The 115343-nt window shown below is 34.8% G+C and carries 122 protein-coding genes and 1 riboswitch (1 of these 123 cut by a window edge); of the genes, 15 read left to right on the top strand and 107 right to left on the bottom strand.

Going from position 1 to position 115343, the window contains the following annotated elements; translation table 11 throughout:
- The first annotated feature begins 440 nt into the window (after window positions 1-440).
- Entirely contained in the window at window positions 441-1058 is a 618-nt protein-coding gene (gene recU, locus BN3107_RS10695; RefSeq protein ID WP_058307613.1) for a Holliday junction resolvase RecU, read from the top strand.
- The gene (locus BN3107_RS10690) at window positions 1048-3825 is read left to right on the top strand and encodes a penicillin-binding protein 1A (protein ID WP_058307612.1); all 2778 of its coding nucleotides are present in this window, start codon (window positions 1048-1050) and stop codon (window positions 3823-3825) included. The genes recU and BN3107_RS10690 overlap by 11 nt, the downstream gene beginning before the upstream one ends.
- Window positions 3826-3840: 15 nt before the next feature.
- Here the strand turns inward: BN3107_RS10690 and nth are convergent, their stop codons facing one another.
- The 54 genes from nth to prsW form a co-directional block, all read right to left on the bottom strand.
- The gene (gene nth, locus BN3107_RS10685; RefSeq protein ID WP_058307611.1) at window positions 3841-4497 is read right to left on the bottom strand and encodes an endonuclease III; all 657 of its coding nucleotides are present in this window, start codon (window positions 4495-4497) and stop codon (window positions 3841-3843) included.
- A gap of 9 nt (window positions 4498-4506) precedes the next feature.
- On the bottom strand, window positions 4507-5184 hold the full coding sequence (locus BN3107_RS10680) for a DnaD domain-containing protein (RefSeq protein WP_058307610.1): 678 nt from the start codon (window positions 5182-5184) through the stop codon (window positions 4507-4509).
- Window positions 5185-5297: 113 nt separating this feature from the next.
- Window positions 5298-6590 (bottom strand): asparagine--tRNA ligase, encoded by a 1293-nt coding sequence (gene asnS, locus BN3107_RS10675; protein WP_058307609.1) that lies wholly within the window; start codon window positions 6588-6590, stop codon window positions 5298-5300.
- A gap of 20 nt (window positions 6591-6610) precedes the next feature.
- Window positions 6611-7792, bottom strand: coding sequence for a pyridoxal phosphate-dependent aminotransferase (locus BN3107_RS10670; protein ID WP_058307608.1), 1182 nt, complete (start codon window positions 7790-7792; stop codon window positions 6611-6613).
- A gap of 16 nt (window positions 7793-7808) precedes the next feature.
- Complete coding sequence (locus BN3107_RS10665; protein ID WP_148434709.1) at window positions 7809-8339, bottom strand: cell wall elongation regulator TseB-like domain-containing protein; 531 nt, start codon at window positions 8337-8339, stop codon at window positions 7809-7811.
- Window positions 8305-8478, bottom strand: coding sequence for a YpmA family protein (locus BN3107_RS19405; RefSeq protein WP_077065114.1), 174 nt, complete (start codon window positions 8476-8478; stop codon window positions 8305-8307). The genes BN3107_RS10665 and BN3107_RS19405 overlap by 35 nt, the downstream gene beginning before the upstream one ends.
- Before the next feature lie 266 nt (window positions 8479-8744).
- Complete coding sequence (locus BN3107_RS10660) at window positions 8745-9551, bottom strand: ComEC/Rec2 family competence protein (protein ID WP_231735290.1); 807 nt, start codon at window positions 9549-9551, stop codon at window positions 8745-8747.
- A 59-nt stretch (window positions 9552-9610) separates the two neighbouring features.
- Window positions 9611-12253, bottom strand: a complete 2643-nt coding sequence (dinG, locus tag BN3107_RS10655; RefSeq protein WP_058307606.1) for an ATP-dependent DNA helicase DinG — start codon at window positions 12251-12253, stop codon at window positions 9611-9613.
- A 579-nt stretch (window positions 12254-12832) separates the two neighbouring features.
- Window positions 12833-13216 (bottom strand): aspartate 1-decarboxylase, encoded by a 384-nt coding sequence (gene panD, locus BN3107_RS10650; protein ID WP_058307605.1) that lies wholly within the window; start codon window positions 13214-13216, stop codon window positions 12833-12835.
- An 11-nt stretch (window positions 13217-13227) separates the two neighbouring features.
- Window positions 13228-14100 (bottom strand): pantoate--beta-alanine ligase, encoded by an 873-nt coding sequence (gene panC, locus BN3107_RS10645; RefSeq protein ID WP_058307961.1) that lies wholly within the window; start codon window positions 14098-14100, stop codon window positions 13228-13230.
- 2 nt (window positions 14101-14102) lie between these two features.
- Window positions 14103-14939: a 3-methyl-2-oxobutanoate hydroxymethyltransferase gene (panB, locus tag BN3107_RS10640; RefSeq protein WP_058307604.1), complete on the bottom strand. Its 837-nt coding sequence runs from the start codon at window positions 14937-14939 to the stop codon at window positions 14103-14105.
- 12 nt (window positions 14940-14951) lie between these two features.
- Entirely contained in the window at window positions 14952-15929 is a 978-nt protein-coding gene (locus tag BN3107_RS10635) for a biotin--[acetyl-CoA-carboxylase] ligase (protein ID WP_058307603.1), read from the bottom strand.
- Complete coding sequence (locus BN3107_RS10630; RefSeq protein WP_058307602.1) at window positions 15919-17103, bottom strand: CCA tRNA nucleotidyltransferase; 1185 nt, start codon at window positions 17101-17103, stop codon at window positions 15919-15921. Before BN3107_RS10630 ends, BN3107_RS10635 begins: the two co-directional genes overlap by 11 nt.
- Window positions 17093-18226 carry an N-acetyl-alpha-D-glucosaminyl L-malate synthase BshA gene (gene bshA, locus BN3107_RS10625; protein ID WP_058307601.1) on the bottom strand — a complete coding sequence of 378 codons (1134 nt, stop codon included), beginning with the start codon at window positions 18224-18226 and terminating at the stop codon, window positions 17093-17095. Before bshA ends, BN3107_RS10630 begins: the two co-directional genes overlap by 11 nt.
- Window positions 18227-18256: 30 nt before the next feature.
- A complete protein-coding gene (gene mgsA, locus BN3107_RS10620) occupies window positions 18257-18649 on the bottom strand; it encodes a methylglyoxal synthase (protein WP_058307600.1) in 393 nt (130 codons plus the stop codon).
- Window positions 18650-18660: 11 nt separating this feature from the next.
- Window positions 18661-19461, bottom strand: a complete 801-nt coding sequence (gene dapB / locus BN3107_RS10615) for a 4-hydroxy-tetrahydrodipicolinate reductase (RefSeq protein WP_058307599.1) — start codon at window positions 19459-19461, stop codon at window positions 18661-18663.
- Entirely contained in the window at window positions 19458-19805 is a 348-nt protein-coding gene (locus tag BN3107_RS10610; protein ID WP_058307598.1) for a nucleotide pyrophosphohydrolase, read from the bottom strand. The genes dapB and BN3107_RS10610 overlap by 4 nt, the downstream gene beginning before the upstream one ends.
- A 689-nt stretch (window positions 19806-20494) precedes the next feature.
- The gene (locus tag BN3107_RS10605; RefSeq protein WP_058307597.1) at window positions 20495-21172 is read right to left on the bottom strand and encodes a zinc metallopeptidase; all 678 of its coding nucleotides are present in this window, start codon (window positions 21170-21172) and stop codon (window positions 20495-20497) included.
- A 72-nt stretch (window positions 21173-21244) separates the two neighbouring features.
- The gene (locus tag BN3107_RS10600; RefSeq protein WP_187371021.1) at window positions 21245-21961 is read right to left on the bottom strand and encodes a sporulation protein YpjB; all 717 of its coding nucleotides are present in this window, start codon (window positions 21959-21961) and stop codon (window positions 21245-21247) included.
- A gap of 76 nt (window positions 21962-22037) precedes the next feature.
- Entirely contained in the window at window positions 22038-22625 is a 588-nt protein-coding gene (gene lhaT / locus BN3107_RS10595) for a lipoprotein heptaprenylglyceryl N-acetyltransferase LhaT (protein ID WP_058307595.1), read from the bottom strand.
- A 79-nt stretch (window positions 22626-22704) separates the two neighbouring features.
- The gene (locus BN3107_RS10590; RefSeq protein WP_058307594.1) at window positions 22705-23493 is read right to left on the bottom strand and encodes a menaquinol-cytochrome c reductase cytochrome b/c subunit; all 789 of its coding nucleotides are present in this window, start codon (window positions 23491-23493) and stop codon (window positions 22705-22707) included.
- Window positions 23494-23520: 27 nt separating this feature from the next.
- A complete protein-coding gene (qcrB, locus tag BN3107_RS10585) occupies window positions 23521-24195 on the bottom strand; it encodes a menaquinol-cytochrome c reductase cytochrome b subunit (RefSeq protein WP_058307593.1) in 675 nt (224 codons plus the stop codon).
- A complete protein-coding gene (locus tag BN3107_RS10580; RefSeq protein ID WP_058307592.1) occupies window positions 24195-24707 on the bottom strand; it encodes a QcrA and Rieske domain-containing protein in 513 nt (170 codons plus the stop codon). Before BN3107_RS10580 ends, qcrB begins: the two co-directional genes overlap by 1 nt.
- A gap of 140 nt (window positions 24708-24847) precedes the next feature.
- On the bottom strand, window positions 24848-25306 hold the full coding sequence (locus tag BN3107_RS10575) for a DUF2487 family protein (protein ID WP_058307591.1): 459 nt from the start codon (window positions 25304-25306) through the stop codon (window positions 24848-24850).
- A 200-nt stretch (window positions 25307-25506) separates the two neighbouring features.
- Window positions 25507-26070, bottom strand: a complete 564-nt coding sequence (locus tag BN3107_RS10570) for a ReoY family proteolytic degradation factor (protein WP_058307590.1) — start codon at window positions 26068-26070, stop codon at window positions 25507-25509.
- A 17-nt stretch (window positions 26071-26087) separates the two neighbouring features.
- The gene (locus BN3107_RS10565; protein WP_231735289.1) at window positions 26088-27362 is read right to left on the bottom strand and encodes a tetratricopeptide repeat protein; all 1275 of its coding nucleotides are present in this window, start codon (window positions 27360-27362) and stop codon (window positions 26088-26090) included.
- A 675-nt stretch (window positions 27363-28037) separates the two neighbouring features.
- On the bottom strand, window positions 28038-29333 hold the full coding sequence (gene aroA / locus BN3107_RS10555; RefSeq protein ID WP_058307588.1) for a 3-phosphoshikimate 1-carboxyvinyltransferase: 1296 nt from the start codon (window positions 29331-29333) through the stop codon (window positions 28038-28040).
- A gap of 12 nt (window positions 29334-29345) precedes the next feature.
- Entirely contained in the window at window positions 29346-30446 is a 1101-nt protein-coding gene (locus BN3107_RS10550) for a prephenate dehydrogenase (protein WP_187371020.1), read from the bottom strand.
- Window positions 30447-30449: 3 nt separating this feature from the next.
- Entirely contained in the window at window positions 30450-31547 is a 1098-nt protein-coding gene (gene hisC / locus BN3107_RS10545) for a histidinol-phosphate transaminase (RefSeq protein WP_058307586.1), read from the bottom strand.
- 17 nt (window positions 31548-31564) lie between these two features.
- Complete coding sequence (aroH, locus tag BN3107_RS10540; RefSeq protein ID WP_058307585.1) at window positions 31565-31930, bottom strand: chorismate mutase; 366 nt, start codon at window positions 31928-31930, stop codon at window positions 31565-31567.
- On the bottom strand, window positions 31930-33006 hold the full coding sequence (aroB, locus tag BN3107_RS10535; protein WP_058307584.1) for a 3-dehydroquinate synthase: 1077 nt from the start codon (window positions 33004-33006) through the stop codon (window positions 31930-31932). Before aroB ends, aroH begins: the two co-directional genes overlap by 1 nt.
- Window positions 33007-34173, bottom strand: a complete 1167-nt coding sequence (gene aroC, locus BN3107_RS10530; RefSeq protein ID WP_058307583.1) for a chorismate synthase — start codon at window positions 34171-34173, stop codon at window positions 33007-33009.
- Window positions 34174-34248: 75 nt separating this feature from the next.
- Window positions 34249-35019, bottom strand: coding sequence for a CheR family methyltransferase (locus BN3107_RS10525; RefSeq protein ID WP_058307582.1), 771 nt, complete (start codon window positions 35017-35019; stop codon window positions 34249-34251).
- Window positions 35020-35052: 33 nt separating this feature from the next.
- Window positions 35053-35499 (bottom strand): nucleoside-diphosphate kinase, encoded by a 447-nt coding sequence (gene ndk / locus BN3107_RS10520; protein ID WP_058307581.1) that lies wholly within the window; start codon window positions 35497-35499, stop codon window positions 35053-35055.
- 13 nt (window positions 35500-35512) lie between these two features.
- Window positions 35513-36481 carry a heptaprenyl diphosphate synthase component II gene (gene hepT, locus BN3107_RS10515; protein WP_058307580.1) on the bottom strand — a complete coding sequence of 323 codons (969 nt, stop codon included), beginning with the start codon at window positions 36479-36481 and terminating at the stop codon, window positions 35513-35515.
- Window positions 36482-36499: 18 nt separating this feature from the next.
- The gene (locus BN3107_RS10510; RefSeq protein WP_058307579.1) at window positions 36500-37210 is read right to left on the bottom strand and encodes a demethylmenaquinone methyltransferase; all 711 of its coding nucleotides are present in this window, start codon (window positions 37208-37210) and stop codon (window positions 36500-36502) included.
- Window positions 37207-38001 carry a heptaprenyl diphosphate synthase component 1 gene (locus BN3107_RS10505; RefSeq protein ID WP_148434707.1) on the bottom strand — a complete coding sequence of 265 codons (795 nt, stop codon included), beginning with the start codon at window positions 37999-38001 and terminating at the stop codon, window positions 37207-37209. The genes BN3107_RS10510 and BN3107_RS10505 overlap by 4 nt, the downstream gene beginning before the upstream one ends.
- Before the next feature lie 166 nt (window positions 38002-38167).
- Window positions 38168-38440, bottom strand: coding sequence for an HU family DNA-binding protein (locus BN3107_RS10500; protein ID WP_058307577.1), 273 nt, complete (start codon window positions 38438-38440; stop codon window positions 38168-38170).
- 351 nt (window positions 38441-38791) lie between these two features.
- Entirely contained in the window at window positions 38792-40270 is a 1479-nt protein-coding gene (spoIVA, locus tag BN3107_RS10495; protein ID WP_058307576.1) for a stage IV sporulation protein A, read from the bottom strand.
- Between the two features lie 972 nt (window positions 40271-41242).
- The gene (locus tag BN3107_RS10490; protein WP_058307575.1) at window positions 41243-41971 is read right to left on the bottom strand and encodes a hypothetical protein; all 729 of its coding nucleotides are present in this window, start codon (window positions 41969-41971) and stop codon (window positions 41243-41245) included.
- A 22-nt stretch (window positions 41972-41993) separates the two neighbouring features.
- Window positions 41994-42170, bottom strand: coding sequence for a DUF2768 domain-containing protein (locus tag BN3107_RS10485; RefSeq protein WP_316245031.1), 177 nt, complete (start codon window positions 42168-42170; stop codon window positions 41994-41996).
- A gap of 244 nt (window positions 42171-42414) precedes the next feature.
- Window positions 42415-42675: a stage VI sporulation protein F gene (locus tag BN3107_RS10480; RefSeq protein WP_058307573.1), complete on the bottom strand. Its 261-nt coding sequence runs from the start codon at window positions 42673-42675 to the stop codon at window positions 42415-42417.
- A 58-nt stretch (window positions 42676-42733) separates the two neighbouring features.
- Window positions 42734-43774 (bottom strand): NAD(P)H-dependent glycerol-3-phosphate dehydrogenase, encoded by a 1041-nt coding sequence (locus BN3107_RS10475; protein ID WP_058307572.1) that lies wholly within the window; start codon window positions 43772-43774, stop codon window positions 42734-42736.
- Between the two features lie 11 nt (window positions 43775-43785).
- A complete protein-coding gene (gene der / locus BN3107_RS10470; protein ID WP_058307571.1) occupies window positions 43786-45096 on the bottom strand; it encodes a ribosome biogenesis GTPase Der in 1311 nt (436 codons plus the stop codon).
- 134 nt (window positions 45097-45230) lie between these two features.
- Window positions 45231-45416, bottom strand: a complete 186-nt coding sequence (locus BN3107_RS10465; RefSeq protein ID WP_058307570.1) for a capping complex subunit for YIEGIA — start codon at window positions 45414-45416, stop codon at window positions 45231-45233.
- 18 nt (window positions 45417-45434) lie between these two features.
- Window positions 45435-46316 (bottom strand): YIEGIA family protein, encoded by an 882-nt coding sequence (locus BN3107_RS10460; protein ID WP_058307569.1) that lies wholly within the window; start codon window positions 46314-46316, stop codon window positions 45435-45437.
- The gene (locus BN3107_RS10455) at window positions 46313-46951 is read right to left on the bottom strand and encodes a YphA family membrane protein (protein WP_058307568.1); all 639 of its coding nucleotides are present in this window, start codon (window positions 46949-46951) and stop codon (window positions 46313-46315) included. Before BN3107_RS10455 ends, BN3107_RS10460 begins: the two co-directional genes overlap by 4 nt.
- Before the next feature lie 653 nt (window positions 46952-47604).
- The gene (gene rpsA, locus BN3107_RS10450) at window positions 47605-48750 is read right to left on the bottom strand and encodes a 30S ribosomal protein S1 (protein WP_058307567.1); all 1146 of its coding nucleotides are present in this window, start codon (window positions 48748-48750) and stop codon (window positions 47605-47607) included.
- A 92-nt stretch (window positions 48751-48842) separates the two neighbouring features.
- Window positions 48843-49427, bottom strand: a complete 585-nt coding sequence (locus tag BN3107_RS10445) for a lysophospholipid acyltransferase family protein (RefSeq protein ID WP_058307566.1) — start codon at window positions 49425-49427, stop codon at window positions 48843-48845.
- Between the two features lie 12 nt (window positions 49428-49439).
- On the bottom strand, window positions 49440-50102 hold the full coding sequence (cmk, locus tag BN3107_RS10440; protein WP_058307565.1) for a (d)CMP kinase: 663 nt from the start codon (window positions 50100-50102) through the stop codon (window positions 49440-49442).
- Between the two features lie 26 nt (window positions 50103-50128).
- Window positions 50129-50767: a flagellar brake protein gene (locus BN3107_RS10435; protein WP_058307564.1), complete on the bottom strand. Its 639-nt coding sequence runs from the start codon at window positions 50765-50767 to the stop codon at window positions 50129-50131.
- Window positions 50768-50882: 115 nt separating this feature from the next.
- On the bottom strand, window positions 50883-52217 hold the full coding sequence (ypeB, locus tag BN3107_RS10430) for a germination protein YpeB (RefSeq protein WP_058307563.1): 1335 nt from the start codon (window positions 52215-52217) through the stop codon (window positions 50883-50885).
- 17 nt (window positions 52218-52234) lie between these two features.
- Window positions 52235-53140, bottom strand: a complete 906-nt coding sequence (gene sleB, locus BN3107_RS10425; protein ID WP_058307562.1) for a spore cortex-lytic enzyme — start codon at window positions 53138-53140, stop codon at window positions 52235-52237.
- Between the two features lie 241 nt (window positions 53141-53381).
- Entirely contained in the window at window positions 53382-54038 is a 657-nt protein-coding gene (gene prsW, locus BN3107_RS10420) for a glutamic-type intramembrane protease PrsW (RefSeq protein ID WP_058307561.1), read from the bottom strand.
- Between the two features lie 87 nt (window positions 54039-54125).
- Between prsW and BN3107_RS10415 the strand changes: the two genes are divergently transcribed.
- The gene (locus BN3107_RS10415) at window positions 54126-55088 is read left to right on the top strand and encodes an asparaginase (RefSeq protein ID WP_058307560.1); all 963 of its coding nucleotides are present in this window, start codon (window positions 54126-54128) and stop codon (window positions 55086-55088) included.
- Between the two features lie 123 nt (window positions 55089-55211).
- Here BN3107_RS10415 and BN3107_RS10410 read toward each other — a convergent pair whose 3' ends face one another.
- Both BN3107_RS10410 and BN3107_RS10405 read right to left on the bottom strand, forming a co-directional pair.
- A complete protein-coding gene (locus tag BN3107_RS10410) occupies window positions 55212-56195 on the bottom strand; it encodes a YpdA family putative bacillithiol disulfide reductase (protein ID WP_058307559.1) in 984 nt (327 codons plus the stop codon).
- Between the two features lie 39 nt (window positions 56196-56234).
- Window positions 56235-57464: a Glu/Leu/Phe/Val family dehydrogenase gene (locus BN3107_RS10405; RefSeq protein WP_058307558.1), complete on the bottom strand. Its 1230-nt coding sequence runs from the start codon at window positions 57462-57464 to the stop codon at window positions 56235-56237.
- 112 nt (window positions 57465-57576) lie between these two features.
- Here BN3107_RS10405 and BN3107_RS10400 point away from each other — a divergent pair, with 112 nt between their 5' ends.
- From BN3107_RS10400 to BN3107_RS10390, 3 genes are read left to right on the top strand one after another with little or no spacing between them, the layout of a single operon-like run.
- The gene (locus tag BN3107_RS10400; protein WP_392389060.1) at window positions 57577-57849 is read left to right on the top strand and encodes a spore coat associated protein CotJA; all 273 of its coding nucleotides are present in this window, start codon (window positions 57577-57579) and stop codon (window positions 57847-57849) included.
- Window positions 57846-58115 (top strand): spore coat protein CotJB, encoded by a 270-nt coding sequence (locus tag BN3107_RS10395; protein WP_058307556.1) that lies wholly within the window; start codon window positions 57846-57848, stop codon window positions 58113-58115. The genes BN3107_RS10400 and BN3107_RS10395 overlap by 4 nt, the downstream gene beginning before the upstream one ends.
- A gap of 18 nt (window positions 58116-58133) precedes the next feature.
- Window positions 58134-58703, top strand: coding sequence for a manganese catalase family protein (locus BN3107_RS10390; protein ID WP_058307555.1), 570 nt, complete (start codon window positions 58134-58136; stop codon window positions 58701-58703).
- Window positions 58704-59384: 681 nt separating this feature from the next.
- Here the strand turns inward: BN3107_RS10390 and BN3107_RS10385 are convergent.
- From BN3107_RS10385 to BN3107_RS10370, 4 genes are read right to left on the bottom strand one after another with little or no spacing between them, the layout of a single operon-like run.
- Complete coding sequence (locus BN3107_RS10385) at window positions 59385-59885, bottom strand: LysM peptidoglycan-binding domain-containing protein (RefSeq protein WP_058307554.1); 501 nt, start codon at window positions 59883-59885, stop codon at window positions 59385-59387.
- Window positions 59869-60456: a CPBP family intramembrane glutamic endopeptidase gene (locus BN3107_RS10380; protein ID WP_058307553.1), complete on the bottom strand. Its 588-nt coding sequence runs from the start codon at window positions 60454-60456 to the stop codon at window positions 59869-59871. Before BN3107_RS10380 ends, BN3107_RS10385 begins: the two co-directional genes overlap by 17 nt.
- Entirely contained in the window at window positions 60443-61984 is a 1542-nt protein-coding gene (locus BN3107_RS10375; protein WP_058307552.1) for a RecQ family ATP-dependent DNA helicase, read from the bottom strand. The genes BN3107_RS10380 and BN3107_RS10375 overlap by 14 nt, the downstream gene beginning before the upstream one ends.
- Window positions 61981-63036, bottom strand: coding sequence for a helix-turn-helix domain-containing protein (locus BN3107_RS10370; RefSeq protein WP_058307551.1), 1056 nt, complete (start codon window positions 63034-63036; stop codon window positions 61981-61983). Before BN3107_RS10370 ends, BN3107_RS10375 begins: the two co-directional genes overlap by 4 nt.
- Window positions 63037-63197: 161 nt before the next feature.
- Between BN3107_RS10370 and BN3107_RS10365 the strand changes: the two genes are divergently transcribed.
- Complete coding sequence (locus BN3107_RS10365; protein WP_058307550.1) at window positions 63198-63419, top strand: ferredoxin; 222 nt, start codon at window positions 63198-63200, stop codon at window positions 63417-63419.
- Between the two features lie 169 nt (window positions 63420-63588).
- Here the strand turns inward: BN3107_RS10365 and BN3107_RS10360 are convergent, their stop codons facing one another.
- From BN3107_RS10360 to BN3107_RS10295, 14 genes are all read right to left on the bottom strand, one after another.
- Window positions 63589-64794 carry a hypothetical protein gene (locus tag BN3107_RS10360; protein ID WP_058307549.1) on the bottom strand — a complete coding sequence of 402 codons (1206 nt, stop codon included), beginning with the start codon at window positions 64792-64794 and terminating at the stop codon, window positions 63589-63591.
- Window positions 64781-65323, bottom strand: a complete 543-nt coding sequence (locus tag BN3107_RS10355; protein ID WP_058307548.1) for an RNA polymerase sigma factor SigX — start codon at window positions 65321-65323, stop codon at window positions 64781-64783. Before BN3107_RS10355 ends, BN3107_RS10360 begins: the two co-directional genes overlap by 14 nt.
- 190 nt (window positions 65324-65513) lie before the next feature.
- Complete coding sequence (locus BN3107_RS10350) at window positions 65514-66002, bottom strand: ECF transporter S component (protein ID WP_058307547.1); 489 nt, start codon at window positions 66000-66002, stop codon at window positions 65514-65516.
- Between the two features lie 4 nt (window positions 66003-66006).
- Window positions 66007-66381: a DUF4430 domain-containing protein gene (locus tag BN3107_RS10345; protein WP_058307546.1), complete on the bottom strand. Its 375-nt coding sequence runs from the start codon at window positions 66379-66381 to the stop codon at window positions 66007-66009.
- Window positions 66382-66480: 99 nt separating this feature from the next.
- Window positions 66481-66659: riboswitch (cobalamin riboswitch) on the bottom strand.
- A 1-nt stretch (window position 66660) separates the two neighbouring features.
- On the bottom strand, window positions 66661-67380 hold the full coding sequence (locus BN3107_RS10340; RefSeq protein ID WP_058307545.1) for a response regulator transcription factor: 720 nt from the start codon (window positions 67378-67380) through the stop codon (window positions 66661-66663).
- A 92-nt stretch (window positions 67381-67472) separates the two neighbouring features.
- Window positions 67473-68660 carry a c-type cytochrome biogenesis protein CcsB gene (gene ccsB / locus BN3107_RS10335; RefSeq protein WP_058307544.1) on the bottom strand — a complete coding sequence of 396 codons (1188 nt, stop codon included), beginning with the start codon at window positions 68658-68660 and terminating at the stop codon, window positions 67473-67475.
- A 27-nt stretch (window positions 68661-68687) separates the two neighbouring features.
- Complete coding sequence (locus tag BN3107_RS10330) at window positions 68688-70313, bottom strand: cytochrome c biogenesis protein ResB (protein ID WP_058307543.1); 1626 nt, start codon at window positions 70311-70313, stop codon at window positions 68688-68690.
- 15 nt (window positions 70314-70328) lie between these two features.
- The gene (gene resA, locus BN3107_RS10325) at window positions 70329-70904 is read right to left on the bottom strand and encodes a thiol-disulfide oxidoreductase ResA (protein WP_058307542.1); all 576 of its coding nucleotides are present in this window, start codon (window positions 70902-70904) and stop codon (window positions 70329-70331) included.
- A gap of 67 nt (window positions 70905-70971) precedes the next feature.
- Complete coding sequence (locus BN3107_RS10320) at window positions 70972-71688, bottom strand: pseudouridine synthase (protein WP_058307541.1); 717 nt, start codon at window positions 71686-71688, stop codon at window positions 70972-70974.
- 110 nt (window positions 71689-71798) lie between these two features.
- Complete coding sequence (locus BN3107_RS10315) at window positions 71799-72332, bottom strand: spore maturation protein (protein WP_058307540.1); 534 nt, start codon at window positions 72330-72332, stop codon at window positions 71799-71801.
- 25 nt (window positions 72333-72357) lie between these two features.
- Entirely contained in the window at window positions 72358-72933 is a 576-nt protein-coding gene (locus tag BN3107_RS10310; RefSeq protein WP_058307539.1) for a nucleoside recognition domain-containing protein, read from the bottom strand.
- Window positions 72926-74032: a D-alanyl-D-alanine carboxypeptidase family protein gene (locus BN3107_RS10305; protein WP_058307538.1), complete on the bottom strand. Its 1107-nt coding sequence runs from the start codon at window positions 74030-74032 to the stop codon at window positions 72926-72928. Before BN3107_RS10305 ends, BN3107_RS10310 begins: the two co-directional genes overlap by 8 nt.
- Before the next feature lie 103 nt (window positions 74033-74135).
- A complete protein-coding gene (gene scpB / locus BN3107_RS10300) occupies window positions 74136-74717 on the bottom strand; it encodes an SMC-Scp complex subunit ScpB (protein ID WP_058307537.1) in 582 nt (193 codons plus the stop codon).
- A 20-nt stretch (window positions 74718-74737) separates the two neighbouring features.
- A complete protein-coding gene (locus tag BN3107_RS10295; RefSeq protein WP_058307536.1) occupies window positions 74738-75466 on the bottom strand; it encodes a segregation/condensation protein A in 729 nt (242 codons plus the stop codon).
- 139 nt (window positions 75467-75605) lie between these two features.
- Between BN3107_RS10295 and BN3107_RS10290 the strand changes: the two genes are divergently transcribed.
- The gene (locus BN3107_RS10290; RefSeq protein WP_058307535.1) at window positions 75606-75689 is read left to right on the top strand and encodes a YjcZ family sporulation protein; all 84 of its coding nucleotides are present in this window, start codon (window positions 75606-75608) and stop codon (window positions 75687-75689) included.
- Window positions 75690-76364: 675 nt separating this feature from the next.
- Here the strand turns inward: BN3107_RS10290 and BN3107_RS10285 are convergent.
- The 16 genes from BN3107_RS10285 to BN3107_RS10210 all read right to left on the bottom strand — a co-directional run bounded on the left by BN3107_RS10285 (window position 76365) and on the right by BN3107_RS10210 (window position 89338).
- The gene (locus BN3107_RS10285; protein ID WP_058307534.1) at window positions 76365-76730 is read right to left on the bottom strand and encodes a GNAT family N-acetyltransferase; all 366 of its coding nucleotides are present in this window, start codon (window positions 76728-76730) and stop codon (window positions 76365-76367) included.
- 294 nt (window positions 76731-77024) lie between these two features.
- Window positions 77025-77459 (bottom strand): peptidylprolyl isomerase, encoded by a 435-nt coding sequence (locus BN3107_RS10280; RefSeq protein ID WP_058307533.1) that lies wholly within the window; start codon window positions 77457-77459, stop codon window positions 77025-77027.
- 12 nt (window positions 77460-77471) lie between these two features.
- Window positions 77472-78770 carry a diaminopimelate decarboxylase gene (gene lysA / locus BN3107_RS10275; protein ID WP_058307532.1) on the bottom strand — a complete coding sequence of 433 codons (1299 nt, stop codon included), beginning with the start codon at window positions 78768-78770 and terminating at the stop codon, window positions 77472-77474.
- Between the two features lie 193 nt (window positions 78771-78963).
- Window positions 78964-80430: a spore germination protein gene (locus BN3107_RS10270; RefSeq protein WP_058307531.1), complete on the bottom strand. Its 1467-nt coding sequence runs from the start codon at window positions 80428-80430 to the stop codon at window positions 78964-78966.
- Between the two features lie 18 nt (window positions 80431-80448).
- The gene (locus BN3107_RS10265; RefSeq protein ID WP_058307530.1) at window positions 80449-80883 is read right to left on the bottom strand and encodes a stage V sporulation protein AB; all 435 of its coding nucleotides are present in this window, start codon (window positions 80881-80883) and stop codon (window positions 80449-80451) included.
- Complete coding sequence (locus BN3107_RS10260) at window positions 80873-81490, bottom strand: stage V sporulation protein AA (RefSeq protein WP_058307529.1); 618 nt, start codon at window positions 81488-81490, stop codon at window positions 80873-80875. The genes BN3107_RS10265 and BN3107_RS10260 overlap by 11 nt, the downstream gene beginning before the upstream one ends.
- A 631-nt stretch (window positions 81491-82121) precedes the next feature.
- Window positions 82122-82868 carry an RNA polymerase sporulation sigma factor SigF gene (gene sigF, locus BN3107_RS10255; RefSeq protein WP_148434705.1) on the bottom strand — a complete coding sequence of 249 codons (747 nt, stop codon included), beginning with the start codon at window positions 82866-82868 and terminating at the stop codon, window positions 82122-82124.
- 9 nt (window positions 82869-82877) lie between these two features.
- Complete coding sequence (spoIIAB, locus tag BN3107_RS10250) at window positions 82878-83318, bottom strand: anti-sigma F factor (protein ID WP_058307528.1); 441 nt, start codon at window positions 83316-83318, stop codon at window positions 82878-82880.
- Complete coding sequence (gene spoIIAA, locus BN3107_RS10245) at window positions 83315-83668, bottom strand: anti-sigma F factor antagonist (protein ID WP_058307527.1); 354 nt, start codon at window positions 83666-83668, stop codon at window positions 83315-83317. Before spoIIAA ends, spoIIAB begins: the two co-directional genes overlap by 4 nt.
- Before the next feature lie 133 nt (window positions 83669-83801).
- Window positions 83802-84998, bottom strand: a complete 1197-nt coding sequence (locus BN3107_RS10240; protein ID WP_058307526.1) for a D-alanyl-D-alanine carboxypeptidase family protein — start codon at window positions 84996-84998, stop codon at window positions 83802-83804.
- Window positions 84999-85097: 99 nt separating this feature from the next.
- Window positions 85098-85994 (bottom strand): site-specific tyrosine recombinase XerD, encoded by an 897-nt coding sequence (gene xerD, locus BN3107_RS10235; RefSeq protein ID WP_058307525.1) that lies wholly within the window; start codon window positions 85992-85994, stop codon window positions 85098-85100.
- A 3-nt stretch (window positions 85995-85997) separates the two neighbouring features.
- A complete protein-coding gene (locus BN3107_RS10230) occupies window positions 85998-86216 on the bottom strand; it encodes a DUF4227 family protein (RefSeq protein ID WP_058307524.1) in 219 nt (72 codons plus the stop codon).
- Window positions 86217-86281: 65 nt separating this feature from the next.
- Window positions 86282-86761 (bottom strand): ferric iron uptake transcriptional regulator, encoded by a 480-nt coding sequence (gene fur / locus BN3107_RS10225; protein ID WP_058307523.1) that lies wholly within the window; start codon window positions 86759-86761, stop codon window positions 86282-86284.
- A gap of 104 nt (window positions 86762-86865) precedes the next feature.
- Window positions 86866-87519: a stage II sporulation protein M gene (gene spoIIM / locus BN3107_RS10220; RefSeq protein ID WP_392389059.1), complete on the bottom strand. Its 654-nt coding sequence runs from the start codon at window positions 87517-87519 to the stop codon at window positions 86866-86868.
- Window positions 87520-87621: 102 nt separating this feature from the next.
- On the bottom strand, window positions 87622-88791 hold the full coding sequence (locus BN3107_RS10215; RefSeq protein WP_058307522.1) for an endonuclease Q family protein: 1170 nt from the start codon (window positions 88789-88791) through the stop codon (window positions 87622-87624).
- 1 nt (window position 88792) lies between these two features.
- Complete coding sequence (locus tag BN3107_RS10210) at window positions 88793-89338, bottom strand: NUDIX hydrolase (RefSeq protein WP_058307521.1); 546 nt, start codon at window positions 89336-89338, stop codon at window positions 88793-88795.
- 147 nt (window positions 89339-89485) lie between these two features.
- Here BN3107_RS10210 and BN3107_RS10205 point away from each other — a divergent pair, with 147 nt between their 5' ends.
- The gene (locus BN3107_RS10205; RefSeq protein ID WP_058307520.1) at window positions 89486-90400 is read left to right on the top strand and encodes an aldo/keto reductase; all 915 of its coding nucleotides are present in this window, start codon (window positions 89486-89488) and stop codon (window positions 90398-90400) included.
- Window positions 90401-90482: 82 nt separating this feature from the next.
- On the opposite strand, the gene BN3107_RS10200 is transcribed toward BN3107_RS10205, so the two are convergent.
- Window positions 90483-91271, bottom strand: a complete 789-nt coding sequence (locus BN3107_RS10200) for an SDR family NAD(P)-dependent oxidoreductase (protein WP_058307519.1) — start codon at window positions 91269-91271, stop codon at window positions 90483-90485.
- A gap of 153 nt (window positions 91272-91424) precedes the next feature.
- On the opposite strand from BN3107_RS10200, the gene BN3107_RS10195 reads away from it, so the two are divergent.
- Window positions 91425-92156, top strand: a complete 732-nt coding sequence (locus tag BN3107_RS10195) for a glycerophosphodiester phosphodiesterase (protein ID WP_058307518.1) — start codon at window positions 91425-91427, stop codon at window positions 92154-92156.
- Between the two features lie 16 nt (window positions 92157-92172).
- The gene (gene rnz, locus BN3107_RS10190) at window positions 92173-93087 is read left to right on the top strand and encodes a ribonuclease Z (RefSeq protein ID WP_058307517.1); all 915 of its coding nucleotides are present in this window, start codon (window positions 92173-92175) and stop codon (window positions 93085-93087) included.
- Between the two features lie 111 nt (window positions 93088-93198).
- Here the strand turns inward: rnz and BN3107_RS10185 are convergent, their stop codons facing one another.
- Both BN3107_RS10185 and BN3107_RS10180 read right to left on the bottom strand, forming a co-directional pair.
- Window positions 93199-94305, bottom strand: a complete 1107-nt coding sequence (locus tag BN3107_RS10185; protein WP_058307516.1) for a DNA polymerase IV — start codon at window positions 94303-94305, stop codon at window positions 93199-93201.
- A gap of 16 nt (window positions 94306-94321) precedes the next feature.
- Complete coding sequence (locus BN3107_RS10180) at window positions 94322-95440, bottom strand: M20/M25/M40 family metallo-hydrolase (RefSeq protein WP_058307515.1); 1119 nt, start codon at window positions 95438-95440, stop codon at window positions 94322-94324.
- Window positions 95441-95528: 88 nt separating this feature from the next.
- On the opposite strand from BN3107_RS10180, the gene prli42 reads away from it, so the two are divergent.
- On the top strand, window positions 95529-95633 hold the full coding sequence (gene prli42, locus BN3107_RS19820; RefSeq protein WP_156416115.1) for a stressosome-associated protein Prli42: 105 nt from the start codon (window positions 95529-95531) through the stop codon (window positions 95631-95633).
- Between the two features lie 100 nt (window positions 95634-95733).
- Here prli42 and BN3107_RS10175 read toward each other — a convergent pair whose 3' ends face one another.
- The 3 genes from BN3107_RS10175 to BN3107_RS10165 form a co-directional block, all read right to left on the bottom strand.
- Window positions 95734-96165 (bottom strand): BrxA/BrxB family bacilliredoxin, encoded by a 432-nt coding sequence (locus BN3107_RS10175; RefSeq protein ID WP_058307514.1) that lies wholly within the window; start codon window positions 96163-96165, stop codon window positions 95734-95736.
- A gap of 83 nt (window positions 96166-96248) precedes the next feature.
- Entirely contained in the window at window positions 96249-98057 is a 1809-nt protein-coding gene (locus BN3107_RS10170; RefSeq protein WP_058307513.1) for a sensor histidine kinase, read from the bottom strand.
- 27 nt (window positions 98058-98084) lie between these two features.
- On the bottom strand, window positions 98085-99068 hold the full coding sequence (locus BN3107_RS10165; RefSeq protein ID WP_058307512.1) for a BMP family ABC transporter substrate-binding protein: 984 nt from the start codon (window positions 99066-99068) through the stop codon (window positions 98085-98087).
- Window positions 99069-99273: 205 nt separating this feature from the next.
- On the opposite strand from BN3107_RS10165, the gene BN3107_RS10160 reads away from it, so the two are divergent.
- The gene (locus BN3107_RS10160) at window positions 99274-99975 is read left to right on the top strand and encodes a TerC family protein (protein WP_231735287.1); all 702 of its coding nucleotides are present in this window, start codon (window positions 99274-99276) and stop codon (window positions 99973-99975) included.
- On the opposite strand, the gene BN3107_RS10155 is transcribed toward BN3107_RS10160, so the two are convergent.
- From BN3107_RS10155 to BN3107_RS10120, 8 genes are all read right to left on the bottom strand, one after another.
- Complete coding sequence (locus BN3107_RS10155; protein ID WP_058307511.1) at window positions 99965-100603, bottom strand: trimeric intracellular cation channel family protein; 639 nt, start codon at window positions 100601-100603, stop codon at window positions 99965-99967. The two genes, BN3107_RS10160 and BN3107_RS10155, sit on opposite strands and share 11 nt — an antisense overlap.
- A 3-nt stretch (window positions 100604-100606) precedes the next feature.
- Window positions 100607-101236 (bottom strand): hypothetical protein, encoded by a 630-nt coding sequence (locus BN3107_RS10150; RefSeq protein WP_058307510.1) that lies wholly within the window; start codon window positions 101234-101236, stop codon window positions 100607-100609.
- A gap of 518 nt (window positions 101237-101754) precedes the next feature.
- A complete protein-coding gene (locus BN3107_RS10145) occupies window positions 101755-103029 on the bottom strand; it encodes a dihydrolipoamide acetyltransferase family protein (RefSeq protein ID WP_058307509.1) in 1275 nt (424 codons plus the stop codon).
- Between the two features lie 14 nt (window positions 103030-103043).
- Window positions 103044-104027 carry an alpha-ketoacid dehydrogenase subunit beta gene (locus tag BN3107_RS10140; RefSeq protein WP_058307508.1) on the bottom strand — a complete coding sequence of 328 codons (984 nt, stop codon included), beginning with the start codon at window positions 104025-104027 and terminating at the stop codon, window positions 103044-103046.
- A complete protein-coding gene (locus BN3107_RS10135) occupies window positions 104027-105028 on the bottom strand; it encodes a thiamine pyrophosphate-dependent dehydrogenase E1 component subunit alpha (protein ID WP_058307507.1) in 1002 nt (333 codons plus the stop codon). Before BN3107_RS10135 ends, BN3107_RS10140 begins: the two co-directional genes overlap by 1 nt.
- On the bottom strand, window positions 105021-106445 hold the full coding sequence (gene lpdA / locus BN3107_RS10130; RefSeq protein WP_058307506.1) for a dihydrolipoyl dehydrogenase: 1425 nt from the start codon (window positions 106443-106445) through the stop codon (window positions 105021-105023). The genes BN3107_RS10135 and lpdA overlap by 8 nt, the downstream gene beginning before the upstream one ends.
- 18 nt (window positions 106446-106463) lie before the next feature.
- Window positions 106464-107537: a butyrate kinase gene (gene buk, locus BN3107_RS10125; RefSeq protein WP_058307505.1), complete on the bottom strand. Its 1074-nt coding sequence runs from the start codon at window positions 107535-107537 to the stop codon at window positions 106464-106466.
- Entirely contained in the window at window positions 107537-109138 is a 1602-nt protein-coding gene (locus BN3107_RS10120) for a sigma 54-interacting transcriptional regulator (protein ID WP_058307504.1), read from the bottom strand. The genes buk and BN3107_RS10120 overlap by 1 nt, the downstream gene beginning before the upstream one ends.
- 131 nt (window positions 109139-109269) lie before the next feature.
- Between BN3107_RS10120 and BN3107_RS10115 the strand changes: the two genes are divergently transcribed.
- Window positions 109270-109512, top strand: coding sequence for a DUF2627 domain-containing protein (locus BN3107_RS10115; RefSeq protein WP_187371018.1), 243 nt, complete (start codon window positions 109270-109272; stop codon window positions 109510-109512).
- A gap of 583 nt (window positions 109513-110095) precedes the next feature.
- Here BN3107_RS10115 and ltrA read toward each other — a convergent pair.
- From ltrA to BN3107_RS10095, 3 genes are all read right to left on the bottom strand, one after another.
- Window positions 110096-111424 carry a group II intron reverse transcriptase/maturase gene (gene ltrA, locus BN3107_RS10105; protein WP_058307502.1) on the bottom strand — a complete coding sequence of 443 codons (1329 nt, stop codon included), beginning with the start codon at window positions 111422-111424 and terminating at the stop codon, window positions 110096-110098.
- Window positions 111425-112130: 706 nt separating this feature from the next.
- Window positions 112131-113477, bottom strand: coding sequence for an aspartate kinase (locus tag BN3107_RS10100; RefSeq protein WP_058307501.1), 1347 nt, complete (start codon window positions 113475-113477; stop codon window positions 112131-112133).
- A 198-nt stretch (window positions 113478-113675) separates the two neighbouring features.
- Window positions 113676-114269, bottom strand: a complete 594-nt coding sequence (locus tag BN3107_RS10095) for a CAP domain-containing protein (RefSeq protein WP_058307500.1) — start codon at window positions 114267-114269, stop codon at window positions 113676-113678.
- Window positions 114270-114400: 131 nt separating this feature from the next.
- On the opposite strand from BN3107_RS10095, the gene BN3107_RS10090 reads away from it, so the two are divergent.
- A protein-coding gene (locus tag BN3107_RS10090; protein WP_187371017.1) for a mechanosensitive ion channel family protein crosses the window boundary here: on the top strand, window positions 114401-115343 show its 5' portion. 134 nt of this gene lie beyond the right edge of the window; the window shows 943 of its 1077 coding nt (coding positions 1-943); it begins with the start codon at window positions 114401-114403; its stop codon lies beyond the right edge, outside the window.

The following is a 115343-nucleotide window of genomic DNA, read 5'->3' as shown; positions in this document are numbered from 1 at the left end:
TTGACAAAACTAGAACTAACTTTACATCAGTACGCATAATACGTATTTTTTAAACAAAATGAGTCAAACTAATTAATAAAAGGAGGGATTTATGATGAGAGTAAATAATAAAAGAAAAATGAATAACAAACGTGATAAGCAACAAAACAAAGAGATTCTTAGTGAAACCGAACAAAAACTTAAACGCCCAAATCGCCCATCAACTTAGATCAAAAGTCGACATTGCTCCCGTAATGTCGACTTTTAACTAAAAATAGATATATGTTATGAAAATCCCCCCATATAATTGTTACAATTTATCGAATAATAAAGTTAGGATATTGTTGTTGTAGCAAGCTTTATCAACCATTTTGATTGAAGAATTTGGTTGCTTAGCGTATGATAGATCTATCCATTGCATATTGATATGATGGATGGTTGGTGATGTAGGAGGGAGTTTTATGCAGTATCCAAATGGGAAAAAGTCATCACTCGTTAGGAACAAAAGACATAAAAAACAGACGGTTTATAGTAACCGAGGGATGTCATTGGAAGAAGACATTAATGATACGAATCAATATTACTTATCACATAATTTAGCCATCATTCATAAGAAACCAACACCTGTTCAAATTGTGCATGTTGACTATCCCAAACGTAGTGCAGCAGTCATAAAAGAGGCATATTTTAAACAGGCTTCTACTACAGATTATAATGGTATATATAAAGGAAAACATATCGATTTTGAAGCAAAGGAAACGAAAAATAAACTTTCCTTTCCACTTCATAATATTCATCAACATCAAATCGATCATATGAAACAAGTGGTAGACCATAACGGTATTTGCTTTATTTTGATTCGCTTTAGTGTCTATCAAGAAACCTACTTGTTTCCTGCTGAGAATCTATTTAAATACTGGGAACAACAATTTAAAAATAATGGAAGAAAATCATTACGTTATGAAACTGTGAAAAAGCAAGGTTATATAATACCTGTTCGATATCAAGCAAAAGTAGATTATCTAGCTGTTATTGACCAGTATTATATCGAGAACGGAGGAACAACAAATGGCAGATAAAAGCCAATCTAGAATGGCAAGAAGAGAACAAGTAAAGCAGAAGAAATCAAAGAAGAAACCGATCGGCAAAAAAATTATGAAGTATGGATTGTTAGCTATACTCTTAATAGGTTTAGGAGTAGGTGTACTCTTCACCTATTATATTAGTACAGCACCTTCGCTAGATGCTGAATTACTTTCAGATCCAGCTTCGACAAATCTCTATGATATTAATGAAGAAGTATTTGCTAAATTAGGAGCAGAAAAACGTACAAAAATCCAATATGATGACATATCAACAGTATTAGAAGATGCTATCTTAGCTACAGAAGATGTACGGTTCCATGACCACATGGGGATCGATTTAAAACGTATTGGTGGTGCCGTGATTGCTAACTTTAGAGACGGCTTTGGCTCACAAGGAGCAAGTACGATTACTCAGCAAGTAGTAAAAGGATCGTTTTTATCAAATGATAAAAAATTAAAGCGAAAAGTACAAGAACAATGGTTAGCTCTTAAATTAGATCGAGAATTTAGTAAAGAAGAAATCATGGAAATGTATGTAAATAAAATTTATTATGGAGCAGGAGCGTATGGTGTTGCAATGGCTGCTGAAGTATATTTTGGAAAGACAGATTTAGAAGAACTTACTTTAGCCGAAGCTGCAATACTAGCAGGTATTCCTCAACGCCCAAGTGCTTATGATCCATTCGTCAATCCAGATTTGACAAAAGAAAGAAGGAACACTGTACTAAATTTAATGGTGCAACATAACAAAATAAGTGAAGAAGAAGCAGATGAAGCAAGAGAAGTAAATATTGAAGAATTACTAACAGAAAAAAAACCGGACTTTGTAAAATATGAAGGATTTATCCAACAAGTAAGAAAAGAAGTACAGGAAAAAACGGGTGCAGACATTTACAAAGATAGTTTAGATGTGTATACAACGTTAGATCCTGATGCACAAGAACATGTTGAGTTTTTATTAAGTGATGCAGAGGATAATCCGATTGATTATAGTGCAGATGAAGATATGCAAGTAGGTCTTACACTACTAGATACAAAAACAGGTGCAATTAGAGCGATTGGCCCTGGTAGAAATCGTGAAAATGACGGTTGGAATTATGCAATCGATGGTGATGGTCGTCAAGGTGGATCGACAATGAAGCCAATTATCTCTTATGGACCTGCTATTGAAGAACTACAGTGGTCTACCTACCATCAAATCAATGATGATAAACCGTATCCAATTGCAGGTACGGATTCGTCCATACGAAATTGGAATAGGAGTTATCAAGGGTGGATGTCAATTCGATATGCCCTACAAGAATCATTAAATGTACCAGCCGTAAAAACGTTAGAAGAAGTTGGCAATAGCACCGCAAAAGAATTTGCAGAAGGAATTGGTATGGATTTTGAAGCAGACTTTACGATCACAGACGCCATAGGTGGGGCTGGTTCAAGTGTCACTCCTGTAGAAATGGCAGGTGCATATGCTGCTTTTGGGAATGAAGGAATGTACAATGAACCATTTTCTGTCCTGAGAGTGGATTATGCGGATAGAAGATCAGAAGAACTACAGTCTGAATCTACTGTTGCGATGTCAGATTCTACGGCATATATGGTGACAGATATGTTAAAAACGGTTGTAACGGAGGGAACGGGTACACGAGCTAATGTATCTAACTTGCCGCTTGCTGGAAAAACGGGTACAACAAACCTTACAGATGAAGAAGGTGGCGGTAGTCCCGATGCCTGGTTTGCAGGTTATACCACCAATTATACGATTGCTGTATGGACGGGAATTGATAAGGAACGTAGAGCACTTAACAATACGAAGATTGCACAAGATCTGTTTAGAGAAACAATGACTTTCATTTCTAAAGATGTGGAAACATCAGATTTTGATAAGCCAGATTCCGTAGTTGAAGTGCAAGTTGAAAAAGGCTCTAATCCTGCTAAACGTCCGAGTGAATTCACACCTGATTCCGAAATCGTTTCAGAGTTATTTGTCAAAGGGACGGAACCCGGTAACAATGAAGTTTCCGAAAAATATGATAAATTAGACCCGGTCTCCAACCTATCAGCTTCGTATGATAAAGAACAAGAAATAATCACAGCGGAATGGGAACATGATGATGACGATGTGAATTTTAATGTATCAGCAGGAACTGATGGTTCATTAAATGAAATAACAGAAACAGGTGACAAGCAAATAGAAATTTCTAATGTTGATAAAGGAACAACATATACAATTGAAGTTGTTGCGGTAAACGATGATATGGAAAGTGATCCGGTGACAGTTACTGTAGAAGTTCCAGAAGATGAACCTGAGGAGTTACCACAAGTAAGTCAATTGCACCAAACCTTTGATCCTGCAAATCGTTCTGCTTTGATTAGTTGGGAATACAATCAAGATGGACCGATTGAGTTTGAAATAACCGTTCAAGATGGTGGCCAAACTATTGATCAATTCAATACGAATAAGAAATCAGTAAACATTACACAACTACAAAATAATAAGACATATACAATTAGTGTGACACCTTTCTTAAAGAATAATGATGTACGTGGTCCTTCGGCAAGCATAGAAGTGTCGACTCAAGGACTAGACAATGAGCAAGAAGACAATGAACAAGAAGACGATGACAGTAATGAAGATGGGAATCAGGAAGAACCAGAAGAAGATGATGATGATGAACAACAAGATAATGAAAATGGAAATAATGATCAAGATCAACAAGAACAAGATAATCAAAATCAGGACCAACAAGATCAAGAAGAATAAAAAAGCAGCAAGGTTTTACACCTTGCTGCTTTTTTTCATTCTTTTCTTTCCTTCTCGACATAGCTCTAATAATGGGCATATGTCGCATTTGGGGCTTTTTGCTTTACAATGATATCTACCAAAAAAAATCAAACGGTGATGGGTATTACTCCATTTCTGTTTGGGGATTTTTCTCATCAGTGTTTTTTCCACTTCTAATACACTATCTTTCCATTTACAAATACCCAATCGTTTTGATACCCGTTCCACATGGGTATCTACTGCGATTGCCGGTTCACCAAAAGCTACAGATGCGACTACATTGGCAGTTTTACGTCCAACGCCTGAAAGTTTTTCAAGTTCTTCCTTCGTACTTGGTACAACTTCCCCATAATCTTCAATAAGTGTTGAACAAAGTTTTCTGATATTTTTAGATTTATTACGATATAAGCCAATCGATCGAATATCCTGTTGTAATTCGTCCAAAGACACATTCAAATAATCCTCAGGTGTTTTATATTTTTTAAATAAGTCTTTTGTTACTTTATTAACCAATGCATCGGTACACTGCGCAGATAAGACAACGGCAATTAACAATTCAAATGGATTGTCATGTACTAGCTCACACTCAGCATCGGGAAACATCTCTTCGATTTGCTCTAGAACTATATTTATTTCTTTTTTTGTTAACATGACTCTCCCCTACTCTTCTAACCAATTATAATATAGTGATTTATCATATGGGTGCTCTTTCTTTTCAGCACTACCAGTTTGATTATTCTGATGAAAGGCCTTGCTTGTTTTTTGAGCTTGTTGTACAGATTTAATTCCTTTTCGTTGCCATTCCATTAAAATCCGATCAATGTATTTAAAATTCACTTTACCCATTAGGACGGCTTCTCTTAAGGCGGCATAAATCATAGAAGTATCATGCTCGTCTTCATCTAACCAATTATTAATCATTTCAATCTCAAAAGGTGATAGTGGTCGGCCGAACTCTCTTTCGAATTTTTGAAACACTTCTCCCATATGGTGTTCTTCTTCTTTAGTCTCAGGTTCGTTTTCACTATATATTTTTTGCCATAAACGTTCTAACGAATAAGATTCTTTGATCATCTCGTCCCCTTTATCTTCTTCAATGGATAGTAAATCTCTTTGAATAAGCTGTCTTAATAAGGACGAACATTCCTCACTGGATATGGTTAAATGCTCTGCAATCTCTTCTGGTGTCGGAAAGAAGTTTCCTTTTTGTTGGGTGACATGAATTTGTAGAATGATTGCCAATTGACTTTCAGTAATGCCTAATGCTGCATGTTTTTCAATCAGTAGCATCGGGATATTAATCTGATCTTGAAGAATATATTGTAACTTTTGTTTCATTGTATGAGGCCACCTTCTATTGAATAAAATAACATATTAAAATAGTATAATCCTTTACAACGGATTGCAAAGGATTATACTCTATCACACTGATCATTATCTCCATTTACTATTTAAGGATATAATCGATTTAATAATCTTGGAAATGGAATGGTCTCTCTCACATGCTCTACGCCACTAATCCATGCTACCGTTCTTTCTAGTCCTAAACCAAAACCAGCATGTGGAACACTGCCATATTTACGTAGATCAAGATACCATCCATATGCTTCAGTTGATAGTTGATGCTCTTGATAACGTTGTTCCATTAAAGTAAGGTCGTCAATTCGAGCAGATCCACCAATGATTTCACCATATCCTTCCGGCGCAATCAGATCTGCACATAAAACGACATCATCACGATTAGGGTCAGGTTTCATGTAAAAGGCTTTAATATCTTTTGGATAATGGGTAATAAACACTGGTTGTTCAAAGCTTTCGGCAATCGCTGTTTCATGTGGGGCACCAAAATCTTCGCCCCATTTTATATCTGTAAAACCTTTTTCTTTTAGTATGTCGATCGCATCGTCATACGTGATACGCGGAAAAGGTTTTAACACTTTTTTTAATGAATCAATATCACGTTCTAACGTGCTTAGTTCTAATTTACAATGAGCTAAGACAGATTCTACAATAAAATGCACATAATCCTCTTGTATATCCAGACTCTCTTCATGGGTGACAAATGCCATCTCTGGTTCAATCATCCAAAATTCAATTAGATGTCTTCTTGTTTTCGACTTTTCGGCCCTAAATGTAGGACCAAAGGAGAAAACACGTCCAAGAGCCATTGCAGCTGCTTCCATATACAACTGTCCACTTTGAGAGAGATAGGCTTCTTCATCAAAATATTGTGTATGGAATAACTCTGTCGTACCTTCTGCTGCCGCACTTGTTAAGATAGGCGGATCAATTTTAATAAAACCTTCTTGCTGAAAAAATTGATAGGTCGCTTGAATAATTTGGTTTCTTATTTTCATGATAGCGTGTTGTTTTTTGGAACGCAGCCATAAATGACGATGATCCATTAAGAACTCTGGTCCATGTTCTTTTGGTGTGATTGGATAATCGTTTGATTCATGAATCAACTCAATATCTTTTACTTGCATTTCATATCCAAAAGGTGAACGAGTATCCTCTACTATCTTGCCGGTTACATATAGAGAAGATTCTTGTGTTAGGGATTTAGCTAAATCGAAGACTTCTTCCGTAACATCCGCTTTCACTACTACTCCTTGAATAAAACCTGTACCATCACGCAGTTGTAAAAAGGCAATTTTACCACTTGAGCGTTTGTTAGCAAGCCATACTCCTAACGTTACCTCTTGATTTAGATATGTCGCTGATTGGCTAATTGTTGTTTTCATTTCTCATCCTCCACAACCTGTTATTGATGATTTTCAACAAAACGTTTAATGCGGTTTGCTGCATCTTCTAGTTGGTCTAGTGAAATAGCATAAGAAAGTCTTACGTTATTTGGCGCACCAAAACCAGAACCAGGAACAAGGGCTACTTTTTCTTCTTCCAATAATGCCTTAACCCAATCATCAACTGAATCAAACCCGTTCAATTCTACTGCTTTCTTAACATTTGGAAATAAATAAAATGCTCCTTTAGGTTTTACACATTCAATTCCTGGAATTGCCACTAACCATTCGTACAATTTTTCTAGTCTTTCACTAAACGCTTCTTTCATCTCTTGTACTGGTTCCTGTGAGCCTGTATAAGCCGCTTCAGCCGCAACCTGTGCAATAGATGTAGGATTCGATGTGGAATGGGATGCCAAATTGGTCATTGCTTTAATAATTTGTTTATTACCAACTGCATAACCAATTCTCCAACCTGTCATCGAATGAGATTTAGATACACCATTAATAATCACGGTTTGTTCTTTTAGTTCTGGAGAGATTTCTGCAATAGAAACATGTTTTGTTGATGTATATGTTAGTTTTTCGTAAATTTCATCAGAAACAATTAAAATATTATGTTTTAAACATACTTTACCTAATGCTTCTAATTCCTCTTTTTCATACATTACACCAGTAGGATTACTTGGAGAATTTAAAATAACTGCTCTTGTTTTGTCTGTAATTGCTTGTTCTAATTGCTCAGGAGTTAATTTGAATTCATTTGACTCTTGTGCATCAACAAACACTGGTTTTCCTTCTGCTAATTTAATTTGCTCTGGATAACTTACCCAATATGGTGTTGGAACAATCACTTCATCCTCTTTATTTAATAGTACTTGGAAAAGAGTATATAGCGCGTGTTTGGCTCCAATGGTAACGATAATTTGATCTAAGTCATAAGAAAGATTTTGATCTTCTTTCATTTTCTGTTGAATCGCTTGTTTTAAACCAACTGTTCCCCCAGCTGGAGTATACTTTGTAAAGCCATCATACATTGCGTTAGCTGCAGCTTTTAGGATAGGTTCAGGGGTGTTGAAATCTGGTTCTCCAGCACCTAAGCCGATTACGTCATGACCAGCTTGTTTTAATTCTTTTGCTTTTGCTGTAATAGCTAAAGTAGATGAAGGAGTTAATGTTTGTACTCTGTTTGCCAATTCCATTGTTTTTATCACCTTTCTATTGTTGAAATGAGGGAGTTAATGTTAATCGATAATTCGATTTATCATCTAATAAAACATGTTCATAAACGAGTCTTTCGGATTGATCAAAATACTTTATTTCTAATACGGGCAGATCGTTATCCAATCCAATTGTAGATCCTAAATATTCACAATTTTGGCAACGGTCTTGCCACTCTGATAATAACTCATCTTGAGAATATAAAGATTCTTGACTAAATGTATCGAATTGCCACTCTTCGTCAATTTGATAAACATATACGTAAGCATCTTTATTATTTTCGGACTTGCCATCTAACACATAGTATAATTGATCGCCATGATATCTTTCAATGCTATGTACTTGAGAGAGATCTGTATTATCAATGGCCAGTAATTCAATGTCTTCAAATTCACTTGTTTTACTCTCCATTACATCTTGGTAGAGAGAGAAAAAATAATAACTTACTCCTATTACTATAAGGATACTGATAACGACTATTACGACAAGTTTATTATGTTCGATAAATGGTAAAGATAGCTTTTTCATTATTATCCTCGCTTAATGTTAGTCCAAACATGAGATCATCCTCTTTAAGTGTACGATTTAAACTATCGACAACTTTATACAAATCATCTGAATAGTCTAACTGAACAGTTGATAAAGTGGTTATTTTTGAGTGACCTATTTGTGACACCTCCAACTTTCGTAAAGTGAGACTTCAATCAGTGGGAGTTTTAAAATCCCACTGATTGTTAGCGAAACTTATCAGGAAGTTAGCGTCCGTTTATCCCCCACTTCGCTTCTTTGCTGTCGCTCGACTCTTGAAGTGGGGTTTTACGGACGTTTACACCGTGATAAAACATTCCATACTTTATTTTGATAGACTTTCGTTTTTTTTTCAACTAAAAACCTGCAAGATTTTCAAATATATATGCGCAAATATCGAGATGTTTAACTAACAGAGCTGTTTTCTGTTAGAATTTCGTAGTCATCCTTACTTAGGCGTACAAATACAGTTCCAGACTGTTTTAAAAAGTAAACATCAATCCATGTGGCATTTAATCGTTCTATTAACGATTCATTAATTTTATGTGTTTGACTAGGAAATATAATACTCATATATGGATCGATATGTTCAAGAAATTGTTGTGACGGTGAGTGACCACTTCCAAATGCAGCAACTTTTAAAATGTCAACATCTACCGTTTGCTTAATTAGCTTCTGCTCAATTGCGATATCCTTATCATTTAAAAATAAAATCGATTGTTGACCATAATTCATTAAAAAAGATATATCACCATTTTTGGTTTCATCAAGTGTTTGAATATGAAGATCTTTCCATAAATCAAATCCACTGTTGATTGACCACTTTTCCACTTTGAGATGTTCTGAGAAATTTTCATTCATGTGATTGGGTATTATAATTTTTTTTACTTGGTAATGCTCCAAGAAATATAATAAATTTCCAGTGTACTCTTCCGATTGGTTCGTTATGATAATTGTATCTATTTGGTCTACTTGTAGTTTGCTTAATTGTTGATATAATGTTTTTTGACTTCTTTTGCTTGCTGTATTAACTAATATATGCTCTCCTTCATGGTTCTTTAATAAACTGGCTTCCCCATGGGGTACATTAAAGAAGATAATGTCTAATTGATTGGCTTGTAAATCGGGAATTTCTGGAATTGCTTCTGCCGTTTTACACAGTGCTAGGCAACTTATTAATACAGCACCGAGGAGAATAGTTAATCTGTGCATACCGAAACCTACCTTCTCTTTTATAATATAAGTAGGTTTTCACAAAATGCCTCACATTATCAAATCCATTTATCAACAAGTTTTAACAAGTTTTGCATCTTATCATATCTGATCGGGATCGATGGTATTGAATTTATAAAAGTTTTGCCATATTTTTTGGTCATCAATCTTTCGTCAAATACAAATATGAGTCCATGATCACTATCTTTTCGTATTAAACGGCCAAATCCTTGTTTGAACTGCAATACAGCTTGTGGTAGTGCTAATTGCATAAAAGGATTTACGCCTTGTCTTTTTAAATAGTCCGCCTTTTTCATATAAACTGGATCTTGTGGTGATTGAAATGGTAATTTAACAATCACTAAGCAAGATAAATCATTTCCAGGAATATCTATTCCTTGCCAATATGCATTTGTTCCTAATAATATCGATTGATCAAATGCTTGGAACTGTTTGATTAATCGGTTACGACTCCCTGTCGTTACTCCCTGACCAATAATCATGTAGTCTGATAATAATTCTGATTCTTTTAGAATATAATAACTTTTACGTAACATATCATAAGACGTAAACAGTACCAACATTCTTCCTTTTGTTTGCTCTGCTATCGATATGATCGCTTCATTTATTGCATAAATAAAATCCTCATTATTAGGATATTGGATGGCTGGAAGATCATCAGGAATGAACAATTGAACATTATTTTGATAATCAAAATGGTGATCGACGATGTACTCATTAGCTGTTAAAGCATTTAGTCCAATTTTGTTTTTTATATAATCGAATGATTGATTCATCGTAAGTGTCGAACTAATTAAAATTATTGACTCTTTTGACAGAAATAAAAAATTACGTAATTCGTTTTGAATGGAGAATGGTTCCTGATGAATAAAAACTGCATTTTCTGCACCATGTTGATCAATTTCTAACCACGTAACTGATGCAGCATCACGATTAATTAAAAGTAACTGAAGCAAATCTTGTACGTGAATGAGTTGTTCTTTATCGTGTTGGTCATTTTCCTTTAATAATGCTGATAATTGTTTCAACATTAAACTTGCACGATCAATTATATCTTTGATTTCGGGTTGCTTATTTATCTCCCATACCGCTTTAAGTCTTCCAACGTCTGTTACCGCTTTTTGCTTTTGATTTTCATTTTTTACAAATTGAAATAAGTGTCGAAATAAAAGATCAATTTCATATTTGACCTCTTCTAATAAATTTGAAAAAGCCGGGTAATTCGAGTGATTCTTTTCCAATTGTTGAAAATGAGCGGTAAGTTCAAAATAACTTAAAGAAGCACCTAAGAAATTGGTGGCCACTTGATCTAATTGATGCGCTTCATCGATAATCAATCGCTGATAATTCGGCAATACTTTTTGCTCAGCCAGCATATCAATTGCTAATAATGCGTGATTGGTTACAACGATCTTAGCATGGTTAGCTTGATCAATCATTCTCCGGTAGAAGCAATAGTCTTTCCATATATCATTTACTTTTTCTTTAGTGACGACGATTTGATAAAAAATAGGGTGTTTCCCGATCGGAAATTGGATCTCATCTAAATCACCTGAAGAAGTTTCTGTTAACCAAATGATGATCATTGCTTTTAATAATGTATCTTGATATGAACGATGAGTAGAATCATGAAAAAATTGCTCAAATTTTTGTAAGCTTAAATAGTGATTTTTACCTTTAACAATACTTGTTGAGATTGGAATATTCAATTTCTCTAAATCTTGATCGATTAATTGTGATTGTAAATTAGTATTAGTGGTGCTAATCACCACTTTTTCGTTGCTAGATAATGCTTCATATACCGCAGGAATCAAATAGCCAATTGTTTTTCCTATACCGGTTTCTGCTTCAATTAAGGCATGTTCTTTTTTTCGGAAATGATCATAGATAGTCTCGCTTATAAACACTTGTCCTTTTCGTAATTCATAAGATGGAAATGCTGATGCTAATTTTCCATCTTCATTATAAAAATCTTCTATGAAGGTTGTATAATCAATATTAACGGTTGCTTCGTTTTTTAGATGAGTTTCATTCGGTTTCTTTAATGAAAACCCTCTGTATTCTACCAGATCCGATCTATCTTTTTGTTTATCTGATTTACATATTAACTCAAGATCCGTTCTAAGTGGTGAGGATAATGTTAGTAATTGTTCAATCACATTATTAGGTAATGCTTCTAATTTATTCAATAATAAAATTAATAAATCAGCCGTTACTAGAGCATCTGATATAGCCCGATGAGGGTTGTTATGTGTAATTAATAAAAATTCAGCTAGTTCATTTAATTTATAGCTTGGTGCTTTTGGCAGTAAAATTCTTGCTAACTCCACCGTATCAACTACATACGGATTAATTTTTTCTTTGCCCACTCGCTCCAATTCTTCATTAAGAAAAGTTAAATCGAATGGGACATTATGTGCGACTAGAATAGCATCAGCCAGTAACTCACTAAAGTCATCCACTACCTCTTCAAAAATAGGCTGATTCAACACGTCTTCATCTGTAATTGTGGTTAATTGGGATATGAAGGATGGAATCGATTGACCTGGATTTATGAGTTGGTTGTATTGTTTTATTATTTCTTTATTTTCAATAACAACAAGTGCGAGTTCGATAATTCGATCACCTTTTGTTGCAGATTGTCCTGTTGTTTCTACATCTATAACAACAAATTTTTGCAAAAGATCATCCCCGATTCTTTCAAATTACTCTACCATATCTCACCAAAAAGCAACTAAACCTGCACAAAAAACACAAACAGCATGTTGTGACGGTTAGTATAAAGGATTTAGATGAGTGTAAATCCAGCGCTACGGAAAAACACTCCCTTTCCGGGGGCACGGCCTCAGCTAACTTTGGGAAGAAGCCCACTTCCCAAAGTGGATCTTCAGCTCGTGCTGTTCCCCTAGGAGTGTCGCATTTTTCCTCCGCTTTGAGTAGAATTCTGTTCAAATACGATGTAATAAGCTTTGATATCCATATTGCAGCTGTTACTTTAGGTGTAGAACTCTTACTAAAGCGTAGTTTATTTACGTAGACTCTTGCGGGATCAGCGTCTTCCGAAGACCCCGCAGGAAAAGCGCTCTTTGCTTTTCTGAGGAGGCTGAGGTGACGCCCGCAGAAAGCGAAGTAAATGGACGGAGCTGTTGCGTTCCACTCATCACATTTTCAAAGTGAGCAGTACAGTTACTTCGCAGTTTAGTTTTTTGTGCTGATTTTAAAAAAGAAACTCTTATCGGTTGAGGATAAGAGTTTGGTAATTAGAGACTGGTGAATGGTGATTCTTGCTCTAATAGCTGTTTCACATTATTATCTTCATCCATCACTGCCACTTTTGGTTTGAATGTTTCAAGCTCTTCATCTGACAATATGCCATATGAAACGACAATAATAACATCACCTGGTTGGACAAGTCTAGCTGCTGCACCATTCAAACAAAAGACTCTGCTACCTCTTTTTCCAGCAATAACATAAGTCTCCAAACGAGCCCCATTATTATTATTGACTATTTGTACTTGTTCATGTGGCAATATGCCAACCTGTTCTATGATATCCTGATCAATGGTAATACTACCTATATAATTTAAATTTGCTTCTGTTACACGGGCGCGATGAATTTTAGATTTCATCATGGTTCGTAACATTTTCTTTCCCCCTAAATAATTGCATATGGCACTGTACCACTTGGTTCCACAATGATATTATCAATCAGTCTAGCTTTAGTAAACTGAACAGCAACTGCAATTATGATTTGTTGATTAATCTTTTCCACTGTATCTAATGATGGGAAAGTTAAGATATCAACATAATCTATTTTACCATTAGTGTGATGTTCTATATATTTCTTTACTTTCTCTTTTATCATAACAGGATTTTTTTCACCGTCAATAATTAATTGTTTAGCCTCTTTTAGGGCTTTAAATAGATAAATAGCTTCTTGTCTTTCTTTATCTGACAAATAGACATTGCGACTACTTTTAGCTAAGCCATCCACTTCTCTTACCGTTGGAACGGCTATTATTTTTACAGGAAAATTAAATGTGTCAACAAGCCCTTTTACGACTGCTACTTGCTGCGCGTCTTTTAAGCCGAAAAATACATAATCGGCCCTTGTTAAATGAAACAATTTGGTTAAAACTGTTGCAACCCCATCAAAATGATTGGGACGACTCTTACCACATAAGACATCTACCCGATCAGTTACGTGAAGCGTGACAACATCATTACCAGGATACATTTCATCTACAGAAGGCATAAATAAATAATCGACATCATGCTCTGCCGCAATGGTTTGATCAGTTTTTTCATCACGAGGATAGCGTTCAAAATCTTCGTTTGGTCCAAATTGACGTGGATTCACAAAAATGCTAACGATTAAAATATCTGCATATGTTTTAGATTGATCCATAAGTGTTGTATGGCCTTCATGTAAATAACCCATAGTAGGAACAAATCCAATTGTTTTATTTGCTTCTTTTAATTGACCGGTGATGCTAGTTAATTCTTCGATTGTTCGTATTATTTTCACCATTACTCCTCCAATTTTAACTCAATAGCTAATTGTCTATCCATGGCAAAAGTATGAGAGGAGTCAGGGAATTTTTTGTCTTTGACTTCGTTATGATAGTGCTTAATAGCTTGTTTTATATCGTGATCAATCTCATGATAAACTTTTACAAAAGAAGGTTTGAATTCGACACCGTATTGTAAAATATCATGAAAAACTAATACCTGACCATCACAACTTTTACCAGCTCCAATTCCTATCGTGGGAATAGCTAATTGTTTGCTAATGTGGGTTGCAAGTAAATCTGGTACACATTCTAATACTACTGAAAATGCTCCACTTTCTTCTAATGACTTGGCATCACTAATTAATTGTTCTGCTGTTTTTTTATCTTTACCTTGGATGCGATAACCGCCTAACACATGAACAGATTGTGGTGTTAATCCGAGATGCCCTACAACTGGAACACCTGCTTCGGTAAGTCTTTCTACTAAACGTAGTGTTTCCTGTGAAGCACCTTCTACTTTTAATGCTTGTGCATTAGTTTGTTGCATGATTTTTTGCGCATTTTCCATCGCTCTCTCTAAAGATAGATGGTAGGACATAAAAGGCATATCTACAACCGTAAAAGTATCAGGGGCTCCTCTTGTAACTGCCTTGCCGTGATGAATCATATCATCTACTGTAACCTCAATTGTCGAATTATAGCCTAGTACCACCATACCTAACGAGTCTCCTACTAAAATCATATCGATTTTTGCATCTTCTGCCATTTTAGCGGAAGGATAATCATAGGCAGTAAGCATTGTAATTTTCTCGTTTTCTTGTTTCATCTTTTGAAACTGTAGGGTATTTTTCACTCGAATTACTCCTTACCAATTAATTTCTGCACTGTAAATCAATTTTTCTACATTTTCCTCGTCTTTTACGATTAAAGCACCTTCGTTTGATATTCCCTGAACAGTTGCGGAAAAGCTAGCTTGTGTGGTTTTTATGAATATTTTTTCATGTAATTTATAAGCATGTGCCATCCATTTTTGTTTAATTGCTTCAAAACCACTATCTATGTACAGCTGGTATGCTTTTTCAAACTCTCGCAAAATAGTCTGTACTAAATTTGTTCTACTCCATTCTTGACCCGAAGCTATTTTTAATGATGTAACTTTTTCGCGAATTTCTTTAGGAAATTGGTCAATTCCTTGATTTACATTAATACCGAAGCCGATGATTAAATATTGAATTGCTTCTAATTCGGCCTGCATTTCCGTTAAAATTCCTGTTATTTTTTTCCCGTTAATAAATAAATCATTTGGCCATTTTATTTGAATAGACTGTCCTGTTGCTTGTTCCAGTGCTTCAACCAATGTAACGGCAACAAACAAAGTCATTTGCGATGCTTGATGTGGAGGAATCGCAGGTCTAAGTATGATGCTCATCCATATTCCACCAGAATCATCAGATACCCATGGTCTTTCCATTCTTCCTCTGCCGGCCAATTGTCGATCAGCTAGAATGATTGTACCGTGTTCCGCACCCTTTCTAGCTAATGAATGTGCTAAATCCTGAGTGGAGTCCACCTTCTCTTTAAAGATAATCGATTTCCCTAACCATTCTGTTTCTAGTCCCCATTTGATTGTAGTTTCATTTAGTTGATCAGGTTTAGCTAATAAACGATATCCCTTTTTAGGAGCTGATTCAAATTGATAACCATCTTTTTTTAGCTCATTGATATGTTTCCATATTGCTGTACGTGAAATATCTAATTGCTCTGATAAAGCTTGTCCTGATATAAATTGATGCTCATTTTCTGCTAAGATAGCTATTAACTCATGGCGTTTTTTATGAACCATTTTTCAACCACTCTCTTATCGCTGTTTTTGTATTATCGACCTTTTCTAACACAACTGCTTGTTCAACCTGAAAAAGTAACTCTTGAATCCATGAACCTTTGCTACGATCTGGAAAGAAACTGATGATGTCATTTCCGGTAACCACTAGTTCATTTCTGCTCTGAATGACAAGTGTTTTTTTCTCATTCAATAGATTTTGCATCGATATAGCATGATTTGAAGATAATTCTGTTAATACACAAAAGTCCTCACTTAAATGAAATGGCAGTTGATATACAATCCATCGTAATGCTTCTGATTGATACTGAAGTATTAATTGAACAAGCGTCTTACTATCTTTTTTAATTTGATTTGATAACTTCCACTGAGTTGTCCAGTCAGTTATTGCTATCTTTTGCACGCTAATATTCATATAGGCTATGAATACAGCGAAGCTAGGTAATGGTCTATGTATTTCTTTTATTGCAATTTCTACCTGTTTATCATTGTTTAAAAGCGGAAGATACTGAAATAGACCTGTAGAAAATAATGATTTTTTTGCTTCAAGAAAATAATTTCCTCTAATCGTCTTTTCCCACTCTACGGCTATTCGTTCAACAGCAATCTTTGATAACCTTTGTCGATTCTGTTGTATTGCCAAAAGTGCCGTTTTCTCTATTTCAAAACCCAGTTGGCTTTGGAAACGAATGGCACGCATCATTCTTAGTGCATCTTCGAGAAATCGTTCCTTAGCCTTGCCAACAGTTCGAATCAATTTATATTCAATATCTTGTTGACCATAAAAAGGATCTATCAATTCCAGAGACCGATTCATCGCAATCGCATTCATCGTAAAATCTCTTCGCGCAAGGTCATCCTGTAAGTTAGAAACAAACAATACGTTATCAGGGCGTCTCGAATCACTGTATGTCGATTCTGTCCGAAAAGTAGTTACCTCGAAGGATTCATTTTGGTAACGAACTAAAACAGTCCCATGTTGTATCCCTGTAGGAATTACTTTTGAAAAAATTCGTTGTACCTCTTCTGGATGTGCTGAGGTAGCAATATCAATGTCTTCTACTTTGCGTTGCAATATGGCATCTCTAACTGCACCACCAACTATATATGCTTGAAATCCTTGCTCTTCTAGATAGAGTATGACCTGTTGCGCTAATCGAAAATAGTTATTGGTCATAACTTTCACCTAGTACAGTCTGATATATCGTTTCATATTCGCTACGGATTCTATCGGAAGAAAATTGTTCTATTACGCGATTTTTGGAATTAGTTGAAAAATGTTCCCACTGAATAGGATCGTTTAATAATTCTAAGGCTCTTGCAGCAAATGCTTTAATATCTCCAAGTTCCTCGATATAACCTGTGACACCATGATCAATAACTTCAGGAATACCGCCTACATTGGAACCTATACATGGCACACCAGCGGCCATTGCCTCTAATAAAACTAAGCCAAAACTTTCTTTTTCCGACAAGAGTAGCTTAATATCAGCAATCGAAAGTAATTCAGGAATATTCTTCTGTTTGCCTAAAAAATGTACCACTTTGTCTAACTTAAGGTCTTTGACCATTTGATGAATTCGACCATATTCCGGTCCATCACCGATTAATAATAATCGTGTGGCCTTCTGTTGATTGATAATAGAAAATGTGTGAATAATATCCTCTAAGCGCTTAACTTTTCGAAAATTCGAAATATGGATGAGTACTTTTTCATCAGTGGAAATACCATATTTTTGTTTTAAGTCAACATTTTCTTGTTGATACTCTATTTCATTAACAAAATTATAAACCACGTGTATGTTTTGATTTGTTTCTAACATTTCTTTCGTTTGCTTCACTAGACTATGAGAAACAGCGGTTACGGCATCTGATTGTTCAATACCGAAACGGATCATTTTCTTTAAACTTAAATCTATTCCAAGTACGGTTATATCGGTTCCATGTAGGGTTGTTACGATTTTAACCGGATGCTCGGCCATTTGCTTTGCTAGGATAGCACAAATGGCGTGAGGCATGGCATAGTGAGCATGAATAATATCTAAATTCTCTGTATCAATTACTTCAGCCACTTTTGTAGCAAGTGCTAAATCATATGGTGGATACTGAAAAACAGGATAATGATTTAACTCTACTTCATGAAAATATATATTCGGATAAAATGAGTCCAGTCTGAAGGGCACGCTTGATGTAATAAAATGTATTTCATGTCCTTGTTTTGCGAGCATTTTTCCTAATTCGGTTGCAATAATTCCAGATCCACCAACAGATGGATAACATAGAATTCCTATTTTTAACATAATCGTTACCTACCTAACTTTTCCTCATTATTATTGTATATTTCGCCAATCGAAAAAGCCAGCATCCAAGGCTCTTATCATTACTTCCGCTCCACCTAAGTTTGTGACGAGTGGAATCTGATAAACGTCACAAAGACGCATTAAAGCACTAATATCAGGCTCGTGTGGTTGAGCTGTTAATGGGTCTCGGAAAAAGATAACTAAATCCATCTCATTTGTCGCAATTCTTGCTCCGATTTGTTGATCTCCACCGAGTGGTCCTGATTGAAAACGTTCAATTTTAAGTCCTGTCGCTTCACTTATTTTTTTTCCAGTAGTACCTGTAGCAAAAAGTGTATGATTTTTCAAAATAGTCGAATATGCAACCGAAAAATTAACGATATCGACTTTTTTCTTATCATGTGCAATTAATGCAATATTCATATCAACCGCTCCTATTCTAAAATGTTTTCTAAGCCATAAACTAAAATATCTAGTTTCATGACGTTATCTATCGCAAGTTTTACACCGGTCATAAATGATTCACGGTGAAAGGAATCATGCTTTATTGTTAAGTTTTCTCCAGATGAACCAAAAACAACTTCTTGATGTGCTACAAGGCCAGGAAGACGCATACTATGTATTCTCATACCATTCACATCAGCGCCTCTCGCACCAGATATTGTTTCTTTCTCATCGGGATGCCCTTGTTGTTTGGATTCTCTAACCTCTTTAATTAATGCAGCCGTTTTAATTGCAGTTCCAGATGGTGCATCTAACTTATTATCGTGGTGTTTTTCAATGATTTCTACATCTGGAAAGTACTTTGCAGCCCATTTAGCAAATTGCATCATTAAGACTGCACCCAAGGCAAAGTTTGGTGCGATAATAACCCCTACACCTTTTTCCTCGGATAAGTCTGTTAACTCTTGAAGTTGTTCTTCCGTAAAACCAGTTGTACCTACTACTGGTCGAACACCATAATGAATGGCAGTCTTTGTATGTAAATAACCGAATTCAGGGGTTGTTAAATCCACTAAAACGTCAGCTTCGACTGATTGAAAGCATTTTTCGATATCATTATAAATGGTTGCATCAAATTTAGGAAGTTCTTCAAAATCGCTAATCTTCTGTCCATCATATTTATGATCTAAACAAGCTACCAATTCAAGATCATCTTGTTTTTCGATCATTCGCAATGCTTCACTACCCATTTTTCCTCTCGGTCCAGCTACTACTACTCTTACTTTACTCATTCTATTTCCTCCTGTTGATCCAATCTTGTCCATCGGTTTTTGTCGCGAGTTTCTATTTTGTTCATTGTTTTTTCAAATGCTTCACTTAAACTTAATCCTTGTGAGTTAGCAAAACAAATCATAACAAATAATAGATCTCCTAATTCATCTTCAATTGTATTATCCTCTTCTGTATTCTTTTTAGGCTTTTCACCATATTGATGATTGACTTCTCGAGCTAATTCACCAATTTCCTCAGTGAAACGAGCCATCATACTTAATGGAGAAAAATAACCTTCTTTGAACTGTGAAATATACTGATCTACTCTCTCTTGCATATCTTGGATACTTTCTTTATTATACATTGCACACCCTCCATTGACAAAATAAAAAGAGATTGGGACATAAATAATTAATTTATACTCAAATACGAACGACGAAAAATTATTGTTGCACAATACAAGGAAACTGTGCAATAAATGATGTAGTGGTTTTGACATGATGTTTGTGCTTAGCAACCGCTGCGGCTTGTCCGCTTCCCTTTCCGCGGGTTTTTATCCTCAGCTAACTTTGGAAAGCAAAACCCGCTTGCCAAAGTGGATCTTCGGATAAAAACATCCCGCAGGAGTGGAAGCGGACGCCTTCGCTAATTTGATTTTCTACAACGCTAGCATGTACAGACATTATGTTATTTCTATCATGAAAAAATGTTTATTAAAGTAACAGCTCAAAATGCAACCTATTACAATAGTTGTAGAACCATTATATTAGTATAGGCCGCCCACTTTCACTCCTGTGGGAACGTTTTATCTGAAGATCCACTTTTTAAAGCGTTCTTTGCTTTAAAAAGTTAGCTGAAGATAAAACCCCACGGAAAGGAAAGTGGGCAGCCGGAGCAGGTGTTAAGCAGTTAAAACCATTTCAAAATGACTGCACAGTTTATTGCCCAGTATCTTCCGACTATGCATAAAAATCCAAACGATTCAATCTTAATCGTTTGGATTTTTGTATTTATAAAATTATTTTGTCACATCCTCTTACATCTTAATTAATACTATTCATCATTTGCAAATAAAAACATTGATGCAAAGCGAATTAATTCTGCTACTGCGACTAAAGCTGCAGCAACATATGTGAAAGCTGCGGCATTTAAGACTTTTTTTGTTTGGCGTTCTTCATTATTTCTAATAATACCAGAAGAGACTAGTTGATGCATTGCCCGATTTGACGCATCAAATTCTACTGGTAAAGTTACCAACTGAAATAATACAGCAAAAGACATGAAGATGACACCAATTAAAATTAAATTAGTTGCTTGTAAAAAGATACCTGCAATAATAAAGACAAAAGACATCTTATCACCAAAACCAGCAATCGGTACCAAACTGTGACGAAAACGCAAGAATGCATAGGATTCTGCATCTTGAATGGCGTGTCCTACTTCATGTGCAGCAATAGCAGCAGCTGCAGCAGAATAGCCATGAAAATTATCACTAGATAAGCGCACCGTTTTTTTTCTTGGATCGTAATGGTCGGACAATGTTCCTTTTGTTTCTTCAATTGTTACATGGTAAAGACCATTATCATCTAATATTTTTCGAGCGACTTGTGCTCCTGTTACCATATTCGAATTCATTACTTTAGAATATTTTTTATACGTATTTTTCACCTTAGACTGCGCCCATAATGGAATGATCATTAACAAGGCAAAATATATAAGATAACCTATCATTTCCATTCCTCCATCTTCACTGTTTCTAAGGTCAATTTTAGTCAAATTACGACAAAGTGTCAATTGATTTGATTAGTTGGCTTCTCCTTTATATTTTGCCCATGCCACATAAGATAAACTCAGGAAAATAAAACCAATCACAATCATTATTAACCAGTTTGTATATTGCGCGTTTGCCTGATTCCATGTATCTTTGTTTAATTTGGTTAATTGAGTAAATGTCTCTTCAAGTTCGATATCGTTAAATTCTTTTTGATTATTAGTCAACAAATCTAATGACTTTTGATAAGTTTTATATTGCTGCTCATCTAAATGTAAGTGGGCAACTGGAGCGATTACTTTCACATAATATGCAATTTCGTCTATATCTTTTGAGTTAACTTCATCTTGTTCTAATAATTGTTCCATTTTGTTTTCTAATTCTTGTTTCCATGTTGTCCAAAGTGGTGCATTCTCAGATATGATTGCATCCCAAATAATAACAACTTGCTGGGTAGCGATTAGCTTCTCTGTTGAGGTTGTGGTATCATTTTTTAAAACTTCGATCGTATTATTGATATATTGATTCATGAGTGGCTGAAAAGATTCTTCTTCATTTATAGTTTTTTCTAATATTTGCGATTTATTATTTTCTAGTATTTGGGCGGCAACATGGTATTTCTTTTCTTCTACAAGTCTTTCAAAAGTATGCATATAATTATGTTGCGACTGTGCTGTGATAATAATTGAATGGAATGCTTGTATAACAAATAGAATCAATAAAATGCTAATGTACATTCTAATACGCACACATACCCCTTCTTCCATCTTGCTTTTTCTTTAAATGTATGAAATGTGCTAATTAGATATGCATTGAATTCAATTATTAAGCAACCATTTTAGCTGAATTTCGCTTTTTTACTGAAATGTGATAAACAATAATAATCACTAGTATTGATAACCAAAAAGTAAAATATCCGATATGATTTTGATAATCTGATAAGCTTCCGTATGTAGGCATCATATCGTATACATAGTCAATGATTTCATTATGTAATAACCATATTGCTGCAATTGTTAAATGGGTAAATTTAATTCGATAAAGTGGTGCATAAAGAAACGCCTGAATCGCCATTGCTCCATGTGATGCAATTAACATATAGCTCTGCCAACTGAGGCTACCATTAATAATTAAAGTTAAGATATTCATTACTACAGCCCAGACACCATATTTAACAAGTGTCGTAAATGCTAAAGCTTCAATTATTGGCACATTTTTTCCTTTTAAAATAAAAAATAAAAATATTGTAAAAAATAAACTTGCGGTAGGGCTATCCGGAACGAATGGCACAAAATATAGTGGTGTATGTGCTAACTGATTGCCATACCAAAAATAGCCATAGACCGTCCCAACCAGGTTAATGACAAATAAGATCAAAATAAATTGAGGATGAAACAATATATTTTTTAGCATTTTAGTTGACTGTGCTCCTCTCATCTCATTTAGAGAAAAACCCCCGCTCATTTATCACAAGAGCGAGGGTGAACTAATCTTATTCTTCTGCAGCTTGTTCATTTACTGAAACAATAAATTCTGCAAGTTGTTGTAATTCTTCATCCGAACCTTGGAATTGATCCGCTGGCATTGTACCAATACCTTCAACTGCTATTTCTTTAATCTCATCAACGCCATACTCTATACCAACTAAAGTCGGAGCAGCAGCGCCACCTTCTAATTCTCCACCGTGACACTGTAAGCAACTATTTTCATAAACTGCATAGCCTGGGTCCTCTGTGTCAATTTCAACACTCGATTCCTCTGGTAAAACAGGTTTATTATTTTCCGCTTTAGCTTCATAATCCACGTGTGAAGCCGCTTCGTACGTTAACCAAAAGACCGCGATAAAGCTTAAAAGCATTAATCCTGTTGAAATCGGACGTTTATGTGGACGACGTTCTTTCCCTTTGTCTAGAAATGGTGCTAAGAATAGCGCACCAAATGCTAGTCCAGGAATAACGATCGCACCCAATACAAAGAAAGGACCACTCGCAAATTTATATTTCAATAATTGATATAAAAATAAGAAATACCAGTCTGGTAACGGTAAATAAGCAGTATCTGTAGGATCAGCCATCTTCTCTAATGGTGCAGGGTGTGCAATGGTTAGACATAAGAATCCAACTAAGAATACAGCCCCTACTAACCATTCTTTCAAAAGAAAATTTGGCCAAAAAGCTTCTGTTCTACCAGGATATTCTGAATAATCTTTTGGAATAAATTTCTGTTTGTCAGTAGGTATTCTCGAGTCACCGACAAACGTCATCCCTTTACCTCTTTTCAATGCTATCCCTCCTTTTTTAACTAAATTCTATAGTGGGCCTGAAATCCCTTGTTTACGAATCATGATAAAGTGAATAGCCATCAGCGCAAATAATGCTGCTGGTAAGAAGAACACATGAATCGCAAAGAATCTAGCCAATGTTTGGGCACCAACTATATTTGGATCACCATTTAATAGTGTTTTTGCCATCTCACCAATAACAGGTACACCTTCTGCGATTTCAAGTGTTACGACAGTTGCGAAATATGCTTTATTATCCCATGGTAATAAGTAACCAGTTAAACCTAGTGCAAGCATAACGAAGAATATTAATACACCAACCATCCAGTTAAGCTCTCTTGGCTTCTTATAAGCACCTTGAAAGAAAACACGTAACGTATGTAAAAATAGCATCACTATAACAACACTTGCTCCCCAGTGGTGCATACCTCTTACGATCTGACCATGAGCGACTTCTGTTTGCAAATAATAAACAGAACGCCACGCATTCTCAATATCTGGAACATAATACATTGTTAAAAACATACCAGATAGAATTTGAATAACTGTAACAAAAAATGTTAAGCCACCAAAACAATATACAAATGCGGAAAAATGATGTGCAGGATTAACATGCTCTGGTACTTCATGATCTGCAATATCTCGCCAGAGTGGAGTAATGTCTACACGTTCATCAATCCAATCATAAACCTTCTGTAGCATTAATTATTCCCCCCTCTTTCGATAGCATTTCCAAGATACAATGTGCCTTCCTTTACCTCAAATTCAAACAGATCTAATGCTGCATTTGGAGGTGTGTTAGGAACATTTACCCCATCTTTGTAGTAACGTCCATCATGGCACGGACAATAAAATTGGTCTGGATGATCTGGATCACCTGCCCAGTTTACTGCACAACCCAAGTGTTTACACGTAGGTGATAAAGCTACAATCTCATCATTGTCATCTTTATAAACCCAAGCACTATGTGTAACGTCTGACGTATACCAAGCATCTACTTGTTCAATTGTCCAATCAAAGCGTTGTGGTTCCGTTGTAATTTCTGATACATCTACTACTGCATGCATATCACCGCCACTAGATGCTTGCAGGACAGGATCAATTGCAAAACGAACCATTGGTGCAAGCATACCTGCAGCCATAAATCCTCCAACACCTGTTAATGTATAATTTAAAAATTGGCGACGGGACACTTGTTGCTTTTTCTCTGACATCGTTTACCCCCCTCTACACATATTCCGACTTCATGGATTCATATCTCATATATTACTAGGACATTACTATGATAGCGTAAACTAAAGCTAGGGTCAATAAAATCTATTCTATTCTATCTATTTTCTATTGAAAAAAGTTATTACCAATAGCTTCTTATTAACTCACTAATTTGATTTATTTGGTCTTTTATCCACTGTTTAGTTTGATCGGACTGATAATCTGTTATCGAATTAGCTGTAAGCCATAATAAGCTACCACCTATGATGTTTTCATGTTTTTTCCAATTCACATCGTAAGTCAGAAAAAATATGTGCTGAAATCTATTGTTTGATAAACTGCTTGTCCATTGATTTAATCGTTTTGATTCTACTTCATAATCATTTCCCCGAATATATGTATAAGAAGGACTTAAAAATATTCTTCCCGTAAAATTCCTTTCTAATTCATCTGAGATAAGTTGTAAGGACTTTTGTTGATCTGCTAATTTCTTTGCCTCTGATTCATTCGTATGCTCTATTGGAATTAGGGGAATACAAAGTGTATCCACATATTCCTGTGATTGGAAATATAATGATATATCTTTAGGCTGCCATTTCATTGCTGCACCTCCTGTCACTTACTTAATTTTAAATTAGAAAAACCCCGTATTTGCCTCGTCTATTAGTGAGCTTCGAAGTTTTTCTTATATTTTGTACATTCGAAATTTTCCCTAGTAAAACTACTTTTTTTGTGAAAATTTTAAAGTACAAAAAGAAACGGAATTCACCAAAAATTAGTTGGTTCTCCCGCCAAAAAGCATTATTCACTTTTTATAATATAGGAATTTTCCAGATCCTTCAATTGATCTGAATAATATTCAAATAATTGTTGGTCTTTTTGGTCAAGTGCTTCATTAATCTTATCAACCAATTCTTCTTTTTTGTATTCATATAAAGCATATTCCAACCATTCTTCTGCCATTTTTTTATCGCTTTTTGTTAAAAAGTAATCATCAGGTATATAAGGATTATCTTCTAAAACTTTCATATATGGAATACTTTGATTAGAATCTTTGAAGTTCAGCTGAATAAAGATTGGTTCTTTAGAATGCAAGCGAATATCATGAAAAGACTTATCAGCATCTGTTGTTACAATATGTTTTTTGTAAAAACGAAATGCAATTTCTTTCGAACAATGAGTGGAGATGATCATTGCTCTAGGACAAAAACGCGCTTCCAATACAAAATGAACATGTTGTAAGATCGCATCGTGATTTAGTAAGTAGTTTAAAATCCAGACACTTTCGCGTTTTTTTAATTGATAATGACCTAAAAACCATTGAATAAAAGTCTTTTTATCTTCAGTTCGAATAGAAGTTTCCACTTTTACTTCCCCTCCATTTAAAAGAGAGTATCGTTATTTTGTTCTTTTAACCGTTGGACATAATGTTGAATGTCAAAATCAGATGGCTCTAGTGTTATATATTCTTCAAAGACCTTAGTCGCGTCTTTGCTCCTCCCTTCCTCAACTAAAAAGTATCCATAATCTTTTAAGAAGTCGGTATCTTCCTTCATTTTATTGTATGCATTTTGGTAAGCATTTAATGCCTGTTTAAACGCTTCTTCCTCATTATAGGCTTTTGCTAGCTCCCAATAAAATATTCCATCCAATGGTTCAACGTCTACGTTATTTGTTAACAGTGTGATGATTTCATTATGTTCGCCTTGATTCTTGTATGCTTCGATTAGAAATAATAACGCTTCTTGGTATTCACTATCCAGGGAAATTGCTTTATTGGCATATTCAAAAGCTTTGTTAGAATCTCCTGCTTTTAAAGCCAATCTACCAGCCGTAAACCATATCTCTTTATTAAATGGATCCATTTCCACACCTTTTGTAGCAGCTTCTATGGCTTCTTGAGTCAGCCCTTCCTCTTCATATGCATTAGCAAGATATAAATAGACAGACGGATATTCTAATTCTTCCTCAAGTAATTTTTCCCATGCTTGTATTGCGATTTCATATCTCTCGGATTTATAAGCCAGGAAACCGTATCGAAAAAGAATTTCTGGGTCTTCTGTATCGATTGTCTGATAATAATAGAGGGATTCTTCAAATTCCCCATTTAATGCATAGGCTTCAGCCAACCGTCCTGCTATCTCTACACCAGCAAATTCTTTATTGTTTTTATATAACTTTTCAAAATAGATGACTGATTTATGATATTCTCCAGATGAAAAAGATAATTCCGCTAAGGCGAAATCTATAATTGGTTCTTCCGGTGCGATATTTTTGGCGGTTAATAATTTACCTTCCGCCACTTCAAATAACCCTTGAACTTGATATAGATCAGCTAATTGAACGAGTGCTTGCAAATAATTATCATCGTCTTCTTGGACTTCGTTAAGCAACGCTATTGCTTTTTCGTCTTTATTATCATCGATCATAATATCTGCATACATTAATTTTGCATCGCTATTACCAGGTTCATGTTTTAGTATATCTTCTAAAACGGATTCTGCTAGATCTTGATTCCCTAATTCGATAAAAAGTTGGGCAATTTCTAATTTGGTAGTACCATCTGCTGTAATAGAAGCCTCTTGCAAGAGCGTTAACGCTTCCTTTACTTCACCTATATGTATCATTTCAATCGCTTGTTCGATAGTATTCTCCAATGATTTCAACCTTTCTAATAAACAATAATCTTACATTTCTCATATCCATAGTAACGAAATAACATAACACGAGCAACTAAGAAAGCTTTATAAAAATATATATTGCGATAAAAAACATAGTCAAAAAACTAAAAATATCCGAGACATTAGACACAAACTGCGAACTTATGACGATTATTATAAAGAATTTAGATGAGTGTAAATCCAACGCTACGGAAAAACACTCCCTTTCCGGGGGCACGGCTTCAGCTAACTTTGGAAAGAAAACCACTTTCCAAAGTGGATCTTCAGCTCGCGCTTTTCCCCCTGGAGTGTCGCATTTTTCCTCCGCTTTGTACAGATTTCTGTTCAAGTACTATGAAATAACCTTTGATGTTAATATTTTAGCTGTTACTTACTTTGTTGAACTCAACTTAAGCGTAGTCCATTTACGAAGACTCCAGCGGGAATAGCGCGAGCTGAAGATCCCGCAGGAAAAGCGCACTTTGCTTTTCTGAGGAAGCTGAGGCCGTGCCCGCGGAAAGCGAAGTAAATGGACGGAGCTTTTGCATTCCACTCATCAAATTTTCAAAGTGAGCAGTAACAGGTACTTCGCAGTTTAGTTTTTTTGTGACAATGAGGTTTTTTATAAAAGAAGATCCAACTTGAGGTTTGTTGGATCTTCTTTGGTGTTATTTAGCTGTTTGACGTTAATGTGTCTAGGTCTTTAAAAAAGGTTGGGTATGAGATTGCGATACATTCATCGTCATGGAGTTCCACTTGCTCATCCGTTAATAGTGAGGCGATTGCAATCATCATACCAATACGATGATCCCCATAAGATTCTGTGACGGCACCATGTAATACCGTATTACCTTCAATGATCATACCATCTTTTGTTCCTTTAATAGACGCGCCTAATTTAGTAAGTGTTGAAACTACTGAATCAATTCGATCCGTTTCTTTAAAGCGCAGTTCTTCAGCATCTCGAATGATTGTCTGGCCGTTAGCTTGGGTAGCTAATAATGCAATAATAGGAATTTCATCGATAATACGTGGAATAACGTCCCCCTCTATTACAGCAGCTTTTGGCTTAGAAGAAACGACTTTCACATCGCCAATTGGCTCACCACCAATGGTGCGTTTTTCGACTACTTCAATAGAAATGCCCATTAATTTTAAAACATCGATAATTCCGGTGCGAGTAGGATTTAACCCTACATTTTCTATGGTAACACTACTACCTTTAGTAATAGCTGCTGCTACTAGAAAAAATGCAGCTGAGGAAATATCACCAGGTACTTCTATATTACATCCTTGAAGCTTCTGTTTACCTTTAATTTTAACCGTTGTACCATCTACTTCCACTTTTGCCCCAAAGGCTTTTAACATGTTCTCAGTATGATCACGTGTTTTCGTTTCTTCCTCGACTGTGGTTACACCTTCGCTAAAAAGGCCTGCTAGTAACACGCCTGATTTGACTTGTGCACTTTTTACAGGTGGTTTAAAATCGATTGACGAGAGATTGCCACCTCTAACAGCCATCGGCAATAAACGTCCATTATTGCGACCATCTATTTTTGCACCCATTTCTCGTAACGGATTTGCAATTCGATCCATAGGCCGCTTAGACAATGATTCATCACCAAAAAGTGTGAAATGAAAAGGTAATCCTGATAATATCCCCATTAATAAACGAGCAGTCGTGCCTGAATTTCCTAAATCAATAGGCTGTGTAGGCTCTTGTAATTCATCGATACCTTCAGATTCGATCCATACATTGTTCGCATCTCTTTTGATAGAGACACCCATTGCTTGAAAGGCTCCGATTGTAGATAAGCAATCCTCACCAGCTAAGAAGTTCGTAATGTTTGTTTTACCCTTTGCTAAAGAACCAAACATTACTGCACGATGGGAAATAGATTTATCACCCGGTACAGTAATTTGACCAGAAAGTGATACATGTTGATACTTTAATACTTTACTAGACAAGATAACCCTCTCCTATTCTTCAATCACTGTGTCATAATGATTTTTCGTTAAGATAGCTTGGCTTAGTTCCTGATCATTCTTGTTCTGGAAACTTAATCGTAAGACACCTGTGATTCCTTCTCTTATTTCCAGGATTTCGATATTTTTAATGCTAATATCATGGTTTGCTAATAATTCAATTACTTTTAAGATCGCACCTTGCTGGTCAAAGATATCGACATAAATATCATAATATGATGGGATCGCACCTTGTTTTCTGCTATCAAGTCCGTCTCGATACTCTCTTGCTTGTTCCAAATACTCTTGAATTTGCGATTTTTCACCTGTATCAATTAATGTTTTCAGGTGCATCATTTCTTCAATCCAATCCGTAAGTAAACGACTCATCTTAGACCGGTTTTGAAAGAAAATATCTCGCCACATTAACGGGTTACTTGATGCGATTCTCGTAATATCCCGAAATCCACCAGCAGCCAATTTAGGTATGTAAGGATGTGTCGTTTGCCACTTGCGTGCTTGGTGAACGAGTGATGAGGCAATTAAATGTGGAAAGTGCGATATCACACTTGTCATTTCGTCGTGCTCATCAGGTTCTAAGATGAGAAATTTAGATTTTGTCGGGGTTAATAATGCTTGTAACTTCTCTAAATCTTCTTCCTCACTACTTGTAGTAGGTGATAATACATATATCGCATTTTCAAACAAGTTTTTTTTGGCTGCTTGGATTCCTTTTTTATGAGAACCTGCCATCGGATGTCCACCAATAAATGCGATATTTTCTGATTTAATGTGATTCGCTGCTTCCATAATCGGTCCTTTGACTGAACCTACATCGGTAATGATAAGTGGATTAGTGAATGATAGATGATTCAGTTGATGAATTAATTCCACTGTAACAGATACAGGAGCAGCTAATATACAAATATCAGCTTGTACAATCGCTTCGCTGAAATCACTATATACATCGTCAACAATCTTATTCATCTTGGCATATTCTAAACTGCTATAATTTGAATCGAATCCAATCAGATGGATATCTTCTGTTTCTCTTATACTCAAAGCAAGCGAGCCTCCAATTAGTCCGAGACCCGCTATTAAAACCGTTTGTTTCACGATTTATTCTCCTTTATGTGATGCTAAAAATTCTTTCATATAACTTTGCAACTCATTCATTTGTTCTTTAGAACCAATCGTAATCCGAACACCTTTTGGATGCCCTAAAGCTTCACCTGATCGAACAATAAATCCTTTTGATAATAAGTATTCGAACAGTTCGTCACCTGTAGTAGGTAATTGGACAAACAAAAAGTTTGCTTCTGAATCATAATAATGTAATCCCATATTATCACAAGCAGCCATAAACGCCTTTTTATTCACTAGGTTTTCTTGATAGGTGTTTTGTAAAAAGCTTTCGTCTTCCAAAGCAGTCAATGCAGATAACTGTGAAATTGAGGTCGTATTAAATGGTCCTCGTGTAATGTTAAGGTAAGTAGCTATTTCTTCTGATGCGACACCATAACCAACTCGTAAATTAGCTAATCCATATGCCTTTGAAAAGGTTCGTAAAATCACTAAATTAGTATATTCCCCTAATAAATTAATACTATTGGGATCATTACTCGCTTCAATATATTCATAATAAGCTTCATCCAAAACAACCATCACATTTGCAGGACACTTTTCTAAAAAAGAAACTAAATCCTCTTTATTAATTAAAGAACCTGTTGGATTGTTAGGTGAACATAGCCATACTACTTTTGTTTGTTCGTTTACTTCATCAAGCATTTTAGGTAAATCATGATAACCGTTTACCAATGGAACTTCCACAATTTCTGCACCCTGTATTAAAGCATTATGCTTGTACTGTGGGAACGTAGGGGTAGCCATTATCGTATTTGTGCCTTTTTCTAAATAGGTACGGCATATAATATCTACTACTTCGTCTGAACCACATCCAAAAATTAATTGTTTCTCACCAACATTTAATTTCTCTGCAAGTGTTTGTCTCAGAGCTGAAGCATAACCATCAGGATAAATCTCTAGGTGATCAATCATTTTCGGTATTTCTTCTTTTACTTTGTTTGAATAACCAAATGGGTTTTCGTTAGATGCTAGTTTAACAATTTTAGATAAACCATACTCTTTTTTTACTTCTTCTATTTGTTTACCAGGTGTGTATGGCGACATATCCTGAAATACTTGCTTTGCTTTCAATTGGATTACCCCCTCGACTATTCTTCTACTAAATCTGGTCTTAATTTAATTGCTTCATTCAAGTAAATGTGTTCAATATCTTTTTGTGACTTTTCAGTATTTACTGTCATCATCACACGAATACAAAGTGGTAAACTATTTGGAACATTAATTTCTGGCATACACATTACAGGTACGTATTTCCATCCATCTATCAAGCGTAATGCTTTAGCAGGAAATGTTGCATTTAGATCTGCAGTAACAGAAATCATAACCGAGGCAATGGAGTCTGGTTCGACATTGTTTTTCTCAGCCATTTGTTCGATCATTATTTTTGTTTGTTCAATGATTTCTTCTGCTTCGTTGTTATTGACGGTAGTTGCTCCTCGTATTCCTCTTATCATTATGAACCCAACTCTCTCAAAAAGTTTTCCAAAAGATTGGTTAAAGCTTGATCATCGATATTTTCTGTTACCGGATTTCCAATATCTTCTAACAATACCATTTGAACCGTGGCATTTTCTGATTTTTTATCTTTTTTCATTCGATTGACTAATCTTTCAACAGATAAAACAGGTAAATTTAATGGATAATGATTTGCTGATAACCAATTTTTTAATGGTTGATAGGGCAATTCAATATCATATGTTGATTCACTGACTTGAATGGCAAACAACATACCGATAGCTACCGCTTCCCCATGTGTGATTTTTCCGTATCCCAGTTCGGATTCAATAGCATGACCCAGAGTATGTCCAAAATTCAGAAATTTCCGAATATTTGATTCCTTCTCATCTTTTTCTACTACTTCCGCTTTCACAGCGATACCTTTTTGTAAGTGGTCGGTAAGTTTTTCTGCTTGAAGCGTTGAAGTAATATCTGTTTTTAGCACATCTTCCAAAAAGTCCGGGTCACTTATAAAACCATGTTTTACGACCTCAGCATAACCTGATCGTTTTTCTTTATCTGGTAACGAAATCAATGTATCTGTATCATAAATTACAGCTACTGGAGGATAGAAGTTACCAATTAAATTCTTCCCTTCAGGATGATTAATCGCTACTTTTCCACCAACACTACTATCATGAGCCAAGATTGTAGTAGGTATTTGAATAAAGTCGATGCCTCGCATATATGTTGCAGCAACAAAACCTGCTAAGTCACCAATCATTCCACCACCTAGAGCAACAATGAGTGATTGTCGATCAAGCTGATTTTCAATTGCAGCTGTTAATAAATGATAATATTGATCGATACTTTTAGATGATTCACCAGCTGGTACTACAGTTACAGATATATTAGCAGAGCTTGGTAAATTCTTTTTTACCATGTCCGAATATAGATCATTTACAACGCTATCTGTAATAATTAAAATATTGTGATATTCTTTTGGTAAAAATTCACCTATCTTATCGATAATGCCGTTTCCGACGATAACATCATATTGATTCGTACTTGTCGTAATAGTTTGCTTATGCATTTAGAAGCACCTAATTTCCTCTCGATATTGATCAATTGCTTCTTTCAGTTTTGGAAATTGATCATGAGGAAATTGTTCTAAAATAGCTTTGGCTACTTCAAAGGCTACAACATGCTCCATTACAACAGCTGCTGCTGGAACCGCACATGAATCAGATCGTTCGATACTGGCATTGAAAGGTTCTTTCGATTCAATATCAACACTTTGCAATGGCTTGTAAAGTGTTGGAATAGGTTTCATTACCCCTTTAACAATCACAGGCATTCCTGTAGTCATACCACCTTCGAAACCACCAAGTCGATTGGTGCGACGATAATAACCTTTTTCTTCGGACCAAAGGATCTCATCATGTACTTGACTACCATTCTTGCGGGCCGCTTCAAAACCAATACCAAATTCTACTCCTTTGAAAGCATTAATACTTTGTACAGCTCCAGCAATACGACCATCTAATTTGCGATCATAGTGTACATACGATCCAAGTCCTGCTGGAAGACCTTCAATGGCAACTTCGCAAACTCCACCAATCGAGTCTCCGTCCTTTTTAGCATGATCGATAGCGTCCATCATTTTCTTTCCTGCTACTTCATCCAGACTACGTACAGGCGACTCCTCTGAAATACGAATTTTTTCGTCGATAGATAATTCCGTAATTTCTTCTGCTTTAATGCCTGCAATTTCTTTAACGTATCCTACAATTTTTATATCAAGATTTTTTAATAAAGTTTTTGCTACAGCTCCTGCTGCGACTCTAGCTGTTGTTTCACGTGCAGAAGAACGTTCTAGAATATTACGCATATCACGATGTCCATATTTTAAAGCACCGTTTAAATCAGCGTGCCCTGGACGTGGTCGAGTTACTACTCTTCTAATCTTTTGGTCTTCAGCTACCGGATCTTCCCCCATAACATCAATCCAGTGTTTAAAATCATCATTATGTACTACAAGTGCTATTGGTGAACCTAACGTGTATCCATGACGTATCCCACCAACTATATCTACTAAATCCTTTTCGATTTGCATTCTTTTACCTCTACCGTGTCCTTTTTGACGACGTAAGAGTGAATCATTAATATCGTCTTGAGTAATTGGCATTTTCGCTGGAAGACCTTCTATGATAGTAGTTTGTTGCTTCCCATGCGACTCACCTGCTGTTAAATAACGCATTGTAATCCCCCTTATTTGATTTTTTGTATTACTATAACACAGCTCACAAAAAATGTGTGTAGAAATTTGCTGATTTTATATCTTTCCATAAAAAAATGTATCCAAAACTTTAAAACCATATTTCTCGGGACTAAAGATTTGTTCGGTACTCCCGACAAAGAAGACACCATTATTAGCTAAAGATTTATTGAAGTTATGATAGATTTGATTTTTTGCATCTTCCGTAAAATAAATTAATACGTTTCGACAAACTATTAGGTCCACATTGTTAGGATATGAATCTGCTAATAAGTTATGATGTTTAAAAGTAATAGCATTTCTTAATTTCTCATCCACTTTAAAGGTTTCGCCTTCTTGATGAAAGTACTTCTTTTTAATTGCTGGTGGAACTTCTTGAAGTGCTCGGGCATTATAAATTCCTTGTCTAGCTCTTGCTAATACATTAGGATCAATATCTGTTGCTATTATCTCAATGTCTTTTAAATCCCATAATTGATTGGCAATGATAGCAAGTGTATAAGGTTCTTCTCCAGTTGAACATGCTGCACTCCAAATCTTTATCTTTCGCTTTTCTTTTTGGAATGAAGGTAAAATTTTATCTTCAAGTACTTTCCACCTTGTCGGATTGCGATAAAATTCAGATACATTTATGGTTACTTTATCGAGAAATTCTTGTAATAATTGTTGATCAGAATTAATCGCTGAAAAATAATCTTGAAACGTACCGTATCCACGTTTATTACGTAGAGATGTAAGACGCCGTTTCATTTGAACCTCTTTATACAGAGATAAATCTAAGCCGGTTTTTTTATGTATGTGGCCGATGAAAGCTTGGTAATCTGACATGTCTCTTCTCCCTCAAGATAAATGATTATCAAATTATGATAACCAATTGTCGATATTTTTGCTATAGCTCTGTAATTCATCTTGTGTGAAAAATAAATTGATTTCACGTTCTGCACTTTCAACTGAATCGGAGCCATGGATAATATTGCGATGAGTAACTATTCCGTAATCTCCTCTGATAGTACCAACTTCAGCCTTTTGAGGGTTGGTTTTTCCCATCATTTTTCGAGATACTTCAATCACATTTTCACCTTCCCAGACCATAGCAAAAACAGGCCCTGATGTTATAAAAGAAACGAGGTCTTTGAAAAAAGGTTTTCCGTCATGTTCTGCATAGTGTTTCTTAGCAAGAGATTCAGAAATAGTCATAAGTTTTGCTGCAACGAGTTTATATCCTTTTTGTTCAAACTTAGCAATTATTTTTCCAATTAAATTGCGTTGAACTGCGTCTGGCTTAATCATTACGTATGTTTTTTCCATTTTATTCACCTCTTTATATTTTTCGATTGCCAATATAATTGGCAATATTTTCTAATGCTTCTTTTGCTTGGTTATTTGGTAATAAATATAGTGCTTCATAAGCTTTCTGTAAGTATAAATCACTTATTTTTTTTGCTCTTTCAATCGCCTCTGATGTGATAATTTTCGACAGAACAGGCTTAATTGTGTCACTATTTACTTGCCCATCTGAAAACAAGTTTGTTAATTCTTCGCGAATCGCAGGGTTTTCTAATGCAAATAGCACTGGTAATGTTATATTCCCATTTATTAAATCACTTCCCGCTGGTTTACCTAATTCTTTTTCTGAAGCAGTAAAATCTAAAATATCATCAATTATTTGATAGGACATGCCCATGTAATAGCCATATCTAAATAGAGCCTTTTCCGTTACGTGATCTGTTTCAGAAACAATTGCTCCTAATTGACAACTTGAAGATATTAACAAAGCAGTCTTTCGTTTTATTCTTCTCAAATAGTTACGAAAGTTTTGATCTAACTTATATTTATCTTTGATTTGTTCGATTTCACCGATAGTTAGTTCGACCATAGTTCTTGAAAGTATTTGGTGTGCTCTTGGCTGTTCAATTTCAGTAAATTGCTGTAGAGCTTTTGCAAATATGTAATCCCCTGTTAACATAGCAACTTGGTTATCCCATTTTGCTTTAACTGTCGGCTTTCCACGTCTTAAATCAGAATCGTCAATCACGTCATCATGTACAAGTGAAGCCATATGGATTAATTCTAAAGAGCTGGCGACGTTTTTAATTTTTTTCAGATTATAGTCCCCAAACTTAGAAGCAAGTAAGACGAATACCGGTCTTAATCGTTTGCCTCCAGCTTTTAATAATTGAATAGAGGCCTCATGCAATGTTGGCTGATCCGCGTAAACCGATTCTTCTAATGCGTCCTCTATTAGTGATAAGTCTTTTTTTAGAAATGCATACGTTTTTGCAAGCTTCATTTATCGTCACCTTTATTTCTACACTTGTTTTTCACCTAGATGCATGGCAGCTACTCCACCTGTATAGCTTTTATATTGCACATTAATCAAACCCGCATCTTCAAATAGTTTTTTTAATTGTTCTTTTCCAGGAAAATCCTTTGCTGACTCATGTAACCATACATATTCTTGATAGCTTTTCGCGAATAACCTGCCAAACATTGGCATGATATTTTTAAAATAGAAATAATATAACTTGCGAAACAGCACTCCTTTTGGTTGTGATGTTTCTAAACAAACAACCATGCCACCTGGCTTTACAACCCGATGCATCTCTTTTAAAGTTTGCAGATAATCAGGGACATTCCGTAAACCAAAGCCAATTGTTACATAGTCAAAATAGTTATCTTCAAATGGCAATTCCATTGCATTACCATGGACGAATTGCAAATTATCTATTTCATGATTTTCCTTGCGTTCTTCAGCAACTGACAACATATTTTGACTGAAATCTAATCCTATTACTTCTCCGTCTACCCCAGCAGCAGCTGACAAAGAGAAAGACCAGTCCCCAGTACCACAACAAACATCTAAAGCTTTTGCACCTGACTTTACGTTCATTTTTTTCATTACATCATTACGCCATTTTTTATGTCTTTGAAATGAAATAATAGAATTCATATAATCATAATTACTATAAATTTTTTCGAAAACTTGATGAACCTTTTCTTCTTTTGTTTGCTTCGTCATTTTGATAATCCTTCTTCCAACATCATATTCCCATCTCTCTGTGAAAGTGAAATGTGATAAAGATCTATATCTTTTTCTAGAATATTTGCCCAATTATGCTTATTCATAACTGATAAATCTTGATCTATTTTTTCTAGGCAATAAATAATTGCATTTTCTAACTGTTTTTTGTCGTTTATATCAAGTACAGTTTCTATTAACAACTGTTGAAAAAATGTGTTATGTCCCTTGTACATTTGTGCTAATTCGAATTGAAGTTTCTTATACATTAACCATTTAGTGATATACGGAACAGCATCCTTTTCATTCACAAAATCTGCTACTTTGGTAACTAATTTAGCTTCTATTTGTTCATAATCGTTAAGAAAAACATCAATATTCTCGTATTTTTTATAATACACATGCATTTTGTTCTGAGTAACTTCATTAATTCCATCTGCTAATAATCGTACAAATGCTATATCATTAGTAGAGGCTAATACATGATAATAAATCCCAGAATAATAGTCTCCTGCTAAAACAGTAAGTTGTTGTTCTTTCTCACTCTGCCTTTCATCAAAATGAATGGCTATTTGGTCATGCGTATTTAATGCAATTTGAACCAGCATGGTAGTTAGTACAAAATTTTCTTGTTTTTTATCAGATTTTATTAACTCATTAAGCGCAATAATTTTATGTATTTCGATATTTGGCTGCTTTAAATGTTTTTGAAGATAACCCTGCTTAATGGATTTTGTTATTAGCTTTTCATAATAGTTTATTATTTCTATATATTTCATTAGTCTCACCACAATTCTTCAAAATCCTATTCTATATTAACATAGTATAGCATAAGTTTACATCTTACGGGACAGATAAAGTTTTGATTGGTAGGAAACATTCAGAGGGGTATTCAGAATAGATGATATGAAAAAAGGGTGCAATTTGCACCCTTTTTTGCCCATATGTAATACCATATTATTTTACGATATCCTTAAGGGCTTTACCTGGTTTGAAAGCAGGCACTTTGCTAGCTGGAATTTCGATTTCATCCCCAGTTTGTGGATTACGCCCTTTACGTGCAGCACGTTCGCGTACCTCAAAATTACCAAAACCAATTAATTGTACTTTTTCGCCATCTTTAAGTGAATCCATGATAGATTCAAAAACTGCATCAACAGTTTTGGTTGCATCTTTTTTAGAAAGTTCACTTTTCTCTGCAACTGCATTAATTAGATCTGTCTTGTTCATGATATTCACCTCCTCCCAATATAAGCTATATATTCCATAACAATGAAACATATATAGCTAATTGCCATCTGTCAAAGGATGACAAGGCTTATAATAACTGAGAATTAAAGATAATTCAACAATTATTCATGTTTCTACAGAAAAAAATATTTTTTCTGTTAAGTAATTACCAAGTTATCAAGAATGTTATCATATGTCATTTAGCTATGCAAGTGTTTTCAAACGTTGATTTAATAATACTTTGGCCGGTTAGGATCTTAGTATTGAATTGTTACCTATTATTACCAATTATAAATATTTTATTCAACAAAAAAAGCGCAATGCTTTGGCATCAACGCTTTTAGAAAATTCTTATAAAATTATAGCAATTAAACCACCAGATCCTTCATTAATTATCCGTTCCAACGTTTCCTTCAATTTAAATCTAGCGTTCTCAGGCATTAAAGACAGTTTAGCTTGTATGCCTTCTCTAACAATAGAACTTAATGATCTTCCAAAAATATCCGATTGCCAAATTGACAAAGGATCATCTTCAAAATCTTGCATTAAATATCGTACTAATTCCTCACTCTGCTTCTCTGTACCTATGATTGGTGCAAACTCAGATTCTACATCTACTTTAATCATATGGATGGACGGAGCAACTGCTTTTAATCGAACTCCAAATCTTGGGCCCTGTCTTATGATTTCTGGTTCTTCTAACATCATATCCGTTAATGCTGGTGCAGCTACCCCGTATCCAGTTTGTTTGACCATTTTTAAAGCATCTTCTATCTGATCATATTCTTTCTTCGCATTCGTAAATTCTTGCATTAATTGTAAAAGGTGATCTTTTCCTCGTATTTCTTCCCCTACAATTTCTTTTAGTACTTGATCATACAACTCATCTGGTGCGTGTAAATCAATATCTGCAACACCCTCACCCATTTCAATTCCTGCCAGCGAGGCTTGTTGGATATAATCAAACTGATCAAATTGTCCGATGACATGATCTACATCTCTTAGTCTTTTGATATCCTTTACTGTCTCTTCTATCGCAATTTGGTAATTTTGTCTTAACCAATGTTGTTCATCTAAAACTAAAACCCAACTTGGTAGGTTTACATTCACTTCTAACACTGGAAATTCATAAAGTACTTCTCTTAAAACATTATTAACATCATGTTCAGTCATACTTTCTACACTCATTGATAAAACAGGAATATCATACTTATCCGTTAGATCTTGACGTAACAATTCAGTGTCTTGATTGTATGGCCGAACCGAATTAATAATCATAATAAATGGTTTACCAACTTCTTTTAGTTCATCGACTATTCTTGCTTCTGCATCTACATAATCTCCTCTTGGAATTTCACCAATACTTCCATCAGTAGTTACAACAATACCCATGGTAGAGTGTTCTTGTATCACTTTTCTTGTTCCAATTTCGGCTGCATCATGAAACGGTATAGGTTCCTCATACCATGGAGTATGAATCATACGCGGACCATTTTCATCTTCAAATCCTTGTGCGCCTTTAACGGTATAACCTACACAATCCACTAATCTTACATTTACGTCTAAACCTTCTTCTACTGTTAAAGAGACAGCCTGATTAGGAATAAATTTTGGTTCTGTTGTCATGATTGTTTTACCTGCTGCACTTTGTGGTAGTTCATCTTGTGCTCTTAAACGATCACTTTCATTCGTTATGTTTGGTAAAACCGTTTTCTCCATGAATTTTTTTATGAAAGTGGACTTCCCAGTTCTTACCGCACCAACAACACCTAAATAAATATCACCATTCGTCCGTTTTGAAATATCTTTAAAGATATCTACCCTTTCCAAGTGATCCCCTCCCGATCTATTCGACCTCATCATTCTACGAATCTTTGACAATTCTATTCTATGATGTTGTCCTATTAAATTATGCTAAATATTCGCACATTAAATAAACTTTCATACTTTGCCAAACAAAAACGAATAATAAAGCTCTACCTCATCCATATGTCAGGAAGGAAGTTTATATACCATTTTAATTATTGAAAAAAATTGATTACATCAGACCAAATAGTGACTGCATAAAGCTCATTTGACACAAACAGCGCAATAAAAAGAGGGTTAATTTTGAATGAAAGTATGTGCGAAACAGTCGCTCCGGCTTGCCCACTTCGCTTTCCGGGGGCATGCTCTTCAGCTAACTTTGAAAAGAAAAACACTTTTCAAAGTGGATCTTCAGATCATGCTAATCCCCCAGGAGTCGAAGTGGACGCCTGCGCTAGCTGAAGTTCTACAATGAATACGAGAATTGAAATAACGACTTTAATTAACTCAGTATCTCAAATAAATTCATATAGAAAGCTCAGAATGATAACTGTCGCAACCGTTGTAGAATCTATTTATAGCGTAGGCCGCCCACTTTCACTCGAGGCCACTGAAAAACCCCCTTCCTTTTTAATCAATAAAAATACAATCCCAAAATTCATACTAAATATCATATGAAAGTGGGGAATTATATGCATTTTCAATAGTGTTTCGGGGGTTAAAGTGGGAAAAATAATTTCCATAATATGTTTTTCAGTGGCCTTCTTTCACTCCTGTGGGAATTTTTTACCTGAAGATCCACTTTTTCGAGCGATCTTTGCTTGAAAAAGTTAGCTGAAGGGAAAAACCCACGGAAAGGGAAGTGGGCAGCCGGAGCGGATAACTAAAAGATAAATCATTTCAAAATTATCACATCTCTTATTTCGCAGTTTAGTTTTTTAACATTAAAAAAGAAACTCGCTTTATGTAAAAACGAGTTTCTTTCATTTTTATAGGTTACCAGCTTTCTTCGATTTCTGGTGCAAAAATTGGTTCGTTGTTTTTTACAGTAAATGGTATACTGTATGCTGGTACTACTGGATGTTCTTCTATCAAAATAGGTCTTATGTCCTCACCATTATTATAATTATGATCGGTTTCTTGTAATTTCTGATAAAGATCAATGCGATAATCAATCAATAATTCGCCATTTGTAGTAATATAGACAGGTAGATTTTCACCTGAATATGGACTTTGTACATGTGGTGGTTCTTCTAGATTAAGTTCTTCATAATCCAATTCATACACACTGCCTTCCACTTTGTCACCGAATGGCGGATAGGTGTGTTCATCTCGATAAATAGTTAACCGTTGCTGAATCGTTCGTACTTGATCAGCTACATGTAAATCAATTACCTTAACAGTTGGATTTTCTTCTACATCCACTAAAACATATTGATAACTACCGCCATTTTCAAAGGCAGTACCCGGAGCGGTTTGTAAAAGTCCTTGTCGTTTCAACATGCTAAAATCAATCACATATTTTTGATAGAGTGGTGTTTCATTTTCTTTTGTGTAAATCGGTAATAACCCATTATTTTGTTCTCTGTATTGTTCAATCGCTTGTTGAACCATTTGTAACTGTGAATCATTTGAAATTTGATTTTTACTTAGATTTTCGGAAGGATACATACAACCTGTCAAAATAAAAATACTAAGTATTATAATCATTTTTTTATGTAACATAAGAATTCTTAGCTCCTTCTAATTAGGCCGACGGTCCACTTATCACGACTAAGAAAATGATGAGACCACCAACCACCAAACATATGTAAGCGACAAAGGCGACTATTCCTGAAATAATTCCTTTTAATTTGTATCTACTTAGCAGTATTAGGACCATGGCTAAAATCAGCGCACCCATACCACCAAATGATATCCACATTTTCATTAATGCATCAGACAACTGTATTCAATCCTTTCTAGTGCATTCTTAATTCCTTCATTATAACATAAAATTGTAGTAACGCTTAAAGTACGTTTCAATACCTAAAAGACCGAAGTAGAAGGGGCAAAATCTACTTCGGTTATGACTAAATAATGTACCCGTAATCACCCTGAAAGTGAATGCTTGTGCGATTTATTGTATGCGAAGCAATATTACCTTGCATCCTCATGTGCCTATAAAGTCAATTTTTAAATAATTTGCTTAAAGTATTCATATCTTTCGGCATGTTATTGTTGGTAATTGCTTTCACAATTTTATCTTCTTTTTGCTTCGAAACGGATTTACCGGAAAGTCTTGCTAATTGTTTAACCAGTTGTCTCACCGTTTTTTCATCTGAAAAATCAGCATTTTGAACAGACTGTGCTACTTTGAAAATATCGTCTGGTTGAACATTAGATTTTTTTTGAATTTGATCAAACATGTTTTGTTTAAAATCACTCAAAATAACTCCTCCTAACTACTATAGTCATGTTTATAGTATGCATGGAGGAGTTAAACAGTTAATCCGAAAACCTATCGATTAACAAAGAAGAGATATCATCCACTTCATTTGTACGATTACGCGTCATCAAATGATCCACCACTTCTTTTGGAGTCTTTTTTTCAAAAATTACATCATATATCCCTGCCGTAATTGGCATTTCTACCTTTTCCTGACGGGACATCTGATTAACTGCTTCTGTTGTTCGAATTCCTTCTACAACCATACCCATTTGATCTAATACCTCGTTTAATGGCATCCCTTTACCTAACATATTACCTGCTCGCCAATTTCTGCTATGAACACTTGTACATGTTACGATCAGGTCTCCTACTCCTGACAGACCAATAAATGTTAAAGGATTAGCACCTTTCATTGTAGCTAAACGGGTAATTTCTGCTAGTCCTCGGGTAATTAATGCAGCCTTGGCATTATCGCCATATCCTAAACCGTCAGAAATACCTGCACCTAATGCAATAATATTTTTTAACGCTCCACCTAACTCGACTCCAATAATATCTGTACTTGTATACACGCGAAAATAATCATTCATAAATATATCTTGCGTAAAAACGGCATTGGCTTGGCTATTAGAGGCTGCTGTTAACGTGGTAGGGTGTTTGACACTTACTTCTTCTGCATGACTTGGTCCAGATAGAGCTACAACATCGTCAACTAATTCAGGCAACATTTCTTCTTTAATCATTTCAGATATCCGAAAGTGGCTATCTGGCTCAATTCCTTTACTTCCATGAATAATCGGAACTTGTTGTTTAAGTACTTTGTTTAACTTCTGGCATGTTTCGCGTATTGCTTTCGTTGGTACCACCAAAACAATTGCTTCTACATCCTCAATTGCTTTGGATAAATCATCAAACAATCGTAATGAATCTGGCAGATCTATATTAGGTAAATATTTTAGATTCTTTCTGTCTTTTTCCATTTTTATTTTTTGCTTGGAATTATGGGTCCATAACCGGACATCTTGTTGATTATCACACAGTACCATCGCAAGCGCAGTTCCCCAACTTCCTGCACCTAATACAGCTACTTTTTTCATTTATTTCACCTCTAACTTCTTCTACGTGCATATATTTTTATAGGAGTTCCTTCAAAACCGAATGCATCACGAATCTGATTTTCAAGAAAGCGTTCATATGAAAAGTGCATTAATTCTGGATCATTAACAAAAACAACAAATGTAGGTGGTTTCACAGCTACTTGTGTTGCATATAAAACCTTAAGTTTTTTTCCATGCTTAGTAGGAGCTGGGTTAATCGCTAGCGCATCCATGATCACATCATTTAAGATATTTGTTTCAACACGTTTTGTGTGGTTTTCACTAGCCTCAATTACTTTAGGCAAAAGCGTATGGATTCTTTTCTTCGTTTTTGCTGATAGATAAATAATCGGAGCATAATCTAAAAACAGGAAATGTGCTCTTACTTTTTCCTCAAATTCTTTTATAGCTTGATCGTGTTGAGCAATTGTATCCCATTTATTTACAACGATGATTACCGCTTTACCAGCTTCATGTGCATAACCAGCTATTTTTTTATCTTGTTCAATAATACCTGTATCAGCATCTATCAACGTTAAAACGACATCGGAACGTTCAATCGCTTTTAAAGCTCTAAGAATACTGTATTTTTCGGTAGATTCATAGATTTTACCTCTTTTTCTCATACCAGCAGTATCAATTATTACAAATTCCCTATCTTCTTTAATAAAATTAGTATCAATTGCATCTCTCGTAGTTCCCGCAATATCACTAACAATTACCCGCTCTTCATTTAATAGTGCGTTTACTAAAGAAGACTTTCCTACATTAGGTCTTCCGATTAAACTGAAATGAATTACATCTTCATCAACTGGTTCATTATCTCTTTCCGGGAATAAGTTTACGACACTATCTAGTAAATCACCTAATCCTAAGCCATGTGTACCTGATATCGGATGCGGTTCTCCAAAACCTAGTGCATAAAATTCATATATTTGCTCTCTCATCTCTGGATTATCAACTTTGTTTACGGCTAACACAATAGGTTTATTTGATTTGTATAAAATTTTCGCAACTTCTTCATCAGCAGCAGTAATTCCTTCTCTACCATTCACAAGAAAAATAATAACATCAGCTTCACGAATGGCAACCTCAGCTTGTTCTCTCATTTGTATTAATAAAGGCTCATCGCCAATTTCAATCCCTCCGGTATCAATTAGGCGAAAATTAGTATTTAACCATTCTGCTTCTGCATAGATTCTATCTCGGGTTACTCCTGGTATATCTTCTACAATCGATATCCTTTCACCAACTAATCGGTTAAATATCGTAGATTTTCCTACATTTGGCCTTCCAACTATTGCAACTACAGAACTTCTCATGAAGGCACATCCTTCCTAAAATGTATTGAATTCAAATTTGTTCGTAATAGTTTCACTTTACTAAATTACCATAACTAAGCTAATGAAAACAAGTTAATTTGTTCTATTTAACATAATATAATTATTGTAAAGACTTAATGCTTCACTATGATATATAATTCCTCACTTAAGGCATGACTAATACCATCTAATATAGCTTCAAGATTTGCAGCTACTTTTTCCATTTCTTCTTTATCATCACAAATAAATATCGAAGCACCGGCAGACACCTTATTCCGATTTGTTGTTATTGTAGCTAATATGGCTTTTTCAAGTACCATAGTTATCACCTCTTTTAATCACTTATTTTGAGCTTTTGATTCAGAGGGCATACGAATTGCATTTTCAAGAACAGGAACTGAACGAATTACTTTTATAGCTTTTTTAACATCTTTGTCTTGAGGCAAGATAAAAACCCCAATTCGGCCATCGTCTAAATCTCGCTTGATTAATGGAACTAAAGCTGGTGTTCCTGAATCACGGATTACTCCTAAAGAAACAGATATATCATGAAGAATAGCTTGTCGTTGTCCTAGGTTTGCAATAGTAGATCGAACATCAAAATTCTGTGGAGTTAAAATAAACCCCATTCCATGTTTCATAATCTCTTTTTGTCTAATAGGTAAACCAATATTCATAATATATATATTATCTACATAAAGACCTGCCCCATCAAAAGATATCTTTGCTTCTTCAACGCTAACGATATCACCGAGTGTTGAGCCACTCATATATTTTCTAAGTAAGTAAATACAAATAACAGTTACTAATATAGCTAAATAAATATTCCATACTAAATAAGCCATCGTCGTTAAAAGTGAAGTGAAAATCACCAAATAATTACGACTTTCAAATGCTACAGCGATACCTTCTATATATGTATTCCCTCTGGGTACTAGTTCGTAACTATCCATTTCTGATAATGTGTTACGTTCCATATTTCGTACTTCTCTAAATTGCGACGCGGCTATCGTTAAAAAAGTAACCGCAGTGAATTCTTTCTCCATAATTGCTGGTACTGCAACAGATCCTAAACCAGCAGCAATAAAACCGAGAGCAAGGTGTATAATCTTGCCATGTAAATACGTGGGGTATTGTCTATAATCGGTTTTTAACATAATCATCCTGGCAATGGTTCCTATTGTGACACCAAATAGAATGGGATAAGTATACTCATTCACGAATTCCACCTCTTTTTAAATTCGATAACTTTTATAATACTCTCCATTTTTTCGATTATATATTCCCAACTATGTTGGATCGCAATTAATAGAAGAACAGAAAATAGTATAATAAAGTAATAATGATAACTAATGGTATATTGAAGATAATAGTTAAGACAGATTAATCCAAACAGGAGTTGTCCAAACGTTAATCCTGTAGTGAGAATAATAATCTGCTTATATATTTCTTTTGAAGTGAATTGAGTTAATAAAAAGACACATACTACAGCAATTAATATAAAAGCAAAATCATTTAATACTGGGCTTGTCAAACGCCATAGGAAATAAATCGCATACATGTAGCTTATAAAAAGTATAAATAAATATTTTTTAATGCGAAGTTTTTGATAAATTAATCCACAACTTGTATAAACTAATAAAAAAAGAAAGCAAACATTCATTGGTAGATCGATTATAATGACTTGATATGGAAGTAAATTCAAACATAAAAGTAATCCCATCGAATATACAAATCTTATTTTTTTATTTGACAGAAAAAAAGTAGTAATACACCATAACAACCAGCATGCCCATACAATCAGAAATTGATACATATTCATCACCTTTAAACAGTATGTACCGAGTAGTAGCATTTTAACCGTCCCCTATTAAAAAACGTTAAAACTATTTAGACCTAATTAATTACTAAAAAATAATTAATGAACAAAAGTAGGATTATACGACATAACTTAGTTATCCATTTTGAAATGATATATGTGCATAGAAACCGCTACGGCTTGCCCACTTCCCTTTCCGTGGGGTTTTCCCTTCAGCTAACTTTTCCAAGCAAAAACCGCATGGAAAAGTGGATCTTCAGGGAAAACGATCCCACAGGAGTGGAAGTGGCCGCCTACGCTTAGTGGGACTCTGCAACGATTGCAAATGCTCATATTTTTTGAATTATTACAATTAGACAATAAGCCAGCTTATATTGAAAACAATAATTAATCTAATGATAAATTGAAAAGGAAATAGTAAATACGTCAACATGATTATTTTTGCTTGAGTTGCAGAGTATAAAAAAGCGCAGGCGTCCGCTTCTACTCCTGCGGGAAGTTTTTATCCGAAGATCCACTTTTGTAAGTGGTCTTTGCTTACCAAAGTTAGCGGACAAGCCGGAGCGATTGCAAAGCACATATAATATCTCATAATTACTAAAAAAATAGTGTAGTATTGTCCTACTTTAGCTCATCAACTGATTTTGCAGATAAAAAAACATGCTACGTAAAAGTAGCATGTTTTTGGTTTAATCGTTTTTGTATTTGTCTAATTTATCACCGATCATATCTCCTAGTTGAAAACCGGATTGATCGTCGTCACTTTCGTATTGTTTAATTTCTCGTTGGTTACGCTCTTCTTCTATTTCTTTAATACTTAGAGAAATTCGCTTATCGGAACCACTCACTTCTAAGACTTTTACGTTCACTTTTTGATCGACTTCTAAAACCTCACCAGGCGTCCCAATATGCTCTGTAGAAATCTGAGAAATGTGTACGAGTCCTTCAACGCCAGGTAAAACTTCAACGAAAGCACCGAAGTTTACCAATCGCTTCACCGTACCTTCTACTACATCATTTACAGCAATTTTTTCTTCAATATTATCCCATGGTCCTGGTTGAGTAGCTTTGTGAGATAAAGAAACTCTTTCATTTTCTTTATCGACTGATAGTACTTTTACTCGCAAACTATCTCCTTCAGATACCAAATCAGATGCTTTTTCTACATGTGAGTGTGCTAATTGTGAAATATGTACTAAGCCATCTAATCCACCAATATCAACAAACACACCGAAATCAGTAATTCGTTGAACCGTACCTTCTATTTCTTGTCCTTCTTCAATTGAATCTAGTAATGTTTTCTTTTTCTCTTGTGCTTCTTGTTCGATAACGGCACGATGTGACAAAATAATTCTGTTTTGTTCTTTATCTAATTCCACAATTTTTAACGTTAATGATTGATCTTGATAATCAGCAAAATCTTCTACATAGTGTGTTTCGACAAGTGAAGCAGGAATAAACCCTCTAACACCAACATCTACTACAAGACCACCTTTTACTACATCGCGAACGGTAGCATTAATAATTTCATCATTTTCGAATTTTTCTTTAAGATCTTCCCAAGCTTTTTCTGCAATAACTGCTTTTTTAGACAATACGATCTCTTCGTCTTCTACTTTTTTCACTTGTAATTCCAACTCGTCACCTTCACTAACAACATCATTGGCAGTTTCAATGCGCAATGCTGAAAGTTCACTAATTGGAACTATTCCTTCGACTTTATGTCCTATATCTACAAGAACATGTTTCTCTTCAACCTTTACTACTTTTCCTTGTACGATATCTCCTACTGAAAGCTCCTTAATTTCAGAAATTTCTTGATTCATTTCGTCCATGACAAAGACCTCCTTCGATTTCCAACACAAAAAAGTTTAATGTGCTTTTTTCTAACTTCTAACATTTAGCATGATTTGTCAAGTTATATATATTAAACTGGTTGTTTTTCTTTAATTTTTTTAATATCTTCCATAATAGCATCTGTCACTTCTTGAGCTGAACGTTTATTTTTCCTAAGTGACTCCATATCTACTGGCATTCCGTATACCACCTGAAGTGGTTCTTTGCTTTTATACTCACCAATAATCGCACAAGGAATAACAGTTGCTTTTGAGCGTAATGCAAAAAAACCTGCACCAGCAAGACCTCTTTTTAATTCACCATTTTTACTTCTGGTTCCTTCGGGAAATAAACCTAGTACATGACCGTCTTTTAAAACTTCTAAGCCTTTACGTAATGCGTTTCTATCTTTCATTCCGCGTTTAATAGGAAATGCATGTACCTTATGTAATATATATCCGAATAATTTATTTTTAAACAATTCTTCCTTTGCTAAAAAATGAATATCGCGTGGACAAGTAATACCAACTATAGGTGGATCATAATTAGAGATATGATTAGAACATATGATTACCGGGCCTTCTTTAGGGATATTTTCTGTACCTTTTGCTATTACTTTGTATTTAGGTTTTAGAACTAGCTTAACCACATTTTTGGCAAATCGATAAAAGCTCATTTTCTTAACTCCTTAATTTGTATTAACTAAAGCTAAAATTTTTTCTGCAACTTCTTGAATGGATAGAGAAGTGGTATCAATCTCAATAGCATCTTCTGCTTTCTTAAGTGGGGAAACTTTTCGCTCCGAATCCATTTTATCTCTAAGTTTTATGTCATTTTCTATTTGTGCAAGATTTGATGGAAAACCTTTCTTTTCGTTTTCTTCATGTCTTCTTTTGGCACGTTCTGAAACACTGGCAACTAAAAAGATTTTAATCTCGGCATCTGGGATAACATGTGTACCAATATCTCTTCCATCCATCACCACTTCTCTATTTTGTGCTAACTTTTGTTGTCTTTGCACCATGATCGATCGCACATCTGCAATCGATGCAATGGCGGAAACATTTTGAGTAACTGCATCAGATCTTATGTCTTCTGTTACGTTCTGAGTATTTAAAAACACTTCTTGTTGGGCATTAATATCGATTGCTATTTCTTTTAAATGCTGTACAACTTTCTCTGATTTATTGATATCAATGTGGTGATGAAGTACAGAATAGGTTAAAGTGCGATACATGGCACCTGTATCGATATATACATATCCTAACTTTTTCGCTACGATCTTTGCCACAGTGCTTTTTCCTGCTGCTGCAGGTCCATCTATTGCAATGGATAATTTTCTATTGCTCATTATTATTTCAATCCTTCCATTTACTTTTACGATGACAATCCTTTTTGACGAGCTTGTAATTGTTTTAGAAAGCCAAAACGAACAATTAATTGTTGATCATGAGGATTGATTTCTTCAAATTTAATTGATACTAGATTATTTTTTTCTTTTCTCTCATGTATTCTAACGGTTTTACCTATGATATGTAAATACTCTATTTTATTATCGAGAGGTAAGACTAACATCAAATCAACTAGTTCATTTTCCTGTAAAGAGTTGTCGGTGTCAACGATAATAGACAAACCACCACCACTAATGTCATGTGTAACAGAAGTGAACGATCGTGAGCTTATTTTACTTTTAACTGAAACATCTAATAATGCCTCAATTCGCACAAATTCTCTTCGTTGAATTTTTTTTAGCTTCTCCTGATCAAAGGATAATATTAAAGTAGGAATATTTTTCACTTTTCCCTTTCCAATGATCTCACTATTAAAACTATAAACCGAATTATTTTCAATAAAACTAACCTGAAACAAAGTACCAACTGAAAACAACTCTGTCTGATTGGTATCTTCATTAATAGGATAATCTATATATAATTTATTATTTTTCGTGTTAATAACCCGGCATTTATAAAAAGTCTTATTTTCTTCAATCTGTAAAAAAGTACCGATTTTAATCAATGTTCATCCTCTTTTCTTTGCTAGGAATTTTGAATTAGATATAGAAAAATAATGGATAAAGCATATTTATTATCTCAAAAAAAAGAAAGAAGGGGAAGTCCTTCTTTCATACTTTTTAATATTTGATTTCTGCTTGCTTTAGTTTGTCTACTCTGACTTCATCTCCATTAGAAGCATCGATAAATATTTTATAGGTATCCTGATTCAAAGTGCCTAGGAATACATACGTTAGTATTTCTTCTCCTAGATCATTTTCTGTAATCGCTAAGTGATGTTCTTCAATTTTTAAATTAGAATTTACGCTTTCTCTTGCTTCTTTTTCCGAAATTTTGGCTTTAGGTATTTCTCTTTCATGGTTTTTTTCTAGATAATCTTTTGCAACAAAGCCTAAAACTTCGCCATTATCCAGAGCAACCTTTATCTGAATTGCATCTGGGTAAATCCAGACATCTTCATATTGTGGTACAAATTGAAAAACGCCAACATGATCATATTGATTACTTTCGACCATTGCTAAATCGCTAGTATAATCGATATCCTTTAAATACTGTTTTGCATTTTTCATAGCTTCATGTAAACTTATTTTTGATTCAGAAACTTCTCGATTTATCATTAATGAAATCGGATGTCCTCCTTGTTGCGTAACATCAATATATCCAGATTTATTTTCTTGTTTAAATGAACCACTATATAAAGGTATATTTGCACCTTCTCCTGTGCTTGCAACGGTTAATTCCGTATCGTTGTCTATTCGGAGTAATGATCGCATTTTCTTTTTCGCTTCTTGCTCTGAGACTTTTTCTTTACCAAGACTGGTAAAACCATCTTTCTTGCTAGATGTTCCCATTAAAGTTGCATTTAATTTTCCTTCCGAGAATCCTTCAACGGTTTTTTCTACCGTTTTAAAGCCATCAATTATTGTATTATCCGCTTGCTGATCATTATTTACTAATGCTAATTGGACGTCCATCCATCGAAGGTTTTCATTTAATGCCATGTTTTGAACTTTTCTAAGTTCGGATTCAATGTCACCAGATATTTCGTATAAAGATTCTAATGTCGCTACTTCATCTTCTGACAGCGGCTCTTTATCGAGGTCTCTGATAGCAGTGCGATAGCTAAAATCACCCATTTCCGATAAAAATTCTTCGGTTTTATTAAATGGCATTAAGGTTAACGGTAGCTGACCAACATCGTTATGAGCCATAGACGTTAGCCTCCATATCTCAGCTAATTGAGGAGATAATTGTTTTCGTGAATTCATAGCTAATGTTGAACCAATCTTGTCATGAAGCAAGTCTAAATTATATGTCAAACCATGAAAGGAACGTTGATAATTATTCTCTGCTTGGATCAGAATCGCATTTTTTTCTTGATGTTCTTGATATCCCCAAACAGATACGCCAATGATTGCTAAACTCAGAATTGTTATAAGTGTCCATCGAAACACGTTCTCACCTCCAATTATTACATACAGAATATATGTTTCCCTATTCGTTTAATTTGTGGTCGAGACCAAATCCAACCTGAAGTTGCAGTATCTGGATTAAAGTAGTACAAAGCCTCTCCTGTTGGATCCCAACCATTAATCGCATCTAAAACTGCTCTTTTAGCGGATTCGTTTGGTGTTAACCAAATCTGTCCATCAGCTACAGCTGTAAAAGCACGAGGTTCAAAAATAACTCCTGATACAGTATTAGGAAAAGTTGAGCTTTCCACTCTATTTAAAATAACGGAAGCCACAGCAACTTGTCCCTCAAATGGTTCACCTCTAGCCTCCCCATACACAGCGTTTGCCATTATTTGAATATCATTTTGAGAAAATCCCTGTGGTATGTTTACAGCAGTTGGTTCTAAATCTTCCTCAGTAGCTGCTGGTTGTTCTTGATTTTGTTGTTGATCTGATTCTTGTTGGTCTCGCTTTTGATTATTATTAGGTGCTTGTTTATTTGATTCTGATTGACCTGTCTTATTTGGACTTGGTTCTGTTTGTTTTTGTTTATCTACTCCTCCATAGTGTGTGAATTTTTTTCCTTGTTGAATTTGCTGATGAACATAACTTTTATCAAATTCGCTTGCCTTTTCCAGTTTTTGTTTAGTTGATTGTCCAGCCATACCATCAATTTCCATACCGAATTCATATTGAAAATTACGAAGTGCCCAATATGTTCCCCATCCGAATACACCATCAATATCACCGTTATAAAAACCTAAAAACTGCAATCTCGCTTGTAACTCGATTACATCATCACCGGTTGCTCCCTGTTGAATGACTTGATCGGAGAACGCCCTCACCTTAATGTCATCGACACTCATTAAGAACACAGAACAAATCACAAAGGTAAATATACATATTGTTATCTTTTTCATCATGAAAGGTAACCTCCAAACTTACTCTAAATCACATCTTATTATGGATAGCTTTTAATAAATATTGAAAATTATTCATTAAAACTTTGAGGGTATACAAAAAACGATTATATCTTTGCTGATATCCATTAAAAAATCCAAAAGATGTTGAATTCTAATCGTAGAATTTATATCATCTTCTGGATTTCAGTTCATGTCATTTATGATGTTAAGTTATTCAAGTTAAATAACAGTTTACAATTTATCATGTTGGAGTTTGGCTTATTTCGTTTGCAATTTTTACTTTTCTTAAGCTTAAAAGCCAGAGTAGTACCATAAAAGGAATTAAGCCATAGATCCATTGCCCCTGGATACTTTCGATAATAAAATCGTAAGTGCCATGTAGAAAAGTAGGTAAAAGTAAAGCAATTAATAAATAAGGAGTACCACGATTAGTTGCAAACTTCGCCCTTCCCAAATAATAGCCCATAATTACGCCAAATAATGCATGGGACGAGACTGGAAATATTGCTCGACTAATGGCAAATTCGATACCATGTGCAAACAAATAAAGAATATTTTCAACTGTCGCAAATCCTAAGCTAATAGAAACGCCGTAGACAATTCCATCATAAACGCTATTAAATTTGGAATATTTATATGTTGTAAAAATGAATATGAACCATTTAAAGAACTCTTCAAAAAGACCATATATAAAATAGGACTGTAAAAAGAGTGATTGCGCAACACCTTCTTCTTGAAATGCATACTGAATGAACATGATTGGAAATACTAATAATGCTCCATATAAAAATGTCCGAAAAATAGCAAAAATAGGTTCAAGTTCATATTCATCTTTCAAGTAAAAGAATGATAGCAATGCAAATGCTGGAGCAATAGAAACCGAGATAAGAGCAAACAATAATCCACCTACTTTCTAACTTCACTAAAATATGGGATACTATCCATAGAGATATATGTCAAACCAAAAAAGAAAGTTGGTCACATCATGAAAAAAACTTTAATTATTCACACTGGCGGTACTATTTCAATGAAAGAAAATCCTCAAGGAAGCGTTGTCGAAACAGATGCACATCCATTATCAAAAATGGAAGCTCTTCACTCGTTTCCTATTGAAGAAGTTCAATTATTTCATTTGCCTTCCCCACATATTACTCCTGAACAAATGTTACAATTAACCAAGTTTATTCAGGAGAAGATTGAAACCAATTTATACAATGGTATTGTTATAACTCATGGTACAGACACCTTAGAAGAAACTTCTTATTTTATAGATTTATCTATTAAATCATGTATTCCCATTGTTTTTACTGGTGCAATGCGTTCAAGTAATGAGATTGGTTCAGATGGGCTATATAATTTGATTTGCGCTATTCGAGTAGCGTCAAATCCAAAAGCAAGTAACCGCGGTGTATTGATTGTGATGAACGATGAAATCCATACAGCACAATATGTAACGAAAACTGCTACAAGTAATGTTTCGACATTCCAGAGTCCTCAATTTGGCCCGGTTGGTATTGTAACGAAACAAGATATTTATTTCTATCAAAAAACCTATCAAGATGAAATAATTTCTGTTTCATCACTTACTAAAAAAGTAATTTTGTTAAAAGCATATGCAGGAATGGATAATGAATTATTGGAATATATTTTGTCTACTAACATTGAAGGTATCATCATTGAAGCATTGGGGCAAGGGAATATTCCACCGACCCTAGTACCAACTATTAAAAAACTAATAAAAAAAGGGGTAACCGTGTTATTTGTTTCCCGTTGTTACAAAGGTATCGTACAACCAACTTACCATTATAAAGGTGGTGGTCGAGCATTACTTGAAGATGGTGTCATTTTTGCCAATCACTTGAATGGACCGAAGGCACGCTTGAAATTAATGCTATTACTAGAAAACGACGCATCACAACGAGAAATAATGACGGCATTTCGAGACTAAAACCTTACTTTGTTTTAGAAACTAACTAAGTGAAGCAACTGGAATTAAAATGATACTCTATATACCAGTTGCTTCACTAAAATGGATTTGAATTAACAGAAATTCCATTTCAAAGTTTTGTATTTATACCTGTTCTTTCTCTTCGATAGCTTTCGCTATTAAGCCACCGTGAAATCGTCCATTTTCAATAAATATCCCATTATTATCATATCCAGCAGCAATTACCCCTGCAATAAATACGTCATTTATATTCGTTTCCATCGTCTGATCGTTAAATTCTGGTTTTCCTGTTTCAGCATCTATCGCAATCCCAATTTGTTTTAAAAATCTTTGATTAGGTTGATACCCTGTCATGGCGAATACATAATCGTTCTTTATCGTTTTTCTTTCATTATCAACTTGATAAATTAATTTATGTTCTGTGATCTCTTCTACTGTAGCGTTAAACTCCATTTTGACTTTGCCGTGTTTCACTAAGGAAGCAAACTCAGGTAATATCCATGGCTTAACACTTGGTGAATAGTCATTTCCTCGGTATAACACCGTCACATTAGCACCAGCCTTATGTAACTCGATCGTCGCATCGACAGCTGAATTTTTCCCACCTATCACAGTTACATCTTGTTGATAGAAAGGATGAGCCTCTTTAAAATAATGAAAAACCTTTTCTAATTCTTCACCTTTTATTCCCATATAATTTGGTTGACCATAATACCCGGTCGCAACAATACAATATGTACTTTGATAGGTATATTTCTCCTTATGTTGATTAATTGTTTGTATTGTAAATTGATTATTTTCCTTTATAATACTTGTCACTTCTTCAAAGCTATTAATTCTTAATTTTTTTCGAATAGCTACAGTTCGATAATAAGCTAAAGCTTGATTTCTTACTGGTTTATTTTTTTCAGTTACGAATGCCACATCACCAACTTCTAATTTATCACTAGAACTGAAAAAGGTTTGATGGGTAGGGTATTTATAAATAGAATCAACAATATTTCCTTTTTCGATAATTAGTGGGTCGATGCCGATATTTTGTAATTCAATTGCTGCAGACATACCACACGGACCTGCACCAATAATAATAGCTTTTTCTTGTTGCATTTTGTACAAACACTCCTTCATTTACTACGTTCTTTATGATTAGATCCATCCTCTAAAACGAATGGCTTCAGCTTGATTTTTTAAACCGACCATATAGCTTGCCATATATATATTAACATGTTTATTTTCAGAAATATAGCGAACTTGTTTGATTGCTTCATGGATAATGGCATGCAGTCTACGGTTGACTTCTTCTTCTGTATATTTAATTCCTTGTTTGTACTCAAGCCATTCTAAATAAGCATAAATAATTCCACCTGTGGTTGTTAACACTTCAGGAATAATTGAAACTTGTTTTTTAAATAAAATCTCTAAGGCTGATTTCTCAATCGAATTTGTAATCGTTTCTAATATCACATTCGCGTTTATTCGATCTGCTGTTTCACTAGTGATTTGTTCGCCTCTCGCAGTTAACACCAACATATCACATTCCTTTTGTAGAAAAGAATCCAAATCAATACTTTCAGGAATGGACTTAGTAACTAATCCGAAGTTATCCTTTTTACTTAAAATATTTGGTACATCTAGACCAGCAGAATTGTATACTGCACCCTGTGGGTCCGAGATACCGATGATCTTATAACCTAATAGATGGAGCGATGTAGCCAAATAACTACCAACCCGGCCAACACCATGAATCATAATACCTTGACGTTGTTGCTTATCATCCTGTAATAATGATTGGATTGTCGAGAGTATCCCTTTTTCAATTGCCGTTTCTTTATTTTTAATCCCACCCAATACAACAGGCTTACCAGTTATAAAGTTCGGATTCGTATGTGTATTTAACAAACTATATTCATCCATCATCCAAGCCATTATTTGCGGATCAATCGATGCGTCAGAGGATAGTACATCGACATCCGGACCAATCACTCGTTGAATAGCGCGAATGTACCCTCTGCATACGCGCTCCAGTTCACGGTAGGATAGTTCTCTAACATCACAAACAACCCCTCCACTACTTCCACCTAAGGGTATTTGCATGTTACTTGTTTTGACACTTCGTAATATCGCTAATTGTGAGATTTCCTCTTCTGTTAAGTCAGGTCGAAAATGAACATTTCCTTGAGTTATTCCAAATACATCATGATGCATTGTTCGAAATCCTGTAAATATCTTAACGGAATCGTCATCCATTCTGACTGGAATTCTTACTTTAGTCGTTTTTGTTGGTTCCTTTAATAGTTCATATATTTCATCGGGATAGCCCATTTTATTTAATAATTCAAACATCATTTCTTGTAAATCGATATATCCTTTTTGCAACTTTTTTCACTCCTCAACTCTTACAAATACTAAAAACAGTATACAACGAACTAGAAATAAAGTGAAATTAACATCCTTGTAGTTGTAATAGGACAAGATATTGATCCATAAAATGAAGATGAAGCTTACAAATTATTTGTATAACCGAAAGGAGACCAATATGACGTATACAATGGTAAAATGTTACTCACCATATGTTAGTAGATTCGACCCTTGTAAACCAGTACTAAAAAAATGTTATTCGACTCCCCCAAATTTATATATAACTTATCAACCAAAAAATGCTGAACAATTCCCTACCGCAAGAGAAGCCCTGTATACAGGGACTTTGTGGCCAGGTTTGTATGATCCTTATCTGTTGAAAAGAGGTGACACAAACGAATGACACATCAAAAACAAATGCCGGATAGTTATTATCAATTATTGGAACAAATTCAGGCTGTCGATTTTGTCTTGGTTGAGCTTACTTTATATCTCGACACACACCCTGATGACTTAGAGGCAATTAAACAGTTTAATCAAGCTGCATATGAGAGTAGACAATTGAAAAACACATTCGAAAAGCAATTTGGACCTTTAATGCAATTCGGTCAAAGTTTTTCTAATTATCCTTGGGATTGGAAAGAAGCTCCATGGCCTTGGCAAGTATAGAAAGGAGGGAATGAAACAGTGTGGTATTATGAGAAAAAACTACAATATCCAGTTAAAGTAAGTGAATGTAATCCTAGACTAGCTAAATATTTAATTGAACAATATGGTGGTGCAGACGGGGAATTATCAGCCGCATTACGCTACTTAAATCAACGTTATACGATTCCTGATAAAGTGGTTGGTTTATTAAATGATATCGGAACAGAAGAATTTGCTCATTTGGAAATGATTGCAACCATGATTTATAAACTTACGAAAGATGCAACACCTGAGCAACTTGTAGAAGCCGGTCTTGGTGCTCACTTTGTAAACCACGATCATGCATTATATTATCAAAACGCAGCTGGCTCTCCTTGGACTGCCACCTATATCCAAGCTAAGGGTGATCCTATAGCTGATTTATATGAAGATATTGCAGCTGAAGAAAAGGCACGAGCTACTTATCAATGGATTATCGATATCTCGGATGATCCCTGGATTAATGATTCACTAAAATTTTTGCGAGAAAGAGAAATTATTCATTCACAACGTTTCCACGAAGCAGTCGAGATTTTAAAAGAAGAACGTGATCGCAAAAAAGTATTTTAATTTAAAAAGAGACTGGGACACAAATATTTATTTAAACCGAAAACACGAACGATGCAACATGTATTATTGTGTAATATAAGGAATGCTAAGAAGTATATTTATGTGCAGTGTAGTGATTTTGAGAGCATAATACTGCTTAGCAATAGCTACGGCTTATCCGCTTCTACTCCTACGCTAAATTGATATTATTAAACGCTAGTATGAGGTAGCATTATGCTATTTCTCTCATGTGTAAAAAGCGTTGATTGGAGTAACAGATCAAAATACTATATGTCACAGTAGTTGTATAACAAATATATTAGCGCAGGCCGCCCACTTTCACTCCTGTGGTAACTTTTTACCTGAAGATCCACTTTTTCAAGCGATCTTTGCTTGGAAAAGTTAGCTGAAGGGAAAAAACCACTGCATAGAAAACACTACGAAAGCTTACTTGAGTAGATGTTGCACTTGTGCCCGTGGTAAAAGGGAAGTGGGCAGCCGGAGCGGATATTTAGTAAATAAACATCTCAAAATCACCACATCACTTATTACACAATATCTCCCTAATAGGCATAAAACTCTTTTGAATCAGTTTCTGGTATCCTTTTAAGAAACGTAATGTATGTTAATGTTAAAATGTTTTACACCTAAATAGCCGCTTTGATAAATAGATACACGTCAGAAGTTAGCTTTTCTTGATCGTTATCTATTTTCAAGATTTGGAATTATTATTTCTTCACCCACTATCAATGTATGGTTTTCTAATTGATTAGCATCTATGATCTCTTTTACATATTCACTTGTTCCGTAGTATTTTTCCGAAATGGAAAATAACGTATCCATTCGTTCTACTTCATGAGTAGTAATTGACTGCTCCTCAACTTTGGGACTATTAATACTAGTGTTCGATTGATTTAATTTGATAAAAACTTGTTCTACTCGTTGATCAGAATCTTCTGTTTCAGCAGAAGATAAATACTCCTCTCCCCAAAACTTAATCGTTAATAATAAAAGGATAATTACAATAAACAATAATAAGATAAAGCGAATAAACGGAAAAGAAAGCTTCCATTTGTTTTTTTTCTTAGTTGACTTATGAACCTCCTTTCTCGAAGGAAGTGAGTCAATTTCATGTTTCGTTTGATCCGTATTTATTTGATTTCGTAGCGATGATGCTTGATCTTCTTTATAATTTTGATGCATTACGAAACCTCCATGTTCTTATCATAATTGCTAACAAAACATCGATTAAAAAATGTAACGTTATGACAACAGTTAGACTATTTGTCCATTCATAAACGAAACCTAACAAAAAACTTAAACCAATAACTGATAAAAAAAGAATCATTTTCGATAAATATCTTACATGTATGATTGCAAAAATGGTACTTGCTATAATTATACCAAAATTGGTTTGAATTACACCTCTAAACAACCATTCTTCACTAACCGCTATTACAAAACACATACTAATAATTTCAAAGTATGAGCCCTCTTGAAATAATTTCTGATTGATTCCACCATCATCCCACCATTTAGAAGGAAACATCTTCATTATCAAAACATCTATTGCTACAATAACAATAGCAATTCCCACTCCAAATAACAGCAGATCATCAATCGAAACATTAAATAATGACCAAAAAGTAGACAAATCATTAAATAGGATATAGGTTAAAAGTAAAGCAATGACAAAAAGCAGTAATTGTGATAACCAAACCTGCTGCTTCAATTGTTTACTTGTTAACTGTTTTATGATTTCAGCTTGTTTCATTTTCGTATTTATCTCCTTGATACAATATACCCTTTAATAGTGCTTTCCAATCTTTATCTGTTTCAATACTTCTAGTTGTTTTCGGCTGCCAGTTACTCCATTTAAAATCACAATAATCACAACACATAAAAGTAGGTGTCTGAATTTCGTCTTGGAAATGGTAAAATAATTTTGTTCTCCTACAAGTATCTGAATGAACCCATTCCAACATTTCTTGTCTTTTTTTATGTTTATATGTTAGTCGTCGTTCGATAGTGCGCTGAATTGTTAACAATGCTTTCTGATAATCAATCGCTTCTCTTATAAAATGTCCCTCTCTAAGAATCTCGATTCTTTCTAATTGATAACTAAAAAAGCGCCAATGTGGCTCAATACCACCGGAACGTGTAATGAAATCTTCTTTTAATTGTTTCAATGTTATCTCAGATTGATATATTTTTTGTAAAAAATAGTCAACTAGTGAGATATCCGGTAATTCTGTTTCAAGAAGGCGTAACGAAATGTATGGATCATTTTCATGATAAAGAGTCACACTAACAGATTCTTGGCCGTCTCTTCCTGCCCTACCTACCTCTTGAATAAACGACTCGATTTGAGTAGGGATATGATAGTGAATAATGAGTTGAATATCTTTTTTATTTATCCCCATTCCAAATGCATTCGTACAACAGATAACATCTAATTGATTATTCATAAACTGTTGTTGTATCAACAAACGGTCTTGATTGTCTAGTCCACCATGATAATAAGCGATATTACGGTTAGGGACTTTAGCCTGGAGAGTGGTTGCGATTTTTGTTGCTTCATCTCGACTAGAGAAATAGATAAGTGTAGGTACTTTGTATTTTTGGACAAGATCGATAACTCTGTTTTCTTTATCTTTCATTTGTTCAACACGATCGACAACAAATGAAATGTTAGGCTTGTCCATCGGATAGATGATCTTTTCAGCATCGGTTAGCTGTAATGTTTTTAAAATGTCCTGCTGAACGTCTGGCGTTGCTGTAGCTGTTAAAGCCAAAATTGTGGGATTATCTAAGTGATCAATTGCTTGTTTGATTCTCATATAATCCGGACGAAATTCATGGCCCCATTGGGAGATACAATGCGCCTCATCGATTACAAACAAATCAACTTTTAAAAGAGATAATTTTTGTAACACTCTTTCGCTCTGTAACATTTCAGGTGAGATGTAAATTAATTTATAATTTGCTAGATTTTTTAATATGTTTTCTTTCTCTGTCCATGAAAGCATACTATTAAGTGCAGCGACTTGCTTAAATCCTGTGGATTTTAATTGTTTCACTTGATCCGTCATGAGAGAAAGCAATGGAGATACAATAATAACCGTTCCCGACTGAATAATTGCTGGTAATTGATAACAGATGGATTTTCCTGATCCAGTAGGTAACACAGCAAATACATTTTGTTGGGATAATACGTGCTCAATAATTTCCCGTTGCCCCGATCGAAACGAAGAGTAACCAAAATATAATTGCAAATAATCCTCTAATGTGTACTTGTTCATAATTTATAGCCTCCACTTTGTTCCAATGCCATTACAAGCTTAATTTGAAAATACGTAACAGATTCAGGTAATTGAGCTTTAATATCTTTTAATCGCTTAGTCGCAGCAATATCAAGTACATGTTTAATCATGAGATACTGTTGTTTTGTTATATATTGATTCCAATCTATCATTATATCCATATAAGCGATTTCCACGATGTGATCCTTAATGGTATTCTCTTTTAAGTTTCGAATCGTTACGATTTCGTCAATAACAAGACCTTTATTAAGAAAATTCAATGTTTTAGAAGCTGAATCACTAAGCACACCGTTATTTAAATGATCCGGATAAAGATTTGCTAAAAACTTAAAATCCTCCTCTTTCTCAATCTTTTGACATATGTAATGAATCGTATTCATTATTGATAAGTAGACATCATGAATAGACAGATTATATTTAGTAGCTAGCTGTTCTTTACTAAGTCCAACTTTTTCAAATGTTGTTACATGTTCTACAAAAATGGCACTGTAGACGCTAGGAAATGCTTGTAATACTTTGTACAGATCATGATAGATGAATTCAAGCAATAATAGTGAATTTACGCTCTGATCTTTCCACACTTTTTTGACAAACTTCTGTACTTTCACATCTTCTATAATTGGAATAAATGTAGGATTTTTCTGATGCATATGAGTAAGCGTTTGAATGAATAAAATTAAACGTGAGGAAAAAGAGTAGGAAGCATCGTAATATTGAATACCATCTAAAAACAAATATGGCGATAATTTAACATGTAATGCTTTCAATAAATTGCTTCCTCGTTCGGTAAGACAGATTGTTTGGTCATCTGATACTTCGACTAATTCTTCCTTTGCTAAATGAGATATAAAACGGTCAAATTCAGCCCTAGTTAAGACCTTGTATATACCAAAATAACGTGTTAATCCAAATATATTACTATCTTGTACTGTTTGCGTCGATTTTTTCGCAGTCAATAAATGATAAATATTATATATTGTTCGTTCACTATTCAGTCGTTTTATGCAATCTAATATAACGTATTTAAACATTTATTCACCTCTATCACTTCTTTATTTCTCTAATTATGTAAGAGTTACTCTATCTATTTTAACAAGCATTGCAAAAAATTAATACTAGTTCATTGTAAGAGTTTGAGTGATTTGATACTCTAATAATAGTAAGACTAAACGTAAAAGGAAGTGGCTTCAACATGCCATATCGTACTTATATAGATAAAGAAACCTGTATTGCTTGTGGTGTTTGCGGGGCAACTGCTCCTGAACTATTTGATTACGATGACGAGGGAATAGCTTTCGCAAAACGTGATAATAACTCGGCTGAAGAAATTGTTCCTAGTCAACTAGAAGAGGAGTTATTAGATGCAGAAGAAGGTTGTCCAACAGAATCTGTAAAGGTAATTGTAAAAACATAAAATCTAGTCGATACCGAAATTTACTATTAAAAATGGATATCTGTTAAATATCTGCTCTGACTGCTCCATTTTTTCCACGAAGCAGTCAGAGCGGTTGTTTATTTTCAAAACATGTCGTAATCCAATGCATAATTGTTCTTGGATTTAGAAACATAAATATTTCTTGGCATCATTTATTAAAATCTACTACATTGATTTGATTTGTTGTACGTAATGGACGGCTTAGATCATATCTCCCCACTTGTTCGACCCCGATATCTACTGTTACTTGTTGATATCCATATGAATTAGCAGTTGCTAATATAGCTTCGATCATGAGTACAGTTAATTGATTATCAGCTATCTCTGAAGAAGATATTGAAATAAATACGTTCTCGTCTGACAAATCTTCCACTTCTACACGTGCATCCTTCGGTATACTGGCGCTTACCTGATATTCTGCTTCATTTTTTTTCATTTCTTCTAAAGCAGAAGATAATGTTTTATATTGGTTATTAGTAATCGCCACAAGCCATTTCGAAGCATCACTTTCCTTTTGATAGGTTTTATAAGGTATTTGGCTAATGGTTGGTAACGAAAAAGTATCATTTACTGCCCCTAATTCTTCCAGAACCGGATGGTAATTCTCAAAGTCCACATTATTTATTTCTAATGGTCTAAACATAAACGATAATATTTTCTGAAAGTTAAATAGATTAGAACCACTTGATTCGAGTTGAAACGTATCTTTAAATTCTGCGTGGACAACATCCTCTTCTGTTTCAAATTCCATATCTTTTATCCCAATATCATATAAGCCATTTTGCTGTAAATTGATCTGTCTATTTAATTGATCCATATTTGTTGAATAATCGTCTGCATCACTATTGATTAGTGTAAGTGGAACGATATATTGCGCTTGCTCTGTCACAAAAGCAGTATGAAGCGCAGAATCGATTAATTCGAAATTTATTAAGTAGTTGTACGATTGCTCTACTGTTTCCATACTCTCTTCTTGTGCAACTTCATTTTCATTAATGTCATTCACTCTGTGATCACTATCTTCTTCCGAAACGGACGATTCACTCGATTGATCGAAATTTTCCAATGCTGCCTTATCCATTGTAGACTCTTCCATATCAGAGGATGATTGATCAAATTGATTGGAAAAATCTTCTTGACTTAGAACAATAATGAGAACTATTACAACAGCACTTAGAGATGCGATCGTTGGAATCCATTTGTTTCTGCGTTTAATAGAAGGAGTAGTTTGGCTTTGATTCATTTTAGTTAGAATTTGCTGGTACACTTCTTCTTTTGAGCGGTTATCTGCTACTTTAGGCATTTTTTGTAGTTGTTTTTTTAGATATTCTTCGTTGTTTTTAGACTTCACCATAATCATCCTCCTCTCTTTCAGATGTCTGTACACAGTGTTGCAGGATTTTTAATGCTCGATGTTGTGTTGTTTTTACCTTGCTGGTTGACCATCCTAATATTTCACTTGTTTCCTTAATGTTAAAATCTTGTATGTATCGTAGAATGATAACTTGCTTCTGATCTTCACTGCATTGATCTAAACAATCGTATATTTGTTTCATTTGATCGTCCAACAATACATATTCCTCTGGTTGAAACTGTCTAGATTGTAATTGTTCGCCTTCCTCTCCCCAATTAAAAAATTCTAAAAACCTGTTCCTTTTACGTTTTAATTTACGAAAGTAATCAAACGTAACATGTCTAGCTATTGAAAATAACCAGGTTTTTTCGGAGCTTTCTCCTTTAAAATTATCGTAAGAATGAAGAACTCTAATATATACATCTTGCACAATATCTTCTGTTTGTTGTTTATCTTTGACCATATAAAATACGAATTGAAACAAATCTTGATGATAATTATCATATAAGTTCTCAAAAGTGGTCTTCACTTAAAGACCCCCTCACCCTATAATATTTGTCGAACACCTTTTTAAAAAGTTACAAAATAAAATGGATTACATATTCAAAAAGTAAGGTCATTACTCTGTGTTCATTTTGCCCACAAAACTAAAATACCACAGTAATAGATACTGTGGTAGTGTTAATTGATATATTTCTCACGGACACAAAAGTTTAACCCTATCTCTTATGATGTCGAAATAGTCTAACTAGGATCGGGTATAATATAAGCATAAAAGCACCATTACCAATGGCATGCATCGTATCAAATGGAACGCCTGCTAAATAATACGCGAAAAAATTTCCTGCATAGGTAAACGAGCTAATATTTACAATTAGCCCATAAATATATGCTGCTGCTATTGAAAATATAATAAACGATATTATGTTATTAAATTTTTCATATTTACCTAGTAAACCTGATAATAAAGCAATAACCGCCCATGCTATCATTTGCCATATCGTCCATATCCCCATTCCTAAAAAGAGATTCGTAAGATAGGTACTTATAATGGCAATAAGAATTCCGGGCAAAACTCCTAGCATAGCACTCGCAATGATAATAATCGCTGTCACTGGTTGAACATTTGGTAGAAATTGAAAACCGATTCTCCCAATAACACATATTGCTGCCAGTAATGAAATTAATGTTAGTTTATACGTATTCATTGGATTATTCAGTTTTTTTCAAATCAAATGTAATATGATCTTCATCCTTCACTTGATAATCAGCAATTCCTACATTTGCCATCTCACCATTTATTTCATACATCCAGTAATGATTTTCTTCCATATTTTGTTGATGTCCTTCGATCGCAGTCAAAAAACCTTCTTCTGATACTTCTACATCATAATTGTCTTCTAATACAGTTAAAAGAGTTGTTTCTGATTCTACCGTAATATTTTCATCACTAATCGTAGTATCACTGATTTGATCTGTAATTGTAAGTTGTACACTTACTTCTTCTGTTGTAGCTTCATCTTCTCCACATCCAGCTAATAATATAGCTAAGATAATAATAGATAATAATTGTGTTATTTTTTTCATTTTTTTATTCTCCTCAATATAAAATAGTTGAGGATAAAAGCTATGTATTAGTATGTATTGCTGTATACACCTAGACCACATGCTTAATCCTCGAAGCATGAATATAGATGAATAATGGCAGGTCTCCTGACTTGTGCTTTACTTCTACTTTAGCCTCTTCCCATACGTGTTCCGTACAGTGATTTCAGCTATTTCGTCTGCACTTACAGTTGCGAGGACAGTTCTGGACTTTCACCAGATTCCCTATTAAGAATGTCACCATTAAACATAATTCATTTTTTATGTTTGCGATATTTCAAACTTGTAGCCTACGCCCCATACGGTTACAATCATTTTCGCTGCATCTTCTGAGACTTTGCTTAGCTTTTCTCGAAGTCTTTTAACATGGGTGTCAACCGTTCTTAGATCACCAAAGAATTCATATTTCCAGACTTCTTTCAATAATTCTTCTCTCTCAAATACCTTGTCAGGTGATTTAGCCAAAAAGAGTAATAGCTCATATTCTTTAGGTGTTAAATTTACTTCTTTATTATCAGCTAAAACACGATGTGCATCATTATCGATCACAAGGTGTGGGAATTCGATCATATCCTTTGACCTGTTGGAAGAATTCATGATCGTCGAACTATTCGACCTTCTTAATAATGCTTTTACTCGTAAGACAACTTCTCTAGGACTAAAAGGTTTGACGATATAATCATCTGTGCCAGCTTCAAATCCATGAATTCTACTTAATTCCTCACCTTTAGCGGTAAGCATAATGACAGGAGTTGATTTTTTTGCTCGTAAATCTTTACATACTTCCAATCCATCTTTGCCTGGCATCATTAAATCCAGTAAGATTACTTCATAATCTTCTTTTAAAGCGTGTTGTAAGCCTTCTTCACCATCTGCAGCTTCATCAATTTGGTAACCTTCACGCTCTAAATACATTTTTAGTAATCGTCTAATACGTTCTTCATCATCTACTACTAATATTTTTTTTATTTCATTTTCCACCCTTCTCCCCCCTATCTCTTACTATAGTATATCTATAAAAAGCACAAGAGACAATTATCTCTTGTACTTCTATTTTAAAAAACTAATACATTTTATGCGTATGAATGCAATCCTGCTAAAACTAAATTGACTACAATTAAATTAAACATAATAATAGCAAAACCGACAACTGCTAACCAGGCTGAACGTTCTCCATGCCACCCTTTTGATAGTCGAAGGTGTAAAAATATAGCATAGAAGAAAAACGTAATTAACGCCCAAACTTCTTTTGGATCCCAACCCCAATATCGATTCCATGCCTCTTGTGCCCAAATCGCTGCAAAAATCAGACCACCTAATGTAAAGACCGGAAAACCAATCGCTACTGCTCGATAACAAACTTCATCTAATAATTCTGGATTAGCCTTTTTCAATATTGGTTGTATCGCTGCTGCAATTCGTTTACGCAATATTAGTCTCGTTATTAAATATAATCCTAACCCAATTAATAAAGACCAAACTAATGTATTTAATTTACGGGGGGCTTCAGCACCATGCATCCAATCAGGAGTCGGAAGCATAGCATCCATTCTATTTTCTGTTAATAATTCACCATCACCAGGTCCAAAAATCGCAGGTAAATGATAATCTAATGTCGATTCATTACCGTCTACGGAATAAGAAAAGGAAGCATTATAATCCATTGTCGAAAATATACTCGTAATAAGCACAAATCCAATTGTTGCACATACGGAATACATAATAACCTCTAACCATTTTGTTTTCGCTGTTGATTTGGTTTGATCGATTTGACGAATTAGATAAATGATACCTGCTACGAAACTAACAGCTAATATAGCTTCTCCTAAAGCAACAGTTGTCACGTGAATATACAACCAATGGCTCTTGAGTGAAGGAACCAATGGTGATATTTCTCTAGGATACATACTTGCATAAGCAATAATTAACAAAGCTATCGGTAAAGCGAATAATCCCAGTAGTTCAATCCGATATATCAAATACAAAATGATAAAAGCGAACACAAGCATCATCCCGAAAAACGTAACAAATTCAAACATGTTACTTACAGGAGCGTGACCACTTGCAATCCATCTTGTGATAAAATAACCTACTTGAGCAACAAATCCTAGAATGGTTGTACCGATAGCTAGTTTGTTAACAAGTGTAAACTGTTTCTCTTTCCGTTTATCTCTAATAGTTGCTGCAAAAAAGACAATCGCTATTAAATAAATCACAAACGCTGTATATAATAATCCACCACTAAGTGTAATATAATCCATCGCTTTCTCCTCCTTCCATCACCTTTTTTAGTCCTGTTTTTGATTATTTTCTTGATCTTCTACCATTTTAAAGGACGTTCCATCAATTACTTTTTCAAATTCTTTTGTTAGTCCATACCAGTTTTTGTTTGTATGACAAGCGATTAAAAGCTTTTCGTCACTTTGATGGATCCAAATTCTCCGGTGTTGCCAATACATTCCTTGAATAACACCAATCATGAAAATAAACGCACCTAGTCCTAATATAGGTAATGTCAAATCTTTTCGTACTTTTAAGCCACTTACATCCCTGACACTAAAATCAGTCAAACCAATTTTATATTGATTATCACCTGACGGTATATTTTGGCCAATTGCCAAAAAGCTCGCTTCTTGTTCTTCTATATCTGGTCCATAAACAAAAAATACAAAACCTGGATTTCGAGGATAATTCGAAATTGATCTAGGTTGTCCATCATCTAATTCATATTCTGGATAATATTTATTTAACTCGATGCGGTAGCCGTTTTCGAACTGATACTCACGCTTAGGATCCGTTAAATCAACTGTGAATTCTACAATAGCCTCTTCTTCCTCATCTGTTGTTTCATGTAATTTGAAGGACATACTCTCAAATTCACTTAGTTGATAGCTATCTTGATAGAGTGCTAAATCATTAATTTTCAATGGTTCATTAACAATTATTTCGCCCCGCTTTACTTCTTCTAGTTCTGCCTCAGTTCCAACAATGTCCTCTGATACATCTTGATATATGATAGCTTTTGTCTCAAAATGTTTCGGAACAGGACCACCATTATTTTGTAAAGCTTCTTCAAATACAGCATCTTCTTCATCTTCACCATATGTTTCAAAGATAAATTCTTGATTTTCTATGTAGTATTCTTGGTTTGTACTTGGTATTACCGCCGTTTCACCTTCTCGTACCCATAAATAATCATCTACATACATAAATGGCACAAAGCGGAATATCGTTCCTAATAAGAAAATAATAAGTCCTAAGTGATTTACATATGGTCCCCACCTTGAGAATCTACCTTTCTCAGCTAGAATATGGCCATCCTTCTTGGAAATCTTATAACGGTTTTTCTCTAATTTATTGATTAATATGTTTTTTTCGTCCTCAGAGTAATTTGGATATTCCGCAAACAATTTTTGTCTTCTTAGAAAATTAGGATGTCGTTTTATAGCTTGATGTTTCAATGCTTTATAAAGAGGTACCCCTCGATCAATACTGACAATAAAAATAGATATACCTATTAAAGCGATTAAAATCATATACCACCATGAACCATATAAGTTATGAAAGCCGAGCTGATAGAAAATTTGCCCCGTAATTCCATATTGGTCACGGTAATGTACGGATGGATCCACTGATCGCGGTATATACATTTCTTGCGGATAAATAGTACCTAAAGCTGAAGCGATCAGGGCAATCGCAATTAACGAAACCCCTATTTTAACAGAGGAGAAAAAATTCCATATTTTATCGATGATTGAACGATTTTTTGTTTTAGAACGAATCGAACTTCCATCATAACGCATATTTAACAATTTACCTTGTTGGTCATTATCTAACGGATTTCCACATTTTTCGCAAATGGTGGTGCCTTCTTTATTAAGATGACCACATGTATTACATGTTATTGTGTTCATTCAAACCCCTCACCATCAATTCGGTTCTATCTGTTTTAAATAACCTTCGAGTCTTTCTAGTGTTAATTCTCCTAATACCCTTTCAACTACCACTCCATTTTCATCAATAAAATAGGTTGTAGGTAATGGGCGAATGCCATACGCATCCAATACTTGACTATTTTTGTCATGAAGAATAGGAAACGATAAATTATATTGATCTACAAAGTTATCTATAACAATTTCGGTGGCATCAACACTGATTGCTACAATCTCTACTCCTTTTTCCTTATATTCAGGATATAGTTGCTCCATATACGGCATTTCACGTTCACATGGTTCGCAATACGTAGCCCAAAAGTTAAGCATGACACCTTTTCCTTCAAAATCTGATAATCTCAAAGCTGCTTCATTATTAGTTGCTACTTGTTTTAATTGAAAATCCGGTGCCTGATCCCCAATGTCTACATTGGCATCTTCTTCAGCCGTAATGTTGGAAACTACAGCAAATAATAATGCAGCAAATAATACTATTAATATAGAAGAGCGAAATATTAAGCGATTTCTCTTTTTATTTTTCTTTGTGTGTTTCGCTTTTTCGATTTTATCCATAAAAACTCACTCCCTCTGATCATTGTATCATTTACAATGATCAAAAATTGTGACAGTTGTTTAACAATTATTTTGCCATTTTTTTTAATTCGGCAATTTCCTGTGGTGTTAATTCACGATGTTCTCCCGGCATTAGCCCGTCTAATGTTAAAAATCCAAATCTTTCTCTTTTCAGTTTTTGTACCGGTGTCCCAATAGCTTCAAACATTCGTCTAATCTGTCTATTTTTTCCTTGGTGTAAGATCAGTTTAATAATAGCTGTTTTCTTTTTGGGATCAATAGACATTGTTTTCACATATTTCGCTTTTAAAAGGTCACCTTCCGAACGAATCCCCTTTTTAAATAGTTGTAATTTTTCTTTTGATGGAATACCTTCCGTCTTTATCACATATTCTTTGTTGAATTCATGACTTGGATGTAATAATAAGTTAGTAAAGTCGCCATCGTTTGTCATTATCAATAAACCAGAGGTATCATAATCAAGTCTACCCACTGGATAGATTCGTTCCCGGTATTCTTGAAAATAATCAATAACCGTTTTTCTATTTTTGTTATCACTAACACTCGTGATTACACCACGTGGTTTATAAAAAAGGAAATAAAGCGGTTTTTCTTTTTCGATTGGAACTCCTTCTACTTTCACTTCATCCTGTTCTGAAACTTTTGTTCCTAATTCGGTTACTATCTTACCGTTAACCTCAACCAAACCTTTTTCAATTAATTTTTCTGCTTTTCTTCTCGACGTGATCCCACTTTTAGCGATCACTTTTTGTAAACGTTCCATATTCTCACACTTTCTCTCAAAATTTATTACGGCGCTCACTTTATGTTAACATTGATGTCCATATCCATTTTTTCCTATACATGAAAAGGAGTAGCGCTCTACAAACGCTACTACATAAATAACCACGTAACAATCATTACTGAGACCATTATACCAATAAAATCGGCAATCAGTCCAACTTTTAGTGCATCACCCATTTTTTTTATACCCACCGCCCCAAAATAGACGGTTAATATATACAGTGTTGTATCTGTACTTCCTTGCATGGTAGATGCTAATCGCCCCAGAAATGAATCTGGACCGTACATTTTAATGATTTCAGAGGTAACACTTAGGGCTGCAGTACCTGAAATCGGTCTTAAAATGGCCAAAGGGGCAATTTCAGCTGGAAATCCTACCTTGGATAATAGTGGTTGTAGAATTGAAATAAATGCATCTAAAGCACCTGAACTTCTAAGAATTGCTATAGCTACTAACATTCCTAATAAAAAAGGAAGAAGAGAAATAGACATTTTTAAGCCTTCTTTCCCTCCTTCCACGAATACCTCATATGCTGGAACTTTTTTTATGATAGCAATGAGTAATATCATCATTATCGTTATTGGAACCAACCATATACTTATGATTGTCATCCACTCTACCATATTAGATGCTCCTTTCTGTAAAAAATTATTTTCTGCTTTTTCTTAGCAAACGATCCACTGTAATGGCTGCAATTGTAGTAATTACGGTAGCAACAATTGTACTTGCAACAATCTCTGTTGGCGCAATAGAATTATATTCCATTCGAATCGCAATCACAGTGGTCGGAACCAGCGTAATACTTGAGGTATTGATGACTAAAAAGGTTATCATAGAATTACTTGCACGATCAGACTGACTAATTTTTTTCATTTCTTCCATAGCTTTTATACCCATTGGTGTGGCCGCATTGCCTAACCCAAATAAATTCGCGGAAAAATTAGCAAGAATATAACCCATCGCCGGATGATTTGCAGGAATTTCTGGAAACAATCGTTTAACCACTGGCTTAGAAACTTTCGCGAAACCTCGTAATATTCCAGCTTGTTCCGCAATTCTCATCATTCCCAACCAAAAGACAAGTACACTAGTCAAACTAATCACAAGTGTCACTGCATCATTAGCACCCCTAAATAACGCTTCATTAACTTGTTCCATAGTGCCATTAAACATCGCATAAACAATGCCGATGATTGCCATTACTGCCCATATTACATTAATCACTAGTATCACCGATGAATCGCTTCATCTGTTGCCAAAAATTGTTCCAAAAACCTGGGCTTTCATCTACAGAAGGAGAAGATTGATAGATGGCAGCGTCTATGATTAATTTACCATCCAAATAAAATGCTCGTTTACCAATTCGTTGAAATGATAAAGGTTCTTTTACCATATAATTTTTTTGATGTACTTGTTCTATTTCTTCTTTAGTTAAGGGATAGTATACTTCTTCTTTAATACTTGCTTCAATCACTTCTGCGTCTTGATTAGGTGCGGGTAATGTGAATGTGGCTGGTTCTTGGATTTTATGGAGTGGAAATTCTTCAAATCCCCACTCGAATAATTGAATATGATCTTGCCAATCATTTGCCGCGTTTAAAGTGACAACAATCAATGTTTGTCCATTTTTTTCAGCAGTTGACACTAAGGTTCTTCCTGCTGCACGTGTATAGCCGGTTTTCCCTCCATTACTGTATTTATATAAATGGGTTAATAATTTGTTTTTGTTTATCCAAGGATAATCTCTAGATTTAGCTTTATACGAGGAAGTAGACGATATTTCACGAAAAACTGGATGATCCATTGCATATTTTGTTAGAAGTGCCATATCATATGCACTTGAATAATGACTGTCTGAATCAAGTCCATGTGGATTATCAAAGTGACTATTTGTCATTCCAACCCATCTTGCTTTATCATTCATCAAATAAGCGAAACCTTCTTCACTACCACCGATATGTTCACTTATAGCTACCGCAGCATCATTTCCCGAACGTAACATTAAGCCGTAAACTAACTCTTCTAAAGTGATAACATCATCTTGATTTAAGTAAATCGAGGACCCTTCGGTTAATGTTGCTTTATCACTAATTTTCACCTTATCCTTTAATTTTCCGGATTCTATTGCAATAATGGCAGTCATTATCTTTGTAATACTAGCAATAAGAGTTGGGGAATTAGCATCTTTTTCAAATAAAACTCTACCTGTTTCTTGATCCATTAAAATAGCACTTTCAGCAGACACTTGAACACTGGCTTTTACAGCAGGTGAATACAAATTAATGCCTATTAAAATACATATAAAGTAAATAATTTTCCGCATGACACACCTCTTCTCACATGACAACTACGTTTGTATCATTGTATGCAGACAGGCTATGCATATGCCAAAAATGTAAAAACCCCGTAGCTTTTAAACTACGGAGTTAATTATTAATATCTTGTAATCGACTAAAAAATAAGTCTGCTTCTTCTTCTACCTCGATTTCATTTATATCTTCTGGGAGTGGTGGTAAATCCTTAATCGAACTTAATCCAAAATAAGTTAAAAATTCTACTGTGGTCCCAAATAGTATTGGTCTGCCTACACCTTCTTTTCTGCCAATTTCTTCAATCAATGCTCTAGCTACCAAAGTTTGTAACGGTCTTTCACTCTTTACTCCTCTAATCTGTTCGATTTCGGTTCTAGTGATTGGTTGTAGGTAAGCAATGATGGCTAATGTTTCTAAAGCTGCTTGTGACAGTTTAGTATGAACTTTGGTTTCTCTAAATTTTGTGAAATATTCACTATGTTCAGGTTTCGTGGTTAGAAAGAGTACCTGTTGGGATTCCATTAACATGAAACCTCTTTTCGCATGTTCATATTCAAATTTCAACTCATCTAATAGATGGTTCGCCATATCTTTATCTAGATCTAATACTTTACGCAGGTCTTTCTTATGTATACCTTCATCTCCTGAAGCAAATATTAAACCTTCCATGATTGCTTTTATATCATTAATATCCACCTTATTAACCTCCATCAATGTTAAACGTCATAACGATAAACCATTAGTTCATCTAAGTTGCTTTCTTGTTTACAATTAATTCGCTTTTGCTTCATTAATTCTAGTATAGCTATAAATGTCGCTACGATATAGGTTCGAGTTTTATTAGGGAATAGTTGATAAAACGAAATGGGTTGTTCAATATCCTTTATTTTTTCCATTATCTCACCCATTCGTTGATCAATAGATACTTCCTGGCGTTTTACAGATGTTTCCATTGGTCTGTTCCACTTTCTTCTTTCCATCACTTTTCCAATTGCTTCTATCATATCATATATATTAGCTGCGCCTGCTGGCAGTTCCTGAGTTTCTTGTTCGCTTATTTGCATAGGAGGACGAGTATGTACTTGACTTTGTTCCATTTCTCTTTCTTTCAAATGCTCAGCAGCTTCCTTATATTTACGATATTCAATAAGTCTGCGCATCAGTTCTTCCCGTGGATCTTCTTCATATTCTTCTTCAATTTCAACAGTCGGATTCGGCAAAAGTAATTTACTTTTGATTTCGAGTAAGGTGGCTGCCATCACTAAATATTCACTGGCAATATTAAGTTCCAATTGTTGCATGGTATGAATATAGGCCATATATTGTGAAGTTATTTCTGACACAGGAATATCATAAATATCAATTTCATATTTGTTGATTAAATGCAGCAACAAATCTAATGGCCCTTCAAAGGTTTCTAATTTAACTTGATAATGGTCTGGCATACCGGTTCCTCCAAATAAATATTCAGATTTATAGGCTATCTGTTATAAGTGCCTATACCCTTTAAGCGAAGATGCATACATTAATCTAGAAAGATCAATTTTAAATTGATTATATTTAACTCAACAGGAGGTTGTAAAAATGAGCTATTCTTATAGCGGTGGATTTGCGTTAATTGTTGTTTTGTTTATTTTACTAATCATCGTAGGTGCAGCTTGGTTCTAGAAATAAAATCCTAGCTTATCGTCAAATGGCGATAAGCTTTTTATTATCATATCAATATATTAAACTAAACTGCGAAGTAACTGTACTGCTCACTTTGAAATATAAATGAGTGGAATGCAAAAGCTCCGTCCATTTTCTTCGCTTTCACCCAAGGGCACAAGTGCAACATCTACTCAAGCAAAGCTTTCGTAGTGTTTTCTATGCTGCCGGGCGTCACCTCAGCCTCCTCAGAAAAGCAAAGAGCGCTTTTCCTGCGGGGTCTTCGGAAGACGCTGTTCCCGCAAGAGTCTACGTAAATGGACTACGCTTTAGTAATGTTCTGCAAATAAAGTAATTGCTAGAATTTTGATATGATAGCTTATTTCATCTTAATTGAACAGAGATCTCTACAAAGCGGAGGAAAAATGCGACACTCCTGGGGGAACAGCACGAGCTGAAGATCCACTTTGAAAAGTGTCTTTCTTTTCAAAGTTAGCTGAGGCCGTGCCCCCGGAAAGGGAGTGTTTTTCCGTAGCGCTGGTAATCCACTCATCATTATCCTTTACATGAAGAAGTTTTCATTACTTCGCAGTTTGTGTCTGCTTTTACCTTTTACATGTAAATTGTTATTGTTTGAAGTAGATGTTGTATTATTTAAAAGAACCTTTGCTAGTTTTGATTAGCAAAGGTTCTTTTTCACTCGTTTGAATTCTTCAAACATTTTTGCAGGAACTTATCCGTTAAATCATTCGGAATCACCTCATATGATGTACCGTAATGATTTTTTAGTGCATTGACCATATCTTTTCCAATACCCATGTTTCGGTGGGAAGGATTTACTGTAATATGTTGCACTACTGCGGTTTGTGAGCCCTCATCTAAATAAACACCAATAGCACCTAAAACATCTTCTTCATGCTTCCATAAAAATAGTTGCCATTTATCATTTGATTCATACTCATTAATGGTATCTTGCAGTTTTTTAACTTCTTTTTCATCTGGCATGAAAGAAAGTAAACCCATTGCAATTTTTTCAAACCTTTTTTTAAAACGAATTAACATATTGAACCCCTCATTATTAATAACAATCATATATAGAATATGTTATGTTTTCATCCAAAAGTAGTTACTACTTATATATTCTTTCCAAAAACTAGGATGATAATACAATCTCGAACCAATAATAACAACCCCATACAATTGCCAACACCAATAAAACTAAAAAGAGTATACTATTTTTTTTACGCATTCATATCGTTCCTTTGAGTCTTTTTACGTCTCATACCTTACGTTTACAATAGTATATTCCCATAGTGATGTCAATCTTTATTTAGATATGCCATTACAGCAATAGGTTTACACTTCAGTAACACGTATAGACTTCATCGTATCTCCTTGGCGTATACGAAGCATCGTATCCAAACCTTCTGTAATTTGACCAAAAACAGTATGAACCCCATCAAGATGTGGCTGGGCTTCATGTACTAAGAAAAACTGACTTCCTCCCGTATCCTTACCAGCATGTGCCATAGATAATGATCCTGCCACATGTTTATGAGGATTTCCTTCTGTTTCGCATTTAATGGTATAGCCAGGTCCTCCCATTCCGGTTCCAGTAGGATCTCCACCTTGTGCAACAAAGCCAGGAATAACCCGGTGGAAAATTACACCATCATAAAATTTGTCATTTGCTAATTTTTCAAAGTTCTCTACTGTTTTTGGAGCAGCTTCATCATATAATTCAATTTCAATTTTTTCACCATTTTCAAATTCAATTACAGCTTGTTTCATTATTTTTTCCTCCTATTCGTAGGACAGGTCATTTTGGACCATGTCTTCAAACGATTCTCGTTTTATTACTAGTTTATCTTGTCCATTTTCTACAAACACGACTGCCGCCTTAGGAAATCGGTTGTAATGATTAGACATCGAATAACCATATGCACCTGTTGAGAAAACGGCTAAAATGTCATTATTCTTAACAATAGGTAATTCTATATCCCATATTAACATATCTCCTGATTCACAGCATTTTCCTGCTACAGAAACTTCTTCTTTGTTCTTGCCGTAAACATTATTCGCGATTACTGCATCATATTCTGCATGATATAGCGCAGGCCTCAAATTATCCGTCATACCACCATCAACTGAAACATATTTTCTTACATTTGGAATATCCTTAACAGATCCCAATGTATATAATGTTAAGCCAGCATCCCCTACTATCGAACGTCCAGGTTCTATCCAAATTTCAGGAAAAGTCATGTCTTTGGATTCAACTTGCTTCTTAACCGTATCTATTAAGGATTGAACATACATTGATAATGGTAACGGATCGTCATCTTTCGTATAACGAATACCAAATCCTCCACCTAGATTCAAAACTTCAGATTCAAATTGAAAACTGCTTTTCCACTCACTAAGTGTTTGAAATAATCGTTCTACTGCCATCGTAAAGCCATCTGTTTCGAAAATTTGAGATCCGATATGACAATGAAGACCCAAAACATGAATAGAATCAATACTCATTAGTTTTTGTATTGCTTCTTCTGCTTGTCCATTTGATAAATCAAAACCAAATTTTGAATCCTCGTTACCTGTTAAAATATAATCATGTGTATGTGCTTCAATCCCTGGAGTAACTCTAATTAAAACATTCATCTCTTTTTTGGCTTCTTGTAACGTATTTGCTAATAAATCAATCTCATAGAAATTATCAATCACAATACAACCAATATTATGTTCTACCGCCATCTCAATTTCTTCAAGGCTCTTGTTGTTTCCATGCATATGTATTTTATCTACAGGAAAATCAGCTTTTAGAGCTGTGTATAGTTCTCCTTGTGATACCACATCTAAACTTAAATTTTCTTGTTTTGCAACTTGAATCATTGCAATAGATGAAAAAGCTTTACTAGCATAAGCTACTTGTGCTTTTATACCTTGCTCTCTGAAAGTATTGACAAATGCTCTGGCGTTGTTTCTAATTTTATCTACATCATATACAAACAAGGGTGTGCCATATTTATTAGCTAATTCAATAGAATCTAAACCACCAATTGTTAGATGCCCTTGAGCATTTACATTAAAAGGATGCAACATTTCTTGACCTCACCTTCTATCTTTAACAAATTTCACTGTTAATGATTGTTCAAACAAAAATCCCTTATCCTCACCTTTTCAACAAAAAGTGGGGGGACAAGGGATATAATCATTCCCATTTCAACAAAACATTACAAAGTATAAAGTTAATTTATCACAGCCGCTTCAGTAGATCAAGTGTTTGTTTACCAAATCAAGATTGTTTTTGATTATTTTTTGGACGAACAATACTGGGTCTTGTCTTTGATAACGGCATCGATACCCGAAATAATATTTGCCATAACGCTTTGTCATTAAACGGAATTAAAGGCCATAGATAAGGAGTCTGTAAGGATCTAGTAGTGATTAATAACAATAAAAATACGGTCATTCCAATAACTAGTCCTTTTACTTGAAAGGCAAATGTTAATATAACTAATAATATTCTTGCCATTTTATTGGCCACACTTAACTCATAACTGGGAGTGGCAAACGTCCCGATCGCACTTATCGCGACATATAAAATAACCTCAGCACTAAACAAACCCACCTCAATTGCAATTTCGCCTATTAAAACCGCAGCAATCAAACCCATTGCAGTTGAAAGAGGAGTTGGCGTATGAATAGCTGCCATCCTTAGAAATTCAATCCCAATATCCGCTAGCAATATTTGAACAATTATTGGAATGTTTCCTGTCTCATTGGGACCAATAAACTGTAATTTCTCAGGCAATAAGGAAGGATCTAAGACAAGTAATAACCATAACGGTAGTAAAATTAAAGATGCTGCAATCCCCATAAAACGAACCCATCGTACAAAAGTACCGACGGCAGGAGCCTCGCGATACTCTTCTGCATGTTGAACATGATGAAAATAGGTAGTTGGCATGATAATCATACTCGGTGAAGTATCGACCATTACAAGTACATGACCTTCAAATAAATGTGTGGACGCAACATCTGGTCGCTCGGTATACCGAACTAATGGATAAGGATTTAATCCTTGTTGGACTAAGTATTCCTCTACTGTTTTATCTGCCATGGAAATACCATCTACATCTATTTGACTTAACTCATCTTTTATTAATTTTACGAGTCCTTGATCAGCTACATCTTGTAAATAAGAAATACAGATATCAGTTTTGGAACGTTCACCTACTTGGATAATTTCATGTCGTAACCGTTCATCTCTAATTCTCCTTCTTGTTAGCGCAGTATTTTCGATGATGTTTTCTGTGTACCCATCCCTTGAGCCTCGAACAACTTTTTCAGTATCTGGCTCTTGTGGAGCTCTACCTGGATAATGGCGAACGTCGATAATGAAACATTCAGATTCACCATCCAAGAAGATTACAAGCAGACCAGATAACATTTGGTCAATTGCCTCATCCATTGTTTTTGCTTTTTCAATTTGTTGATGGACAATACGATTATTTAATTCATCATATAAATTGCTATGTACATTCTCGTCATCATTTATTGAAACTAACTTTTTCATAATTTCAATAATAAAACTTGTATCGACCAATCCTGTAACATAATATAATTGAATTTTTTTCTTAAGGACAACTAATTCACGAAAACCTACATCAAATGATACTCCTATGCCTAGTTTTGACTGAAGGAACTCTTGATTTTTTTCGATAGACGGATATATTTTGGTTGCATTTTTATTTTTCACTATTTATAACTCCCTCCTCTAAATAATATCTACAAAAATAAGCCAATGAAACAGGGAACCTACTATTTTCCCAATTACGATAGCCATTAAAAACCATAGTAATTCTTTATCAATACCTAGTCTTTTCATTAAAATTGGAAATACATTTAATACTTCAGTTAGTGCTGCTGCTAGCATTCCAATAAAAACACCATGTAATAATCCCCAAAATGCCAAGACAATATAGGAAGATTTTATTGTATAGTCTGTGAATGTTAAATACGTACCCAATAAAGCCCCAATAATCACGCTTGCCTGATAATAATTCATCCAATTGATGGATTTACTTAGTTGAACGAGACGAGGGATGATACCTAAAACCGTTAAAAATGCTACAAATCCTGAACCAACTATTAACCCCGAACCAAAGCCAATTAGTATTTGGGCCAGAATATACAGTAGTTCAATTATCATTTTGGTTATTCAAACTATTTTCATGATAAATTAAATAATTATCAAGATCTTGCTGGTAATTAAACATCTCTACTTCTAATGGGCTCGGTTCCTCATTAAAACGTTTTTTGAAAATATGATTAAAAAATAGGATCATCCCTAGACCAAGACCTATCGAATATGGTATTTGAATCCATAGAGGTTTATCTTCTTTGTCTCCCGTTAATAAGTAATATAGTCCCTGATGTACTTCTTCCATACTGACATCATAATGAAAATTCATGATCGCCATTGCGGAACCAATACAAAGAAGTAACCAGATTATCAGAATTAAACCAAAATTAGCTTTCTTCTGATTCTTTTTAATATCCACTATCACTTGATTAGCTCCGACTAACTCAACCGTTAAAAAAGGATAAGCATCCACTAATGTAGATAACAGCTGGAATCCATCAATCACGGAAACATTTTTGTCTGCTTCTGTGATTTGATATATTTTTAAACTCTCTACTTTATTTAAATAATTGATATTTCCAGTTAAATAAGAAATATCACCTAGCCGTAAAAGTTGATTAGATTCAACAGATATTTTCTTCTTCAGACGAAGATATACCTTTTCATCCTGCATATGTATCATCCTTTTTATACGCAAACTTTTTTATGTATGCCAGTAACTTTTAATAAGATATTTATTACTAGTATGAGAACTTTTCACATAAACATGCATAAAAAAATTACTAGACACATTAGACACAAACTGCGAATTAGTGATAATTTTGAATGCTTGATGAGTGCTAGCAAAAGCTCCGTCTATTTACTTCGCTTTCCGCGGGCACGGCCTCAGCTTCCTCAGAAAAGCAAAGTTCGCTTTTCCTGCGGGATCTTCAGCTCGCGCTTTTCCCGCCGGAGTCTACGTAAATGGACTACGCTTCAATAATCTTCTACAAATTAAGTATAAGCTAGAATATTGATACCACAGGTTATTTCATCGTATTTGAACAGAATTCTGCTCAAAGCGGAGGAAAAACGCGACACTCCTGGGGAAACAGCACGAGCTGAAGATCCACTTTGGGAAGTGGTCTTCTTTCCAAAGTTAGCTGAAGCCGTGCCCCCGGAAAGGGAGTGTTTTTCCGTAGCGTTGGATTAGCACTCATCTCAATACTTTTGCCAATAATCCTATGTCAGTTACTTCGCAGTTTAGTTTTTTATGAATTAATTTCAGTTTTTTATATTAAAAAAGACTACCCGATTGGATAGTCTTAATTGCTTATTTCTTCTTTGATTTTTTCTAGTATTTTCTTCTCGATACGTGATACTTGTACTTGCGAAATTCCTAGACGATTGGCTACCTCTGTTTGGGTTTTGTCTTTATAATATCTTAAATAAACAATGAGCCGTTCACGTTGATCTAAGTCATTTATTATTTGCTCGATCGTCATCTTTTCAAACCAATTATCATTTACATCTGCAATTTGATCTAATAAAGTTATTGGATCACCATCGTTTTCATAAACAGTCTCATGGATAGATTGTGGTTTTTTTGTTGCTTCTTGAGCATGGATAATATCCTCAGGAGATAAGTCTAATTTGTTTGCAATCTCCTGGATCGTTGGTGCTCTTGAATATTCTTTCGTTAAATCGTCGGTAACATGTCTGATTTTATTGCCCACTTCTTTTAAGGAGCGACTTACTTTAACTGTGCCATCGTCTCGTATAAATCGTTGAATCTCTCCTATAATCATTGGAACTGCGTACGTCGAAAATTTCACATCATAAGCTAAATCAAATTTATCTATCGATTTTATTAAACCGATACAACCAATTTGAAATAAATCGTCCTGGTCATATCCTCTATTCATAAACCTCTGAACAACAGACCAAACTAACCTGATATTCTTTTCCACCAATAAGGATCTTGCTTCTTCATCTCCTTCTTGACTTAATGCTATATATCGCTTAACCTCTTTATCTTCTAAAGGTGTTGCGTTTGACATTTTTGTTTTCATCAGCATCACCTAATTACACATGCTTTTCGAAGTTTGGAAGTCTTTCGTCATTTTTACTTTGGTACCTTCACCAGGATAAGAAATGATTTCAACTTTATCCATAAAGTTCTCCATGATTGTAAAACCCATTCCAGATCGTTCTAACTCTGGTTTTGATGTGTATAAAGGTTCCTTTGCTAAATCAATATTCTCAATTCCTAAACCGTTATCCTCTATTAAGACAGATAAACTGCTATCCGTTAACGTACAAGAAATAAATACATGTTGCGTCGGATCTTCTTCATAGCCATGAATGATTGCATTTGTTACAGCTTCAGAAACAACTGTCTTTATCTCTGTCAACTCATCCATATTGGGATCGATTTGCGATACAAAGGCAGCTACCGAAATCCTTGCAAATGCCTCATTTTCGCTGACACTTTTAAATTTCAATTCCATTGAATTATTCATGACGCCACCCCCAAGCTAGTCAATGCAAAAACTTCATCCGATTCTAACCGAATAATCTTGAATAAACCGGACATGTCGAAAAGTCGCTTTACAGCTGGATTGACTGAGCAAACAATCATCTCACCGCCCAATTGTTTCACTTCCTTATAACGACCTAACACGACACCTAAACCAGAACTATCCATGAAATGTAATTCACTTAAATTTAAAATAACGTGTTTTATACCTTTTTTTTGTAATCGTTCTTGCCATTCAATTTTCAATCGAGCAGCTGAATGATGGTCTAGTTCTCCATCTAATCGAACAATAAGTACATCCTCTACAATATTAAAATGTGAATGCAATTGCATCAAAATCCCTCCCAGTTCGTTTCTGTTGTACTATTTTCTATATCTGTTTCCTGCAATCCTGCTTGTTGACAAAACTAGAACAAAATCGGCTAAAAAAGCTGATTTTTTACATAGATGTCGAAAAATTCAAGACTTAAAAAAATGACTGAAAGGTTCGCTTGAATAACTGAAACACATTAGCATGATTTATATCATCTTTCACAATCAAATCTGTTTCACTGATCACTTTTTCTCCTTCCATAACTTGCAGTTTCCCTACCATACTCCCTTTTTCTATTGGTAGATCAATATCTTGATTAATGGTTATTTTCGTATCTATTTTGTTTAAATCGGTTCCTTTCTGGTATAATATCGAAACCGAATCACTAGTAACAACGTTCACTTTCTGCTTATCTGCCTTTAGCCATTCAAAAGAGGTCACCGCTTGATTTTTCTCATAAAGAGGCTTTGTCTCGTATTTTGCATAAGCATAATCAAGTAATTGGCTAACGTCACTATTACGTTCTTTTGTACTCCCTGCACCAAGCACAACAGCGATAGTCCTCATTCCATTCTTTTCTGCGGTTGCTGTTAAACAATACTTTGCTTCACTTGTATAACCTGTTTTTAAACCATCAACACCATCATAAAATCGGACTAGTTTATTCGTATTCACTAGCCAAAACTCATTGTCTTGACCTTTTCGTAAATAATCTTCATAAATGCTTGTGTATTTGGTGATATCCTCATACTTTAATAATTCTTTCGCCATGATCGCCATATCATGTGCTGTACTGTAATGCTCTTCGGCTGGTAATCCTGTAGAATTTTGGAATTTAGTAGATTTTAATCCTAGCTCTGACACTTTATTATTCATCATTTCTACGAATGCTTGCTCACTGCCTGCAATTCTCTCGGCCATTGCGACACTTGCATCATTTCCCGATGCAACTGCAATCCCTTTTAGCAAATCTTCTACTGACATTTCTTCTCCAGCTTCCAAAAAGATTTGTGAGCCACCCATCGATGCTGCAGTTTCACTTATTCTAATTGTTTCATCAAGTGATAGTTGAGCATTTTCGATAGCTTCCATAATCAATAATAGAGTCATAATCTTTGTCATACTTGCGGGTGGTAATTTATCATTGGCATTCTTATCAAAAATGATATTTCCTGTATCTCGTTCTATCAAAATTGCTGATTGAGAATGCTTAGCAAGATCAAGAGATTTATTCTCATTCACTTCCATTGAAACGTGATTTTCATCATGATGGGCGAGTACATTCACACTAAAGATCCACAATATGCTAAATGCAATTACTACCATTATACTAATTTTATTTTTCAACATCCGTCACCTCCGATTAATAACATTTCTATTTTTGCCAAATTAGCCAAAAAGTATAACCTCTTTAACATAAAAAAACGTCACAATGTGAATGTGACGTTTTTAGGCTCTGGGATGATGTGATTTATATATGTCTTTAAGTCTTGATTTAGATACATGGGTATATATTTGAGTTGTGGAAATATCTGCATGTCCGAGCATTTCTTGAACAGCTCTAAGATCTGCGCCATTTTCTAATAAATGGGTTGCAAATGAATGTCTTAATGTATGTGGGGATAGTTCTTTTTCAATACCCGCAGTTTTGGCAATATCTTTAATGATTTTCCAAAAGCCTTGTCGTGACAAAGGATTCCCGTGGTGATTAACAAAGACAGTTTCTGTTGACTTTTGTTTAACAAATTGTGGTCTGGCGTCTTTTATGTACATTTCCAGTGCATCTTTTGCAATATCACCTAAAGGCACAATTCTTTCTTTTGAACCTTTTCCAAAACAACGAACAAAACCCATTGTTAAGTGTAAATCATTCAATGTTAAACTTATTAGTTCTGTTACTCGTAATCCTGTTGCGTATAATGTTTCAAGCATTGCTTTATTTCGTATCGTATATTTATCAGTTGCCGGTATCGTTAGTAATTTATCAATGTCCTTCGGCGAAAGAACTTTTGGTAATTTACGATTAGCTTTTGGTGTTTCTATGTGCAAGCTAGGATCCTCTTTCAACTGATATTCTCTAATTAAAAATTGATGGTACAATCGTAATGTCGATAACATTCGAGCAATGGTTGCAGGAGATTTGCCTTTGTCATTTAACTTATACAAAAAGTGCATTACATCTTGCCGGCCAACCTCTTCCCAACGAGTAATCGTACGATCTTCTTTTAAATACTGGAAATAAAGTAAAAGATCGCGTTTATAGGCTTGGATAGTATTTGTAGACAATCCTCTCTCAATCCGCAGAAAATGAAAGAATTCTTCTATGGGATATTGCAGTTCCTCCATGTATTATTCACCCAATCGAAAAAATATACTTAAACGCTCCCATACATCTGGGTCTTCTTGTTGAAATACTTTTACTGCATTTCCTTGTGGATACTCGTACCGGTCTAACTTCTCATATTCACTGTGTACCGCTTTAATGACATAATAAAATAAAACGGTACACAAAATAAAGATAATAAAAAACTTAATCATTTCGCCAAATAGTTTAAAAATCGATATCATCGGGCATTCTCCTAATAGAATTTAGATTCTATTAGAATTTATACCGAGAAAACTCGAAATTATACCTATTTAGCAGCTAATTTTTTTGCTTCACAATTTCTACAGATTCGATCTTGACATTTTTGGCATATACCATGAAAAGTCAAACGATGATCCTTGACTAAAAAACCCCAATCTGATTGTACAATCGATTCGACATCTTCTAACAGATCATCCATAATTTCTTCGACGGATCCACATTCTGTACATACCAAATGATGATGAAAGTGTTTCGCACCTTCTTTACGTAGATCATACCGAGAAACTCCATCACCAAAATTTATTTTATCTACAATTTTTATCTCAGTAAGCAATTCCAATGTTCGATAAACGGTCGCTAATCCGATTTCTGGCGCTTTATCTTTAACTAATAAATAAACATCTTCAGCACTAAGATGGTCCTCTTCACGTTCTAACAACACACGAACTGTTGCTTCACGTTGAGGCGTTAATTTATAACCTTGAGCGTGCAATTCTTTTTTTATCCGGTCTAATCGGTGTTCCATATCAAAGACCTCCTTACATTGATAATTATAAAGAGACGAATGTAAGGTGTCAATTAAAATAATTATAAAAAAGGCACATTCTCATTATTTTTTAATAATAATTATTAATTAATAATACGGTCCGAGATTATTTTCATTGTTTCAAAGGAGACAAAAGATTCTAATAATGCAGCAATGCTAACTACTATCAGCAAACCAATAAACACACTAATGTATCGATAAAATATTTGCAAGATCGGTTGCTTATAGCGCTTGGAAAACATACTTTGCAATAATGTTAGTGAGAAAATCATTGCAAAACAACTAGCTATTATATAAATTGGAATAATGATTAGATTTTGAGGAGCTATTGCAGAAAATGAAAATAGTAATCCCTTTATTCCAAGTTGATTAACAAAAAAACCTACAGTAAATCCAATAGCGACACCTTTTACAAATAAAAGCACCCAAATAATAGGTAATCCAATTACAGCTAAACCAAGAAAAAATAACAATGCTAAAAACTGTATATGATAAAAAAACGCATTTTTGAATAAGCTTTCGTGAGTAACAGCATCTTCTTGTAAATAACTAAGAAAGAATCGTTCTAAATAAAAATATAAGTCTTGTTTTTGCACAAAATTCATACTGTTTACTATAATAGCTCCAAAAATAATCCCTGTTATAAAAAGGATTATAGTAAAGATATAAATGGTATGATACTTAGTGAAATGAGTGGTAATTGGTTTTCTATTTTTAACTGCTTTCAATTGCTTCACATCCTCCAACTTAGTTCTCCCTACAATCTATGAATCGATTAATAGAAATAGAACTAATAAGAAGAACCTAAAATAATGGAAAATGTGAAAGTTATCAATAGGTTATTGAGTTTTTATCACTCTTCCATACTTGCCACCTCCTCCTTCTGAAAGGTTTACTTTACCAGCACGCAAACTAATAATCATTTCAGTTAATTTTTTTCCTACAACTTTTATTAAAGCTTCCGCTGGAACATAATGAATAATGTTCATTTCAGTACCGAAATGCTGCAACAATATTTCCATTGTTTTTGGTCCTAATCCCGGTAAATATTCTAAAGGAACTTGATATGTATAATCTGGTCTGCTCTTAACCAATTGTTTATTAGAGGCTAACTCTTGAATGCGATCCGACACACCTTTAATATACTTCATAGAATCGCAAGAAGGACAAGGTTTACCTTCCTCCATTTTAGACAAGCAGTTCGCACAAACAGTTGCATGGTATTTGCCTAATTTTGGATTCATACCAAAGTTTTCTTTAATCCTTCTATTGGAACTTTTCATTAAGGCTAATTTTAATTCATTAAAGTTAGCCTCCTCTAAGGACATCACTTGATACTCTCTAGCTATTTTCGCTAAGGAATGGGCATCAGAATTTGTTACATAAGAAAAGGAATGTAATTCAGAAATTTGATCTGCCATTTTTGTATCAGAACTTAGTCCCAATTCAATAGCGTCAATCAAATTAGGATCAAGTACTTCGGCTAATGATCGATTTACACCTTTTCCAAACAGACTTTTGAAAGGCGTAAATACATGTGCAGGTATAAACAAACCACCTAATTCGTGAGTTTTCTGCTGCAATTCGATCGCACTGCCGTAATATCGCTGAGAACTAAGCTCTATATTTTTCATTCGTTGAGAAAGCCAATTAGAAAAATGCTCCATGTTTTCTAGATACGGAAAATAGCATAAAACATGGATTGGTCCCTTGCAATTTTCATCATACACCTCTATTTCGGCTCCTAGGATCAAAGTTGTATTACTGTATCGAATACCACCATATTCTAGCTCTAGCGCTTCTCCTTCTGAAATTGCATTTTTAATCTCTGTTTGAACAGCAGGAGCATGGCAATCAATCACGCCTACAATATCAATTCCTTTTCGGTCACTTGCCTCTTTCATTATGTTTGTTATCGTCAGGTTCTTCGAAGCCGTAATTTTCACTGGTCTGTTTTTAAAGTTGCGCCCAACATGAATATGTAGATCTACAAAATAATCACGTAACATGCTATCTCATACCTTTATTTTTTAAATATAGAATTGCGTACAACGTTTTCGCATCATGGATTTCTTGTGTAGCGATCAATTTTTCCGCCTCTTCTATTGACAATTCCATTAATTCAACAAATTCATCCTCATCCAATGCTTTGGGTTCCAGTACTTTTTCTAAGGAATTGGTTTCATATAAGTAAATAATCTCATCAGCAAAGCCTGGTGATGTATAAAACGATGTAATATATTGTAAATGGTTTGTAGTAAAGCCTGTTTCTTCTTCCAGCTCTCTTAAAACAGTGATGTTCGGTGATTCCCCCTCTTCTAATTTACCAGCAGGTATTTCAATTAAAGTCTTTTCTAATGGTTTACGATACTGTTTTACAAAAATGATTTTATTATCCTGAGTGATTGGAATAATTGCTACTGCCCCAGGGTGTTTTACAATTTCTCGTTTGGATGATTTTCCGTCAGGCAATAGTACGTCATCTACTTGAACATCTATTACTTTTCCGTTAAAGATAGATTGAGTTTTAGTTGTTTTTTCTTCAAAATGCTTCATTCGCTTCCATCCTTTCGTTCACTTCGATCACTTGATTAACATTCGATTAAGTTTCGTTAATCTTCAGTGGGACTCTCTTTATTGTATTTCTTTCTCACGATTTGTACAATGGATATATACTAACTAGGGACAGGAAGGATGTAGCAAATGAAAAAAGTTCAATTAGGACAATCTGAATTAAACGTATCTCCAATTGCACTTGGTTGTATGTCATTGGGGACAGATTTAAAAAAAGCTTCTAATATTATTGATGAAGCATTAGAACTTGGGATAAATTATCTTGATACGGCTGATTTATACGACCAAGGAAGAAACGAAGAAATTGTTGGAAAGGCAATTAAACATAAGAGAGATCAAGTTATCCTAGCAACAAAAGTCGGCAATCATCTGAAAGAAGATGGTAGTTGGTTTTGGGATCCAAGTAAATCTTACATCAAAGAACAAGTGAAAGAAAGTTTAACTAGATTGCAAGTTGATTATATTGATCTTTATCAATTACATGGTGGAACTATTGAAGATCCAATAGACGAAACCATTGAAGCATTTGAAGAGTTAGTAACAGAAGGTGTTATCCGATACTACGGCATTTCCTCTATTCGACCAAACGTTATCAGACAATATATTGAAAAATCTAATATTGTTAGTGTAATGATGCAATATAGCATATTAGACAGGCGCCCGGAAGAAGAAATGTTACAATTACTTGATCAGCATAATATTAGTGTGGTTACCAGAGGATCGCTTGCGAAAGGCCTGTTAAGCAATAAAGGATTAGAAGTAACGGAAAATAAAGCACAAAAAGGATATCTGGAATATGACAAAGAAACGTTGCTTAAAACGGTGAAGCAATTAAAAGAAGTCTTGCAAGAGAACCAAACATTAACTGGTTTAGCAATGCAGTATGTACTCTCAAATAGCGCAGTAAGCTCTGTTGTAGCAGGTGCAAGTTCTATTGACCAACTAAAGGAGAACGTAGGCGCACTAAATCAAAGTTTTGGATCTGAGCAATTGGCACAAGTAGAAAATATTGCATTAGCAAATAAGTACGAGCAACACCGTTAATATGATACTTCCATCTTTTTGTTATTCTTCGCTGGAAAAACATTATTGTCAGCGAAGAATAACTGAAATATATATAAGCTTCTTATTTTTTTCTAAAGGCAGGCTGTAATATGAATTCCATTAATCTCGGGAAGTTTTGATAGATTTTACTCCCAAAGTCCATCCAAAAAGGCAAATTAATTTCACGTTTACTGGTAAATAAATGTTTAATAATTTTAGTTGCAACATCATCTGGGTCTAACATATACTTGGCAACACTATTTCTGTAACTACCACTTGGGTCCGCAGTATCAAAGAAAGCAGTTTTAACTGGTCCAATATTAACGGATGTAACATAGATTCTGTTTTTTAATTCCATTCGCAACGCATTTGAAAAACTTATTACACTTGCTTTAGTTGCACTATAAACTGCTGCTTTGGGTGTTGCAATTTTTCCTGCTTGCGATCCAATACTGACAATATGTGTTGGAGAATGTTTTTTCATGTTAGGTACCAATCGATAGGTTGTATAATATAGAGCTTCCAAATTAAGACGGAGCATCATTTCAACATGTTTCCATTGGGAATGTTCAAATGTATCAAAGTAGCCAACACCTGCATTGTTAATTAATACATCAATAGATTGTACCGATTCTAAAATATCTTCCAATACCTTGCTCCATTGAATCGTGTCAGTAATATCTACAGAGTGATATACTGCTTTTATCTGAAAACGCTCTTCGATATTCTTTGAAATACTTACCAATTTCTCTTCTGATCTGGCTATCATAATAGGTATGGCTTCGCTTTCTGCTACTTTATAAGCGATAGATTCACCAATACCACTCGAAGCACCTGTAATGAGAATATGCTTTCCTTTTAATTTATTCATCTAATCATCTCCATTTCCATCATATCACATCCAAAGAATTACTTGCATATTGTTAAGATATTGTATTTTTTTAATAAGAAAGGAGTCAGTCATTGACTTTTCACTGCAAATTACTGACAATCAATAAGGAATAAACTAATATGGGGTGAGGGCATGTCTACACTTATTTATGCACATCGCGGTGCAAGTAAACAAGCACCTGAAAATACAATGCCAGCTTTTGAACTTGGCTACAAACAAGGAGCAGACGGGATCGAGACAGATGTACAATTAACAAAGGATGGGATACCTGTTTTAATCCATGATGAAACGGTTAATAGAACCACAAACGGTACTGGTTTTATTAAAGACCTTACCTATCAGGAGCTAAGCGCTTTAGATGCTGGAAGCTGGAAATCGGATACCTATAGCGATACTAGAATTCCAACCTTAGATGATTTGCTTGCATGGAATAAAGAAAAAAATTTAAAATTAAATTTAGAATTAAAAAATAATATTATTTCCTATCCTTCGATCGAAAAAATCGTAACTGAAAAATTAAAAGATTATAACATGGTGGAACAGTCGGTTATTTCTAGTTTTAATCATAACAGTATAGCTTTACTAGATTCACTGAATGTAGAAGTTGATTATGCACTATTAACTAGTAAACGAACGTCAGATTTAATTTCTTACAGTAAAGACATTCATGCAAGAGGTATTCATATTCGCTATCGTCTCTTATCTAATCGTTTCGTTACTAATGCTAAACAAAATGGCTTGTATGTTGCAGTCTATACGGTCAATAGCCCGTTATCTATCTCCAAAGTACTACGTTTAGGTTGTCATGCGATGTTTACGGATGTACCTAAACGAGCATTAGAAATAAAACAAAGAAATAAATAGAAAGGATAGTATAATTATGAAGGTGACCTTTTTAGGAACTGGGGCAGGCTTACCAAGTAAAAACAGAAACGTCACATCGATCGTGTTGGATTTATTACAAGAACGCAATACGATGTGGATGTTTGATTGTGGTGAAGCAACTCAACATCAAATTTTACATACTTCAATTAAACCTAGGAAAATTGATAAAATTTTTATAACACATCTTCACGGTGACCACATTTTTGGTTTACCAGGTCTTTTGAGCAGTCGTTCATTTCAAGGTGGAGAGGATCCTATTACGATATATGGTCCTACTGGAATAAGATCATTTATTGAAACCACTATATCTATTAGTCAGTCAAAACTGTCCTATCCTATCAAGATAATAGAAATTAACGAAGGGATCATTTTTGAAGACGAACAATTCACAGTGACAGCTCAAAAGTTAGAACATGGTATTGAATCATTCGGTTTTCGAATTGATGAGAAAGACACAATTGGTTCACTGTTAGTTGATAAACTGAAAGCGGATGGAATTTATCCCGGACCGATTTATCAATTATTCAAAACGGAGAAATATGTGACATTAGAAAATGGCACAATTGTCCAATCAGCAGAATATATAGGGGAACCGAAAAAAGGCAAAAGTGTCGCGATATTCGGTGATACGAGACCAAAAATAGATTTAATTCCCTTTATGTCTGATTTAGATCTACTTGTTCATGAAGCAACTTTTGCTCAAGATCAAAAACAATTAGCTTTTGATTATTTTCATTCAACTACGGAACAAATAGCGTCGATCGCTGCGAGAGCTATGGTAAAAAAATTAATATTGACTCATATATCTTCACGCTTTCAAGCAGATGATATCGATCAATTAGTAGCAGAAGCAAAAGAACATTTCCAAGACACAACGATAGCGCATGACTTTTATTCTTATCAATTATGAAACTAGAATATTGCTACCAAAAAAGTGAAATTTCAATCAGTGGGGTTTTTAGACTCCCACTGATTATTAACATCTGATTATCTCACACATAACTTCTAGACTATTGCTCTGTTATAGTTCTTCTTTGTAGCGGAACAGGTCTAATTGATAGGTTAAATTATCTTTTGGAATTGCGTGTTGCATGGTTATTCCTAATAGCCTAACAGGTTCACCATTCCAATGTTCTTCCAATAATATTTCTCCGTAATATAAAATATCACTTGCCTTTTCAATAAATTGATTTAACTTCATTCGTCTAGTGATGGTTTTTCGATCACTATAGCGAATCATTAATTGCACGGTATCTCCTACTGCTGCTTTTCGGTTTAATCGCTTCTCGACACTCTCAGATAGAATTCTCAATTGATCAATCAATATCTCGTATTGATTGATATCCGCAGGAAAGGTTTGAGAGCTGCCGATACTTTTGAAACTACTTGCACTTTCAGGATCAACAGGTCGTGGGTCTTCCCCTAATGCTCTTGTTTTCAACTTTTCTCCATTTACACCTAATAAACCTTTTAATAACATCGTATCCGTTTCCACTAAGTCCTCGATGGTTTCAATTTGGTATTTATTTAACTTATCCGCTGTTTTCTTACCAATTCCATACATTTCTTCAATCGGAAGTGGCCAAAGCTTCGTAGCGACATCCCTTTTTCTTAGTATTGTAATACCATTCGGTTTTTTCATATCCGATGCCATCTTTGCCAAAAATTTATTTGGAGACACACCAATACTGCATGGAAGATCTAGTTGCTTTGAAAGTTGCATTTGAATGTCACGAGCTATATCAATAGGGTTTCCTAACTCATAACTATCGGTGATATCCATAAAAGCTTCATCTATTGATACGGGTTCTACATATGGGGTATATTCTTCCAATATACGAAATATTTGACTAGACATTTCGCGATAACGCTCAAAGTTAGGTCTCTTTACAATTAAGTTTGGACATAACTTTTTTGCTTGCCAGAGTGACATCGTTGTCTTTACTCCTTTATTCCGCGCCTCATAACTACTCGTTACTATAATCCCTTTTCTTTCATCAGGATTTCCTGCAATTGCAAGAGGTTTCCCTTTTAGGCTAGGATCATCTGCTATCTCAACGGAAGCATAAAAACTATTCATATCGACGTGTAAAATGACACGTCCATTTTTAGGATACCATTCTTTCATTTCATCACACTCATTTTTATGTGTCTTTTACTATCTCATATAACATTGCAGGTAACTCAATTAAGTGAGAAATGTGAATCCGTTCATTTTTAGTATGAATATTTTCATACCCAACAGCTAAATTGACAGTAGGAATCCCTTTACCAGAAAAGTGATTAGCATCACTTCCCCCACCGCTCGATTTAAGCTGTGGTTGTTTTCCTATTGCTCTTACAGCGTTCATTGCTACTTGTACGACTTTATCAGATTGCTTAAATTGATAATTAGGATACATATTTTTAAGGTCAATCTCCACTTCTCCGCCCATTTGTTCAGTCGTTTGTTGTAATGCTACACACATCTTGTGAACTTGTTGATCTAATTTCTTTTTCGATAAAGAACGTGCTTCCGCAACTAAAAGTACTTGATCACATACAACATTGGTTGGTCCTTTTCCTTCAAAGCTACCAATATTAGCTGTTGTTTCTTCATCTATTCGACCTAAAGGCATTTTAGTGATCGCCTTTGCCGTCATACTTATAGATGATATCCCCTTTTCTGGATTTACTCCAGCATGTGCTGCTTTCCCTTTTATAGTAGCAAAAATCTTAACTTGGCCAGGAGCACTTGTAATTATCGTACCGACATCACCGTCACTATCTAATGCAAAACCATATTCAACAGGAAGATGATCTATATCCACATACTTAGAACCGACTAATCCTGATTCCTCTCCACTCATGATAGCAAAGTAAATATCACCATGATCTACCGGATGTTCTCTGATTAGATGAATCAACTCAATGATCGCTGATATCCCTGCTTTATCGTCTGCCCCTAATATAGTTGAGCCATCAGAATAAATAGTTTCATTATAAATAGTAGGCTTAACATTTTCACCTGGTGCAACAGTGTCCATATGAGCTGTAAAGTAAATAGCTGGTTTTTTAACATTTGTACCTCTTAGTTTGGCAATAATGTTTCCCGCTTCATGACCAGTTTCTTCATTGGTTTGATCTTCTATTACTTCTAAATCGTTGTTTTTAAATAGTTTAATTAAATAATCGGCTATTTTTCTCTCTTTTGTCGTTTCAGATGAAATTTCCACTAATTTTAAAAATTGCTCAATTACTCTATCTCGTTTAATCACAAGCATTCCTCCTTTTTATTATTATTTACTTGTCCTCTTGATAAATTACATGTAAAATATACATTAGTAGTGAGCTCGTAAAGGAGGATTTGAAATGGCATCAAAACGCGAAAAAAGAATAAAAGTAATTATATATATAATGATTCTTGCAATGGTATTATCTACTTTTACGGCAGGTCTAGCAATGTTTGCGAACTAACTTATATATAAGTTCAGTGAGGATTCTAGAGGTGTTTACCACCGTGATCTAAAGTCTAACAGGAAAAGACATCCAATCTATGGATGTCTTTTTCTTTCCCTTATAATTCGTCACAATGTTGATCAAACATTTCTTGCAGTTTATTAACAACTTCTACAGGACTATGCCCCTCAATTTCATGTCTTTCCACCATTTTTTGAATTTTTCCATCTTTCAATAAAGCGAAAGAAGGAGATGAAGGCTGGTATCCTTCAAAATACTGTCGTGCTAATTCTGTTGCTTCTCTGTCTTGACCTGCAAATACTGTTACTAATTGATCTGGTCGTTTATCATAATGAATAGCACTAGCAGCTGCTGGTCTCGCAACTCCACCTGCACAACCACAAGTTGAATTCACCATAACAAGAGTCGTACCTTTTTTCTCTAAGGCTTGTTTAACATCTTCTGGTGTGGTTAACTCATCAAAGCCAGCCTGTCTGATTTCATTTCTTGCTGAATCTACTATATCACCCATAAACAGATTAAATTCCATTATCAATCAACCCTCTCTTTTGATATACCTTTTCTAAATAGTAACAACAACTGAGACTATTTTCAATTCGAAAGCCTGGATAATTACTGATTCTTGATTAAAGGTAAAATAATTTTAAATACAGTGCCTTCAGAATCAGTTGAATCTAACATTATCTTACCTTGGTGGTTTTCGATAATTCGGCGCACAACATTTAGTCCTAAACCTGTCCCATTCGACTTTGATGTTGAAAATGGTTCAAATAACACCTGTTTGATCGATTTTGGGATTCCCGAGCCAGTATCTGAGAAATAAATGACATATTCATCATTCTCAATTTGCGTATCAATTGTTATTAGACCATTATCACCGATAGCATCTTTACTATTTCTTAATAAGTTTAAGAAAACCTGCTTTAATTGTTTTTGATCAGCTAATATATATTCATCACTTATGTTAGTCACTACTTTTATATTTTTTGCTTCCAAAGAACTATACATTAACGGTAATAAATCATTTAACAATTCTGAGAATGTCATCATATCTTTTTCAGGTTTTTTATGGTTAGACATCAACAACATTTGTTCCACGATCGAATATAAACGATCAATTTCCTTCATCATTAAGTGTAAATTGTATTTTTTCATTTCTTCTGGTGACATCGATTCCTTCATAAGCGATAAAAAGCCATGTATAACAGTTAATGGATTACGTATTTCATGGGCTGAACTAGCTGCCATCTCTCCTACCAATGCTAATTTCTCAGATTGAATAATTCGATTTTCTAAACTAGCTGACTCTGTAATATCGACAAAATAAAGAATCTTGCCTGTAGTAATCTGATTATGATCTTTTAATTTACTTTGAGATACTAAAAAGACATACGATGTGTCATCAATAGTAAGATTCACCTTTTTATTTTGAATAGATGCATCCGATAATAACATTTGAAAGATAGGATATTGACTTTGTTTCTGCATTATATCTCGATCATCTATTTTCTCTCCTTCAAAGTGAAACAATCTTCGCACAAATGAATTTGCTAAATATTCTTTTTCGTGAATATCATATGTAATAATACCTATCGGTAAAGAATTCAAAGTTTGTTCATGTTTCATTTTATCAGCAACAATTTGTTGAAATGATTGCTGCAAACTAATGGACATTTGGTTAATCGACGTAGCTAAACTTTGCAATTCTACTTGTGTCGATGTTGAAATAGTCTCCCCATAGTTTCCATTTGCGATTTTATTCACCTTACCTACCATAGTTTCGATCGGTTTAGTTATACTTTTACTCATTCTAAAAGAGAAATAAAGTGATATTAAAATTCCTAAAATGGTAATAAGTAAAAGGAAATAAAGTGATTTTTCAATAATTTTCGGATATGTGTTCGTATTATTTTGTAGTGCACTAAATTCCGAGTTGCGTTTCGAAATAATCGCTTCTTTTAAGAGCTCTAACCGAGGTAAATATTCACCATTAATAACATTTGCAGCTGCCTCAGTTTCGTTATATTCCAGTAATCCGTATACCTTATTTGTAATAATAAAGTCCAGTAACATCAATTGATTATGTAAAGATTCCACACTTTTAGGTATCGAAAATTCATCTTGTAAAGTTGCGTTATTACTTACTATATCATGCTCAGAGAAATCCGCTTCAAAGTCTCCAGCAAAATTGTTATCAACGTGGTTCGTCACAAGCTGCTTTTTTATCTCTAATTCTTTTTCCCACTGATTATACCAAATTAATGTTGGAATGTTTTCATCTTTAATCGTATTCGTAACTTTACTAACGTTTTCAATCGATTGTATTAACAAAAGAGAAAAACCACTAAATATCACCATAACGATAAGGAGAATGCTCAACAGTTTGTTACGAAAAGAAAATTTATTAAAAAAAGTAACCATTACATATCTCCTAACCTACTTGATTCCTTAATACTCAATAATTTGATTTGTTAAATTTTCCATAATCGCTATTTCCTCATCTGAAAACATTGGGCCCAGTGGAGCCAATCCATATACCCCGTCATTAGAATCTAGTATTCTTTTTTCAGATATCAAGTCATCTTCATTTATATAATCTTTAACGATTGCCATGTAAGCTTGAGGGACATTATTTAGTACACTAGTCAACATTACCTCTTCAGCCATATAGGATTGATCTTCAAGATAACCAATAACATATATGCCTTTATCCTTCGCATAGTTAATTACTTCTTGGTTATAGCTGTTTCCTTTTGTATAGATAACATCGACACCATTATCAATCATTTCAGATGCTGTATTTTTTGCAGCTGACTTATCCGTCCTTTCAGGAACTACTTCATAGATAAGGTCTATATTTTCATCTATCTTTTTTATCCCCTCTGGAAAGCCCCAATCAGAGTGCTCATTATCTACTGCATCAATTAACCCGATCTTTTTACTCTCTGTTTTTAAAGCTGCTGCCATTCCTGCCACAACTTCTATTTCGTTTTGATTAAACGTATATACAGATAAATTATTTTCAAGATAATCTCCATGCAAGGTCACAAATTGTGTATTTTTAAACTGGTTTGCAATTCTGTAAAAAGGTTCAGAAAATTCTCTGCCATGTCCAATTACCAGTTCATAGCCTTCCGCTACATATTCTTCCACAGTGGGAGAAACATCATTATTTATATCTATTTCACCTAACACTTCAACTTCTGCATTATACTCTTCTTCTACTAAGAGCTTTCCTTTGTAAGCTAAACTGCCCCAACTTTGGTCATTTAAAGTATCTCCAGATAGTATTAATACTTGTATTGGGTCTGCCTCTGAAGCATTCATATTGTTCATTATTTGATTTGATTTAATTAACAGAAACACAATAAAAACAGAAGTTACTGCTAGAGTTACTGCTAAAATATATTTTAATTGCTTTTTTGCTTCCATACGCCTACTCCTTAGTAATTAGTAACAATTACATTATACATAAAAAGACAAGGTTTGAACACACTTTTACAAATTTCATTTTATTTCGACATTAATCGCAAATAAAAAATGGTAATAATTAAATATTAGACAAGCATATAGTAAAGAGAGGACATTTAATGAATGATAAAGGTCCATCTTTATTAAGGGTGAAGGGGGATAACCGGTGAGCATCTTTTCAATTGCTCTAAACTGGGCAAGTATAGATTGGATGAGTTTGTTACAAATTATTACAATTGATATAATTTTATCAGGAGATAACGCTCTTATCATTGCGATGGCAACCAAAAATCTTGATAAGAAACTACAAAACAAAGCGATTTTGATTGGTGTCGCAGGTGCTATCATCTTACGAATAGTATTTGCTAGCGGAATCATATTTCTGTTAAAATTTCCATTCATATATCTAGTTGGTGGTATTTTGTTAATTTGGATTGGATATAAAATATTGATTAAAGATGACGAAGCACAAAATATTACATCACATCAATCATTATACCAAGCTGTATTCACTATTATCATGGCAGATATCGTTATGAGTTTAGACAATGTAGTGGCAATTGCTGGAGCATCTAAAGGAAATGTAACGTTGTTAGCGATTGGAGTTATGATCAGTATACCGTTAATGATATTTGGAGCAAAATTTATTGTTCATTTATTGAAGCGTTATCCTTACTTGATGTATGTAGGTTCTGCAATTTTAGTCTATACAGGGGTAGATATGATCGTACATGAACCAATTGTTCATCAATTTTTTCTATTGGAATCTGGATGGATTACGATCATTATGAGCATTATTATTACCTTAGGAGTTATTGTTTCCGGGTACATTTCAAATAAGCAAACGAACCATAATTCTATGAATTAAAGGTTCGTTTGTTAACAGTAGTTTTTTTATGGACAATCGGCACATTCCATTTGCATTTCACCGCCAGGATACGAATAGCAAGTGTGATCGTTAAACAAATATATAAACTTATAATCGGTGATAATATTTCATAGGTGAAAATTAACGCTATCGATCCAGCAATAGAAGCAATTCCATATATTTCTTTACGAAATACTAATGGAACTTCTCTTACGAAGACATCTCTCAGCACACCACCGCCAATTCCAGTCACTAAGCCCATGGCCACAATTAAAAAAGGTTGTGAATAATCCAAATTAATAGCTGCATTTGCACCAACCGCAGTAAAAACACCTAATCCAATAGCATCAGAAAACAAAATACCATGTTCAAAGCGATTGATTTTATCATAGAAAAGAATGGTTGCTATACTAGCTAACAAGCTAACTAAGAAATATTGTGGATCCGCTAAATTAGTAGGTGGAATATTTCCAATCATTAGATCTCTTATGACACCACCTGCCAAGGCAGTAGTTAAACCTAACAATAGAACACCAAACACATCTAGATTTTTCTTTATCGCAATTAATGAACCTGAAATTGCAAATGCAATGGTTCCTATATACACAAATGCTTCTATTAAAAACATAGTTTATCCCCCACTTTTCATTGATGAGAATATCTTTTTACGTTCACGCCAAATTTTTTCCGATTTATCAAACAACCATTGCAAGACCAAACCTTGTATAATCACGCCAAAAATCGAAGTTATCGTTAATAATATGATACTAGGAAAATGATGAATCGTTTCTAAACTATTTGCAAAAATAAAAAGATGTTGAAAAACAATTATAAATGCATCATACCAATATGCTAAGTTATTGTTCATTTGCCATATAACAATGGTTTCGATAAACAACAAAACCGGAACTGCTAATAGTATGATTAGTTTTTTCGTATAACTTAATTTTTTCAGATAAGGACTAATATAATATTTAGTAATGGTTTTTATTCGAAATAAATACACGATCCTAACGATACGAGCAACCTGAAACAACTGATCTAATGGTATCACAGCAAGTAATAAAAACGGGTTCTTCTTAATAAAATCCCATTTGTTTTCAACTAGAAAAATCCGGATAATATAATCTACCAAAAATATCAGCCAAACAATTAAATTTATAGTTGAATTAACCGTATGATCTACCCAAAGCGTTAAGATGGTCAGTACCACCAATAAAATCATCAATATATCGTAAAAAATCCGAGCCTTCTGTTGCATGTTTATCACACCAAATCCTATCAACATTAAACAAGCAAAGGGAAACCATCATCATTAGTTACTGGTTTCCCTTACTTTCATTAGTATACTGTTTTTGACCATAAAATGAAACAGTTATTTACAATTATCATGATGTAATCGTCCATAATGCTCGAAACCAAAAGATTCGAACTTAGAAATGAATCTGAGTCGGATCTCTTATATATCATCCAAAGGGAGAAGCTCACACTAGCTGTAATGTCCGATAAAATCATATATCGCCCAAAAGGAGAAGACTACACCAGTTGTTATGTCCGATAAACAGATATATCTCCCAAAAAGAGAAACAGGCACTAGCCCATTTATCCGATAAAAAAGAATTTCACTCAAAAGGATAAGTCGAACTAAGCTGTTATAATCGTTTGTCATTTAACTTCGCGGTTAGTGTTCGAATCTTTAATCTTGATTTTAAGGAGATATTGAAACGAACGCTAAATCAGCAGGAATCTAAATCTGCCAATGACTGATGTCTATCTTAATTAATAGATCGGCGTTGTATCACTGGAAATATTTTCTAATATCGCCTTTACATGCGACATAAATGCTCCACAGATAACACCATCTAATACACGGTGATCCAGAGAAAGACAAAGGTTGACCATGTCACGGGCTGCAAACATATCATCGATAATTACAGGTCTTTTTACAATGGATTCTACTTGAAGTATGGCTGATTGTGGATAGTTGATCACACCCATAGACTCTACTGAACCAAATGAACCTGTGTTATTAACCGTAAACGTTCCATCTTCCATATCCTCTTTCGCCAAAGTACCTGTGCGTGCTTTATTAGAAAGTTGTGCAATTTCTTTTGCGATCCCTTTTATACTTTTCTCATCCACATTTTTAATTACTGGTACATACAGTTCATGTTCATGTGCTACAGCAATTGATAGATTTATTTCATTACGCTGGATAATTTTATCTCCTGCCCAGCAACTGTTTAATTCAGGGAATTTTTTCAGTGCTTTAGCAACAGCATTTAAGAAAAATGCAAAATAAGATAGATTGTATCCTTCATTTTCTTTGAATGCTTTTTTTTCGGCATTACGATAGGCAACCAAATTGGTAACATCGACTTCAATCATCATCCATGCATGAGGAATTTCTGTCTTCGAACGTACCATGTTTTGTGCTATTGTTTTCCGCAAACCAGTTACCGGAATTTCACGATCTCCAGGTTTTGCTTTAACAGGTTTACGACGAATGATAGGTGGTGTAAATTCCTCGAATTCCTCAGGTTCATTGTTTCTCTCAAGCGAAGAATCATCGACAACTTGTTGATTATCCTGTTCATGAGTAGGCTGATTGTTCTCATCAATCCTTTTATTAATGTCTTTTCTCGTAATACGACCTCCTTTTCCTGTGCCCTCTACATTAGATAAATCAATATTGTGTTCCTGTGCTAGGCGCATTACAACCGGTGAATAGCGAGTCTTCATATCGTGTGCAGGTGTATCTTGGTCTTTGGCATTTGAATCAGGTGCATTTGTCTGATCTTGACCTTCTTCACCCTCTACTTCTATGTAACACATCAGTTGTCCGACCTCGATTGTTTCCCCTTCTTTTGCTACTAATTCTTTAATCGTGCCTGAAAAAGAAGAAGGTACCTCTGCATTCACTTTATCTGTCATAATTTCAGCAATTGCATCGTATTTTTCAACATAATCACCTTCTTGAATTAACCAATTGCTAACCGTTCCTTCAGTAACACTTTCACCAAGTTGAGGCATATTAAGCCGCTTTTGTACCATTTGTCCATCCCTCCTTAAAATTCAGCTAATTCTCTAATCGCATTCTCTATTTTATCTGGATTCATCATAAATTCTTTTTCTAATGGTGGTGCATATGGCATGGCAGGAACTTCTGGTCCAGCTAATCTGCGAATAGGTGCATCTAAATCAAACAAACAATTTTCACTGATAATAGCTGACACTTCACCAATGATACTACCTTCTTTATTGTCTTCTGTTACTAAAAGTACTTTTCCTGTTTTGGAAGCAGCTTGAATAATCGTTTCCTGATCTAAAGGATAAACCGTACGAAGATCAACTATTTCTGTGCTTATTCCTTCTTCTGCTAACTTATCTGCAGCTTGTTTGGCATAATGCACACACAATCCATAGGTTATCACGGTTACGTCATCACCTGATCTTTTTATATCGGCCTTACCAATCGGAATTGTATAATCTTCTTCAGGTACTTCTTCTTTTAATAAACGATAGGCGCGTTTATGTTCTAAAAATAATACCGGATCTTCATCACGTATGGCTGATTTTAATAATCCTTTGACATCATATGGATTGGAAGGCATCACTATTTTTAAGCCTGGTTGATTGGCAAATATTGCTTCTATCGATTGTGAATGATACAAAGCACCGTGTATTCCGCCGCCGTAAGGAGCTCTAATCGTTATTGGACAAGTCCAATCATTATTGGAACGATAACGAATTCTTGCAGCCTCAGAAATAATTTGATTGACAGCTGGCATGATAAAATCAGCAAACTGCATTTCTGCAACAGGACGCATACCATACATAGCAGCACCAATACCAACACCAGCTATTGCTGATTCTGCTAATGGTGTGTCAATGACTCTTGTCTCACCAAATTTGTCATATAGACCTTCTGTTGCGAGAAAGACCCCACCTTTTGGCCCTACGTCTTCACCTAATACAAACACTTTATTATTTTGTTCCATCTCTTCATGTAATGCTTGATTTACTGCTTGAATATACGTTAACACTGCCATTACATTTCCTCCTTATGACCATATACATATTTCGTCAATGTTGAAGCATCAGCATATGGAGCATTTTCTGCGTATTCAGTAGCATCGTTTATTTCTTGTTTCAACTCGGCTTCGAGCTTTTCGATAGCTTCATCATTTAATAATCCATTATCGACTAAATAATTTTTAAAAGTTTCGATGCCGTCCTTCGATTTTTCGCTAGCTACCTCATCTTTTGACCGATAACTTGAATCATCATCGTCACTAGAATGAGGGGTTAAGCGATAAGAAACAGCCTCAATTAATGTTGGTCCTTCACCATTTAGAGCGCGATCATGTGCTTCTTTTACAGCTTGGTAAACTGCAAACGCATCATTACCGTCTACTTTGACGCCTTTTATACCATAGCCAACCGCACGATCAGAAATATTTTCGCAAGCCACTTGTTTAGCATATGGAACACTAATCGCATATTTATTATTCTCCACCATAAATATCACAGGCAACTTATGAACGGCTGCAAAGTTGATACCTTCATGGAAATCTCCTTGATTTGTAGACCCTTCCCCCATCGTAACAAAAGATACAGAGGGTTTATTCTCCATTTTTGCAGCTAGTGCAAATCCTGTAGCATGAGGGACTTGCGTTGTGACAGGTGAAGATCCTGTCACAAGCTTATTTTTCTTTTGACCAAAGTGGCCTGGCATTTGACGACCACCAGAATTTGGGTCTTCTGCTTTTGCATAAGCTTGTAAGAAGATTTCTCTCGTTGTCATGCCAAAATGTAGAACAATACCTACATCTCGATAATATGGCAATATATAATCATGCTCTTTATTTAACGCAAAAGATGCAGCGATTTGCATCACTTCTTGACCTTGGCAAGAAACGACGAACGGAATATTACCCGAACGATTTAATAACCACATTCTTTCATCAATTCTTCTAGCAAGTAACATCTCTCGATACATTTTTAATAGAGTATCTTTATCTGTTTCCAATGAATATGTTTGATTAACCATGAATTTTCCTCCCATCGGCTGCCATAGCAACCTCTCCTATAATTTCACTTAAAGATGGATGTGGATAGATCACTTCTGATAATTCCAATGCGGAACTATCAAAATATTTTGCGGTACTTACTTGACCTATTAACTCTGTAACCTTTTCCCCAATCATATGAACACCTAAAATATCTTCCGTATTCTCATCGATAATGATCTTTGAAAATCCGTCTGTCTCCCCATCGACATGTGCTTTCCCTATTGCTTTGAAAGAAGTTTTTGCAATGCGATAACTAAAACCTTGATCTTTCGCTTCTGCTTCTGTTAATCCAATCATTGCTATCTCAGGATTACCATACACACATGATGGAATCTCATTGTCACTTAAGTAACTTGTTTCTACCCCAGCAATATGTTCAACCGCCTTCTTACCTTCATACGTCGCAACATGTGCTAACTGCCTGCCTCCATTAACATCCCCTATTGCATAAATATGGCTTTCTTTTGATTGAAAATGTTGATTAACTTTTATAAATCCTTTTTCATCTAGTGAAATTTCAGTATTATCTAATCCGATATTTTGCGTGTTGGCTTTTCTACCCACCGACAACAAAAGTTTTTCAGCAGTGACTTGCTGCATCTCGCTGTTTTTCTCGTATGTAAGTTTAATTTCATTTTTTGTTTCAATAGAATCAAAGTCGATAGTCGCTTGTTCGATAATGGAAATACCTTTTTTAGTTAACTTTCTTTTCAATGTTTTGATGATATCCTTATCAAAAGCAGGTAAAATTTGGTCCTGTGCCTCTAGTATGGTCACTTCTACCCCGACATCGTGTAAAAACGATGCCCATTCGATCCCGATAACGCCTCCACCAACAATGATTATTGATTTCGGTAATTCGGTCATTTCTACTAAATCATCGGATGTTACGATTTTCTGATGATCAATTGCCATACCTGGTAACACACTTGGTGCAGATCCAGTAGCTATAATAACATTTTTCGGAACGAGAATATCATTTTCTTTTTCATCATCATACTCAACAGAAATCGAACCTGCCATTGGTGAAAAAATCGAAGGACCTAAAATTCTTCCATATCCTTGATAGACATCTATTTGATGATTATCAACAAGATGCTTTACACCAGCATGCAAGGAATCCACTACTTTGCTTTTTCGACTCATCGCTTTTTCAATTTGAAAAATTGGTGAAGCTGTTTCTATTCCATATTCATCAGCTTCTTTTACTTGCTGGAAGACGGAGGCGCTTTTTAACAACGCTTTGGTTGGTATACATCCTTTATGAAGACATGTACCACCTAACTTTTCTTTTTCAACAATTGCAGTTTTTAATCCAATTTGTGCAGCACGAACTGCGGTGACATATCCCCCGGTACCACCACCGAGAATGACAAGATCATAATTTAATGACACTTTCTTCACCCTTTCTTTTTAAAGATATTGCTTTGGCTCTTCATTTCCTTGTAAAATCCTTAAGGTTCCTTGTGCTAAAGCTAGCAAAATATTTTCTCCAGGAAAGATATACGTATCTGCAATCCAACTTACTTGATTTATAATCGCTTGATTTAAATAGTCGTAAGATGCTAGATCTCCAGTTAACGCAATAGCATTCACATTGCCTGATAACACCGTACTCATTTTCCCAATTTCCTTTGCCACTTGGTAACCTAATATATCAAAAACCTTTTTCACTTCTTCAGGTTTTGTCTGCCATAATAATTTCAATTCTGCTTTTCTTTCAATATTTAAATAGGCTTTTAAACCACTTTGGTAAATCGTTTGTGCTTGTATATCTTTTTTGGATTTATCCTTTTCAAAACTCAGCTCTATTAAATCCTTATTTGGTAAACTACCTGCTCGTTCAAAAGAAAAAGGTCCATCCCCGTCAAAACCATTATTAACATCAATAACCTGACCATATTGATGAGCACCAACTGTTAAACCACCACCCATATGGGCAATCACCAGACATAAATCATGGTAATCTGCGTTTAATTGTCTTGCTAAAGATCGTCCAACAGCCTTCTGATTAAGTGCATGAAAGATACTTTTACGTTCAATCGACGGAATACCTGTTTTTTTGGCTATATCCAGCATTTCATCGACCACAACTGGATCGACAATGTAAGAATTAACATTCCAATCATCAGCAATACCTTTTGCTAATAAAGCACCTAAATTAGAGACATGTGTTCCATATCTTCCGCGATACAAATCATCTACCATTTGTTGGTTAACCTGATATGTCCCTCCTTCAATAGGGCTTAATATTCCACCACTTCCACAGACAGCATTGATACTGGTAATGTCTATACCAATCGATTGAACGGCCTCCGCTATTGCTTCTTTTCTATCCGTTAATTGTAAGATAATTTCCTTATTTAACAATGACGCTTCGAGCGCGATTATCTTTTCAAATAAACAGTGGTCATTTTCATAGATCGCTATGTTGGTGCTTTCCACCATGGGATTAATAACTAAAATGCGATATTTACTACTAACCATCAGGTAGCACCTCGTTCTATTTTATATTTTTCCATTTTATAATAAAGATTTCGAACGGATACACCGAGTATTTTTGCTGTTTTTGTTTTATTGAAATTTTCTTGTTCAAGTGCCTTCACTATATAGTTTTTTTCAAATTGGTCGATTGCTTGTTGTAACGATAAATTAGTTTCATCATGAAAATCACTAACATCCATAATCGTTTTATTATGAAGCTGTTCAAGACTAATAGATGTAGTGATTGCACTCGCGTCTAATATGATTCGTTCTACTGTTAGTTTTAATTCCGTTATATTACCAGACCAATTTAATTTTTTCCAATAATCAATCACATCTTTTTCTATTGTAATAATCTGTTTGTCGTATTCTTGATTAAAATAGATTTTAAAAGTTTCTACCAGTAAAGGTAAATCAATTAAACGTTCTTTTAATGATGGCAATATAATTTGATATTTTTGCAACTCATCATAAAAATCAGGGCTCCATTCAGATATTACTGGTGCTTGATTGATTCCATAGAGAAAACGAATGGAGGTTTGCTTCGTAATAAATGCCAACAATTTATTTTGGTGATCGATCTTTAATTTTTGATTAAGATTAAGATAAATGGTGCCATTTTTTGCTTTCTTACTAATCTTTAAGAAAAACGCTTCTAAATCATTAGAATTGATCAGATCAGAACTATTCACTTTAAGAAAAGGATGATATTTGCGATGACTAGTCATATGAATAGCTCTTGCTAACATTAACTTACCTGTGCCTTGTTCGCCACGTAAAAGTATAGGTGTATCGATATCGGCATATAATCTTGCTTGCTCACGTGCTATATTGATTTCAGGAGTCTTGCCGATAATGTCCTCTAATTGATACGTTTTTTCTAAATTCCTAATCATTTTTTTTGCGGTCCTTAGTTCTTGTTTCAAGGCGTTATTTTCCAGTTTGGTAACGTATTGCACACAACCAATCAGTTTTCCGTTTTTTTGGATTGGTTTTGTAAACACGTCGATCGTATCAAGGCTAGCATCTGGTTGATAACGGTCCGTTCGTTCTCTTCTCGAACGGATCGTTTGATTTGCCAATTGATCAATCCAGTCTTGAATGTGTTTAGTATGATGAACTAATTCGGATTTCCATTCTTCACTACATAATAATTCTTCATTATTATCTAACACAATTCGAAAAGCATTTTTTTGTGTTTTTAAAAGTTCTTGAACAATTTCGAAGTAGAAATCAGATTCCGTAATGTCACTGACACGTTGATTAAATCTTTCAAGCGGTTCTAACACCACTAAAACACCTTGCAATGTATTATGTTGACTTAAAAACGGACTATAGGATGTTACTATTTTTTGTTTTGTTGCTTTAACCTGATCTTTTTTTTCTATTTGCTGATGCAGTTGTTTTACCTCTTCTGTTGAGGGATTTTCTAAGAGTTCATGTATATCTATACCGATTAAATAATTCGCTTGTGTATTGAAAAATCTTTCTACGGTCTGATTGCTACAAACTATTTTGTTCTGCATATTAATCACTATTATTCCTAATGGGAGTTTATGTATCAATTCTTCATAAATTTGCAGATTATTTGAATTTATTTTCATCACACCTTGCAATATATTTCATACTACTATCATACGTATCCTTGCAATCAATTGCAAGAAATAGTTATTTTCAATTATCTATAATTTTTGCTATAATAATATTATTTTCAACATTAACAGGAGGAAATATTTTGAGAATTGTTGCATTATTAATATTAGTATTACCAGCGGTACTTGCTACTTATGGCATCAAGTTAATGAGAGATGCATTTTTTGGTGAACTGACGACTATTTTCCTGCACATCGTAGTTCAATTTATAATAGGTCTTGTCCTTTTTATTGGTGGCCTCTACTTTATTGGTGGCTTCATCTTGCACCGAGATCGTAAACGACAACTTATTAAAGGCGGTAAAAACAACAGGTACTCCAATTAGGATTACTTGTTTTTTTATGTAGTTTTAGAAGCTCTTTAAGAAACACACAATTTACATTAAACCTGAGACTTACCATTTTTCTTCACTTAAGATGCAAACATGTATTGTTACGCAATAAACTTGATGGTAATAATGAAATATTTACACTGCTGGACAACCGCTCCAGCTGCCCGCTTCCCTTTCCGTGGGGTTTTCTCCTCAGCTAACTTTCCCAAGCAAAGATCGCTTGGGAAAGTGGATCTTCGGAAAAAACGATCCCACAGGAGTTGAAGCGGGCGGCCTCCGCTATTATAAGATGCTACATTGTATGTAAGAGTTAGTATTTCGTCTTCTATGACAAGTGGATGCCTGAGCAAAAAGACTAAGTGATAACTGTCACAAACGTTGTAAAACAACATGACAGCGGAGGCCGGCCACGGAGACTCCTGTGAGAACAGGGCGAGCTGAAGATCCATTTGGTGAAGTGGTCTTCTTCACAATATTAGGTCGAGTAAGCGGGAATGCGCATGAAATAAATTGTATTCCTCACTCCTCACAGAACCGTGCATGCGCTATTCACGCACACGGCTCTTCCTATCATCATTCACAGAATATAGGATATATGATATCTCAGATCATATATGCTCATTTTAATTACCGGTTTCGGCAACGGATATTTCTCTAGGAATAATCGAAACTTCTCCCAACTGAATGATTTCCGTTGACTCCTTCGATTCATCCATTTGAATAGTAGTTGTTCAATGCTGTTCAGAAAGTAGAGGACTTCTTTATAGTTATCCGTGATACAATAATAATTATAGTAGCCCTCTAGCGATTGTGTGATTCGGCGCATGATGTCTTGGATATCCCTCGTTCGATTTGCCTTTAGCCAAGCTTTATGTTGTTTAAGTTTGGCACGGATTTTCTTCTTGCTACTTTTCCGTTTCACACGGAACGTACCTTTCTTGCTTTTGCTACAATAGTGCGTAAAGCCAAGAAAATCGAACGTCGATGGTTTCCTCTGTCCGTTACGCTTTGCATCTTTCCAGGCATAAGGACCGAACGAGATAATCTTCGTTTTATCCTCTGCAATTTCTAGATGAAACTTACGTAACCTTTGAATCAGATTCGTGTAGAATCGGTTGGCATCTTCTTTGTATTGGAAACAACACACAAAGTCATCCGCATAGCGAACCATATAGGCTTGACCTCTACATTGTTTCTTTACAACTTTCTCAAACCATAGATCCAACACATAGTGAAGATAAATATTCGCTAGAACCGGTGAAATGTTGCCCCCTTGCGGGGTTCCTCGGTCTGTATCGATATATTTCCCCTCTTCCAAATAGCCAGCTTTTAGAAATCGGGCTATAATGCGAAGTAAGTTGGGATCGTTGATACGATGGCGAAGGAACTTCATCATCCAATCATGACTCACGTGATCAAAGAATCCTTTGATATCCGCATCTACTATATAATTGGTTTTCCGTTGTTCCATGTATACATTTAAGATCTTTAATGCATCATGGCAGTTTCTATTCGGACGAAAACCGAAGGAACAATCGAGAAAATCATTTTCGTAAATGGCATTCAAAATCTTCGTAATACCCTTTTGAACGATTTTATCTTCATGTTCGGGAATACCTAGTGGCCGTTTCTTGTTGGAACCTGGCTTATCGATATAGGTACGCTTTACCGGTACCGGTCGATAAGCCATTTTCTTCATTCGTTTCACTAGGCCTTCGATATTTTGGTCTAAATTCCCTTCGTACATTTCTTTGGTAGTGCCATTCACACCGGTTGCTTTACCTTTAGGTAATTGGTGATGGCACTGTTTCAAGTTACTTTCATTTAGTAAATGTACAAGAGAGGTAAAGACAAGCTTTTTATCCGATTTCGCCAATTCTGTTATCCTATTAAGTTTCGTTTCCATAATACGTTCCACCTCTGGGTATGGATTATGTTTCCCTATCAAGGGTGATGACAGGTAACGGCCTTTCCTCCATCGGCATTACCCAACTTCATCAGTACTACGCCGTTATCCGACTTCCTTTAGGCATTTGACAGCCCTCACTTTGTTATCGCTTGTTCGTCATTACTTTCTTTATCCGAAAGACCTAAAGGACCTCCCGAGTTACCGCAACATATCAATGTGTAACGTGCCAGGGTCTTCGACTCCGGAGAAGATAGCATTCTCTCACCTCTAACGAGAACCGTATTGTTGTCTTCTATGCTTCAGAACACATCGACCTTCTCATCTTTGGGGACATTTCGGAGCTCTATCCCTCAACCGTTATGGTTTTCCGGCCCGTTACCTAACTGTCTACGCTTAAAGGCAATGTGTTACCACTTGCCCTCCAAGACTCGCTACAAGTGAATGGTTAGTTCTTTCTTGGCGGGAATCCCACCCGCTATATGTTACGACCTATGCTCGGCCGCACCTGAAGCCGTCCCCACGGAAAGCGAAGTGGCCGGCCGGAGCGATATATCAGCACATTAAACATTTCAAAATTACTAAACCGGTTATTGCACAGTATCTTCCTAATACACAAAAAATCCAAACGAGATCGAGATCTGTTCGAATCGTCGTTTGGATTTTACTAATTATCATATATTTTTTAGTTGCATTTTTGTGATGCTTATTCGAAAAATGTTTCATATAAAGCTTTTACAGAATCATTAACTCTATCTGCTTTAATTCCAAACATCATGGATACTTCAGACGAACCTTGGTTCATCATTTCTATGTTTACTTGTGCTTTATTAAACGCATGCGTCGCTTTATCAGCCAATCCTAACGTACTATCCATTCCTTCCCCTACTACCATTATTAGCGCAAGGTCGCGTTCCACACTTACAGTATCCGGATCTAATTCTTCTTTAATACGCGCTATGACGCGTTCCTCTTTATCTTGTGTTAAACTAGATTCACGAATTATCACAGAAATATCATCAATACCTGATGGTGTGTGTTCAAATGAGATGTCCTCATCTTCTAGAATCGTTAACAATTTACGACCAAAACCTAATTCTCTATTCATTAAATATTTACTTACATAAATACTGATAAAACCAGTATCACTCGCAATTCCAACTACAGGATTTGGTTGTGGTTCTTTTTTGGAAACGATGATGGTTCCCATCCCGCGTGGATTGTTGGTGTTTTTAATACAAACAGGGATATCTGCTTTAAAAGCTGGAATAAGTGCTTCATCATGAAACACCGAAAACCCTGCATATGAAAGTTCACGCATTTCTTTATATGTCAGTGAAGTAATTTCTTTGGGATTTTCAACGATCGTCGGATTTACACAATATACAGAATCTACATCAGTAAAATTCTCATATAGTTCTGCTTTCACACCAGCTGCTACTATGGAACCTGTAATATCTGACCCACCACGAGAAAAAGTAATTAATTTACCGCTTTTCGAATAACCAAAAAATCCTGGTATTACTACAATTTCTTCACGATCACGTAATTTGTATAGATGTTGATAACTTTCTTCAAGAATCTGTGCACTTCCTGGTGTATCACTAACAATAATACCAGCTTCTTGAGGATTTAAATACGTTGCTTTCAGATCAAGTGATTGTAAATAAGCACTTAACACTTTTGCCAAAGAATCTTCACCTGTTGCCTTTAAAGCATCCATTTTTAATGCATCACTATCATTTGACGCTAAAATTCCTTGAACGCCATCCTTAATATCCTGAATAATTTGATCTGATATTTTTAATTCGGTTGTTATTTCTTGAAATCGATTTAAAACAGCTTGTAATTCTTCTTCGTAAGGCTGTTTTTTGAAATAAGCTTCACCTAATGCGATCAGTAAATCTGTAACTTTCACATCATCTGAAAATCTTTTTCCTGGAGCAGAAACAACAATAACCTTTCTTTCTTTATCATCTTGAATAATATTTGCAACTTTCTGTAATTGTTCAGCATTCGCTACTGAACTTCCTCCGAATTTAGCTACTTTCATGTTTTAACCTCTCCAATAATTATTTTTATACCATAAAAAATATTATCATACTTTTCACAAAATTGTTAAAGAAAAGTAGCGTCTAAGCGCATAAATATTGGAGAATATTACAGTGTATCTAAGTGAGACGCTTGATTTCTTAAAATTCTGGAATAAATCACAACATATAAAGCTAGAAAGCTTTTTATATTTGAACACTTACTTAGAAATAAACATTTGTGTCCAATAGTTGCCGTTTTTCACATAACCGACACCGATATGTGTATAATTTCGATTAAGAATGTTGGCACGATGCCCACTGGAATTCATCCAAGCTTGCACTACCGCATATGGTGTTTCTTGACCTTTCGCAATGTTTTCCGCCGCTGATCGATAATTAATACCAAAATCTCTCATCATATTGAACGGGGATCCATATGTAGGACTCTGATGACTAAAATAATTATTATTTTTCATATCTTGTGATTTATATCGAGCAACACGAGATAATTGCCAGTCTGGCTTTAAAGGAGCTAAACCAAGTTTTTCTCGTTCTGCATTTGTATACTGAATAACTTGGTGTTCGATCCTTTTAATCTGATCAATTTGAGGAATTGTCACTTTTTGATTTGGATAAATTAAGTCGGGATTATTTATTTGTTCGTTCGCTTCAATTATTTCAGACAATCCTACTTTATATTTAAGAGATATTTTCCAGAGACTTTCTCCCGGTTGCACAGTATGTGTTGCCGCTAGAAGAGAATGAATTGGTATGAGAAACAACAAAAAACTCAATAAGGCTATTTTTTTCATGTTAGTCCACTCCTTTTTAATTTTTGATAGTTTTTGTAGAATAAGCAAAATTATTCATGATAAATAGTTGGAAATAAAATAATATCATGATAAAGTATCTATATAATTTAGAGAAGTTGGAGGGTTACCATTTGAATTGGAGATTCTGGGAGAGTATTACATACGAAGAATACATAAATATGGCCATTAGTTTAGGAATTATACTAGTTGCTTTCATTATCAGAAAAATATTTATTAAATATATTTTTTTCTTATTTTTAAAACTATCCAACACAGAGAAAACTGAGTTGTTAAATCACGCCTTAAAAGCTTTTGAAAAACCTTTACGAGTATTATTTGTAATTATAGGTGTATATATTGCTGTAGATTATTTTCCATATCTTGAGCAAGATAATGATCTTTTCGAAAGTATAATCCGTGTTTCTGTAATTATCGTTATTGGTTGGTGGCTTTATAACCTTTCATCAAGCACTTCTTTACTCTTCATGAAAATAAGTGACAAGATTAATGTGGAAATCGATCAAATTCTTATTCCATTCTTATCAAAAGCAGTTCGAGTAATTATTATTGCAATCAGCATAAGTGTAGTTGCTCAAGAATTTGGGTATGAAGTCAGTGGATTTGTAGCAGGACTTGGATTGGGTGGTCTCGCGTTTGCACTTGCAGCTCAAGAAGTTATAAAAAATTTGTTTGGAGGTGTAGTAATTATCACTGAAAAACCTTTCTCATTAGGAGACTGGATTGAAACACCTAGCGTCGAAGGAATTGTAGAAGATATTAGTTTTCGAAGTACAATCGTGCGGACTTTTGCAGATTCTGTAATCACTATTCCTAACTCCACTCTATCCAATGAACCGATTACGAACTGGAGTGAAATGGGTAAAAGGCAGATCTTCTTTAACCTAGGCGTTGAATATAATACTTCAAAGGAACAATTACAAAAAGTATTACAAGAAATTAGAGATTACTTAGAAAATAATGAAGAAATTCATCCTGAAACAATATTTGTTCGATTTTCAGAATACAACAACAGTAGTTTAGATATTATGTTATATTTCTTTACTAATACAATTG

The organism is Gracilibacillus massiliensis (genome assembly GCF_001458115.1).
GTDB classification, from domain to species: domain Bacteria; phylum Bacillota; class Bacilli; order Bacillales; family Amphibacillaceae; genus Gracilibacillus; species Gracilibacillus massiliensis.
This window is presented reverse-complemented; position numbering and strand designations above follow the sequence as displayed.

Coding starts and splice junctions, on each gene's coding strand:
- recU (WP_058307613.1), top strand. CDS start 441: ATGCAGTATCCAAATGGGAAAAAGTCATCACTCGTTAGGAACAAAAGA.
- BN3107_RS10690 (WP_058307612.1), top strand. CDS start 1,048: ATGGCAGATAAAAGCCAATCTAGAATGGCAAGAAGAGAACAAGTAAAG.
- nth (WP_058307611.1), bottom strand. CDS start 4,497: ATGTTAACAAAAAAAGAAATAAATATAGTTCTAGAGCAAATCGAAGAG.
- BN3107_RS10680 (WP_058307610.1), bottom strand. CDS start 5,184: ATGAAACAAAAGTTACAATATATTCTTCAAGATCAGATTAATATCCCG.
- asnS (WP_058307609.1), bottom strand. CDS start 6,590: ATGAAAACAACAATTAGCCAATCAGCGACATATCTAAATCAAGAGGTA.
- BN3107_RS10670 (WP_058307608.1), bottom strand. CDS start 7,792: ATGGAATTGGCAAACAGAGTACAAACATTAACTCCTTCATCTACTTTA.
- BN3107_RS10665 (WP_148434709.1), bottom strand. CDS start 8,339: ATGAAAAAGCTATCTTTACCATTTATCGAACATAATAAACTTGTCGTA.
- BN3107_RS10660 (WP_231735290.1), bottom strand. CDS start 9,551: ATGCACAGATTAACTATTCTCCTCGGTGCTGTATTAATAAGTTGCCTA.
- panD (WP_058307605.1), bottom strand. CDS start 13,216: ATGTTACGAACCATGATGAAATCTAAAATTCATCGCGCCCGTGTAACA.
- BN3107_RS10635 (WP_058307603.1), bottom strand. CDS start 15,929: ATGGTTCATAAAAAACGCCATGAGTTAATAGCTATCTTAGCAGAAAAT.
- BN3107_RS10630 (WP_058307602.1), bottom strand. CDS start 17,103: ATGACCAATAACTATTTTCGATTAGCGCAACAGGTCATACTCTATCTA.
- bshA (WP_058307601.1), bottom strand. CDS start 18,226: ATGTTAAAAATAGGAATTCTATGTTATCCATCTGTTGGTGGATCTGGA.
- mgsA (WP_058307600.1), bottom strand. CDS start 18,649: ATGAATATTGCATTAATTGCACATGATAAGAAAAAAGTCGATATCGTT.
- dapB (WP_058307599.1), bottom strand. CDS start 19,461: ATGAGTAAAGTAAGAGTAGTAGTAGCTGGACCGAGAGGAAAAATGGGT.
- BN3107_RS10610 (WP_058307598.1), bottom strand. CDS start 19,805: ATGTATAATAAAGAAAGTATCCAAGATATGCAAGAGAGAGTAGATCAG.
- BN3107_RS10605 (WP_058307597.1), bottom strand. CDS start 21,172: ATGATAGGTTATCTTATATATTTTGCCTTGTTAATGATCATTCCATTA.
- lhaT (WP_058307595.1), bottom strand. CDS start 22,625: ATGCTAAAAAATATATTGTTTCATCCTCAATTTATTTTGATCTTATTT.
- qcrB (WP_058307593.1), bottom strand. CDS start 24,195: ATGCTACAGAAGGTTTATGATTGGATTGATGAACGTGTAGACATTACT.
- BN3107_RS10580 (WP_058307592.1), bottom strand. CDS start 24,707: ATGTCAGAGAAAAAGCAACAAGTGTCCCGTCGCCAATTTTTAAATTAT.
- BN3107_RS10575 (WP_058307591.1), bottom strand. CDS start 25,306: ATGAAATGGCAGCCTAAAGATATATCATTATATTTCCAATCACAGGAA.
- aroH (WP_058307585.1), bottom strand. CDS start 31,930: ATGATAAGAGGAATACGAGGAGCAACTACCGTCAATAACAACGAAGCA.
- aroB (WP_058307584.1), bottom strand. CDS start 33,006: ATGCATAAGCAAACTATTACGACAAGTACGAATCAATATGATGTTATC.
- aroC (WP_058307583.1), bottom strand. CDS start 34,173: ATGCGTTATTTAACAGCAGGTGAGTCGCATGGGAAGCAACAAACTACT.
- BN3107_RS10525 (WP_058307582.1), bottom strand. CDS start 35,019: ATGTCAGATTACCAAGCTTTCATCGGCCACATACATAAAAAAACCGGC.
- ndk (WP_058307581.1), bottom strand. CDS start 35,499: ATGGAAAAAACATACGTAATGATTAAGCCAGACGCAGTTCAACGCAAT.
- hepT (WP_058307580.1), bottom strand. CDS start 36,481: ATGAAGCTTGCAAAAACGTATGCATTTCTAAAAAAAGACTTATCACTA.
- BN3107_RS10510 (WP_058307579.1), bottom strand. CDS start 37,210: ATGACGAAGCAAACAAAAGAAGAAAAGGTTCATCAAGTTTTCGAAAAA.
- BN3107_RS10500 (WP_058307577.1), bottom strand. CDS start 38,440: ATGAACAAGACAGATCTAATTAATGCAGTTGCAGAGAAAAGTGAACTT.
- BN3107_RS10490 (WP_058307575.1), bottom strand. CDS start 41,971: ATGTTACATAAAAAAATGATTATAATACTTAGTATTTTTATTTTGACA.
- BN3107_RS10485 (WP_316245031.1), bottom strand. CDS start 42,170: ATGTGGATATCATTTGGTGGTATGGGTGCGCTGATTTTAGCCATGGTC.
- BN3107_RS10475 (WP_058307572.1), bottom strand. CDS start 43,774: ATGAAAAAAGTAGCTGTATTAGGTGCAGGAAGTTGGGGAACTGCGCTT.
- der (WP_058307571.1), bottom strand. CDS start 45,096: ATGAGAAGTTCTGTAGTTGCAATAGTTGGAAGGCCAAATGTAGGAAAA.
- BN3107_RS10465 (WP_058307570.1), bottom strand. CDS start 45,416: ATGGTACTTGAAAAAGCCATATTAGCTACAATAACAACAAATCGGAAT.
- BN3107_RS10455 (WP_058307568.1), bottom strand. CDS start 46,951: ATGCTACTACTCGGTACATACTGTTTAAAGGTGATGAATATGTATCAA.
- rpsA (WP_058307567.1), bottom strand. CDS start 48,750: ATGGACGAAATGAATCAAGAAATTTCTGAAATTAAGGAGCTTTCAGTA.
- BN3107_RS10445 (WP_058307566.1), bottom strand. CDS start 49,427: ATGAGCTTTTATCGATTTGCCAAAAATGTGGTTAAGCTAGTTCTAAAA.
- cmk (WP_058307565.1), bottom strand. CDS start 50,102: ATGAGCAATAGAAAATTATCCATTGCAATAGATGGACCTGCAGCAGCA.
- sleB (WP_058307562.1), bottom strand. CDS start 53,140: ATGATGAAAAAGATAACAATATGTATATTTACCTTTGTGATTTGTTCT.
- BN3107_RS10415 (WP_058307560.1), top strand. CDS start 54,126: ATGAAAAAAACTTTAATTATTCACACTGGCGGTACTATTTCAATGAAA.
- BN3107_RS10410 (WP_058307559.1), bottom strand. CDS start 56,195: ATGCAACAAGAAAAAGCTATTATTATTGGTGCAGGTCCGTGTGGTATG.
- BN3107_RS10400 (WP_392389060.1), top strand. CDS start 57,577: ATGAAGATGAAGCTTACAAATTATTTGTATAACCGAAAGGAGACCAAT.
- BN3107_RS10395 (WP_058307556.1), top strand. CDS start 57,846: ATGACACATCAAAAACAAATGCCGGATAGTTATTATCAATTATTGGAA.
- BN3107_RS10385 (WP_058307554.1), bottom strand. CDS start 59,885: ATGCATCAAAATTATAAAGAAGATCAAGCATCATCGCTACGAAATCAA.
- BN3107_RS10380 (WP_058307553.1), bottom strand. CDS start 60,456: ATGAAACAAGCTGAAATCATAAAACAGTTAACAAGTAAACAATTGAAG.
- BN3107_RS10375 (WP_058307552.1), bottom strand. CDS start 61,984: ATGAACAAGTACACATTAGAGGATTATTTGCAATTATATTTTGGTTAC.
- BN3107_RS10370 (WP_058307551.1), bottom strand. CDS start 63,036: ATGTTTAAATACGTTATATTAGATTGCATAAAACGACTGAATAGTGAA.
- BN3107_RS10365 (WP_058307550.1), top strand. CDS start 63,198: ATGCCATATCGTACTTATATAGATAAAGAAACCTGTATTGCTTGTGGT.
- BN3107_RS10360 (WP_058307549.1), bottom strand. CDS start 64,794: ATGGTGAAGTCTAAAAACAACGAAGAATATCTAAAAAAACAACTACAA.
- BN3107_RS10350 (WP_058307547.1), bottom strand. CDS start 66,002: ATGAATACGTATAAACTAACATTAATTTCATTACTGGCAGCAATATGT.
- BN3107_RS10345 (WP_058307546.1), bottom strand. CDS start 66,381: ATGAAAAAAATAACACAATTATTATCTATTATTATCTTAGCTATATTA.
- ccsB (WP_058307544.1), bottom strand. CDS start 68,660: ATGGATTATATTACACTTAGTGGTGGATTATTATATACAGCGTTTGTG.
- BN3107_RS10330 (WP_058307543.1), bottom strand. CDS start 70,313: ATGAACACAATAACATGTAATACATGTGGTCATCTTAATAAAGAAGGC.
- resA (WP_058307542.1), bottom strand. CDS start 70,904: ATGGATAAAATCGAAAAAGCGAAACACACAAAGAAAAATAAAAAGAGA.
- BN3107_RS10320 (WP_058307541.1), bottom strand. CDS start 71,688: ATGGAACGTTTACAAAAAGTGATCGCTAAAAGTGGGATCACGTCGAGA.
- BN3107_RS10315 (WP_058307540.1), bottom strand. CDS start 72,332: ATGGTAGAGTGGATGACAATCATAAGTATATGGTTGGTTCCAATAACG.
- BN3107_RS10305 (WP_058307538.1), bottom strand. CDS start 74,032: ATGCGGAAAATTATTTACTTTATATGTATTTTAATAGGCATTAATTTG.
- BN3107_RS10295 (WP_058307536.1), bottom strand. CDS start 75,466: ATGCCAGACCATTATCAAGTTAAATTAGAAACCTTTGAAGGGCCATTA.
- BN3107_RS10290 (WP_058307535.1), top strand. CDS start 75,606: ATGAGCTATTCTTATAGCGGTGGATTTGCGTTAATTGTTGTTTTGTTT.
- BN3107_RS10285 (WP_058307534.1), bottom strand. CDS start 76,730: ATGTTAATTCGTTTTAAAAAAAGGTTTGAAAAAATTGCAATGGGTTTA.
- BN3107_RS10280 (WP_058307533.1), bottom strand. CDS start 77,459: ATGAAACAAGCTGTAATTGAATTTGAAAATGGTGAAAAAATTGAAATT.
- lysA (WP_058307532.1), bottom strand. CDS start 78,770: ATGTTGCATCCTTTTAATGTAAATGCTCAAGGGCATCTAACAATTGGT.
- BN3107_RS10265 (WP_058307530.1), bottom strand. CDS start 80,883: ATGATAATTGAACTACTGTATATTCTGGCCCAAATACTAATTGGCTTT.
- BN3107_RS10260 (WP_058307529.1), bottom strand. CDS start 81,490: ATGCAGGATGAAAAGGTATATCTTCGTCTGAAGAAGAAAATATCTGTT.
- sigF (WP_148434705.1), bottom strand. CDS start 82,868: ATGAAAACAAAAATGTCAAACGCAACACCTTTAGAAGATAAAGAGGTT.
- spoIIAB (WP_058307528.1), bottom strand. CDS start 83,318: ATGAATAATTCAATGGAATTGAAATTTAAAAGTGTCAGCGAAAATGAG.
- spoIIAA (WP_058307527.1), bottom strand. CDS start 83,668: ATGCAATTGCATTCACATTTTAATATTGTAGAGGATGTACTTATTGTT.
- BN3107_RS10240 (WP_058307526.1), bottom strand. CDS start 84,998: ATGTTGAAAAATAAAATTAGTATAATGGTAGTAATTGCATTTAGCATA.
- xerD (WP_058307525.1), bottom strand. CDS start 85,994: ATGGAGGAACTGCAATATCCCATAGAAGAATTCTTTCATTTTCTGCGG.
- BN3107_RS10230 (WP_058307524.1), bottom strand. CDS start 86,216: ATGATATCGATTTTTAAACTATTTGGCGAAATGATTAAGTTTTTTATT.
- fur (WP_058307523.1), bottom strand. CDS start 86,761: ATGGAACACCGATTAGACCGGATAAAAAAAGAATTGCACGCTCAAGGT.
- BN3107_RS10215 (WP_058307522.1), bottom strand. CDS start 88,791: ATGTTACGTGATTATTTTGTAGATCTACATATTCATGTTGGGCGCAAC.
- BN3107_RS10210 (WP_058307521.1), bottom strand. CDS start 89,338: ATGAAGCATTTTGAAGAAAAAACAACTAAAACTCAATCTATCTTTAAC.
- BN3107_RS10205 (WP_058307520.1), top strand. CDS start 89,486: ATGAAAAAAGTTCAATTAGGACAATCTGAATTAAACGTATCTCCAATT.
- BN3107_RS10200 (WP_058307519.1), bottom strand. CDS start 91,271: ATGAATAAATTAAAAGGAAAGCATATTCTCATTACAGGTGCTTCGAGT.
- BN3107_RS10195 (WP_058307518.1), top strand. CDS start 91,425: ATGTCTACACTTATTTATGCACATCGCGGTGCAAGTAAACAAGCACCT.
- rnz (WP_058307517.1), top strand. CDS start 92,173: ATGAAGGTGACCTTTTTAGGAACTGGGGCAGGCTTACCAAGTAAAAAC.
- BN3107_RS10185 (WP_058307516.1), bottom strand. CDS start 94,305: ATGAAAGAATGGTATCCTAAAAATGGACGTGTCATTTTACACGTCGAT.
- BN3107_RS10180 (WP_058307515.1), bottom strand. CDS start 95,440: ATGCTTGTGATTAAACGAGATAGAGTAATTGAGCAATTTTTAAAATTA.
- prli42 (WP_156416115.1), top strand. CDS start 95,529: ATGGCATCAAAACGCGAAAAAAGAATAAAAGTAATTATATATATAATG.
- BN3107_RS10175 (WP_058307514.1), bottom strand. CDS start 96,165: ATGGAATTTAATCTGTTTATGGGTGATATAGTAGATTCAGCAAGAAAT.
- BN3107_RS10170 (WP_058307513.1), bottom strand. CDS start 98,057: ATGGTTACTTTTTTTAATAAATTTTCTTTTCGTAACAAACTGTTGAGC.
- BN3107_RS10165 (WP_058307512.1), bottom strand. CDS start 99,068: ATGGAAGCAAAAAAGCAATTAAAATATATTTTAGCAGTAACTCTAGCA.
- BN3107_RS10155 (WP_058307511.1), bottom strand. CDS start 100,603: ATGTTTTTAATAGAAGCATTTGTGTATATAGGAACCATTGCATTTGCA.
- BN3107_RS10150 (WP_058307510.1), bottom strand. CDS start 101,236: ATGCAACAGAAGGCTCGGATTTTTTACGATATATTGATGATTTTATTG.
- BN3107_RS10145 (WP_058307509.1), bottom strand. CDS start 103,029: ATGGTACAAAAGCGGCTTAATATGCCTCAACTTGGTGAAAGTGTTACT.
- BN3107_RS10140 (WP_058307508.1), bottom strand. CDS start 104,027: ATGGCAGTGTTAACGTATATTCAAGCAGTAAATCAAGCATTACATGAA.
- BN3107_RS10135 (WP_058307507.1), bottom strand. CDS start 105,028: ATGGTTAATCAAACATATTCATTGGAAACAGATAAAGATACTCTATTA.
- buk (WP_058307505.1), bottom strand. CDS start 107,537: ATGGTTAGTAGTAAATATCGCATTTTAGTTATTAATCCCATGGTGGAA.
- BN3107_RS10120 (WP_058307504.1), bottom strand. CDS start 109,138: ATGAAAATAAATTCAAATAATCTGCAAATTTATGAAGAATTGATACAT.
- ltrA (WP_058307502.1), bottom strand. CDS start 111,424: ATGGAAACGAAACTTAATAGGATAACAGAATTGGCGAAATCGGATAAA.
- BN3107_RS10100 (WP_058307501.1), bottom strand. CDS start 113,477: ATGAAAGTAGCTAAATTCGGAGGAAGTTCAGTAGCGAATGCTGAACAA.
- BN3107_RS10095 (WP_058307500.1), bottom strand. CDS start 114,269: ATGAAAAAAATAGCCTTATTGAGTTTTTTGTTGTTTCTCATACCAATT.